General features: G+C 64.6%; 92 protein-coding genes, 2 tRNA genes and 1 pseudogene. 62 read left to right on the top strand and 33 right to left on the bottom strand.

What is annotated here, in order from left to right; all coding sequences use genetic code 11:
• Positions 1–433: 433 nt before the first annotated feature.
• From tig to ACLFKU_RS11185, 8 genes are all read left to right on the top strand, one after another.
• A complete protein-coding gene (gene tig / locus ACLFKU_RS11220) occupies positions 434–1,780 on the top strand; it encodes a trigger factor (protein WP_368585938.1) in 1,347 nt (448 codons plus the stop codon).
• A gap of 195 nt (positions 1,781–1,975) precedes the next feature.
• Positions 1,976–2,629: an ATP-dependent Clp endopeptidase proteolytic subunit ClpP gene (gene clpP / locus ACLFKU_RS11215; RefSeq protein WP_013089401.1), complete on the top strand. Its 654-nt coding sequence runs from the start codon at positions 1,976–1,978 to the stop codon at positions 2,627–2,629.
• 196 nt (positions 2,630–2,825) lie between these two features.
• Positions 2,826–4,097, top strand: a complete 1,272-nt coding sequence (gene clpX / locus ACLFKU_RS11210; RefSeq protein ID WP_013089402.1) for an ATP-dependent Clp protease ATP-binding subunit ClpX — start codon at positions 2,826–2,828, stop codon at positions 4,095–4,097.
• Positions 4,098–4,298: 201 nt separating this feature from the next.
• Complete coding sequence (gene lon, locus ACLFKU_RS11205; RefSeq protein ID WP_410849143.1) at positions 4,299–6,719, top strand: endopeptidase La; 2,421 nt, start codon at positions 4,299–4,301, stop codon at positions 6,717–6,719.
• Between the two features lie 316 nt (positions 6,720–7,035).
• On the top strand, positions 7,036–7,308 hold the full coding sequence (locus ACLFKU_RS11200) for an HU family DNA-binding protein (RefSeq protein ID WP_008923411.1): 273 nt from the start codon (positions 7,036–7,038) through the stop codon (positions 7,306–7,308).
• Between the two features lie 101 nt (positions 7,309–7,409).
• Positions 7,410–7,485, top strand: a tRNA-Val gene (locus ACLFKU_RS11195).
• 47 nt (positions 7,486–7,532) lie between these two features.
• A tRNA-Asp gene (locus ACLFKU_RS11190) sits at positions 7,533–7,609 on the top strand.
• An 86-nt stretch (positions 7,610–7,695) separates the two neighbouring features.
• Entirely contained in the window at positions 7,696–9,630 is a 1,935-nt protein-coding gene (locus ACLFKU_RS11185; RefSeq protein ID WP_410849142.1) for a SurA N-terminal domain-containing protein, read from the top strand.
• 82 nt (positions 9,631–9,712) lie between these two features.
• Here ACLFKU_RS11185 and ACLFKU_RS11180 read toward each other — a convergent pair whose 3' ends face one another.
• Positions 9,713–10,060 (bottom strand): hypothetical protein, encoded by a 348-nt coding sequence (locus tag ACLFKU_RS11180; RefSeq protein ID WP_368585935.1) that lies wholly within the window; start codon positions 10,058–10,060, stop codon positions 9,713–9,715.
• A 118-nt stretch (positions 10,061–10,178) separates the two neighbouring features.
• Positions 10,179–10,883 carry an arylesterase gene (locus ACLFKU_RS11175; protein ID WP_410849141.1) on the bottom strand — a complete coding sequence of 235 codons (705 nt, stop codon included), beginning with the start codon at positions 10,881–10,883 and terminating at the stop codon, positions 10,179–10,181.
• Between ACLFKU_RS11175 and ACLFKU_RS11170 the strand changes: the two genes are divergently transcribed.
• Positions 10,882–11,568: an ABC transporter ATP-binding protein gene (locus tag ACLFKU_RS11170; protein ID WP_410849140.1), complete on the top strand. Its 687-nt coding sequence runs from the start codon at positions 10,882–10,884 to the stop codon at positions 11,566–11,568. The two genes, ACLFKU_RS11175 and ACLFKU_RS11170, sit on opposite strands and share 2 nt — an antisense overlap.
• A gap of 141 nt (positions 11,569–11,709) precedes the next feature.
• On the opposite strand, the gene pgi is transcribed toward ACLFKU_RS11170, so the two are convergent.
• The 3 genes from pgi to ACLFKU_RS11155 form a co-directional block, all read right to left on the bottom strand.
• Positions 11,710–13,332, bottom strand: coding sequence for a glucose-6-phosphate isomerase (gene pgi / locus ACLFKU_RS11165; protein WP_368585932.1), 1,623 nt, complete (start codon positions 13,330–13,332; stop codon positions 11,710–11,712).
• A gap of 342 nt (positions 13,333–13,674) precedes the next feature.
• Positions 13,675–15,330, bottom strand: coding sequence for an NAD(P)H-hydrate dehydratase (locus tag ACLFKU_RS11160; RefSeq protein ID WP_410849139.1), 1,656 nt, complete (start codon positions 15,328–15,330; stop codon positions 13,675–13,677).
• Positions 15,331–15,508: 178 nt separating this feature from the next.
• Complete coding sequence (locus ACLFKU_RS11155) at positions 15,509–16,804, bottom strand: FAD-dependent oxidoreductase (protein ID WP_410849138.1); 1,296 nt, start codon at positions 16,802–16,804, stop codon at positions 15,509–15,511.
• A 311-nt stretch (positions 16,805–17,115) separates the two neighbouring features.
• On the opposite strand from ACLFKU_RS11155, the gene purL reads away from it, so the two are divergent.
• Complete coding sequence (gene purL, locus ACLFKU_RS11150) at positions 17,116–21,198, top strand: phosphoribosylformylglycinamidine synthase (protein WP_410849137.1); 4,083 nt, start codon at positions 17,116–17,118, stop codon at positions 21,196–21,198.
• A 174-nt stretch (positions 21,199–21,372) separates the two neighbouring features.
• Here purL and ACLFKU_RS11145 read toward each other — a convergent pair whose 3' ends face one another.
• The 5 genes from ACLFKU_RS11145 to ACLFKU_RS11125 all read right to left on the bottom strand — a co-directional run bounded on the left by ACLFKU_RS11145 (position 21,373) and on the right by ACLFKU_RS11125 (position 25,237).
• Positions 21,373–22,152 carry a peptidylprolyl isomerase gene (locus ACLFKU_RS11145; RefSeq protein WP_410849136.1) on the bottom strand — a complete coding sequence of 260 codons (780 nt, stop codon included), beginning with the start codon at positions 22,150–22,152 and terminating at the stop codon, positions 21,373–21,375.
• A 10-nt stretch (positions 22,153–22,162) separates the two neighbouring features.
• On the bottom strand, positions 22,163–22,474 hold the full coding sequence (locus ACLFKU_RS11140; protein WP_410849135.1) for a BolA family protein: 312 nt from the start codon (positions 22,472–22,474) through the stop codon (positions 22,163–22,165).
• Position 22,475: 1 nt separating this feature from the next.
• Positions 22,476–23,006 (bottom strand): septation protein A, encoded by a 531-nt coding sequence (locus ACLFKU_RS11135; RefSeq protein ID WP_085481354.1) that lies wholly within the window; start codon positions 23,004–23,006, stop codon positions 22,476–22,478.
• 176 nt (positions 23,007–23,182) lie between these two features.
• Positions 23,183–23,605, bottom strand: a complete 423-nt coding sequence (gene msrB / locus ACLFKU_RS11130; RefSeq protein ID WP_013089415.1) for a peptide-methionine (R)-S-oxide reductase MsrB — start codon at positions 23,603–23,605, stop codon at positions 23,183–23,185.
• 75 nt (positions 23,606–23,680) lie between these two features.
• On the bottom strand, positions 23,681–25,237 hold the full coding sequence (locus ACLFKU_RS11125; RefSeq protein ID WP_410849134.1) for a protein adenylyltransferase SelO: 1,557 nt from the start codon (positions 25,235–25,237) through the stop codon (positions 23,681–23,683).
• A 210-nt stretch (positions 25,238–25,447) separates the two neighbouring features.
• Between ACLFKU_RS11125 and ACLFKU_RS11120 the strand changes: the two genes are divergently transcribed.
• From ACLFKU_RS11120 to ACLFKU_RS11110, 3 genes are all read left to right on the top strand, one after another.
• Positions 25,448–27,145, top strand: coding sequence for a 3-(methylthio)propionyl-CoA ligase (locus tag ACLFKU_RS11120; RefSeq protein ID WP_368585925.1), 1,698 nt, complete (start codon positions 25,448–25,450; stop codon positions 27,143–27,145).
• 146 nt (positions 27,146–27,291) lie between these two features.
• On the top strand, positions 27,292–29,382 hold the full coding sequence (locus ACLFKU_RS11115; RefSeq protein ID WP_410849133.1) for a 3-hydroxyacyl-CoA dehydrogenase NAD-binding domain-containing protein: 2,091 nt from the start codon (positions 27,292–27,294) through the stop codon (positions 29,380–29,382).
• 146 nt (positions 29,383–29,528) lie between these two features.
• Positions 29,529–30,707: an acetyl-CoA C-acyltransferase gene (locus ACLFKU_RS11110; RefSeq protein ID WP_410849132.1), complete on the top strand. Its 1,179-nt coding sequence runs from the start codon at positions 29,529–29,531 to the stop codon at positions 30,705–30,707.
• Between the two features lie 70 nt (positions 30,708–30,777).
• On the opposite strand, the gene ACLFKU_RS11105 is transcribed toward ACLFKU_RS11110, so the two are convergent.
• On the bottom strand, positions 30,778–31,284 hold the full coding sequence (locus ACLFKU_RS11105; protein WP_410849131.1) for an LEA type 2 family protein: 507 nt from the start codon (positions 31,282–31,284) through the stop codon (positions 30,778–30,780).
• Positions 31,285–31,524: 240 nt separating this feature from the next.
• Between ACLFKU_RS11105 and ACLFKU_RS11100 the strand changes: the two are divergent.
• From ACLFKU_RS11100 to ACLFKU_RS11080, 5 genes and pseudogenes are all read left to right on the top strand, one after another.
• A pseudogene (locus ACLFKU_RS11100) lies at positions 31,525–31,917 on the top strand (aminotransferase class I/II-fold pyridoxal phosphate-dependent enzyme); the annotation flags it as partial.
• Positions 31,918–32,020: 103 nt separating this feature from the next.
• Positions 32,021–32,506 carry a PaaI family thioesterase gene (locus ACLFKU_RS11095; protein WP_013089423.1) on the top strand — a complete coding sequence of 162 codons (486 nt, stop codon included), beginning with the start codon at positions 32,021–32,023 and terminating at the stop codon, positions 32,504–32,506.
• A 76-nt stretch (positions 32,507–32,582) separates the two neighbouring features.
• Positions 32,583–33,581 carry an NADP-dependent oxidoreductase gene (locus ACLFKU_RS11090; protein WP_410849130.1) on the top strand — a complete coding sequence of 333 codons (999 nt, stop codon included), beginning with the start codon at positions 32,583–32,585 and terminating at the stop codon, positions 33,579–33,581.
• 52 nt (positions 33,582–33,633) lie between these two features.
• On the top strand, positions 33,634–34,515 hold the full coding sequence (locus tag ACLFKU_RS11085) for an SDR family oxidoreductase (protein WP_410849129.1): 882 nt from the start codon (positions 33,634–33,636) through the stop codon (positions 34,513–34,515).
• A 90-nt stretch (positions 34,516–34,605) separates the two neighbouring features.
• Positions 34,606–35,565, top strand: coding sequence for an alpha/beta hydrolase (locus ACLFKU_RS11080; protein ID WP_410849128.1), 960 nt, complete (start codon positions 34,606–34,608; stop codon positions 35,563–35,565).
• Positions 35,566–35,630: 65 nt separating this feature from the next.
• On the opposite strand, the gene ACLFKU_RS11075 is transcribed toward ACLFKU_RS11080, so the two are convergent.
• Positions 35,631–36,497 (bottom strand): NRDE family protein, encoded by an 867-nt coding sequence (locus ACLFKU_RS11075; protein WP_410849127.1) that lies wholly within the window; start codon positions 36,495–36,497, stop codon positions 35,631–35,633.
• A gap of 144 nt (positions 36,498–36,641) precedes the next feature.
• Positions 36,642–37,709, bottom strand: a complete 1,068-nt coding sequence (locus tag ACLFKU_RS11070) for a YgfZ/GcvT domain-containing protein (protein WP_410849126.1) — start codon at positions 37,707–37,709, stop codon at positions 36,642–36,644.
• A 78-nt stretch (positions 37,710–37,787) separates the two neighbouring features.
• Here ACLFKU_RS11070 and mltG point away from each other — a divergent pair, with 78 nt between their 5' ends.
• The 10 genes from mltG to ACLFKU_RS11020 all read left to right on the top strand — a co-directional run bounded on the left by mltG (position 37,788) and on the right by ACLFKU_RS11020 (position 47,579).
• The gene (gene mltG, locus ACLFKU_RS11065; protein ID WP_013089429.1) at positions 37,788–38,798 is read left to right on the top strand and encodes an endolytic transglycosylase MltG; all 1,011 of its coding nucleotides are present in this window, start codon (positions 37,788–37,790) and stop codon (positions 38,796–38,798) included.
• Positions 38,798–39,418 (top strand): dTMP kinase, encoded by a 621-nt coding sequence (gene tmk, locus ACLFKU_RS11060; RefSeq protein WP_410849125.1) that lies wholly within the window; start codon positions 38,798–38,800, stop codon positions 39,416–39,418. Before mltG ends, tmk begins: the two co-directional genes overlap by 1 nt.
• A gap of 95 nt (positions 39,419–39,513) precedes the next feature.
• The gene (locus tag ACLFKU_RS11055; RefSeq protein ID WP_368624024.1) at positions 39,514–40,557 is read left to right on the top strand and encodes a DNA polymerase III subunit delta'; all 1,044 of its coding nucleotides are present in this window, start codon (positions 39,514–39,516) and stop codon (positions 40,555–40,557) included.
• Positions 40,558–40,606: 49 nt separating this feature from the next.
• Positions 40,607–41,122 carry a GNAT family N-acetyltransferase gene (locus ACLFKU_RS11050; protein WP_368586290.1) on the top strand — a complete coding sequence of 172 codons (516 nt, stop codon included), beginning with the start codon at positions 40,607–40,609 and terminating at the stop codon, positions 41,120–41,122.
• 102 nt (positions 41,123–41,224) lie between these two features.
• A complete protein-coding gene (locus tag ACLFKU_RS11045; RefSeq protein ID WP_410849124.1) occupies positions 41,225–42,016 on the top strand; it encodes a TatD family hydrolase in 792 nt (263 codons plus the stop codon).
• A gap of 46 nt (positions 42,017–42,062) precedes the next feature.
• Positions 42,063–42,794, top strand: a complete 732-nt coding sequence (locus tag ACLFKU_RS11040) for an ankyrin repeat domain-containing protein (RefSeq protein WP_410849123.1) — start codon at positions 42,063–42,065, stop codon at positions 42,792–42,794.
• Between the two features lie 190 nt (positions 42,795–42,984).
• Positions 42,985–43,341, top strand: a complete 357-nt coding sequence (locus tag ACLFKU_RS11035; RefSeq protein ID WP_018431989.1) for a Rap1a/Tai family immunity protein — start codon at positions 42,985–42,987, stop codon at positions 43,339–43,341.
• A gap of 154 nt (positions 43,342–43,495) precedes the next feature.
• Positions 43,496–44,719, top strand: coding sequence for a mechanosensitive ion channel family protein (locus ACLFKU_RS11030; RefSeq protein WP_410849122.1), 1,224 nt, complete (start codon positions 43,496–43,498; stop codon positions 44,717–44,719).
• Between the two features lie 162 nt (positions 44,720–44,881).
• A complete protein-coding gene (gene otsA / locus ACLFKU_RS11025; RefSeq protein ID WP_368586286.1) occupies positions 44,882–46,294 on the top strand; it encodes an alpha,alpha-trehalose-phosphate synthase (UDP-forming) in 1,413 nt (470 codons plus the stop codon).
• A 217-nt stretch (positions 46,295–46,511) separates the two neighbouring features.
• Complete coding sequence (locus ACLFKU_RS11020; protein WP_176119827.1) at positions 46,512–47,579, top strand: glycosyltransferase family 4 protein; 1,068 nt, start codon at positions 46,512–46,514, stop codon at positions 47,577–47,579.
• A 244-nt stretch (positions 47,580–47,823) separates the two neighbouring features.
• Here the strand turns inward: ACLFKU_RS11020 and ACLFKU_RS11015 are convergent, their stop codons facing one another.
• The 3 genes from ACLFKU_RS11015 to ACLFKU_RS11005 all read right to left on the bottom strand — a co-directional run bounded on the left by ACLFKU_RS11015 (position 47,824) and on the right by ACLFKU_RS11005 (position 49,773).
• Positions 47,824–48,411, bottom strand: a complete 588-nt coding sequence (locus ACLFKU_RS11015; protein ID WP_026228012.1) for a YSC84-related protein — start codon at positions 48,409–48,411, stop codon at positions 47,824–47,826.
• A gap of 381 nt (positions 48,412–48,792) precedes the next feature.
• Entirely contained in the window at positions 48,793–49,242 is a 450-nt protein-coding gene (locus tag ACLFKU_RS11010) for a hypothetical protein (RefSeq protein ID WP_368586285.1), read from the bottom strand.
• A gap of 231 nt (positions 49,243–49,473) precedes the next feature.
• Entirely contained in the window at positions 49,474–49,773 is a 300-nt protein-coding gene (locus ACLFKU_RS11005; protein WP_410849121.1) for a PsiF family protein, read from the bottom strand.
• Positions 49,774–50,227: 454 nt separating this feature from the next.
• Here ACLFKU_RS11005 and ACLFKU_RS11000 point away from each other — a divergent pair, with 454 nt between their 5' ends.
• Entirely contained in the window at positions 50,228–50,527 is a 300-nt protein-coding gene (locus ACLFKU_RS11000; protein ID WP_368586283.1) for a YciI-like protein, read from the top strand.
• Positions 50,528–51,108: 581 nt separating this feature from the next.
• A complete protein-coding gene (locus ACLFKU_RS10995; RefSeq protein WP_410849120.1) occupies positions 51,109–52,314 on the top strand; it encodes a transposase in 1,206 nt (401 codons plus the stop codon).
• Between the two features lie 49 nt (positions 52,315–52,363).
• Here ACLFKU_RS10995 and ACLFKU_RS10990 read toward each other — a convergent pair whose 3' ends face one another.
• The gene (locus ACLFKU_RS10990) at positions 52,364–53,941 is read right to left on the bottom strand and encodes a mannose-1-phosphate guanylyltransferase/mannose-6-phosphate isomerase (protein WP_410849119.1); all 1,578 of its coding nucleotides are present in this window, start codon (positions 53,939–53,941) and stop codon (positions 52,364–52,366) included.
• Positions 53,942–54,547: 606 nt separating this feature from the next.
• Between ACLFKU_RS10990 and ACLFKU_RS10985 the strand changes: the two genes are divergently transcribed.
• From ACLFKU_RS10985 to ACLFKU_RS10915, 15 genes are all read left to right on the top strand, one after another.
• Positions 54,548–55,945, top strand: a complete 1,398-nt coding sequence (locus ACLFKU_RS10985) for an undecaprenyl-phosphate glucose phosphotransferase (RefSeq protein ID WP_368586280.1) — start codon at positions 54,548–54,550, stop codon at positions 55,943–55,945.
• A gap of 81 nt (positions 55,946–56,026) precedes the next feature.
• Entirely contained in the window at positions 56,027–57,472 is a 1,446-nt protein-coding gene (locus tag ACLFKU_RS10980) for a UDP-glucose dehydrogenase family protein (RefSeq protein ID WP_410849118.1), read from the top strand.
• Positions 57,473–57,508: 36 nt separating this feature from the next.
• Positions 57,509–57,964: an exopolysaccharide biosynthesis protein gene (locus ACLFKU_RS10975; protein ID WP_018431976.1), complete on the top strand. Its 456-nt coding sequence runs from the start codon at positions 57,509–57,511 to the stop codon at positions 57,962–57,964.
• Entirely contained in the window at positions 57,958–59,163 is a 1,206-nt protein-coding gene (locus ACLFKU_RS10970; protein ID WP_410849117.1) for a polysaccharide biosynthesis/export family protein, read from the top strand. Before ACLFKU_RS10975 ends, ACLFKU_RS10970 begins: the two co-directional genes overlap by 7 nt.
• Before the next feature lie 137 nt (positions 59,164–59,300).
• A complete protein-coding gene (locus ACLFKU_RS10965) occupies positions 59,301–61,499 on the top strand; it encodes a polysaccharide biosynthesis tyrosine autokinase (RefSeq protein WP_368586291.1) in 2,199 nt (732 codons plus the stop codon).
• Positions 61,500–61,555: 56 nt separating this feature from the next.
• A complete protein-coding gene (locus ACLFKU_RS10960; protein ID WP_410849116.1) occupies positions 61,556–62,497 on the top strand; it encodes a glycosyltransferase family 2 protein in 942 nt (313 codons plus the stop codon).
• Positions 62,494–63,654, top strand: a complete 1,161-nt coding sequence (locus ACLFKU_RS10955; protein ID WP_410849115.1) for a glycosyltransferase family 4 protein — start codon at positions 62,494–62,496, stop codon at positions 63,652–63,654. Before ACLFKU_RS10960 ends, ACLFKU_RS10955 begins: the two co-directional genes overlap by 4 nt.
• A 3-nt stretch (positions 63,655–63,657) precedes the next feature.
• On the top strand, positions 63,658–65,160 hold the full coding sequence (locus tag ACLFKU_RS10950) for a glucose-6-phosphate isomerase (RefSeq protein ID WP_410849114.1): 1,503 nt from the start codon (positions 63,658–63,660) through the stop codon (positions 65,158–65,160).
• The gene (locus ACLFKU_RS10945) at positions 65,157–66,386 is read left to right on the top strand and encodes a glycosyltransferase family 4 protein (protein WP_410849113.1); all 1,230 of its coding nucleotides are present in this window, start codon (positions 65,157–65,159) and stop codon (positions 66,384–66,386) included. The genes ACLFKU_RS10950 and ACLFKU_RS10945 overlap by 4 nt, the downstream gene beginning before the upstream one ends.
• 70 nt (positions 66,387–66,456) lie before the next feature.
• Positions 66,457–67,623 (top strand): glycosyltransferase family 4 protein, encoded by a 1,167-nt coding sequence (locus ACLFKU_RS10940; protein ID WP_410849112.1) that lies wholly within the window; start codon positions 66,457–66,459, stop codon positions 67,621–67,623.
• Between the two features lie 253 nt (positions 67,624–67,876).
• Positions 67,877–70,255: an ATP-binding protein gene (locus tag ACLFKU_RS10935; protein ID WP_410849111.1), complete on the top strand. Its 2,379-nt coding sequence runs from the start codon at positions 67,877–67,879 to the stop codon at positions 70,253–70,255.
• Between the two features lie 37 nt (positions 70,256–70,292).
• Positions 70,293–71,024 (top strand): methyl-accepting chemotaxis protein, encoded by a 732-nt coding sequence (locus ACLFKU_RS10930; protein ID WP_410849110.1) that lies wholly within the window; start codon positions 70,293–70,295, stop codon positions 71,022–71,024.
• Entirely contained in the window at positions 71,021–71,560 is a 540-nt protein-coding gene (locus tag ACLFKU_RS10925; protein WP_410849109.1) for a hypothetical protein, read from the top strand. Before ACLFKU_RS10930 ends, ACLFKU_RS10925 begins: the two co-directional genes overlap by 4 nt.
• Before the next feature lie 28 nt (positions 71,561–71,588).
• On the top strand, positions 71,589–72,569 hold the full coding sequence (locus ACLFKU_RS10920; protein ID WP_410849108.1) for a chemotaxis protein CheX: 981 nt from the start codon (positions 71,589–71,591) through the stop codon (positions 72,567–72,569).
• A gap of 31 nt (positions 72,570–72,600) precedes the next feature.
• A complete protein-coding gene (locus ACLFKU_RS10915) occupies positions 72,601–72,966 on the top strand; it encodes a response regulator (RefSeq protein ID WP_018431965.1) in 366 nt (121 codons plus the stop codon).
• A gap of 42 nt (positions 72,967–73,008) precedes the next feature.
• On the opposite strand, the gene gmd is transcribed toward ACLFKU_RS10915, so the two are convergent.
• From gmd to ACLFKU_RS10900, 3 genes are read right to left on the bottom strand one after another with little or no spacing between them, the layout of a single operon-like run.
• Positions 73,009–74,052 (bottom strand): GDP-mannose 4,6-dehydratase, encoded by a 1,044-nt coding sequence (gmd, locus tag ACLFKU_RS10910; RefSeq protein WP_368586267.1) that lies wholly within the window; start codon positions 74,050–74,052, stop codon positions 73,009–73,011.
• 55 nt (positions 74,053–74,107) lie between these two features.
• Positions 74,108–74,857 carry an SGNH/GDSL hydrolase family protein gene (locus tag ACLFKU_RS10905; protein WP_410849107.1) on the bottom strand — a complete coding sequence of 250 codons (750 nt, stop codon included), beginning with the start codon at positions 74,855–74,857 and terminating at the stop codon, positions 74,108–74,110.
• Positions 74,854–75,936 (bottom strand): acyltransferase family protein, encoded by a 1,083-nt coding sequence (locus ACLFKU_RS10900; RefSeq protein ID WP_410849106.1) that lies wholly within the window; start codon positions 75,934–75,936, stop codon positions 74,854–74,856. Before ACLFKU_RS10900 ends, ACLFKU_RS10905 begins: the two co-directional genes overlap by 4 nt.
• Positions 75,937–76,495: 559 nt before the next feature.
• On the opposite strand from ACLFKU_RS10900, the gene ACLFKU_RS10895 reads away from it, so the two are divergent.
• From ACLFKU_RS10895 to ACLFKU_RS10885, 3 genes are all read left to right on the top strand, one after another.
• Entirely contained in the window at positions 76,496–78,697 is a 2,202-nt protein-coding gene (locus tag ACLFKU_RS10895) for a hypothetical protein (protein WP_410849105.1), read from the top strand.
• Positions 78,698–78,758: 61 nt separating this feature from the next.
• Positions 78,759–80,225 (top strand): flippase, encoded by a 1,467-nt coding sequence (locus tag ACLFKU_RS10890; RefSeq protein ID WP_410849104.1) that lies wholly within the window; start codon positions 78,759–78,761, stop codon positions 80,223–80,225.
• Positions 80,222–82,675 (top strand): glycosyltransferase family 4 protein, encoded by a 2,454-nt coding sequence (locus ACLFKU_RS10885; RefSeq protein ID WP_410849103.1) that lies wholly within the window; start codon positions 80,222–80,224, stop codon positions 82,673–82,675. The genes ACLFKU_RS10890 and ACLFKU_RS10885 overlap by 4 nt, the downstream gene beginning before the upstream one ends.
• 217 nt (positions 82,676–82,892) lie before the next feature.
• Here the strand turns inward: ACLFKU_RS10885 and ACLFKU_RS10880 are convergent, their stop codons facing one another.
• The 3 genes from ACLFKU_RS10880 to ACLFKU_RS10870 form a co-directional block, all read right to left on the bottom strand.
• Complete coding sequence (locus ACLFKU_RS10880; protein WP_410849212.1) at positions 82,893–83,159, bottom strand: contact-dependent growth inhibition system immunity protein; 267 nt, start codon at positions 83,157–83,159, stop codon at positions 82,893–82,895.
• 34 nt (positions 83,160–83,193) lie between these two features.
• On the bottom strand, positions 83,194–84,030 hold the full coding sequence (locus tag ACLFKU_RS10875) for an RNase A-like domain-containing protein (protein ID WP_410849102.1): 837 nt from the start codon (positions 84,028–84,030) through the stop codon (positions 83,194–83,196).
• Between the two features lie 224 nt (positions 84,031–84,254).
• Positions 84,255–85,493: an acyltransferase family protein gene (locus tag ACLFKU_RS10870; protein ID WP_368586257.1), complete on the bottom strand. Its 1,239-nt coding sequence runs from the start codon at positions 85,491–85,493 to the stop codon at positions 84,255–84,257.
• Positions 85,494–85,752: 259 nt separating this feature from the next.
• Here ACLFKU_RS10870 and ACLFKU_RS10865 point away from each other — a divergent pair, with 259 nt between their 5' ends.
• Positions 85,753–85,896 carry a hypothetical protein gene (locus ACLFKU_RS10865; protein WP_368586256.1) on the top strand — a complete coding sequence of 48 codons (144 nt, stop codon included), beginning with the start codon at positions 85,753–85,755 and terminating at the stop codon, positions 85,894–85,896.
• Positions 85,897–86,182: 286 nt separating this feature from the next.
• Positions 86,183–87,100 (top strand): UTP--glucose-1-phosphate uridylyltransferase GalU, encoded by a 918-nt coding sequence (gene galU / locus ACLFKU_RS10860; RefSeq protein ID WP_410849101.1) that lies wholly within the window; start codon positions 86,183–86,185, stop codon positions 87,098–87,100.
• A gap of 72 nt (positions 87,101–87,172) precedes the next feature.
• Here the strand turns inward: galU and ACLFKU_RS10855 are convergent, their stop codons facing one another.
• Both ACLFKU_RS10855 and ACLFKU_RS10850 read right to left on the bottom strand, forming a co-directional pair.
• Complete coding sequence (locus ACLFKU_RS10855) at positions 87,173–89,347, bottom strand: malate synthase G (RefSeq protein ID WP_410849100.1); 2,175 nt, start codon at positions 89,345–89,347, stop codon at positions 87,173–87,175.
• 80 nt (positions 89,348–89,427) lie between these two features.
• A complete protein-coding gene (locus ACLFKU_RS10850; RefSeq protein WP_368586253.1) occupies positions 89,428–89,832 on the bottom strand; it encodes a heme-binding protein in 405 nt (134 codons plus the stop codon).
• A 259-nt stretch (positions 89,833–90,091) separates the two neighbouring features.
• Here ACLFKU_RS10850 and ACLFKU_RS10845 point away from each other — a divergent pair, with 259 nt between their 5' ends.
• Positions 90,092–90,973 (top strand): MOSC domain-containing protein, encoded by an 882-nt coding sequence (locus tag ACLFKU_RS10845; protein ID WP_410849099.1) that lies wholly within the window; start codon positions 90,092–90,094, stop codon positions 90,971–90,973.
• Positions 90,974–91,011: 38 nt separating this feature from the next.
• On the opposite strand, the gene cobA is transcribed toward ACLFKU_RS10845, so the two are convergent.
• On the bottom strand, positions 91,012–91,812 hold the full coding sequence (gene cobA, locus ACLFKU_RS10840; protein WP_410849098.1) for a uroporphyrinogen-III C-methyltransferase: 801 nt from the start codon (positions 91,810–91,812) through the stop codon (positions 91,012–91,014).
• 573 nt (positions 91,813–92,385) lie between these two features.
• Between cobA and nirB the strand changes: the two genes are divergently transcribed.
• The 6 genes from nirB (at position 92,386) to ACLFKU_RS10810 (ending at position 102,029) form a co-directional block, all read left to right on the top strand.
• The gene (nirB, locus tag ACLFKU_RS10835; protein ID WP_410849097.1) at positions 92,386–94,926 is read left to right on the top strand and encodes a nitrite reductase large subunit NirB; all 2,541 of its coding nucleotides are present in this window, start codon (positions 92,386–92,388) and stop codon (positions 94,924–94,926) included.
• A gap of 39 nt (positions 94,927–94,965) precedes the next feature.
• Positions 94,966–95,331: a nitrite reductase small subunit NirD gene (gene nirD / locus ACLFKU_RS10830; RefSeq protein ID WP_410849096.1), complete on the top strand. Its 366-nt coding sequence runs from the start codon at positions 94,966–94,968 to the stop codon at positions 95,329–95,331.
• Between the two features lie 49 nt (positions 95,332–95,380).
• A complete protein-coding gene (locus ACLFKU_RS10825) occupies positions 95,381–99,562 on the top strand; it encodes a molybdopterin-dependent oxidoreductase (RefSeq protein ID WP_410849095.1) in 4,182 nt (1,393 codons plus the stop codon).
• A gap of 170 nt (positions 99,563–99,732) precedes the next feature.
• Entirely contained in the window at positions 99,733–101,100 is a 1,368-nt protein-coding gene (locus tag ACLFKU_RS10820; protein ID WP_410849094.1) for an MFS transporter, read from the top strand.
• 118 nt (positions 101,101–101,218) lie between these two features.
• The gene (locus ACLFKU_RS10815; RefSeq protein ID WP_410849093.1) at positions 101,219–101,680 is read left to right on the top strand and encodes an SRPBCC family protein; all 462 of its coding nucleotides are present in this window, start codon (positions 101,219–101,221) and stop codon (positions 101,678–101,680) included.
• Positions 101,664–102,029 (top strand): ArsR/SmtB family transcription factor, encoded by a 366-nt coding sequence (locus ACLFKU_RS10810; RefSeq protein WP_410849092.1) that lies wholly within the window; start codon positions 101,664–101,666, stop codon positions 102,027–102,029. Before ACLFKU_RS10815 ends, ACLFKU_RS10810 begins: the two co-directional genes overlap by 17 nt.
• A gap of 176 nt (positions 102,030–102,205) precedes the next feature.
• Here ACLFKU_RS10810 and ACLFKU_RS10805 read toward each other — a convergent pair whose 3' ends face one another.
• Together ACLFKU_RS10805 and tam are read right to left on the bottom strand one after the other, a co-directional pair.
• Positions 102,206–102,571: a hypothetical protein gene (locus tag ACLFKU_RS10805; RefSeq protein ID WP_013089482.1), complete on the bottom strand. Its 366-nt coding sequence runs from the start codon at positions 102,569–102,571 to the stop codon at positions 102,206–102,208.
• A gap of 251 nt (positions 102,572–102,822) precedes the next feature.
• Positions 102,823–103,620 (bottom strand): trans-aconitate 2-methyltransferase, encoded by a 798-nt coding sequence (tam, locus tag ACLFKU_RS10800; protein ID WP_410849091.1) that lies wholly within the window; start codon positions 103,618–103,620, stop codon positions 102,823–102,825.
• 94 nt (positions 103,621–103,714) lie between these two features.
• Here tam and ACLFKU_RS10795 point away from each other — a divergent pair, with 94 nt between their 5' ends.
• From ACLFKU_RS10795 to ACLFKU_RS10785, 3 genes are all read left to right on the top strand, one after another.
• Positions 103,715–104,614, top strand: coding sequence for a LysR substrate-binding domain-containing protein (locus ACLFKU_RS10795; protein ID WP_410849090.1), 900 nt, complete (start codon positions 103,715–103,717; stop codon positions 104,612–104,614).
• Between the two features lie 83 nt (positions 104,615–104,697).
• Entirely contained in the window at positions 104,698–105,321 is a 624-nt protein-coding gene (locus tag ACLFKU_RS10790) for a glutathione S-transferase family protein (RefSeq protein WP_368586242.1), read from the top strand.
• A gap of 158 nt (positions 105,322–105,479) precedes the next feature.
• A complete protein-coding gene (locus tag ACLFKU_RS10785; RefSeq protein ID WP_368586241.1) occupies positions 105,480–105,824 on the top strand; it encodes a hypothetical protein in 345 nt (114 codons plus the stop codon).
• Positions 105,825–105,923: 99 nt separating this feature from the next.
• On the opposite strand, the gene fabV is transcribed toward ACLFKU_RS10785, so the two are convergent.
• Complete coding sequence (gene fabV, locus ACLFKU_RS10780; RefSeq protein WP_410849089.1) at positions 105,924–107,120, bottom strand: enoyl-ACP reductase FabV; 1,197 nt, start codon at positions 107,118–107,120, stop codon at positions 105,924–105,926.
• Between the two features lie 134 nt (positions 107,121–107,254).
• Here fabV and ACLFKU_RS10775 point away from each other — a divergent pair, with 134 nt between their 5' ends.
• Complete coding sequence (locus ACLFKU_RS10775) at positions 107,255–109,786, top strand: transglycosylase domain-containing protein (protein ID WP_410849088.1); 2,532 nt, start codon at positions 107,255–107,257, stop codon at positions 109,784–109,786.
• A gap of 53 nt (positions 109,787–109,839) precedes the next feature.
• Here the strand turns inward: ACLFKU_RS10775 and ACLFKU_RS10770 are convergent, their stop codons facing one another.
• Positions 109,840–111,192 (bottom strand): MFS transporter, encoded by a 1,353-nt coding sequence (locus ACLFKU_RS10770; protein ID WP_410849087.1) that lies wholly within the window; start codon positions 111,190–111,192, stop codon positions 109,840–109,842.
• Between the two features lie 297 nt (positions 111,193–111,489).
• Between ACLFKU_RS10770 and ACLFKU_RS10765 the strand changes: the two genes are divergently transcribed.
• Entirely contained in the window at positions 111,490–111,897 is a 408-nt protein-coding gene (locus ACLFKU_RS10765) for a hypothetical protein (RefSeq protein WP_410849086.1), read from the top strand.
• 72 nt (positions 111,898–111,969) lie between these two features.
• Here the strand turns inward: ACLFKU_RS10765 and ACLFKU_RS10760 are convergent, their stop codons facing one another.
• The 3 genes from ACLFKU_RS10760 to ACLFKU_RS10750 form a co-directional block, all read right to left on the bottom strand.
• Positions 111,970–112,416, bottom strand: coding sequence for a cupin domain-containing protein (locus ACLFKU_RS10760; RefSeq protein WP_410849085.1), 447 nt, complete (start codon positions 112,414–112,416; stop codon positions 111,970–111,972).
• Between the two features lie 4 nt (positions 112,417–112,420).
• Entirely contained in the window at positions 112,421–113,104 is a 684-nt protein-coding gene (locus ACLFKU_RS10755; RefSeq protein ID WP_410849084.1) for an FMN-dependent NADH-azoreductase, read from the bottom strand.
• Positions 113,105–113,220: 116 nt separating this feature from the next.
• On the bottom strand, positions 113,221–114,900 hold the full coding sequence (locus ACLFKU_RS10750; protein ID WP_410849083.1) for a DNA-binding protein: 1,680 nt from the start codon (positions 114,898–114,900) through the stop codon (positions 113,221–113,223).
• Positions 114,901–115,343: the final 443 nt, after the last annotated feature.

The following is a 115,343-nucleotide window of genomic DNA, read 5'->3' as shown; positions in this document are numbered from 1 at the left end:
TTGTAAGCGGTTGCTGGAGCCGATGAAGCGACCGGCAGCTGGTGACCGGCGGTGGCGGCCCGACCGAGTGCGTTAGCTTATCAGCATGGGGACGTCGGCTGAATATGTCGAAAGGCATAGGCAGGATCGCTGCAAACCGGATAGCGAGGCCAGCGACAAATCACGCTCGCTGTGCCAAAACCACCCGAAAATGCCCCGCAAAACGCGCAGAATGCAGGGAAAACTCGATGCATTCATCGAATCCCGGCTAGGCGCGCAAATAGTTTGCTAAAATATTTGGCTCTTTGGACTCAACCGTGCTGCCGGCGGCCTGCAAGCCCGCGGCGCAGGTGCGCGATCGATGCAATCGGCGCAAATCGATGCGAAGCGACATCGACGGGCAGCACGGAGAAGATAACTGATTCGCTCGAATAATTTTAGGACGATTGAAGCCATGGCTAACGTTGTTGAAAACCTCGGCAAGCTCGAACGCCGCGTGACGATTTCCCTGCCGAAGGATGCCGTGCAGAAGGAAGTGGATTCGCGTATCCGTCAACTCGCGAAGAACGTGCGCATGCCGGGTTTCCGCCCGGGCAAGGTGCCGCTCAAGATGGTCACGCAACAGTATTCGGGCCAGGTGGAAGCCGAAGTGCTGAGCGACAAGGTCGGCAAGGAATTCTTCGACATCAGCCGCGCCGAGAACCTGCGTGTCGCGGGTCAGCCGAGCTTCGCGCCGAAGACCGACGCCGCTGAAGGCAGCTACGCGTTCGACGCGACGTTCGAGGTGTACCCGGAAGTGAAGCTGGGCGACGTCGCCACGGCTGAAATCGAGCGCACCACCACCAGCATCAGCGAAGCGGAAATCGACCGCACGCTGGACATCCTGCGCAAGCAGCGCGTGCACTTCCACGCTCGCGGCGAAGCCGGCGAGCACGGCGACGGCGGGGCGGACACGGCCGCCAAAGACGGCGACCGCGTGACGGTGGACTTCGTCGGCAAGATCGACGGTGAAGCATTCCAGGGCGGTAGCGCCGAAGACTTCGGCTTCGTCCTCGGCGAAGGCCGCATGCTGCCGGAATTCGAAAAAGCCGCGTTGGGCCTGAAGGTCGGCGAGGCGAAGGAATTCGACCTGAAGTTCCCGGACGACTACCACGGCAAGGAAGTGGCGGGCAAGACGGCGCAATTCACGATCACGATGAAAAAGATCGAATGGCCGCATCTGCCGGAAGTCGACGGCGAATTCGCGAAATCGCTCGGCATCCAGGACGGCGATCTGACCAAGATGCGCGCCGAAATCAAGGACAACCTTGAGCGCGAAGCGAAGCGCCGCACGCAAGCCATCGTCAAGAACCAGGTGATGGACGCGCTGCTGAAGATCGCGGAACTCGACGTACCGAACGCGCTGATCGAACAGGATCAGGAACGCCTCGTCGCTATGGCTCGCCAGGATCTGGAGCAGCGTGGCGTGCCGAACGCCAAGGACGCGCCGATCCCGGCTGCAATGTTCAAGGAGCAGGCCGAGCGCCGCGTCAAGCTGGGCCTCGTGCTGGCCGAGCTCGTGAAGGCGAATGAACTGCAGGCGAAGCCGGAGCAGATTCGTGCCGAAGTCGACGAATTCGCGAAAAGTTACGAAGACCCGAAGGAAGTCGTCCGCTGGTATTATTCGAACCAGCAACGTCTTGCTGAAATGGAAGCGTACGTCGTTGAAGCCAACGTCGTCGACTTCGTCCTCAGCAAGGCCAAGGTGACGGACAAGGAAGTGAGCTTCGAGGAACTGGCAAGCGCAACGGCGCAAGCGTAAGCGTCGCTGCAACGGCGTGCCGGCTGTCGGAGCGACCGACGGCCCGCACGCCGTTTTTTTGCGCTGCGAGAGTGTGGGTGACGTACCGGATCTGTTTGTACGCGCACACAAGGACGGCACTTGAATACGGGCTCGTCGCACCAACCTGTGTCCAGCAGCTAATATTCAGAATATTTCCAGACAAGGATCCATTGCATGACCTTTCGCGCCCAAATGCTGGACACGTTGACCTCCCAGTCGTCCCGGGATCTCGAAGCGCAGGCACTCGGTCTGGTGCCGATCGTCGTGGAAACGAGCGGCCGGGGCGAGCGTTCGTATGATATCTACTCGCGTCTGCTGAAGGAACGCATTGTGTTCCTCGTAGGCGAAGTGAACGACCAGACGGCCAATCTGGTGGTTGCGCAGATGCTGTTTCTCGAAAGCGAGAATCCGGACAAGGACATCTACTTCTACATTAACAGCCCGGGCGGCTCCGTGTCTGCCGGTATGGCGATCTACGATACGATGCAGTTCATTAAGCCGGACGTTTCGACCCTTTGCATGGGCCTCGCGGCAAGCATGGGCGCGTTCCTGCTCGCGGCCGGCGCGAAGGGCAAGCGCTTTGCGCTGCCGAATTCGCGCGTGATGATTCACCAGCCGCTCGGCGGCGCGCGCGGTCAGGCATCGGATATCGAAATCCAGGCGCGCGAAATCCTGTACCTGAAGGATCGGCTGAATCACCTGCTCGCGCACCACACCGGTCAGCCCGTCGAGCGTATCGCGCGTGACACCGACCGCGACAATTTCATGTCCGGCGATGACGCGCAGGCGTACGGCCTTGTCGACCAGGTGGCGCACAAGCGTCCTTGATCTGGTACGGTTTTGCCACGCTGTTTTGCCCACGGTCGCGGCAAAACCGTCATCGGGCCGGTGGTGAATGTTCAACTTCCGTCCGGGCGTCTGCGGCAAGCGCCGTTATCGTGCTAACTAGCCCGGGCGCGCCCAAACTGCGTGGCGGGGGCAAACGGCGTATTATGTAATCCGGTGTCCGGAGGCTCACACATCTATGGCGGACAAGAAAGGTTCTAACAGCGAAAAGCTGTTGTATTGCTCGTTTTGCGGCAAGAGCCAGCATGAGGTCAAGAAACTGATTGCTGGCCCGTCGGTGTTCATCTGCGATGAATGTATCGATCTTTGCAACGAAATCATTCGTGACGAGGCTGCAGGCGCGGGCATCGAGGCGGGCTTGTCGAAGTCCGACCTGCCGACTCCGCAGGAAATCCGCGAAATTCTCGACCAGTACGTGATCGGTCAGGAGCGCGCGAAGAAAATCCTCGCGGTCGCGGTCTACAACCATTACAAGCGTCTCAAGCATCTCGACAAGAAGGACGAAATCGAGCTGTCGAAAAGCAACATCCTGCTGATCGGCCCGACCGGCTCCGGCAAGACGCTGCTCGCGCAGACGCTCGCGCGCCTTCTGAACGTACCGTTCGTGATCGCAGACGCGACCACGCTGACGGAAGCCGGCTATGTCGGTGAAGACGTCGAGAACATCATCCAGAAGCTGCTGCAAAATTGTAACTACGAGGTGGACAAGGCCCAGCGCGGCATTGTCTACATCGACGAGATCGACAAGATCAGCCGCAAGTCCGACAACCCGTCCATCACGCGCGACGTGTCGGGCGAGGGCGTGCAGCAGGCTCTGCTGAAGCTGGTCGAAGGCACTATGGCGTCGGTGCCGCCGCAAGGTGGCCGTAAGCATCCGAACCAGGACTTCATCCAGGTCGATACGACGAACATCCTGTTCATCTGCGGCGGCGCGTTCGACGGCCTTGAAAAGGTCATCGTCGACCGTACAGAGAAGACTGGCATCGGTTTTGGCGCCAGCGTGAAGAGCAAGCAGGACCGCGATGCCGGCGAAGTGCTGCGTGAAGTGGAACCGGAAGATCTGATCAAGTTCGGCCTGATTCCAGAACTGATCGGCCGTCTGCCGGTCGTCGCCACGCTCGGCAAGCTCGACGAAGCAGCGCTGATGAAGATTCTCGTCGAACCGAAGAATGCGCTGGTCAAGCAGTATCACAAGCTCTTCAGCATGGAGCGCGTCGAACTGGAAATTCGTCCGGCCGCGCTGCAGGCCGTGGCGCGCAAGGCGATCCGCCGCAAGACCGGGGCGCGGGGCCTGCGTTCGATACTGGAACAGGCGTTGCTCGATGTGATGTACGACCTTCCGCAAATGAAAGGTGTCAGCAAGGTCATCATCGACGACAACGTTATCGACGGCGACGGCAAACCGCTGCTGATCTACGAAGACGCGCCGAAGGTCGCGGGTTCGAACTGATCGGCTTTCGAGTTCTGCAAAAAAGCCGTTCATGGCGACGTGAACGGCTTTTTCGTTTATCGTGTGGTCAGGCTGGTTGTTCTCAACTATGGAGTCACTGAATCTTCGGAGTCACTGAACTTTTCCCACACGCGGAGGCTTGCAATATTTTCTGCTGGCCTCACCTATCGAACGAACTGATTCCACTCATGGGGAAATGAAATGTCAGGAACCCAACTCCTCCCGCCGGAACGCATTACGCTGCCGCTGCTCCCGCTGCGCGACGTAGTCGTTTTCCCGCACATGGTGATTCCGCTCTTCGTAGGCCGCCCGAAGTCGATCAAGGCTCTCGAAGCAGCGATGGAAGGCGGCAAGCACATCATGCTCGTCGCCCAGAAAACGGCTGCGAAAGATGAGCCGACCGAAAAGGACATGTACGAAGTAGGGTGTATCGCCAACATCCTGCAGATGCTCAAACTGCCCGACGGTACCGTGAAGGTGCTCGTCGAAGGCTTGCAGCGCGCGAAGACGCTTTCCATCGAAGAACAGGAAACGCAGTTCTCGTGCGAAGTCATGCCGCTCGAACCCGACCACGCCGACAGCGCTGAAACCGAAGCGCTGCGTCGCGCGATCGTGTCGCAGTTCGACCAGTATGTGAAGCTGAACAAGAAGATCCCGCCGGAGATCCTGACCTCCTTGTCGGGTATCGACGAAGCTGGGCGTCTCGCGGACACAATTGCCGCGCATCTGCCGCTCAAGCTCGACCAGAAGCAACACATCCTCGAGATGTTCCCGGTGATCGAGCGGCTCGAGCATTTGCTCGCGCAACTTGAAGCCGAGATCGACATCCTGCAGGTCGAAAAGCGTATCCGTGGACGCGTGAAGCGTCAGATGGAGAAGAGCCAGCGCGAGTACTACCTGAACGAACAGGTCAAGGCGATCCAGAAGGAACTCGGCGAAGGCGAAGAAGGTGCAGATCTCGAGGAGCTCGAGAAGCGCATCACGGCTGCCCGCATGCCGAAGGAAGCGAAGAAGAAGGCCGACGCCGAGCTGAAGAAGCTCAAGCTGATGTCGCCGATGTCGGCGGAAGCGACGGTCGTGCGCAACTACATCGACACGCTGATCGGCTTGCCGTGGCGCAAGAAGAGCAAGGTCAACAACGATCTGTCGAATGCTGAGCGCGTCCTCGACGAAGACCACTTCGGTCTCGAGAAGGTGAAGGAACGCATTCTCGAGTATCTCGCAGTCCAGCAACGTGTCGACAAGGTCAAGGCGCCGATTCTGTGCCTCGTTGGGCCTCCGGGTGTGGGTAAGACTTCGCTCGGCCAGTCGATCGCGCGCGCGACGAACCGCAAGTTCGTGCGCATGGCATTGGGCGGCGTGCGTGACGAAGCCGAGATTCGCGGCCACCGTCGTACGTACATCGGTTCGATGCCGGGCAAGATCCTGCAGAGCCTGACCAAGGTCGGCGTGCGCAATCCGCTCTTCCTGCTCGACGAAGTCGACAAGATGGGCCAGGATTTCCGCGGCGATCCGTCGTCGGCGCTGCTCGAAGTGCTCGATCCGGAACAGAACCATACGTTTGCCGACCACTACGTCGAGGTCGATTTCGACCTGTCGGACGTGATGTTCGTCGCGACGTCGAACTCGCTGAACATTCCGCCGCCGCTGCTCGACCGGATGGAAGTGATTCGTCTGTCTGGCTATACGGAAGACGAGAAGGTCAGCATCGCGCAGCGTTATCTGTTGCCGAAGCAGAAGAAGAACAACGGCCTCAAGGATGGCGAGGTCGATGTGACCGAATCCGCGATCCGCGACATCATTCGCTACTACACGCGTGAAGCGGGCGTGCGTTCGCTCGAGCGTGAAGTGTCGAAGATTTGCCGCAAGGTCGTGAAGATGCTTCTGCTGAAGAAGGCGGAAGGCGCGGTGAAGGTCGACGGTAGCAATCTCGACACGTTCCTCGGCGTGCGCAAGTACGACTTCGGTCTGGCCGCGAAGGAAAATCAGGTGGGCCAGGTCACGGGTCTCGCGTGGACAGAAGTGGGCGGCGATCTGCTGACTATCGAAGCGGCAGTGATGCCGGGCAAGGGCAATGTGATCCGCACGGGTTCGCTCGGCGACGTGATGAAGGAATCCGTCGAAGCGGCACGCTCGGTCGTGCGTTCGCGTTCGCGTCGTCTTGGCATCAAGGACGAAGCGTTCGACAAACAGGACATTCACATCCACGTGCCGGAAGGCGCGACGCCGAAAGATGGTCCTTCGGCTGGTATCGCGATGACGACCGCGCTGGTGTCGGTGTTGACCGGTATTCCGGTGCGCGCCGATGTCGCGATGACGGGCGAAATCACGTTGCGTGGCGAAGTCCTGCCCATCGGCGGTCTGAAGGAGAAACTGCTGGCGGCGCATCGCGGTGGCATCAAGCTGGTGCTGATTCCGGAAGAAAACGTCAAGGATTTGACGGAGATTCCGGACAACGTGAAGAACGCGATCGAAATCGTGCCCGTCCGCTGGATCGATAAGGTGCTCGAACTTGCGCTCGAACGTGTGCCGCAGGCGTTGCCGGAAGAAGAGCCGAAGGCTTCGGCGCCGGTTGGTGCCGAGCCGGGCAAGGATGCCGCGACCGACGTCGTCAAGCACTGAGGTCCGAGCCGCATCAGAATGCGCTGACGTCAAACAGCAGCGCTGTTGTTCGCTGAAGTAGAAAACCCGCGGTCAAGGCCGCGGGTTTTTTTATTGCCTGCGCGACCTTGTCGCGGTGTCGGATCACCAGACTTTCCGCTGCAACATACTGTGATGAAAGTGCCGCTCTAAAATCACCTCGATCAGGCTCAACCCCGGTTGACACAAGGGTTTCGGCCGCTTCTAATGGGGCGGCCTGGCGTTAGCGCCGGCCGCGTGGCGGGAGGTGCTGGAAAGCACTGTCACGATTGCCAATAAACATTCGCGGGGGTTTTGAATGAACAAAACGGAATTGATCGATCACATCGCACAGCAAGCCGACATTTCGAAGGCTGCGGCCGGCCGCGCGCTCGATGCAGTCATCGCGGGCGTCAAAAGCACGTTGAAGAAGGGCGGATCGGTCACGCTGGTCGGCTTTGGCACGTTCGCGGTCGGCAAGCGCACCGCGCGCACCGGGCGCAATCCGCGCACGGGCGCTGCGATCAAAATCAAGGCAGCAAAAGTTCCTAAATTTAGGCCTGGCAAAGCGCTGAAGGATGCGCTAAACTAACGGGCTTGCTGCTTGAGGAATTGCTTGACCCGGTTGCGTGATCCATTCATCGGGCGAGCGGTAGCAAGGCAGAAAACACATCAAGCACTGAATCACGAAACGGGTGCTTAGCTCAGTTGGTAGAGCGGCGCCCTTACAAGGCGTAGGTCGGGAGTTCGAGCCTCTCAGCACCCACCAGTTTCAGATTCGGCGGCAGTGTTTTCAGTAGCAAGAGCGCAGTAAAAGGAGTGGTAGTTCAGTCGGTTAGAATACCGGCCTGTCACGCCGGGGGTCGCGGGTTCGAGTCCCGTCCACTCCGCCAGTATCCACGAAAGGCGAACTCCGGTTCGCCTTTTTTGTTGCCCGCTGAGGTAAGATCGGGCGTTCTGTTTTTGGCATCCCTCACGCATGCTCGATTTTTTCCGCAATCACCAACGCCTGATGATGTTCATGCTCATCCTCGTCATTTTGCCGGGGTTGGGTTTTGTGGGTATTCAGGGCTTCCGCGGCTTCTTTGACGAAAGCGCAAACGTCGCGAGTGTCAACGGTCACAAGATCACCCGCGTCGAATATGACGACGCGATGCGCCAGCAGCTCGACCGGGGGCGTCAGATGCTCGGCGCGCAGTTCGACATGAAGTCGTTCGACACGCCGGAGCGCCGCCGCCAGATGCTCGACGGCATGATCGAGCAGCGTGTGCTCGCCGACGAAACGCAGCGTCTGCATCTGACCGCATCGGACGACGCGGTGCGCCGTGCGCTGCTGTCCGATCCGGTGATTTCGTCGCTGAAAAATCCCGACGGTTCGATCGACCTCGAGCGCTACAAGCAGTTGCTCGCGATGCAGGGCATGACGCCCGATCAGTACGACGAGCGCATGCGCTACAACCTCGCGATGCAACAGCTGCCCGCGAGCATCGCGGCGAGCGCGTTCACGTCGAAGACGCTTGCGCAGCACCTGACCGAGCTCGCGCAGCAGCAGCGTGAAGTGCAGGGCATCGCGTTCCATCCGCACGATTACGAGGCGAAGATCCAGCCGACCGATGCGCAACTGCAAGCGTATTACGACGCGCATCGCAACGACTTCGCGACGCCCGCTACCGCGACGATCCAGTATCTGGTGATGTCGCCGGCCACGCTGGGCGCATCGGTGCAGCCGAGCGACGCGGACCTGAAGAAATACTACGACGACAACATCGCCCACTTCCGCACCGAAGGCCAAGTGCGCGCGAGCCACATCCTGATCGCGGCACCGAAGGACACGAGCGCGGCCGACAAGGCCAAGGCGAAACAAAAGGCCGAGGAGTTGCTCGCGCAGCTCAAGGCGCATCCGGATCAGTTCGCGCAGATCGCGCAGCAGAACTCGCAGGACCCGGGTTCGGCATCGAAGGGCGGCGATCTCGGTTACTTCGGCCGCGGCATGATCGCGGGCGGCCAGGCGTTCGACGACGCGGTGTTCGCGCTGAAGAAGGACGAGATCAGTGGCATCGTGCAGACGGACTTCGGCTTCCATATCATCAAGGTCACTGATGTAAAGCCGGCGGTGACGAAGTCGTTCGACGAAGTGAAAGAGCAGATCACCAGGGAGCTGAAGACGCAACTGGCGAGCAAGGCGTTCACCGACGGCTCGGAAGGCTTCGCGTCGCTGGTCTATGAAAAGGCCAAGAGTCTGCAGCCGGCCGCCGACAAGTTCAAGCTGCAGATCCAGACCGCGACGGTCACGCCGCAGCCGGACGCGAAGCTGCCGCCCGACAGCCCGCTGAACAATCCGAAGTTCCTCGCAGCCGTATTCGCGAACGACTCGGTATCGGCGCACAACAATACGCAGGCCATCGACGTCGGCAACAACACGCTGATCGCAGCGCGCGTGACCGACTACAAGCCCGCCGCCGTGCCCGCATTCGACGCGGTGAAGGACGCGGTGCGTCAGAAGGTGATCGCCGAGCAGGCGAACGAAGCGGCGCACAAGGACGGCGCTGCGAAGCTGGCCGAGTTCGAAAAATCGAAGGCGACCGCCGGTTTCTCGTCGCCGCTCAAGGTTTCGCGCAATGACGCGCAGGGCGTGCCGCCTGCCGCACTGAGCGCGATCTACAAGGTCGATGCGCAAAAGTTGCCGGCCTACGTCGGTGTCGATCTCGGCGATGACGGCTATGCGATCTATCGCGTGAATCAGATCGTGCCGCCCGCGGCCACCGACGCGCAGCATCTCGCCGTCGCGCAGCAGCAGATTGCGCAGGTGGACTCGCAGTCGCAGGCCGAGGCCTATCTGAAGGCGCTGCGCGAGCGCTCGAAGGTGCAGTTCTACGGCACGCTCGACAACGCCGCCCAGGCGGCCGACCAGTAAGCCGTAGCAAGCATTCCCTGCAGGTCAAAAGAAAAGCCCCGCAAATGCGGGGCTTTTTCTATCTACGGCCAGAGCGATCGTTTCACAGACAGCCGCTGATCGCGCCGGTAGCATTGCTTGCGCCCGCGCCGGCGCCGCCTGGGCGGAAGCCGACCCACGTGCCCTTGCCGCTATACGACGGACGGACCACCGCTGCGGCGCCGTTGGGCGGTTGCTGGCCCGGGACGTAGACGTCCATGGCCTGATCGTTGGCCAGGATACTTTGCGAAACGACCTGCTGTTGTGAGCTATCCGCCCATTTCTGCGCGATGCAGGTTGCGACGGCGCGAGGCGGCTGCTGGCTTTGACCCACCGACTGAACCCCCGCGGGCGGTTGAGCCGCGCAGGCCGAGATGGCAACAGTCAAAGCGATTAACGGTAAGTATTTCAACGTTATCTCCTCAGGAGTCGCTCAAGATTGAGCCAGGTGGCACGGAACGGCCCATGTATCGAACGGCTCGGCGATCCGTGCTCCCCCAGGTTCCGGAAACAAGTCGTTAGCAGGTGTTTCAGTGCGGCGAACTTGTGCGAAGGAGTGGCTTGACAGCGGGCCACACGTTGTTGAGTAGCAGCGGCTGTGCCTGCTGCGTCGGGTGGATCTGATCGGCCTGGAACATATCCGGTTTATCCGCGATGCCGGCGAGCAAAAAAGGCACGAGCGGCAGATGGAATTCCTTCGACAACTGGCCGTAGAGGCCGTGGAACTTTTGCGTATAGTCGGGGCCGTAATTGGGCGGCACGTACATGCCGACGAGCACGACCTTCGCATGGCCGTGCTGCGCCTGTTCGATGATCGTGCGCAGGTTGGCCTCGGTCGTCGAAAGCGGCACGCCGCGCAACGCGTCGTTGGCGCCGAGTTCGACGATCACGATGCTCGGCTTGAGCCGTTCCATCAGCGCGGGCAGACGCGCGCGCCCGCCGCTCGTCGTGTCGCCGCTGATGCTCGCATTGGCGACGCTATAATCGATGCGCTCTTCGGCCAGACGCTGACGCATCAACGCGACCCAGCCCGTATCGCGGGGCAGCCCGTACTCGGCGGAGATGCTGTCGCCGAGCACGACGATCACAGGCTTCGCGGGTTCGGGCGCATTCGCCGCATGAGCCTGCAACGGTAACCAAACCAGCGCGGCGGCCATCATGGTCGCGCCGAATGCCGCGGTCAGCGCCGCGGCACGAGGGGCGATGGCGCGCACTTTCAACCTACGCTTCACCATGCCAAACAGAACTGATCCAGTCATTGAAGTGCGGGGTTTGTGCAAGAGGGTTAAGGATGCAACGGGCGAACTGACGATTCTCGATGACATCGATCTTGCCATCGATGCCGGCAGCAGCGTGGCGATCGTCGGTGCATCCGGGTCGGGCAAGTCTACGCTGCTCGGCTTGCTCGCGGGATTGGACAGCGCGAGCGCGGGCTCGGTTCGGCTGCTCGGCCGCGAACTCGGCGATCTCGACGAAGACGGGCGCGCCGCGTTGCGCAGCGGCGCGGTTGGCTTCGTGTTCCAGTCGTTTCAATTGATGCCGCATCTGACCGCGCTCGAAAACGTCACGCTACCGCTCGAACTGCAAGGCGGCATCGGCACACGCGAGGCCGCCGCGCGTGCGCGCGAACTGCTCGAACAGGTAGGGCTCGGGCAACGCACCGGTCACTATCCGAAGTTGCTGTCGGGCGGCGAGCAGCAGCGCGTTGCGCTCGCTCGCGCGTTCGTCACCCGCCCGAAGATCCTGTTCGCCGACGAACCCACCGGCAGTCTCGACGCGGCCACCGGCCACGCGGTCATCGATCTGATGTTCGAGATGAATCGCGCGCACGGCGCGACGCTCGTGCTCGTCACGCATGACATCGAACTCGCGCGGCGTTGCGATACGACGGTGACGATAGAAGCGGGGCGGCTCGCGTAATGATCTGCGCGGATCGCGGGCTCGCGCTCGCGCACCGCCGCGACCATGTAGTCGTCGAAGCAAAAACAAAAGCGGGCCGCAGCCCGCTTTTGTTTTGTCTATCGCGCGCTAACGCCGCTAACGCGCACATCAAACTTCCACTCAGCGCTTCAACGCAGCCCGCGCCCGCGCGATCAACGCCGAGGTCGACGAATCATGCTTCTTCACGTCGGCACTCGCCGCACCCAGATCTGCCTCGACCACCTTGCCGAGGATCTTGCCGAGCTCGACGCCCCACTGGTCGAACGGATTGATGTTCCACACCGACGCCTGCACCAGCACCTTGTGTTCATAAAGCGCGATCAGCGCGCCGAGCGTGCGCGCGGTCAACGCGTCGAGCAGCAGCGTCGCGGTCGGGCGGTTGCCGGGGAAGGTCAGGTGCGGCGCGAGTTCCGGCTTGTCGGGGCCGGCCACCTTCTTTGCTTCCTCGAGCGTACGACCCAGCATCAGCGCTTCGCTTTGCGCGAAGCAGTTCGCGAGCAGCTTCGGATGATGGCTCGCGAGCGGATGCTCGGGCGTCAGCACTGCGATGAAATCGATCGGCACGATCGTCGGGCCCTGGTGCAGCATCTGGAAAAACGCGTGCTGACCGTTCGTGCCCGGCTCGCCCCATGTGACCGCGGAGGTCGCATAGTCGACGAATGCGCCGTCGAGACGCGCGGACTTGCCGTTGCTCTCCATTTCGAGCTGCTGCAGATACGACGGCAGAAAATGGAGCGCCTGCGAGTACGGCGCGACCAGATAGCTCTGCGAGCCGAAGAAGTTGCGATACCAGATGCCGATCATGCCGAGCAGCACCGGCAGGTTCTTTTCGAGCGGCGCGGTACGGAAGTGCTGGTCCATCTCGTTGGCGCCGGCGAGCAGCTCGTCGAACTGCAGCGGGCCGATCGCGATCATGATCGACAGACCGACGGCCGACCACAGCGAGTAGCGTCCGCCGACCCAGTCCCACATCGAAAACACGTTTTCTTTCGCGATGCCGAACTTGACGACTTCGGCCGTATTCGCCGACACGCCGACGAAGTGCTTCGCAAGCGCGCTTTCCGGGCAGCCTTTCTGGATGAAGAAGTCGCGCAGCGAACGCGCATTGGTCATCGTCTCCAGCGTCGTGAAGGTCTTCGACACGATAATCGCGAGCGTCTCCTCGGGATCGATCTGCTGCATCACGTTGTACAGATCGGCGCCGTCGACGTTCGACACGAAGTGCGTCGAGATCTCGGGCGTCGCCAGATGATGCAGCGCGTGCACGACCATCTTCGGCCCGAGATCCGAGCCGCCGATGCCGATGTTCACGACATGACGAATCCGCTTGCCGGTGTAGCCGGTCCACGCGCCGCTGCGAACCTGCTCGGCGAACGCGGCCATTTTCTTGCGCTCGGCCTGCACGTCGGCGAAGAAAGGCGCCTTCGGGTCGGTTGCGCGCAATGCCGTGTGAAGCGCGGCGCGGCCTTCGGTCGGGTTGACGACTTCGCCCGCGAACATCGCGTCGCGGCGCTTTTCGACGCCGGCTTCGCGCGCGAGTTGCACGAGCAATTGCAGGGTTTCGTCGGTGATGCGGTGCTTCGAGAAATCGGCTGCGAGACCGCCGCCCGCGAACGTGAAGCGTTCGGCGCGCGTGGGAGCGGGATCGTTCTCGGGGGCGAACCAGTCGCGCAGATGCGCATCGCGAATCTTGTCGTAATGCGTCTGCAGCGAGGACCAGGAGGGGAGCGAGTTCTGGGTCATAGCGTCCGTCTAACCAAGGGGCACGAAGGAAGGCGCGCGCATGAAGCACGGCCGAGAATGATGCGGCGATTCAGTCAGAGCGATGCCACGCGGACCGGTTCGCGAGCGGGTGCCGACGATACTTCGCGAAGCCGGTGAACTTCGCGAAAACGCGAGGCGGCGCACGCGCCCGCTGGAGTATCGCCGCGACCCGCGACATCGATCCGACGCGCGGCGCAGGCAATCAGTATAGCGGGGATGCGTGGCGGGCAGCAGTGCGTTGCGCGCGGTCGCAATGATTGGGATCGCGATGTTTCACCGGTGTGAAAGAGCGAGGCGAACGAGGCGCGCACGACCCGTCCGTCAGGCAGGCGTCGCCGAATAGAACAGCCGGTTCAGTAGGGTGCGCACCATCGGCGCCAGCTCGCCGGCCGTCAAACCCGCGGGACCTTGGCCCTGCGCGGTCAGCGTATCGGCGGCGAGGCCGTGCAGATAGACGCCCGCGAGCGCCGCCTCGAAGCGTGGCAGGTGCTGCGCGAGCAGCGCGCCGATGATGCCGCCGAGCACGTCGCCGGTGCCGCCCGTCGCGAGCGCGGCGTTGCCGGTTGGATTCAGCGCGAGGCGGCCGTCGGGCGCGGCAATGATCGTGCCGACGCCTTTCAGCACGACGACGCTCGCAAAACGCGCCGCGAGCGCACGGGCGGCCGCCAGACGGTCGCGCTGCACGCTCGCCGCATCGCTGCCGAGCAGGCGCGCGGCTTCGAGCGGATGCGGCGTCAGGATGCACGGATCGCCCTGCACGCCGCGCGCGGTGACTTCGGCGGCGAGCGCGGGATCATTGGCGATCAGGTTCAGCGCGTCGGCATCGAACAGCTTGGGCACGTCGAGCGGCAGCACGTCGTGCAGTACGCGCGTCGCGCGTTCGCCATGCCCCATGCCGCAGCCGATCGCGAGCGCATCCATCGAATCGAGCGGCAGCGTGTCGATCGGATGCAGCATCAGTTCCGGGTGCGGCGGATCGTAGGGCGGGGCGCCTTCGCCGAGCAGCGCGACATGAACCTTGCCCGCGCCGCTGTAGAGCGCCGCGCGCGCCGCGAGGATCGGCGCGCCGCACATGCCCGTGTCGCCGCCGACCACCGCGAGGCTGCCGAAGGTGCCCTTGTTGGTCGCGAAGGTGCGCGGGGGCATGAACGGGCCGAAGAGGTCGGGGGCGCTGAGCTGGATCGCGGCGCGGGGGGCGCCTGGGGCAGCGTCCCGGCCACCGCCGCCGCCGTTGATTCCTGCGGTGAGCCCGATCGGTGCGACGGTCACCCGCCCAGTCAGGTCGCGGCCCTGCGCGGTGAAAAGCCCCGGTTTCGCGCCGATGAACGTGATCGTGTGGGTCGCATGGACCACCGCCGCGCCATTGCCGCCGATCACCGCGCCGGTGTCGCTGTCGAGCCCGCTGGGCACATCGAGCGCGAGTACCGCGCCTTGGGTCGGGCGCGTCTTCGTGCGTTGCGACAATTGCCGCGCGAGCGTCGCGAATACGCCGTCGAGCGGCCGCGCGAGACCGATGCCGAACATGCCGTCGACGAGCCAGCCATAGCCGTCGAGCGAGGCGGGCGGCGCAGTGTCGATCGGCACGCCGGCGGCGCGTGCGGCGTCGAGCGCCCAGCGCGCGTCGGCCGGCTTCACTTCGACCGGCATGCAGACTTCGACGGCGATGCCGGCCTTGTGCAGCTCCGTTGCGACGACCAGCGCGTCGCCGCCATTGTTGCCGGGGCCGGCGACCAGCCACGCGCGCTGCTGCGCTTTCGTCACCGAGGTATCCGCGGCGATCCGTTCGAGCAGCCAGCGCGCTGCCGCGTGACCGGCGCGCGCCATCAGCGTGTGCCCGGGCAGGGACGCGGCGGCCTGGGATTCGGCGATGCGCAGGTCGGTCAGCGTCAGCAGCGGCAGCGCAAGCGGCTGCGGGTCGCTGAGTGGGGCGGTGAGCGGATCGAAAAGGGTGAGCAGCGAGTTTTCGGCGTCTGTCATGGCGAAACCTGGCGGTGCGCCCGCGGCACGGCGGGCAGACTTGGGAATCGCTATGGTAGTGCCGATAGGCGCGCGGCGTGCGGCTGTTTCGGTGTTGGCGGTGGGAGTGGCGCGATGAGCGCGCCGTGTCGACAGCGGGCTGTCAGCCCGCCATCCCCGCGCGGAAGAGCGCGAAACCTTACTGGAACCGCTCCGGCCGCAACGCCGCGAGCGTGTCTGGCGGCAACGTCGGTGTCTGCCCCGACATCAGCTCTGCAACGAGCTTGCCCGCGCCGCAGGCGAGGCCCCAGCCGGCCGGGCCATGCCCGACGTTGACGAACAGGCGCGGATGCAGCGCGTTGCCGATCACCGGCAAGCCGTCCGGCGACAGCAGTTTCACGCCTTCCCACGGCAGCGCCGCCGAAATGCGCGCGGCGCCCGGAATCCAGTCGTGCGTCGCCTGACCGAGCATCGCGAGCGCCTCCTTGGTCAGCGCTTCGCCGAGCGGCTTGTCGATCTGGCTCGCGCTTTGCAGCACCGCACCGCCCGCGATCCGCAGCCGATGGTTCATGCGGCTGATGCCGATGCGCTTGACCGCATCGACGATCGCGACATGCGGCGCGCATTCCTCGTGCGCGATCGGCGCGACCAGCGAATGCAGCCGCAGCGGGTGCAGCGGCAGCTTGAGTCCCGCGCGTTCGAGCAGCGCCAGGCTGCCATAACCGGCCGCGACCACGATCGCGTCGGCCTGGACCACGTCGATTTCGCGCGAGCGGGGCGCGCCGTCGCGCGGCGCGAGTTCGACCGCCGCACGCTGATTTTCGAGCCGGATGCCGGTCACCTCGCAGTTCGGCATGAACTGCACGCCGCCCTGGGCGTCGAGCACCTGTTTGACGAGCTTGGTGAAAAGCGGACAGTTCGCGGTGCGCTCATGCTCGAACAGCACGCCGCCGGCGAATTCAGGATCTGTGGGCACCGCATGCTCGAACGCCGCGCATTCGGCCGGGCTCATCACGTGATGCGGCACTTCGAACTGGCCCAACAGATCGAGCGCAGCGGCGCTCAATTCCCATTCGTGCGCGCTGCGCACGAGGTACAAGAGACCGCTCGCCTGTTCGAATTCGAGGCCGAAGCGGGCTTCCACGTCGGCCATCGCCTCGCGCGACGATTCGATCAGCGGCCGCAACAGCGCGTACTGGCGCGCGAACGCCGCGGGTTCCTGCCATGCTCCGAGCTGCTTGATGAACTGCCGCGCGGCGCCGTTGAAGCCGGTCTTGCTGATCACGCCATTTTTCGCGTTGTAGCGGCTCGCCATGAAGGTCGGGCCGAACCAGACGTCGAGCGGCGTCGGCAGCACGCTGCCGCCTTGTCCGTAGGTGGCGCCTTGCGCGACAGTCGCGTGACGCTCGACGACGCATACCCGATGGCCGGCCGCGCGCAGCTGATAAGCGGTGGCGACGCCCGCTACCCCGCCGCCAATGACGATGACATCCATGTTCTGATTCGATGTGCCGACGGGCGGCTCGCGCGTTCCCGCTGGCTGTGACATGCGGCGCGCCGCAGGGTGAAGCCCGTGCCGCGTGCGCCGATCTGGTGAAACGCGAATGATAGCAGTCAAAGCACCCGCGCGGCGACGCGACGGGCACTCCAGCGACGCCTCGCGCGCGCAGACGCAGCCCGCCGGCGCGACACCCCGGAGCCCGCTGGAAGCCCGTTCCCGGGGTATAATCTCGGACTTCCTTTCCGCCTCACGTCGCCTGCATGCGCGGCTCCCCGGCATCAATGAGCGACGCAACGTCAAGTCCCATGGCCCACTTCTCGTGTTTCCCCGGCGCTTCGGCCCTTTCCGATTTCCGTCAAACCCGCCTGCTCGAAACGCTCACGCGCATCGACCCGAATATCACCGGCGTGCGCGGGCAGTATCTGCACTTCGTCAATGCCCAGACCGAACTGTCCGCTGAAGACAGCGCGAAGATCGAGGCGCTGATGCACTACGGCGATCCATTCGAAGCAGGCAAGGAGCGTGGCGCGGTCGAAACCTTCCTCGTGGTGCCGCGCTTTGGCACCGTGTCGCCGTGGGCCAGCAAGGCAACCGACATCGCGCATCATTGCGGTCTCACGCACGTGCGCCGCATCGAGCGCGGCGTCGAATACTCGGTGACGCTGAAAAGCGGCCTGCTCGGCGGCAAGAAGACGCTGTCCGACGAAGCGCGCGCGGCCGTCGCCGCCGCGCTGCACGACCGCATGACGGAGAGCGTCGCGCCGTCGCGCGACCATGCGCTGCATCTGTTCGACGAGCTGCCGGCCAGGCCGCTGCAAACGGTCGACGTGCTCGCGAGCGGCCGCGCCGCGCTAGAAACCGCCAATGTGGAACTGGGCCTCGCACTCGCCGACGACGAAATCGACTACCTGGTCGACGCATTCACGAAACTCGAGCGCAATCCGACCGACGTCGAACTGATGATGTTCGCGCAGGCCAACAGCGAGCACTGCCGCCACAAGATCTTCAACGCGGACTGGACGATCGACGGCGAGAAGCAGGACATGTCGCTGTTCAACATGATCCGCAACACCGAGAAACTCAACCCGCAGGGCACCATCGTCGCGTATTCGGATAACTCGGCGATCATGGTCGGCGGCATGGCCGAGCGCTGGTTCCCGCGCACGCCGGCCGCGCTCGGCGCGAGCGAATTGCCCGAGCACTATGGCCGCAGCGTCGAGCTCACGCACACGCTGATGAAGGTCGAAACGCACAACCACCCAACCGCGATCTCGCCGTTCCCGGGCGCCGCGACCGGCGCGGGCGGCGAAATCCGCGACGAAGGCGCGACCGGCCGCGGCGCGCGTCCGAAGGCGGGTCTCACGGGCTTCACGGTATCGAACCTCGAATTGCCGGACGGCGTCGAGGCGTGGGAAAACGCGCGCGACTCGGCGCAGCCGCTCGCGCAGCGCAATCCCGCCGACCAGCACGAAGCGTACGGCCGCCCGGACCGTATCGCGTCGCCGCTGCAGATCATGATCGACGGCCCGCTCGGCGGCGCCGCGTTCAACAACGAATTCGGCCGGCCGAACCTCGGCGGCTACTTCCGCACCTACGAGCAGAACGTCGCGGGTCTCGTGCGCGGCTATCACAAGCCGATCATGATCGCGGGCGGCATCGGCAATATCTCCGACCAGCACACGCACAAGCATGATCTGCCGGAAGGCTCGCTGCTGATTCAGATCGGCGGTCCGGGCATGCGCATCGGCATGGGCGGCGGCGCCGCGAGCTCGATGGCGACCGGCACCAACACCGCTGAACTCGACTTCGACTCGGTGCAGCGCGGCAACCCGGAAATCGAGCGGCGCGCGCAGGAAGTGATCAACGCGTGCTGGCAGCTCGGCGACAAGAACCCGATCCTCAGCATTCACGACGTCGGCGCGGGCGGTCTGTCGAACGCATTCCCCGAAGTGGTCGACGGTGCGGGCAAGGGCGCACGGTTCGAACTGCGCAAGATCCAGCTCGAAGAAAGCGGCCTGTCGCCGCGCGAAATCTGGTCGAACGAAGCGCAGGAGCGCTATGTGCTGGCCATTTCGCCTGCCGATCTGCCGGTGTTCGAGGCGATGTGCAAGCGCGAGCGCTGCCCGTTCGCGGTGATCGGCACGGCCACCGCCGAGCGTCAGCTGAAACTGATCGATGCCGAGCAGAACGAAGCCGCGCACCAGCCGGTCGACATGCCGATGGAAGTGCTGCTCGGCAAGCCGCCGCGTATGCACCGCGACGTGAAGCGCGTCGAGCGCAAGCTCGAACCGGTCGACGTGACCGGCCTCGCGCTGCAAGAGGTCGCGCAGAGCGTGCTGCGTCACCCGACGGTTGCGAGCAAGTCGTTCCTGATCACGATCGGCGACCGTTCGGTCGGCGGCACGACCGCACGCGACCAGATGGTCGGCCCGTGGCAGGTGCCGGTGGCCGACGTCGCGATCACGACGATGGACTACGCGGGCTTCAGCGGCGAAGCGATGACGATGGCCGAGCGCACGCCGCTCGCCGTCATCAACGCGCCGGCCTCGGGCCGCATGGCGGTCGGTGAGGCGATCACCAACATCGCGGCGGCGCCGATCGCGTCGCTCGACAAGCTGAAGCTGTCGGCCAACTGGATGGCCGCGTGCGGCGCACCGGGCGAAGACGCGGCGCTCTACGACACGGTCAGGGCGATCGGTATGGAACTGTGCCCGGCGCTCGGTATCGGCATTCCGGTCGGCAAGGATTCGCTGTCGATGCGCACGCGCTGGGAAGACAGCGGCGTAGCGAAGGAAGTGGTCGCGCCCGTGTCGCTGATCATCTCGGCTTTCGCTCCGGTCGAAGACGTCCGCAAGCATCTGACGCCGCAATTGCAGCGCGTGAGCGAAGTCGGCGAGACGGTGCTGATCGCGATCGACCTCGGCCGCGGCAAGCAGCGTCTGGGCGGCAGCATCCTCGCGCAGGTCACGCAGCAGGTCGGCGATACGGTGCCGGACGTCGACGATCCGGAAGATTTGAAGCGCTTCTTCAACGCGATCCAGGCGCTCAATAGCGACGGCAAGCTGCTCGCGTACCACGACCGCTCGGACGGCGGCCTGTGGGCGACGGTCTGCGAAATGGCGTTCGCGGGTCACGCGGGTGTGTCGCTGAACGTCGACATGCTGGTGCTCGACGCGAATCACGAATCCGATTACGGCGACGCGAAGGACTGGGCAAAGCAGACCAGCGGCCGCCGCGAAGACCGCACGCTGCGCGCGCTCTTCAACGAAGAGCTCGGCGCCGTCGTGCAGGTGCGCACGGCCGATCGCGACGCGGTGCTCGCCGCATTGCGCGAACATGGTCTGTCGGCGTGCTCGCACGTGATCGGCAAGACCAACGAGCGCGACGTGATCGAGATCTATCGCGACGCAAAGAAGGTCTACGAAGCGCCGCGCACCGAACTGCATCGCACGTGGAGCGAAGTGAGCTGGCGCATCGCCCGTCTGCGCGACAACCCCGCTTGCGCCGACGCCGAATACGATTCGCTGCTCGATGCGGCCGACCCGGGCATCACGCCGGTGCTGAGCTTCGATCCGGCGGAAGACGTGGCCGCGCCGTTCGTCGGCAAGGGCGCGCGTCCGCGCGTCGCGATCCTGCGCGAGCAGGGCGTGAACTCGCATCTGGAGACGGCCTATGCCTTCGATCGCGCCGGCTTCGATGCTCACGACGTGCACATGAGCGACCTGCTCGCGGGCCGCGCGAACCTCGCCGATTTCGCGGGCGCGGTCGCCTGCGGCGGGTTCTCGTACGGCGACACGCTGGGTGCCGGCGAAGGCTGGGCGAAGACGATCCGCTTCAACGCGCAACTGGCCGACATGTTCGCCGCGTTCTTCGGCCGTGAAGACACGTTCGCGCTCGGCATCTGCAACGGCTGCCAGATGATGAGCAGTCTCGCGTCGATGATCCCCGGCGCCGAAGCGTGGCCGAAGTTCACGCGCAACAAGTCGGAGAAGTTCGAGGCGCGCTTCTCGCTCGTCGAAGTGCAGGCATCGCCGTCGCTGTTCTTTGCGGGCATGGAAGGCTCGCGCATTCCGGTCGCCGTCGCGCACGGCGAAGGCTTCGCGGACTTCTCGCAGCAAGGCGACAAGTCGAAGGTCGCGGTCGCGATGCGCTACGTCGATCACCGTGGTCAGGCGACCGAGCAGTATCCGTTCAACCCGAACGGTTCGCCCGAGGGCATCACGTCGGTCACGACGGCAGACGGCCGCTTCACGGTGCTAATGCCGCACACGGAGCGCGTGCATCGCGCTGTGCAGATGAGCTGGCATCCGCAGGGCTGGGGCGAGATCGGCACGGACGCGAGCCCGTGGCTGCGTGTGTTCCAGAACGCACGTCGCTGGCTCGGTTGATGGGTCAGGGGGCCTGCCGCTGCGTGCGGCGGCCTCTGTTTGCGGCGGCAGCACGTTGACGCCCCGCAAGTCTCACAGCAACAAAAAAGCCGCCCACGGGCGGCTTTTCTGCGTTCCAGCTTCTTCAAAGCCAGGAGGCGGCGGACTGTCCAAAGACGATCCGCCCGCTGACACTTACTGAATCTTCGCGTTCTTGCGCAGGTTCTCTTCGAATGCCTGCAGCTTTTCCTGCTGGATCTGCTGCACGATCTGCGCACGCACCTGCTCGAGCGGCGGCGGCGTGACGGCGCGGATGTCATCCACACGGATGATGTGCCAGCCGAATTGCGTATGCACCGGCGTGTCGGTCATCTGGCCTTTCTGCAGATGGGTGGCCGCGTCCGCGAATTCAGGCACGTAGGCCTTCGGGTCCGACCAGTCGAGGTCGCCGCCGTTCTTGCCCGATCCCGGGTCCTTCGAGTACTGCTTGGCGAGATCTTCGAAGCTTGCGCCGGCCTTGATCTTGGCGATCAGGTCCTTCGCCTGCTGCTCGTTGTCGACGAGGATATGGTGCAGGTGATATTCCTTGCCGCCCGCTTCCTTGACGAGCGCGTTGTAGCGCGCGGTGACTTCGGCGTCGGTCGGCTGGTTGTTCTTCACGAAATCTTCGATCAGCGCGCGCAGCACGACGGTTTGCTGTGCGACCGCGATTTGCGCCTTGATGTCCGGACGGTTCGGCAGCCCGCGACGCAGGGCTTCCTGCATCAGAATTTCGCGATTCACGAGCTCTTCGCGCACGGCCTGCTGCAGCTGCGGCGTGTCCTGCTGGCCCTGGTGAACCAGTTGTTGGATCAACGCATCGGCGCGCGACTTCGGAATCGGCGTACCGTTCACGACGGCGATGTTCTGTGCGAATGCAGGTGCGGCCGCGAACGCAGCCAGCAATACCCAGAGGCGGGTTTTCTTCAAGGTCATCGAAAGGTTCCTAGCGGGGCAACAAAGCAAATTCTTCGGGCGTGTACGCCGTGATGGCAAGGGCATGAATGCCGCGCTGCATGGCATCGGCCAGCGCATCATACACCATGCGATGCCTTGCCACGCGGGGCTTGCCGGCAAACGCGACGGCCACGATAGTGACGCTGAAATGACCGCCAGCCGCTGCACCTGCATGGCCCGCGTGCCGCGCGCTGTCGTCGGTGATGCTGATCGACTCGACGGGTGCGAGCGCGGCCGCGAGGCGCGCCTCGATCAGCGCGGCGCGCTCGGCGGTGGTCGCGTGCATGAACAGGTCGCTCATGTCATTCCTCCTTCATGTACTTCGACAGCCACAGGCTCTGTCCGACGATGAACACGAGCAGGCAGCCGGTCGCGCCGAACAGCTTGAAATTGACCCACTGATCTGTCGTGTAGTGATACGCGACGAACAGGTTCAGAAGACCGAGCAGCACGAAAAAGACCGCCCAGATCAGGTTCAGCTTGCCCCAGATCGCGTGCGGCAGCGTGATCTGCTTGCCCATCATCGCTTCGATCAGATTCTTGTTGAAGCCGAGCTGCGACACGATCAAAGCGACGGAAAACGCCCAGTACAGCACGGTCGGCTTCCATTTGATGAAGGTGTCGTTGTGCAGCACGAGCGTCGCACCACCGAATACCACGACGACGCCGAGGCTCACCCACAGCATCGGGTCGACCTTGCGGTGGCGGAACGCCACCCACGCGATCTGCACCAGCGTGGCGACGATCGCCACTGCCGTCGCCGTGAAAATGCCCCAGATCTTGAAGGCGACGAAGAACAGGATGATCGGGAACAGATCGAACAGGAATTTCATTATCTGGTCGGGAAGTGGGAGAGTGAGTCGAACGGTGAGTCGAACATTGATGCGCGCCCGCTTGGCGCGCAAGGTGCGCGGCGCCCGCCGACGAGCGGGAGTACCGCATTGAAAGGGCGCCGCGCGCGGTTTTGCGCCGCGGCGCCCGAAGCGGGCAAGGCTGCTGCCGCGCCGCGTTACTTGGGCTCGAATTGTAACGCAGCCGAATTGATGCAGTAGCGCAGACCGGTCGGCGCCGGTCCGTCCTCGAACACGTGGCCCAGATGCGCGCCGCAGTTCTTGCACTGCACCTCGATGCGCAGCATGCCGTGCGAGCGGTCGGTCTTCTCGGCGATCACCTCGCCGTTGATCGGCCGGAAATAGCTCGGCCAGCCGCAGCCGGCGTCGAACTTGGTGTCCGATTCGAACAGCGGCGTGCCGCAGCACACGCAGTCGTAGACGCCGCGTTCCCAGTGATCGTTGTAGCGGCCCGTGAACGGGCGCTCGGTGGCCGCGTGGCGGGTCACCTGGTATTCGATGTCGGACAGCTCCTTGCGCCACTCGGCGTCGCTTTTCTGGACGGCTGGGGCGTCATGCTTGAGATCGTCGGGGTTGCTCATGGTCGGGTTCCTGTCTCGGGTTTGTACCGGTGTCTTCTGGCGGGATGGCCGCGGCGATTGAACCGCGCCGGCGCGTCATGACGAACAGCTCACTTCCAGCGAGCTCGCCCAGTCGGGCGGCAGACCCGCATACGTCGCGTATTCGGGCTGCTCGTCGAACGGACGACGCAGCACGGCCGCGAGCCGTTCCACCTCGGAGAAATCCTTCTCCCTCGCACGCTGGATCGCCGTTTCCGCCAGATGGTTGCGAAGTACGAATTTGGGGTTCACGCGATTCATTGCAATGGCGCGCGCAGCGTCGTCGCGTGACTCAACGGCCAGCCGCGCGCGGTAGTCGTTCGCCCATGCGTCGAAGGCGGCGCGATCGAGGAACAGATCGCGTACCGGCGCATCGCCGCTCGCATCGTGTTTCGACAGGCGCGCGAGATTGCGGAACGTCAGCGTGAAATCGGCGCGGTTCGTGTGCATCGCTTCGAACAGCCGGTTCACGAGCGCGTCGTCGCCGTCGCGCGCCTGTTCGAGGCCGAGCTTCGCGCGCATGCGGTTTTCGAGCGCCGGCGCGAAGCGCTCCTTGAAGCCGGCGAGCACATGCTGCGCTTCTTCGACCGCCTTGTCGGCGCGCACGCTTTCGTCATGCTTTTCGCCGAACAACGGCAGCAATCCCTGCGCGAGGCAAAAGAGGTTCCAGTACGCGATTTGCGGCTGCAGCCGGTAGGCATAACGCCCCTGCGTATCGGAGTGATTGCAGATGTGGCCGGCATCGAAGCCATCCATGAAGCCGAACGGTCCGTAGTCGATCGTCAGGCCCAGGATCGACATGTTGTCGGTATTCATCACGCCGTGACAGAAACCGACCGCCTGCCAGTCGACCATCAGATCGGCGGTAGAGCGTACCGCTTCGGCGAGCAGCGCCAGATACGGATCGTCGGCCTCTCTGCAATGCGGATAGAAGCGTTCGATCACATGATCGGCCAGCGCGCGCAACGCGTCGACCCGATCGTTCGCATAGAAGTGCTCGAAGTGTCCGAAGCGCACGAAGCTCGGCGCGACGCGCGTGACCACCGCGGCGGTTTCGATCGTCTCGCGCCGCACCGGCTGGTCGGAGCCGATCACGCACAACGCGCGCGTGGTCGGAATGCCGAGATGATGCATCGCCTCGGAGCACAGATATTCGCGGATCGACGAGCGCAGCACCGCGCGGCCGTCGCCCATGCGCGAATAAGGCGTGCGGCCCGCGCCTTTGAGCTGCAGCTCGTTGCGCTCGCCGTCGTGTTCCAGCTCGCCCAGCGTGAGCGCGCGGCCGTCGCCGAGCTGGCCGGCCCACACGCCGAATTGATGGCCCGAGTACACCGACGCATAAGGCAGTGCGTCGGCCGGCCAGTCGCGCGTCGCATTGCCGCAGAACAGCTCGAGAAAGCCCGGCTCGCGTTCGATGCCCTCGGGCATCCCGAGCCGCGCGGCGGTGTCGGCCGAGAAGCCGACGAGGTAGGGTGCGTCGAGCGGCGCGGCGGGCAGCCGCGTGAAGAAGGTGCCGCCGAGCCGCGCGAACGCGTTGGCTGGGGGAGTGGCGAGTGTGTTGGAAAGATCCGTCAATGCTGCGGATAACCCTGCAATGCTTGGGGAAAACGACATGTTGAGCGCCTCTGGATTAGCCGATATTGTAAGTCCGCGCCCGCGGCGGTGCTGGGCGGCCGGCTACATCGTTCGGACCGTGCTGCGTACGACGCCGCCACGATCGTGCACCTCGCGCTGTTCGGCGCGCTATCCGTTTCACGACCATATATTCAACGAACCCGACTGCAACCCCATCGACACACTAACGAGCCGAGGAGACCCCGCCTTATGACGACGCCGCTGCTGGGCCAGATGATGGACGTGCCGCTCACCGTATCATCGTTGCTCGCGCATGCCGCGCGCCATTTCGGCAGCACCGAGATCGTGTCGCGGCGCATCGAAGGCGACCTGCATCGCTATACCTACCGCGATTGCGAGAAGCGCGCGAAGCAACTCGCGCAGGCGCTCATCGCGCTCGGCGTCGAACCGGGCGACCGGGTCGCGACGCTCGCGTGGAACGGCTACCGGCATCTCGAAGCGTATTACGGCACCACCGGCTTCGGCGCCGTGTGTCACACCATCAATCCGCGCCTTTTCCCCGATCAGATCGCCTACATCATCAATCACGCCGACGATGCGTACGTGCTGTTCGACACGACGTTCGCGGCGCTGGTCGACACGCTCGCGCCGCAGTGCCCGCGCGTGCGCGGCTGGATCGCACTGTGCGATGAAGCGCATCGGCCGCCGATGCAAACGTCGGTGCTGTGCTACGAAACGCTGATGGACGGGCAGGACGGCGTGTTCGACTGGCCCGCGCTCGACGAGCAGCAGGCGTCGTACCTCTGCTATACGTCGGGCACGACTGGCAATCCGAAAGGCGCGCTGTACACGCATCGCTCGACGGTGCTGCATGCGTTCGGCGCGGCGTTGCCCGACTCGATGAGCCTATCGGCGCGCGACTCGGTGCTGCCGATCGTGCCGATGTTCCACGTCAACGCGTGGGGCCTCGCGCATGCGGGGCCGCTGACCGGCGCGAAGCTCGTGTTCCCCGGCAAGGATCTCGACGGCAAGTCGCTGTACGAACTGATGGAGAGCGAACGCGTCACGTGCTCGGCCGGCGTGCCGACCGTGTGGCTCGGTCTGCTGAACCACCTGCGCGAAACCGGAGCGAAGTTTTCGTCGCTCGAGCGCACCGTGATCGGCGGCTCCGCCTGTCCGCCCGCGATGCTGCGGGTGCTCGAGGACGACTACGGCGTGCAGGTGATCCATGCATGGGGCATGACGGAGATGTCGCCGCTCGGTACCTTGTCGAAGCTGAACTGGGAGCAGAGCCAGCGGCCGCTCGCCGAGCAGCGCAAGTTGCTCGAAAAGCAGGGCCATGTGATCTATGGCGTGGACATGAAGATCGTCGGCGAGGATGGCCGCGAGCTGCCGTGGGACGGCGTTGCGTTCGGCGATCTGCACGTGCGCGGGCCGTGGGTCATCGACCGGTATTTCCGCAAGGAAGATTCGCCGCTCATCGACGGCTGGTTTCCGACCGGCGACGTCGCGACGATCGACCCCGACAGCTTCCTGCACATCACCGACCGCTCGAAGGACGTGATCAAGTCGGGCGGCGAATGGATCAGTTCGATCGAACTCGAAAACGTCGCAATCGCGCATCCGGCGGTCGCGGAAGCCGCGTGCATCGCATGCGCGCATCCGAAGTGGACCGAGCGGCCGCTGCTCGTCGTCGTCAAACGCGCGGGGCACGACGTCACGCGCGACGAACTGCTGGCGTTCTACGACGGCAAAGTGGCGAAGTGGTGGATTCCCGACGACGTCGTGTTCGTCGACGAACTGCCGCACACGGCGACCGGCAAGCTGCAGAAGCTCAAGTTGCGCGACCTGTTCCGCGACCATGTGCTGCCGTCCGCGCTCGAAGACAGCCGCGACTGTCCGCTGACCACCGAGGCCCAGGGGAAACCCCGTTCGATAATAAATTGAACGTTCGTGCTTTTTCGGTGTATTCTGCGCGCTGACACCCGGACCGTCGCTTGAGAAAGTCTGACAATAGTCAGGCTCGATGAACCGGACAGGCGGCGCATCATGCGCCGCCTCAATGAATGCATGGATCGCACGGAGGCACGCAGATGGCAGTGGACTACACAACTCATGACGGCGTGGCCGTTCTCACGCTGAACAATCCGCCCGTCAATGGGCTCGGTCTGTCGACGCGGGCGGGGATCGTCGAAGGGCTCGATCGCGCGCAGAACGACTCGGCCATCAAGGCCATCGTGCTGACCGGCGCGGGCAAGGCCTTCTCGGGCGGCGCCGACATCACCGAATTCAATACGCCGAAGGCGACCCAGGAGCCGACGCTCGCGACCGTCATCAAGGCCGTCGAAGGCAGCGCGAAGCCGGTCGTCGCGGCGATTCACAGTGTCGCGATGGGCGGCGGCCTCGAGCTTGCGCTCGGCGCGCATTACCGCGTCGCCGCGGCCGGCGCGCAGATCGCGCTGCCCGAAGTGAAGCTCGGCATCCTGCCGGGCGCTGGCGGCACGCAACGTCTGCCGCGCGCGATCGGCCTCGAAGCGTCGCTGAACATGATCGTGTCGGGCGCGCCGGTGCTGTCGGAAAAGCTCGCCGATTCGGGGCTGTTCGACGAACTCGTCGCGAATCCCGCCGAACTGGCCAAAGCCGCGCTCGCGTTCGCGCGCAAGGTCGGCGCCCAAACGGGCCCGCATCCGAAGGTGCGAGACCGCAAGATCGAACATCCGAACGCGCCCGGTTTCATCCAGTTCGCGCGCAATAGCGTCGCGGCCATCGCGAAGAACTTCCCAGCGCCGCATAAATGCATCGACGCGGTCGAGGCCGGTGTGAAGGATGGCTTCGACAAGGGCCTCGCATTCGAGCGGGAATGCTTCATCGCGCTCGTGCAGACGCCGGAGAGCCACGCGCTGCGTCACGCGTTCTTCGGCGAGCGCGCGGCGAGCAAGATTCCCGACGTGCCGTCCGATACGCCCGTGCGCGACATCAATCAGGTGGCAGTGATCGGCGCCGGCACGATGGGCGGCGGCATCGCGATGAACTTCCTCAACGCCGGCATTCCGGTCACGCTGCTGGAAACGAAGCAGGAGGCGCTCGACCGCGGTCTAGCGACGATCCGCAAGAACTACGAGGCCACCGTCAAGAAGGGCAAGCTGAAGCCCGAAGTGATGGAGCAGCGTCTCGCGCTGCTGAGCCCGACGCTGTCCTACGACGACCTGAAGCACGCCGACATGATCGTCGAAGCCGTGTTCGAAGAGCTCGGTGTGAAGGAGCAGGTGTTCGGCCGGCTCGATGAAGTCGCGAAGCCGGGCGCGATCCTCGCGTCGAACACGTCGACGCTCGACGTCGACAAGATCGCCGCGTTCACGAAGCGTCCGCAGGATGTGGTCGGCATGCACTTCTTCAGCCCGGCCAACGTGATGAAGCTGCTCGAAGTCGTGCGTGGCAAAGAGACCGCGAAAGACGTGCTCGCCACCGTGATGAAGCTCGCGAAAAAGATCAGGAAGACCGCGGTGGTGTCGGGCGTGTGCGACGGCTTCATCGGCAACCGGATGATCGAGCAGTACCTGCGCCAGGCGCTCTTCATGCTCGAAGAGGGCGCATTGCCCGCGCAAGTCGACAAGGCCATCGAGAAATTCGGCTTCGCGATGGGCCCGTTCCGCATGAGCGACCTCGCCGGCAACGACATCGGCTGGGCGATCCGCAAGCGCCGCTACGTCGAGCATCCCGACATGCACTACTCGAAGATCGCCGATCGTCTGTGCGAGATGGGCCGCTTCGGCCAGAAGACCGGCGGCGGCTGGTACGACTACAAGACGGGCGATCGCACCGCGTATCCGTCCGGCGTGGTCAACGAAATGATCGTCGAGTACTCGAAGGAAACCCACTGCGAGCGCCGCAAGATCAGCGACGAGGAAATCGTCGAGCGTCTGGTGTTCGCGCTCGTCAACGAAGGCGCGAAGATTCTCGAGGAAGGCATCGCGTCGAAGGCGTCGGATATCGACATGGTCTATCTGACCGGCTACGGCTTCCCGCTCTATCGCGGCGGCCCGATGCTGTACGCGGACACGGTCGAGCTCTACAACGTCGAGCGCGCGATTCGCCGCTACGCGGCGCGGCCGAACGGCGACGCGTGGAAGCTCGCGCCGAGCATCGCGAAGCTGGCGGCCGAAGGTCGCGGCTTCAACGACTGAGCGCGGCTGACTTCAGCACACGAATTGAGCGCTGCGGGTGACGCCCGCAGCGCTCGCATCAAACGACAGAGGCGGCGCGGTGATGCGCTTTTGAACGCACGGCGGTGAGCCGGCGCGCCACTTCGACATTGCAATTGGAGACACCCATGACTGACGCCCTAATCGTATCCACCGCCCGCACGGGCCTCGCCAAATCGTGGCGCGGCGGTTTCAACATGACGCACGGCGCGACGCTCGGCGGTCACGTGACGCAGGCCGCGGTCGAGCGCGCGAAGCTCGATCCGGCGCGCGTCGAGGACGTGATCATGGGGTGCGCGAATCCGGAAGGCGCGACGGGCGGCAATATCGCGCGTCAGATCGCGTTGCGTGCGGGCCTGCCGGTCAGCGTGCCGGGCATGACCGTGAACCGTTTCTGCTCGTCGGGATTGCAGACGATCGCGCTCGCGTCGCAACGCGTGATTGCCGGTGAGGGCGACGTATACGTCGCGGGCGGCGTCGAGTCGATCTCGTGCGTGCAGAACGAAATGAACCACCACATGATGACCGACGGCTGGCTCACCGAGCATAAGCCGGAAATCTACTGGTCGATGCTGCAGACCGCCGAGACCGTCGCGAAGCGCTACTCGATCTCGAAGGAGCGCCAGGACGAATACGGCGTGCGCTCGCAGCAGCGCGCGGCGGCCGCGCTCGAAACCGGCAGGTTCAACGACGAGATCGTGCCGCTGACGGTGCTCGCCGGTGTCGCCGACAAGGCGAGCGGCCGTCTCTACACGAAGGAAGTGACCGTCAGCGGCGACGAAGGGATTCGCGCCGACACGACGCTCGAAGGCGTGTCGAAGATTCGCACCGCGCTGCCGGGCGGCGTGATCACCGCGGGCAATGCGAGCCAGTTCTCGGACGGCGCATCGGCTTGCGTCGTGATGAACGCGACGCTGGCCGAACGCGAAGGTCTGCAGCCGCTCGGCATTTTCCGCGGCTTTGCGGTGGCTGGCTGCGAGCCGGATGAAATGGGCATCGGCCCGGTGTTCGCGGTGCCGAAGCTGTTGCAGAAGGCCGGCCTCAAGGTCGACGACATCGGCCTGTGGGAGCTGAACGAAGCCTTCGCGGTGCAGGTGCTCTATTGCGCGGACAAGCTCGGTATTCCGCACGACCGCCTGAACGTGAACGGCGGCGCGATCGCGGTAGGCCATCCGTATGGCGTGTCGGGTGCGCGGCTCGTCGGCCATGCGCTGATCGAGGGCAAGCGGCGCGGCGTGAAGTTCGTCGTCGTGACGATGTGCATAGGCGGCGGGCAGGGCGCGGCGGGTCTGTTCGAGATCGCGTGACTCGGGCGCGAGCGCGGCTCAAGAAGACGGGCGGCGTGGGTTCGACGCTTTTATCCCGCCGCCATCGTGCCTACTGCGACGCCATACCCGGCAGCGTCAACATGCCCTGATCGGTGAAGCGTGTCGTGCCGGTCAGGCCGCCCGCGAGCTTGCCTTGCAGCCGGTATGGAACCTGCCCGGACTGCGCGATGCCCGCAAGCCCGAGCGCCTGGCGAACCGCGGCAAACGCGGGCACGGTCAGCGGCACGCTGACGACGGTTTCGCCGAAGCGCGGCACGGTGCCGCTCTGATCGCTGACACCGCTGGCGAACGGCTTGCCGTTCAGTTCGAGATCGACCGCGATGCCGTTGAAGCTCACCGCGGAGTCGTTCGGGTTCTGCACGCGCAGCTTCAGATTGAAGCGCATCTCGAGGCCTTCGCCGGCCAGCGGCTCGATGCCGGCGACGTTGACGCGCAACGCATCGCCGCCGAGCAGGCCGGCGCATGCGCCAAGCGTCAGCGTGATCGCGCAGACGAGGTGGAAACAGCGTACGAAGGTAGCGAGACGGCCGAAAAGCCGCGTGCGTGGGAAGGACATGACCGGCACCTCGAAGCAGGAAGCGGTTGGTCACGCATTCTAACTGGCGGCGAGGCGTCGATTCTCGTGATCGGGTCGGAGTTTCAGGTAGTACGCCGCCACGATCTCGCGACGGCACCGGCGAGTCGCCGGACGGCTCGACGGACGAGTTCGCGAAGGTCCGCCGCATCGCCGGGCGAAGCTTGCGCGATCAGCACAGCCGCGCCCGCGCGCGACGCGTGCGACGCGCGGATCGACATGGCCGTGCTCGCCGGGTTTCTGGGGACGGGCGCTTACGCGCGGCATTTGCGGCGCTTGCGCGAGAGTCTGCGGCTGCAGCGCGAGCGCATGGCGGCGGGGATCGCCGCGGCGTTTCCCGATGGCACACGCTTCACGCCGCCGCGCGGCGGCATGTTCTTTTGGGTGGAGTTGCCGCACGGGTTGTCGTCGGCCGCATTTTTCGAGGCGGCGTTGGACGATGGCATCCGCATCATGCCTGGGACCGTTTTTTCGAACACCGGGCGCTTCGATCGTTTCATTCGCCTGAGTTGCCCGAGCGCGGACCTCGATCTGCTCGATGAAGCGGTGCGCCGATTGGGGCGCTTGGCGACGCGCATGCTGCAGCGGAATGAGGCGGATGGAGCCACGCGATAGCCGGTAGAATTTCCCATTTAGCGTTAATGCGTACACCTCGCGGAGTACCGGCACGCGGCGAACCGATTTCCGGGCTTGCCGGCCACGAACTCCACACACCGCCATGACCGACCCAACCACTTCCGCCACAACAGGCAACCCATCGTTGCCGGAAAGCCCCTTCATCGACCGTCTCGGCGCGCAGCTGCTGCGCGCCGCCGATGGCGTCAGCGAAGTCGTGCTGCCGTTGCAACCCGATCACATGAACACATGGGACGTCGCGCACGGCGGCGTCACGATGACGCTCGCCGACGTCGCGCTCGCGATGGCCGCGCGCAGTCTCGCGGGCGACGGCGTCGGCGTCGTCACCGTCGAGATGAAGGTCAACTTCATGCAGCCGGGGCGCGGCGAGTTGCGCGCGACCGGCCGCGTGCTGCATCGCTCGACCACGATGGCCTATTGCGAAGGCGAGATCCGCGACAGCGAAGGTCACTTCGTCGCCAAGGCGCTCGGCACCTTCAAGTACATGCGCCGCCTCGCGGTGGGCCGCGACGTCAGGCGTCAGCGTCTGCGCAGCGATCCGGCGGCCAAGCCCGGTCCGAGCGACTGAGCCCCCTGATCGCAGAGTTCAGACCTGGATTCGACACATGCGGGTCACCCCGCCAACAACCCAAGGAGACGACTTCATGGCCCAGATCAACCGCCAGGTGCTGCTGGTTTCGCGTCCGCAAGGCGAAGCCACGCCCGCTAACTTCAAGCTCGTCGAAACGCCGCTGGCGCCGCTCGCCGACGGCGAAGTACGAGTGCGCAACCACTATCTGTCGCTCGATCCGTACATGCGCGGACGCATGAACGACAGCAAGTCGTACGCGCCGCCGCAGCCGCTGAACGAAGTGATGATCGGCGGCACGGTGGGCGAGGTCGTCGAGACGAGGAATCCGAAGTTCGCGGTCGGCGACAAGGTCGTCGCGATGTTCGGCTGGCAGGAGTACGGCACCTCGAACGGCGCGGGCATGCAGAAGGTCGACGACACGCACGTGCCGCTCTCCGCGTATCTCGGCCCGGTCGGCATGCCGGGCGTCACCGCGTGGTACGGGCTGAACCGCATCATCGCGCCGAAAGCGGGCGAGACCATAGTCGTCAGCGCGGCGAGCGGCGCGGTGGGCAGCGTGGTCGGCCAGCTCGCGAAGGTGGCCGGCGCGCGCGCGGTCGGCATCGCGGGCGGCGCGGACAAGTGCCGCTACGTGGTCGACACGCTCGGCTTCGACGCCTGCGTCGACTACAAGGCCGGCAACCTGTACCAGGACCTGAAGGCCGCGACGCCCGACGGGGTCGACGGCTGCTTCGAGAACGTCGGCGGCGAGGGGCTCGACGCGACGCTCGCGCGCATGAACCCGTTCGGGCGCATCGCGCTGTGCGGCTTCATCGCGGGCTATGACGGCCAGCCGTTGCCTCTCAAGCATCCGTCGCTGATGCTGACGCAGCGGCTGCTCGTGCAGGGCTTCATCGTCAGCGAGCACATGGACGTGTGGCCGGAGGCGCTCAAGCAGCTCGGCACGCTCGTCGCGCAGAAGAAGCTGCACTATCGCGAGACGATCGCGCAAGGGCTCGAAACCGCGCCCGAGGCATTCATCGGCTTGCTCAAGGGCCGCAACTTCGGCAAGCAACTGGTCAAGCTGATCTGAGCACGACGTCGTCACGCATCGGCCAGCCGCCACTCAAACAGGGAGTCACAGGATGTTCGAATTCGCAGGCAAGGTGGCGGTGATCACCGGCGCGGGCAGCGGCTTCGGCCGCGCGTTCGCGCACAAGGGCGCAGCGCTCGGCATGAAGCTCGTGCTCGCCGACGTCAACGCCGGGCAGCTCGCGCAGACCGTCGACGCATTGCGCGAAGCCGGCGCCGAAGCGATCGCCGTACCGACCGACGTATCGAGCGCCGCGCAGGTCGAAGCGCTCGCGCGAGCCGCGCTCGCCGCGTTCGGCAAGGTCCACCTGCTGTTCAACAACGCGGGCGTCGGCACCGGCGGCTTCCTGTGGGAAAGCTCGGCCAACGACTGGTCGTGGGTGTTCGGCGTCAACGTGATGGGCGTCGCGCACGGCGTGCGTGTGTTCGCGCCGATCATGCTGGCGCAGAACGAGCCCGCGCATATCGTCAATACGGCGTCGGTCGCGGGGCTGCTCGCGCCGCCGGGGATGGGCATCTACAACGCGTCCAAGCATGCGGTGGTGGCGCTGACCGAGACGCTCTATCACGACCTGAAGCTCGCGCAGGCCGGCACGGACGGCGAGGTCGGCTGTTCGCTGCTGTGTCCCGCCTTCGTGCCGACCGGCATCGCCCAGGCCGAGCGCGCGCGTCCGGACGAACTGCGCAACGCGAGCCGGCCGACGCGCTCGCAAATCGCTGCGGCCAGGCAGTTGCAGCGCGCGGTGCAGTCGGGCAAGCTCAGCGTCGACGATGTCGCCGACATTGCGTTCGAGGCAATCGCCGCGCGCCGTTTCTATATCATCACGCACCCGGGCATCATGGCGACCGTCAAGCTGCGTCACGAGGACATCGAGCAGTTGCGCGAGCCGTCCGATCCGATGTCGCTGAAACCCGAAGTGAAGAACGCGGAGTAGCGGCCGGCTGCGTGGCCGCTGCGCCGGGTCCTGACAACAATTGGCGCACTGCGCGTCGCGCTGCGCTGTGCGCATCACGTTGCTGAAACCATGCCGCTGAATCCAACGATCGAGCAGGTGCTCGACATGATCGCGCGGGCCAAACGCCCGCAATATCACCAGATGAGCGCGCAAGCGGCGCGCGCGTCGTACGAGAAAAGCGCGCCGATCCTCGAGATCCCGAGCGCGCCGATGTACTCCGTCGAAGACCTGCGGGTGCCGACGCGCGATGGCGCGACGATCCGCGCGCGCCTGTACTTCCCGGTCGAGCCGAACTGGGCCGAGCCCCTGCCGGCGTTCGTGTACTACCACGGCGGCGGCTTCACGGTCGGCAGCGTCGACACGCACGATGCGCTGTGCCGGATGTTCGCGCGCGACGGCCAGTGCGCGGTGCTGTCGGTCGATTACCGGCTCGCGCCCGAGCACAAGTTTCCGACCGCGGTCGACGATGCCTTCGACGCTCTTAGCTGGCTGCATGCGCACGCCGCGGAATTCGGCATCGACGACACCCGGCTCGCGCTCGGCGGCGATAGCGCGGGCGGCACGCTCGCGACGGTCTGCGCGGTGCTCGCGCGTGATGCCGGCATCGCGCTCGCGCTGCAATTGCTGATCTATCCGGGCACCACCAGCCATCAGCAGACCGACTCGCACTCGCGCCTCGCCGACGGCTTCCTGCTGTCGGGCGACACGATCCAGTGGTTCTTCGAGCACTACCTGCGCGATAGCGGCGATCGCGACGACTGGCGTTTCGCGCCGCTCGACGGCGAGCGCGGCGCGCCGGAGTTTCGTGGCGTCGCGCCCGCGTGGATCGCGACCGCCGAATACGATCCGCTCAGCGACGAGGGCGATGCGTACGCGGAAAAACTACGCGCGCTCGGCAATCCGGTCACGCTCAGGCGCTACGCCGGCATGATCCACGAGTTCTTCAAGATGGGCGGCTTCGTGCCCGAAGTCGCAGAGGCGCATGCGGATGCCGCGGCGGCGTTGCGCGCGGCATTCGGTATCGGGTGAGGGACGTTGTCGCGAAGCGGTGAGCGGCCGGCGGCGAATGCGCCGGCGAGGCGGTGTTCGAACGATCACGCCACGCTCATCCGGTCGCGCTCGACATTGAACGCGAAGCTGCGCTCGAAATCGCCGGGCCGCACGATGCGGTGCGAGCCGTTGTCGTCGCTGCGCTCGGCGACCGCGACGCCGATCACGTCGCCATAAGCGGCGACGCGCAGCGCGGTGGTGCTGCGCGTGCCATATTCCGGCGATTCGATGAATGCCGCCGACAGCACCCGTTCGCGTTCGAGCGGAATACCGGTCGACGGCAATTCGTCGTCGCGCGCGAGCCGCGGATCGCGCATCAGATCGATCAGGCGTTCGAGCGGCGGCATCGCATTGCGCGCGAGCAGCGTGCTGAGCTCGCCGCGCTTTCTGACCAGTTTCGGCCACGCGGTGTCGAGCACCGCGTTCGAGATGCCGTGCGTGCCGGGCGCGAGCAGTGTGGGGCCACTGTTTGCGTCGACGGCGCCGCGATTGCAGTACCACGCGAGCTCACGGCGCGTCCAGTCGCCGACCAGCAGGTTGAAGCCGTTGTAGATGTCGCCGCTTTGCGCGACGTGCTCCAGATACGCGAGCGGCGTCTCGTGCGGGTGGCCGTCGGGGTCGCGCGCGGCGCTCGTGAGCCAGTTGCTGACGAGCGTGCCGCGGGTCGGCGCATCGGCGCGCATTTCACCCGGCGCGCGGTAATTGGTCAGCGCGGCGAAGCGGCCGTCGCGCGACAGCCCGAGCCACGTGCCGCCGCCCACCAGATCGCGGCCCGCCAGCACGCCCGGCGCGTCGCGCCACCAGCCGATCGGCTCGGCCGTGCGACGAAAAAACTCGTCGCGATTCGCGGCGAGCGTGAACAGCGGACCATCGACCGCATCAGGTCGCCAGTCGAAAACGATCAGGCACATCGGGGAGCATCTCCCGTTCAGAGCATCGGGCGGCCGCCTGATGCCGCAAAGGCAGACGGCAAAGAAAGCGACAAAAATCAGACGAGGATAAAGCAGCTAATAAAAAACGGCGCCCGATTGCGCCGCTTCTTACCTGCCCAACGATCAGACCTCGGCCGGCAGCCCGTAGGGCAGCGTCAGGAAACGCAACGTGGGGCCGTCGGTCGCGCCGACGTGCACGCTGCCGCTGTCGAGCGCCGTGAGCTTGATCTCGACCAGCAGATCGACGCCGCCGCCTTGTGCCGATGCCGCGTTGACGATCATCCCGCACGGCTGGCCGGGATCGTCCGAGTGGAACAGCTCAGCGCCGGGGCGCACCGTGTCCAGCTCGCCGGCGACGTTGGCGAGCGACGTGCGCCGCTTGATCGTGCCGCGATACTGGCTGCGCGCGACCACTTCCTGACCCGGATAGCAGCCCTTGCGGAAATTGACCGCGCCGAGCACGTCGAAGTTGACCATTTGCGGCACGAACTGCTCGACCACCGGTTGCGTGATGCGCGGCTCGCCCGCGCGGATATCGAGCCAGTCCCACACGGCCGGCGACACGCGCTTTAACTTGCCATCCAGCGACGGCAGCAGCGCTTCGACCTGCGCCTTCGGCCCGATCCACAGATAGCGCAGCCGCTCCAACGCGTCCGGCACGCGGATCAGCGTGCCCGCGGTGCCGTCGACCTGCACGTGCACACCGTCGGGCAGCGCGTCGAACACGCCGGACAGCGCGCCGCGCACGTCGCCCGCGAGGCCGACCACCGCGAGTTCGCCGCTCGCGTCCACGAGCCTGGCTTTGGCGCGCAGCACGAACATCGACAGGCGCTTTTGCACGGCGGCCTGCACGTCTTTCGATACCAGCAGCCGGATCGTGTCGCCGCTGCGCCAGCAGAGGAACGACGCGAGCAGCCGGCCCTTGGCCGAGCAGTAGCCGGCGAGGCGCGCGTTCGCGGCATCGAGATGCTGGACGTCGTTGGTCAACTGGGCGTGCAGGAAGCTGGCCGCGTCGTCGCCGGTCGTGTCGATCACGCCGAACTGCGACAGCGGCATGTACGCGCCATGTTCGAGCACAGCGGCGAATTCTTCGGCCGACGGGCGCGGCAGGATGGGCAGGGCGGCGGGCGTCGCCGCGGTGGGAGTAAGACCGGAAGCGTTACCTGGGGCGTTCACGAGCGGTGTGTTCATGGATTCCGGGAACAGTCAATTCTGACTTTGGCTAAGGCAAACAGTTATTATATTCAGTCCAACCCAGTCACGTTTCGCATGACCCTTTTCAAGAAATGTTTCGCAGCCGGCGCGCTCGTCGTTGTGCTGGCCGCGGCGGCCATCGCCGCTGGATACTATTGGGCCACCCGCCCGCTCGAATTGACCCCGGCGCAACTCGACGTCACCGTCAAACCGCACAGCAGCCTGCGCAGCGTCGCGCTGCAGCTCAATCGCGGCGGCGTGCCGGTCGAACCCGAGCTGTTCATCGCGATGACGCGGCTGCTCGGGCTGCAAAGCGATCTGAAGTCCGGCAACTACGAGTTCAAGAGCGGCATCACGCCTTACGAGGTGCTGCAGAAAATCGCCCGCGGCGACGTCAACGAATACGTGGCGACGATCATCGAAGGCTGGACCTTCAAGCGCATGCGCGCCGAGCTCGACGCGAATCCCGCGCTCAAGCACGACACGCTCGGCATGAGCGACGCCGATCTGATGAGCGCAATTGGCGCGCCCGAGGCGTCGATCGGCAACGGCGAAGGGCTGTTCTTCCCAGATACCTACCTGTTCGACAAGGACACGAGCGACCTCGACATCTACCGCCGCGCTTACCGGCTGATGCGCGTGCGGCTCGACGAAGCGTGGCTCGCGCGCGCGCCGAATCTGCCGTACAAGACGCCGTACGACGCGCTGACGATGGCGTCGATCATCGAAAAGGAAACCGGCAAGGCGTCCGACCGGGCGCTCGTCGCCGCCGTGTTCGCCAACCGTCTGCGCGCGGGCATGCCGCTGCAGACCGACCCGACGGTGATCTACGGGATGGGCGACAGCTACGCCGGCCGCATCAGGAAGAAAGACCTGCAGACCGACACTCCCTACAATACCTACACCCGGATGGGCCTACCGCCGACGCCGATCTCGCTGCCGAGCGTCGCGTCGCTGCAGGCGGCGATGAACCCGGCGCCAAGCAGCGCGCTGTACTTCGTGTCGCGCGGCGACGGCAGCAGCATCTTTTCTGACACCCTCGGCGAACACAATAAGGCCGTGGACAAATACATTCGAGGGCAATGATGGCGCGCGGCAAATTCATCACTTTTGAAGGCATCGACGGCGCGGGCAAGACCACCCATCTGGGCTGGTTCCGCGAACGCCTCGAGGCGAAGCTCGCGCCGAGCGGCCGCTCGGTCGTGATGACGCGCGAGCCCGGCGGCACACCGCTCGGCGAACAGATCCGCGAGATCGTGCTGCATCAGAAGATGGACCTCGAAACCGAGGCGCTGTTGATGTTCGCGCTGCGCCGCCAGCATCTGGCCGAGGTGATCGAGCCGGCGCTCACGAGCGGCGACTGGGTGCTGTCCGACCGTTTCACCGACGCCACGTTCGCGTACCAGGGCGGCGGCCGCGGCCTGCCGCGCGACAAACTCGAGACGCTCGAGCGCTGGGTGCAGGGCGGCTTCCAGCCGGATTTGACCGTGCTGTTCGACCTGCCGCCCGCCGTCGCCAACGAGCGGCGCAGCGCGGCGCGCAACCCGGATCGTTTCGAGAGCGAGTCGGCGGCGTTTTTCGAGCGCACGCGCGCCGAATATATGCGCCGCGCCGAAGAAGCGCCGCATCGATTCGCTATCATCGACTCTTCGCAGAGCATCGTGAGAATTCAGAAGCAGCTTGAAGAGTTGATCGCAACTCTTTGATTTCAGGACGATATAACCGATCCTTATAACCGCGTGCCAAGTTGATTCGCTATCTGAAGTAACGCGTGCAACCAATTGATTCATAAAGACAAACGATGATCTATCCGTGGCAAGCCGATGACTGGAGCCGCCTGCAACAACTGCGCGGCCACTGGCCGCACGCGTTGTTGCTGCACGGTCAGGCGGGCATCGGCAAGCTGCGCTTCGCGCAGCATCTCGCGCAGGGTCTGCTGTGCGAGGCGCCGCAGCCGAACGGCGAGCCGTGCGGTGCGTGCGTGGCCTGCAACTGGTTCGCGCAAGGCAATCACCCCGACTACCGCATCGTCGTGCCGGAAGCGCTCGCCGCCGAAGCCGGTCTCGCGAACGCCGCGAATGGCGCCGACGACAAGGCAGAAAAAGCCGAAGGTGACGAAGGCAAGAAGACCCGCACGCCGAGCAAGGAAATCAAGATCGAACAGATCCGCGGTCTGCTCGACTTCGTCGGCGTCGGTTCGCACCGCGGCGGCGCGCGCGTGGTCGTGCTGTATCCGGCCGAGGCGCTCAACGTCGCGGCCGCCAACGCGTTGCTGAAGACGCTCGAAGAACCGCCCGCGGGCGTCGTGTTCCTGATGGTGTCAGCGCGCATCGACCGTTTGCTGCCGACCATCATCAGCCGCTGCCGTCAGTGGCCGATGAGCGTGCCCGCGCCGGACGCCGCAGCGCCATGGCTCGCCGCGCAAGGCGTCGACGACGCCGCCGCGCTGCTCGCCGAAGCGGGCGGCGCGCCGCTCGCCGCGCTCGCGCTCGCCAGCGACGAGAACCGGCCGCTGCGCGACTGGACACTCAAGCAGCTGGCAGCCGGCGCCAACTGCGACGCATTCGCCTGTGGCGAGGCGCTGCAGAAGCTGCCGGTGCCGCTCGTGCTCGGCTGGCTGCAGCGCTGGATGTACGATCTGCTCGCGCAGCGCACGGCCGGCGCGCCGCGCTATTTCCCGCAGGCGTCGGCCGCGCTTGCGCGATGCGCCGCGCAGGCCGACGCCAATGCATTCGCGCGCTTTCTGCGCACCGTCACGCGCCAGCGCGCGGTCGAAAACCATCCGCTGAACGCGCGGCTCGTGTTCGAGGAACTGTTCATCGGCTATCGCGCGCTGTTTGCGTGAGCCCGCAGCCAGACAGCCTTCCGTCTCATTCCATTCAAGCCAAGCCACCATGAGCCTTTCCTACCGCGACGCCACGCTCGACGATCTGCCCGCGATCGTCGCCATCTACAATTCGACGATCCCGTCGCGTCAGGTCACCGCGGACCTCGAACCGGTCAGCATCGAGAGCCGGCATGCGTGGTTTCATGCGCACGGTCCGCAAAAGCGGCCGTTGTGGGTGGTCGAAGATCCGCAGCAGGCGGGGCGCGTGATCGCGTGGCTGAGCTTTTCCGATTTTTATGGCCGTCCGGCCTACCAGCGCACCGCCGAAGTCAGCATCTATCTCGACGAAAGCGCGCGCGGCCAGGGTCTCGGCAAGCAGTTGCTGGCGGCTTCGCTCGACGCGGCACCGGGGCTTGGCATCGACACGGTGCTCGGCTTCGTGTTCGGTCACAATGAAGCGAGCGTGCGGCTGTTCCGCGGCTTCGGCTTCGACGCATGGGGCACGCTGCCGCGCGTTGCGGTGCTCGACGGCGTCGAGCGCGATCTGGTGATTCTTGGCAAGCGCCTTGCGCACGCGAGTTGAGCACGCGAGTTGAGCACGCTGCCTGAACATACCCAAGCTGTCCCAAACGGCCCCGGCCACGCCGTCGCCCGGCCGCAAAGCCCTTTTTCGCAGGACCTGACCATGTTTGTCGACTCACACTGCCATATCAACTTCGAAGGACTCGCGGACCGTCTGCCGCAAGTGCTCGAAAACATGCGCAGCCATTCGGTGTCGCACGCGCTGTGCGTGTCGGTGGACCTCGAAACGCTGCCGTCGGTGCTCGATATCGCCAGCCGCCATGACAACGTGTACGCGTCGGTCGGCGTGCATCCCGATCACGAGCACATGCGCGAGCCGAGCGTGGCCGAGCTGGTCGAACTGGCCGAGCATCCGAAGGTCGTCGCGATCGGCGAAACCGGGCTCGACTACTACCGCCTCGAAGGCCGCTCGATCGCCGACATGGAGTGGCAGCGCGAGCGCTTTCGCACCCACATCCGTGCCGCGCACGCGACGGGTAAGCCGCTGATCATCCACACCCGCTCGTCGTCGGAAGACACGTTGCGCATCATGGCCGAGGAGCGCGCGGGCGTGCCGGGCGGCGTGATGCATTGCTTCACGGAACCGTGGGCCATCGCCGAGCAGGCGCTTGCGCAGAATTTCTACATTTCGCTGTCGGGCATCGTCACGTTCAAGAACGCGACCGATGTGCAGGAGGTCGCGCGCCGCGTGCCGCTCGAGCGTCTGCTGATCGAAACCGATTCGCCGTATCTGGCGCCGGTGCCGTATCGCGGCAAGCCGAATGAACCTGCGTACGTCAGTTATGTCGGACGCTTCATCGCGCAGCAGCGCGAGATGCCGGACGAGGCGCTAGCCGCCGCAACCACGCAAAACTTCTTCAGGCTGTTCGGAATCGCCGCACCGGACGGCGTCTGAAAAAGCTGAATTATCAAAGAGATAGGAAACTTTCCTAAAGTACCATATGAAAAACATTTCGACGTCGTCCGCTGATTTTCAACCGCTGTACGCCGGGCCGGCCGCCCGGGCTCTCTCGCCGGCACGCCGTCTTGCGTGCGCCGCCGCGCTCGCCTGCGCGGCGCTAGTCGCGGTGCCCGCGCATGCAGCGCCGATCGACACGCTGATCAAGGCGGTCAAGTTCGACGACGTCAGCGGCGTCAACAAGCTGCTCGCCAAGGGCATGGACCCGAACAGCGTCGACAACCAGGGCATGCCGCTGCTCGTGATCGCCGCGCGCGAGAAATCCGACAAGGTCGCGGCCGCGCTGCTCGCGAACCCGAAGACCGACGTCGAGATTCAGGACAAGGCCGGTGAGAACGCGCTGATGATGGCGTCGCTGGTCGGCGACCTGAACCTCGTGAATCTGCTGATCGCGAAGGACGCCGAGGTCAACAAGAAGGGCTGGGCGCCGCTGCACTACGCGGCCGCGAACGGCCACGACGACATCGTCAAGGTGCTGCTCGACCACTCGGCCTACGTCGACACCGGCTCGCCGAACGGCACCACGCCGCTGATGATGGCCGCGCGCGGCGGCCACGTGTCGACCGTCAAGCTGCTGCTCGACAACGGCGCGGACCTGTCGGTGAAAAACCAGATCGGCATGACCGCGCTCGATTTCGCCAAGACCTACAAGGAGCCGGACGTCGTCGAAGGACTCACGGCGCGCATGCAGCAGACCCAGCAGCAGAAGCAATGACGCTGTCGGCAGGCGGCGCGGCGCGCCCGCGGGGCCGTGCCCTTTGCTGCGGTTTTGTCCGAGCCGCGCGGCAGCGGGCCTGCTGCCGCCGTGTAAAACAGTGCAGAATGACGACTTCGGCGCGCCGCGTAGCGCGCCGTCCGGACGCGGCAGAAAGACCGCGTGATAAACAACCCTGGAAAGGAACACCATGCTGCGGGCATTGATTTTCGCCGGCGCGCTTGCCTTGCCGCTTTCGGCAGCCGCGTTTACGGGAGGCGACCTCAACAAGCTGTGCACCAAGACGGACATCGCTTCGCGTAGCGCCTGCGCGGCCTACATCGAAGGCGCGGCCGACGGCATCTTCAACACGATCGACGCGATCGGCGGCACCACCGGTCCGCGCGTCGGCCAGTACTTCTGCCTGCCGCCGGATGCGCGCTCGGCGCAGTTGACCGACGCGGTGCGCAAATACATCGCCGAGAATCCGAACGCCGCGGGCTACAACGCGAGCACGGCGATTTCGCTGGGTCTCGGCAAGGCGTTTCCCTGCAAGAGCGGCAGCTGACCGATAACCGCCGCGCATCGAAGAACCCGTTGTAACGCCCAGGCGCCGTCGTGCGCCTCGGTGTCGGGGTCATCGCTCCCGCTGGGGCGCCCCCGGATGTCAGTAGTCCCGCAGGCGCGCCGCCGCTCATCGAGCCCGGAGGAAGATGCCCGTTATGCCTACTATCGACGACTTCTACCGCGTGGCCGCCGCGCCGCTGCATACGTGGCTCGGCGCGCTGATCGTGACGGCCTTCGTGACGATCGTGGCGATCGGCGTTCACCGCTTCGGCGCGCGCGTCGTGATGCGTCTCGCGCAGCCGCATGCGCTGACGAGCGTCGTGCTGCGCTACATCGACAAGCCGTCGCTGTTCGTCCTCGTGATCCTCGTGTTCGCATGGGTCTGGTCCGAGGCGCCCGATACCCTCAACTTCATCGAACCGGTGCGCGACATCACCGGCATCGCGCTGATCGCCGCGCTCACGTGGCTGTCGGTACGCTCGGCCGCGGCGATCGGCGAAGCGATCATCCGCGCCCATCCGCTCGATAGCGCCGATAACCTGCAGGCGCGCCGCATCCATACGCAGGCGCGTGTGCTCGCGCGCTCGGTGATGATCGTGATCGTGATCATCGGTGTCGGCGGTGCGCTGATGACTTTGCCCAATGTGCGGCAAATCGGTGCGAGCCTGCTGGCTTCCGCCGGTGTCGCCGGCCTGGTCGCTGGTATCGCGGCGCGGCCGGTGCTCGGCAACCTGATCGCCGGTTTGCAGATCGCGCTGTCGCAACCGATTCGCCTCGACGACGTCGTCGTGATCCAGAACGAGTGGGGACGCATCGAGGAAATCACCGGCACCTACGTATCGGTGCGGCTCTGGGACCAGCGCCGCCTGATCGTGCCGCTGCAATGGTTTATCGAAAACCCGTTCACGAACTGGACACGCAACAGCTCGCAAATCATCGGCACCGTGTTTCTGTTCGTCGATTACCGGATGCCGCTCGCCCCGCTGCGCGAGGAGCTCGCGCGCATCGTCGAGAATGCGCCCGAGTGGGACCGCCGCGTGCAGGTACTGCAGGTAACGGACTGCACCGAACGCGCGATGCAGTTGCGCGCGCTCGTCAGCGCGCCCGATTCCGGCCTCGCGTGGGATTTGCGCTGCCGCGTGCGCGAAGGGCTGCTCGATTTCGTGCACCGGCATTACCCGGAATACCTGCCGCGGGCGCGTGCGGAGGTGTCGGCGGAGCTGGAGACCAGCGGCGCGGGTCCGATCGACTGGCTGCCGCGCAGCCGGCAGGCGCCCGCCGGCAGCACCGCCGCGCATACCGAAGCCGATCCGGTGGCGAGCCGCCTCGGCCGCACTGGCGCGGCCGAGGTCCCGCATAAGGCGAAGGAACAGGCTTAGCCATGCGTTGCCGAGCGCCAATCACGAATCGCTAATCACTAATCGCGACTCGCGGCCGCGCTCACGCCCAACGATGCGCGGGCACGCCGATTGCTACTAACGGGCGCACCACGCCCGCGCAGTCGGCGCGGCGCACCGCAAGAACTACGGAGGACATGCAATATGGGCCGATTGATCGTCGTGTCGAATCGCGTCGCGACGCCGACGGAGACCAAGGGATCGGCGGGCGGACTGGCTGTCGGCGTATTCGGCGCGCTCAAGGATGCAGGCGGCGTCTGGTTCGGCTGGAGCGGCGATGTGGTCAGCGAGACGGTCGCCAATGCGGGGCCGATGCTCGAGCAGGACGGCGCGGTGACCTTCGCGACCGTCGGCCTCACGCGCAAGGACTACGACCAGTACTACCGGGGCTTCTCGAACGCGACGCTGTGGCCGGTATTCCACTACCGCAACGACCTCGCGCGCTACGAGCGCGACGAGTACGCGGGCTACCGGCGCGTCAACGCGTGGCTCGCGCACAAGCTGGTCAAGCTGCTCGAACCGGACGACATCATCTGGATTCACGACTACCATCTGATCCCGTTCGCCGAGGCGCTGCGCAGCGAGGGCGTGACGAACCGCATCGGTTTCTTTCTGCACATTCCGTTTCCCGCGCCGCAGATCCTGCTCAACATTCCGCCGCACGAGGAACTCGTGAAGTCGCTGTCGTGCTACGACCTGCTCGGCTTCCAGACCGCCACCGACCAGCAGGCGTTCCACGACTACGTGACGCGTCACGCGCGCGGCACGGTCAGCGCGGACGGCATGGTCGAGGCGTTCGGGCGCAAGCTGCGCACCGGCGTGTACCGGATCGGCGTGTTCCCCGATGAAATCGCCGAGCAGGCCAAGCGCTACGAAAGCCGCCAGCACGTGCTCGAACTGAAGCAGAGTCTCGAAGGGCGCAAGCTGATCATGAGCGTCGACCGGCTCGATTATTCGAAGGGGCTGGTCGAGCGGTTTCGCGCGTTCGAACTGCTGCTCGAACGCTCGCCCGAATGGCGCGGCAACGTCACGCTCGTGCAGATCGCGCCGCCAACGCGCTCGGACGTCGCGACCTATCAGAAGATCCGCCAGGATCTCGAATACGAGGCGGGGCGCATCAACGGCCGCTACTCGGGGCTCGATTACACGCCGATCCGCTATCTGAACCAGCAGTACGACCGCTGGAAGCTGATGTCGCTGTTTCGCGAGTCGCAGATCGGCTTCGTCACGCCGCTGCACGACGGCATGAACCTCGTCGCGAAGGAGTACGTGGCCGCACAGAATCCCGAAGATCCCGGCGTGCTGGTGCTGTCGATTTTCGCGGGCGCCGCGGCCGAGCTCTCCGGCGCGGTGCTCGTCAATCCGCACGATGCGATCGGCATGTGCGAAGCCTTGCAGCGCGCACTGCAGATGCCGCTCGACGCGCGCCAGCGGCGTCACGAGATCAACATGGCCGCGCTGCGCGAGAACGATCTCGGGGTGTGGCGCGACAGCTTTCTCAGGGATTTGCGCAGCGTGCCCGTGCGTCGGCCGGGCGAGGGCGGGGGCCACAAATGACGACGCGGTGATGGCGGATGTAAGCCGTTTGTAACAGCACCGAGCAATTGCAAGACCTGCGGCTTTTCCACCGGCGCCAGGGAATAATCCTCCGTAGCGACGATGCATGCGGCGCTTAGGGACCGCGTGAATTGATCCGACGTCATGGCGCTGTCATACTCGGCGTCGCCGACGGCATCGCGATTGCGCGCCAGCTGTCGGCTCACGGAGACACAATATGAAGATTGCGCAGATCGCCCCGCTGACCGAATCGGTGCCGCCGAAGCTTTACGGCGGCACGGAGCGGGTCGTGTCGTACATCACCGAGGCGCTGGTCGAGCAGGGCCACGACGTGACGCTGTTCGCGAGTGGCGACTCCGTCACGAGCGCGAAGCTCGAACCGGTGTGGCCGCGCGCGCTGCGGCTCGATCCGGGCATTCGCGACCGCGTCGCGCCGCACATGCTGCTGATGGAACTGGTGCGCCGCCAGGCCGAAGACTTCGACGTGCTGCATTTCCATCTCGACTATTACTCGTTCTCGGTATTCAAGCGGCAGGAAACGCCATTCGTCACGACGATGCATGGGCGGCTCGATCTGCCCGAGCAGCAGCCAGTGTTCGACACCTTCAACTCGGTGCCGGTGATCTCGATCTCGAATGCGCAGCGTCATCCGCTGCCGCAGGCGCGCTGGCTCACCACGGTCTATCACGGCCTGCCGGAGCAGCTCTATACACCGCAACCGGTCGAGCAGAAGTACCTCGCGTTTCTCGGCCGGATTTCCCCGGAAAAACGCGTCGATACGGCGATCCGCATCGCGGGCCGCTGCGGCATGCCGATCCGCATCGCCGCCAAGGTCGATGCGGCCGACCGCGAATACTTCGAGCGTGACATCCGGCCGTTGCTCGATCTGCCGTACGTCGAGTACATCGGCGAGATCGCCGATCATCAGAAGGCCGAGTTTCTGTCGGGCGCGCATGCGCTGCTGTTTCCGATCGACTGGCCGGAGCCATTCGGTCTCGTGATGATCGAGGCGATGGCGTGCGGCACGCCGGTGATCGCGTTCAACCGCGGCTCGGTGCCGGAAGTGCTCGAAGAGGGCGTGACCGGGTTCATCGTCGAGGACGAGATCGGCGCGGTGGCGGCCGTCAACCGGCTGCACAAGGTGCCGCGCGCGGGCGTGCGGCGGCGCTTCGAGGAGCGCTTCACGTCGCACCGGATGGCGCGTCAGTATGTGGAGGCGTATCAGTCGGTGATTCGCGCGCAGAAGCGCTCGCGGTTCAAGGTGATCGATTCGTCGGGCGCTTGACGCGGGACCATTCGCGCGTGTCGAAGCGGAGAACGGCGGTGCGCGAGGCGCGCCGCCGTTTTTTTCGCGCTCGGGTTTTCTCGCGTGTGAGCGCCGGCATCGGCATCGCACAACAAAAAGGCCGCGCGATGGCCCACACAGGGTCCCTCGCGCGGCCTTCGCCGCGATGCGATCCGGATGCAAAGCCTGCGCGCGTGTCGGGATGCGCGCGCAGGTGTTCAGGGTAGCGTGCCGGGCAACGCGCTCAGATCTTCAGCCGCGTGACCTTCGTGCCTTGCAGCGACACGTCGCCCATCAGGCCCGCGTTGGTCAACACGAAAACCTGCACCGGCGCGGTGGCCGTGGTCGTGTCGACGGCGCCGTTCGCGCCGACCTTCACGAGCGCGACCGATGCATCGACGCCGGCCGACCAGCCGTCCGCGTTGCGGAATTTGTCGAGCGAATCCTGCGTCATGAACAGGAAGATCAGTGCCTTCGACTGCGCGCCCGCCGTCAGGCCGAACGAGCCTGACACGGTGCTGTAGTAGCCGACCGTCGCGCCGCCCACTCGCAATGCGCCTTCGCCATACTGACCGCCGACGATGAAGCCCGCCTGTATCACCGACGGGAACACCAGCACGCCGCGCGCCTTCGAGACCAGCTCACGCGAGCCCGGCACGGTCGTGAACAGTCTGGACAGCGTGCCGTCGACGCTGGCGTCGATCGACTGTCGTTTCGAGGCGTTGACATGAGCATTGTCCGGAGTGTTGCCCGTCGTCGTGCACCCGGCGAGTGCAAGGCCTCCGAAAGCTAGCGCAGCGGTCGTCTTCAACATGAAGTGTCGTCTTTGCATCGTTTTTCTCCGTGGTGGATCCGGGGCGCAACCGTGTTGATGTCGCTTGGTTGCCTCTGAGTTATATCACAGCCTGGTGTAAAAGGCGCGTCGCCTGGCAACGCGAAAAGCCTTATGGGACAAGGGTTTGAGGCTAATCGTAAGGCGCTTTTAAGTAATTTTGACCGGCCCGCCGGGCGGCGTCGAAGTACGCGTCGGGCGAAGATCGGAGGAGCCGAAGCGGACGAGCGCCCGAGGCGTGGCGATTTTGGGGACGCTTCGGCGCGGCCCCGCGATGCGCCGGTTTTTACCGATTTTCGCGTCGTGCCGCGGTCCATCGACATGGAAATGAAAGTGTTGTTTCGACGCAGCAGATTGCAGTACGAACGGCGTGGCCGCCGCTCAGCCGTGATTCACCGGACTCTTGACCGCGGGCGGGCGCCGCAGCGCGCGGCGCACCATGCCGATGATCGCGCCGATCGCGAACAGGACCGCCGCCGGCACGATCCAATAGCCGACGAACGCGTGCCACAGATACGCGAACAGCGTCGAGCGACGCACGTTGTATTCGTTGATCGCGTCCTGCTGACGCGGCGCGTTGGCGGCCAGCACGTCGGCCGGGCAGCCGGCGGCTTTTGCCTCGTCGGGTTTGCCATGACAATGCGCGGGCGCGCCGGCGGCGCGCTGCGCCTGAGTGAAATTCCAGGTGGTCAGCGCGCGCTCGAGATCGACCGCGTTGTACGACATTTCCTCGCGGATCTCGTTGACCGCGACGATCGCCACAGGCACGGCCCAGAATATGATGACCAGCAACCACCGCCTTAACCAGCGGTTTTTGTGCTTCGATACCATCCTTGCCTCCGATCGATGCTCAGTAGCACCAACGACAAGATGGCGGCCCAGTTTTGATTGATTCTATATGTGAGGGTGGGCCGTCTCCGCAGCCATCATAGAAGAAAACGGCGCGTTGCGGCGGATGGACTACGAAGCAGGGGGCGAGCGAAGCGCCGCGCGGGTGGAACCACGCACCGGCGCCGTGTCGACAGGCAGGGCGCCGGCTGGAGGAACGGCTACGCGTCTTGTTCAGTTGGCAGGCGTCGACGAGGATAGGCAGGTCTTCATGAACGCCTTGCGGTCGTCGCCCTTCTTGTCGCCCGCCTGCTTGTTGCAAGCCTTCATCTTGTCCTGCTGGCTCATCGGCGCGGCGGCGGCCGGTTTCGCGGAAAGACAGGTTTGCATGAACGCCTTGCGCTCGTCGCCTTTCTTGTCGCCGGCCTGCTTGTTGCAGTCGGCCATCTTGGTCTGCTGGCTGTTCGCCGCGAACGCCGGCGATACGAGTACCGCGCCCAACACCAGCGTAGCGATAGCGGATTGGATTTTCATGGGACACTCCATCGGTGGTGAAAACGTTTCTGGTCGTTTATGCGCGCGGGCGACGCCAGCATCCATGGGCCCATCGGCGCATCCATTATGGCAAATGCCGTCTGCCAGAACGGCTCGAAATGCATTCCGGTTGACAGCGCTCCGCGCTCGTTTTCCCTGAGTGGCGCAGAGCAACCGGTGATGCGGCGTTTGAAACGGTCGAATGAAGGAGCGCGCGAATTTTTGTTATGCAATGCAGATTGGTTGCGCCGATTATTCCTTGCTTATTGAATAGAAATTACGGCTCGCGGTATTTGGATATATTGCTAACAGGCAATCAGGATTTCTACATTGCTGCGAATGCAACTTAATAGAAAATTGGCACGAAATTCGGTAGCCGCCGTTGTGCCAAAATCGCGCTCCGATGCGTGCCGGGTCCACGTCGACAACCTTCATCCTTGCGAGGAGACTTACCATGCATTACCTGTTGATGTACGAGCTGGTACCCGACTATCTGGAGCGACGCGGCGAGTACCGCGACGCGCATCTGAAACTCGCCTGGGCCGCCGCCGAACGGGGCGAACTGCTGCTGGCCGGCGCGCTCACCGAGCCGACGGACGGGGCGGTGCTGCTCTTCACCGGCACCTCGCCGGCAGTCGCGCAAGCCTTTGCCGAGGCCGATCCGTACGTGCTATCCGGGCTCGTTACGCGCTGGCGCGTGCGCGAATGGACCACGGTCGTCGGCGAGCACGCATCGAAACCGGTGCGCCCGTAGCACGCTCGAAGCGACTTCGACGTCTTTTCTCTCGCCTCGAACTCCGCGCATGCGCAGCAGCCGCATGCGCGCCTCCGATTGCCTCCATGTCACCGCGCGTGGGCGTCGCCGTTCTTTCGCCGACGCTCGACACAGCCGATCACATCAATCATTAAAATGGCATAGAAATGCGTGGTGGATTGGCAATTACATTTCTAAAGAGCATTCTGTTCGGTAATGCGGTATTGTGCATTGCAATAGAGCGATTCCATGCCGTTAAAGCAGCGGCTTCTGTTACGGCAATACGAGAATCGTCGCAGCGAAACGGACAAGATTGTTTCTATCCGTAACACTTGTCTCAACTGTACTCATGCAAAGAACGGGATGGTATGCTTCGTGCACAAATTTTCCCGTGCACGAGTGAGACCGCGTTTTGTGCTTCGCAATAGGGAAGAGCCGCACCACGCGTGGGCGGACTACTTCAGCGAGCCGAACGGACAAAACAAATTTGTGCAACCGAGGGCCGCACACGGGTCGTGAACGCTGAGAACCCGTGGCAGGCCCAACGCCGCGGCCAGGCCAGGCCGCGTGGAGAAAATCCAATGTTTTTCGATGAGCTAAACAACGACGAATGGGCGCTGCTCGCGCCGCTCGTCTCCGACGAGCCGGCCGTCCGTCTGAACCGGCGCGGCCGGCCGCGCGCCGAACCGCGCATCGTGGCGAATGCGGTGCTGTGGATCATGACTACGGGTGAGCCGTGGTCGAAGCTGCCGGGCCGCTATCCGTCCGGTCCCACGTGCCGTCGCCGCTTCGAAGAGTGGCAACTGAACGGCACACTGCTGGAGATGGTCCGCCTGCTGTCGCAGCGCGGCCGCACCTTCGCGTACATTCCCCAGCCGGCGCCGCCCGTTACGGCCAGACCCGTAGCGCCGGTTGCGCAAACCCCGAGCCCGCGTGAAGACAACAGTCTGCGCGGCGTGTCGTGGAAGAGTCCCGAGTCGTGGCAGGCGCCCGGCGTCGCGAGCGCGTTGAGCCAATGGCGCACGGCCGATCCGATCGGCGACATCACGCGGCAATTGTCGGGGCTTGCGCCAGCGGCAGCGCCGGCTGCGCGCGTGGCGACATCCGCGTTGGCCGCGGCGCCGGAGGGGGACGTCGAACCGGCCGCATTCGACACGGCCGAGATCGACCGGGCCGGCGAGCCGCGCCCGTCGCTGACGATGGCTCTCGCGCCGAGCGGCATGCAGGTCGCCGACTCGCGCGGTTATCTGATCTACGTGGTGGTCGAGGAAGTGCCGAATGCGATGTATCGCGGGTGGGCGGAGATCACCAGGGACGGCAAGCGTGTCGAGCGCTCAGGCCTCGTCGGCCCGCGCTTCGAGGATGCGCAGCACGCGCAGAAATTCGCGCTCGACTGGGCGCGTCAGTGGATCGATCGTGAATGCGCAACCGACGCAGCGGCCGCCGCGATGACCGATGCAACCGCCGCCGAGCCTTCGTCGGCAGCCGCATCGAGCAACCCTGTGCAGCGCTCGGCGAGCCGTTCGTTGTCGGGCCTGCGTCATGTGCCGGAACCGGCGTCGATCGATGGCGTCGCGAATCACCTGGCGAATCACGCCGCAAATCACGGCGCGCCGCTTGACGGGCCGCTGAAGCCATCACTGAATGCATTGCGCGGGCCGCTGCGCCGCTATCCGTCGGACACTGCGAGCGCGGGCGTAACGAGCACGCCCACGGTGACGACCGACAGCGGCACCGTGGAGCACTTTTCGGCGACCTACAAGGAACTGATCTCGTACGTGAGATGAACCCTGCGCACCCTGCGCTCGCTTGATGCCGTCGCAGGGTCGCGCATCGTCATTGCCGTCCATACGTATCGTCGAAGCGCACGATATCGTCTTCACCCAGGTACGAACCGGACTGCACCTCGATCATTTCGAGCGGCATCTTGCCCGGGTTTTCGAGGCGATGCGTGACGCCGAGCGGAATATAGGCCGACTCGTTTTCGGACACGATAAAGCGCTCGTCGCCGCGCGTGACGAGCGCGGTGCCGCGCACGACAATCCAGTGCTCGGCGCGATGATGATGCATCTGCAGCGACAGCCGCGCGCCCGGCTTCACGACGATCCGCTTGACCTGGAAGCGCTCGCCGGTGTCGACGGAATCGTAGTTGCCCCAGGGGCGATGCACCTTGCGATGATTGGCCGCTTCGAGCCCGCCATCCTCGCGAATCCGGTTGACGATCTTCTTGACGTCCTGCACGCGTGATTTATCGGCGACGAGAATCGCATCGGCGGTCTCGACGACGACGAGATCCTGCGTGCCGACACAGGCAATCAGTCGCCCTTCGGAATGCGCGAAGGTCGAGTTCGCGCCTTCGAACATCACGCGGCCGCGGCTCACATTGCGATCGGCGTCCTTCTCGGAGATGTCCCAGATCGCGTCCCACGAACCGACGTCGGACCAGCCGGCCATCAGCGGCACGACCACGCCCGACGCGATGCTCTGATCGGCGCCGAGCTTTTCCATCACCGCGTAGTCGATCGAATTCGGCGGCGACGCGCCGAACGCTTCGCGTTGCAGCCGGAAGAAGTCGCCGTCCGCCGTGCTGCCCGCGAAGGCCGCTTCGCAGGCTTCGTGAATGGCCGGCTGAAAATGGCGAATCGCGTTGAGCCACGTCGATGCGCGCACGATGAAAATACCGCTGTTCCACCAGTATTCGCGTGATTCGACGTAGCGCCGCGCGAGTTCCAGATGCGGCTTTTCGACGAAGCGGTCGAGGCGGTGCGCGACGAGGCGCGCCGACCCTTCGGTCCGCGCGGCATCCGGCACATCGTCAGAACCGAGCGGCGCGCCGATGCGGATATAGCCATAGCCGGTTTCCGCGCGCGTCGGCACGATCCCCATCGTGACGATCCGGCCTGCCGCCGCATGCTGAACGCCGGCGGCGACCGCCGCGTGAAAGCCATCGCTGTCGGTGACCGCGTGATCGGCGGGCATCACGACCATGATGCCGTCTTCGTCCTGCGCGGCGACGGACAACGCGGCCACCGTCAACGCGGGCGCGGTGTCACGGCCGACGGGTTCGAGTATCAGCCGGCTCGGCTTGCCGCTCGTGCGCAACTGTTCGGCCGTCGTGAAGCGCTGCTCTTCGTTGGCGACGACCACGAGCTGGCCGGCGAGCGGATAGCCGGCTTCGAGCCCATCGAGACGGCGGGTCGTCGATTGGAGCAGCGACTCGTCGCCGAGCAGGCCGATCAGCTGCTTCGGATGCTGCTCGCGCGACATCGGCCACAGCCGGGTGCCCGAGCCGCCCGCGAGAATCACGGGATGAACCTTGAGCTTGACGCTGGTTGCGGTAGGAGACGTGGTCGTGGACGAAGGGGCGGGGGTGGGCCGGGTGCCGGCGGGCGTGACCGGGGCCGGAGCTGTCATGGTGAACTCTCCTCGAGGCTGGATGAATGTGTCGAGTTTTATCACGAAGTCCAGAATCAATAAAAGCGCGTTAAATAAAATCGGATTAAGTGCGCGTCGAATTTATTAAAAATGCGGGAAAAATGCGTCGCCGATTGATTCAAAAATAAAAATTACCGGAAAAAAATCGATAAGCATTTTTTTCGCTTAATGATGCGCAAGAATGACCGTACCCATGGAGCCGGGTGTCACCGGCAGACCTGTTGGGAAAAGCGCAAGTTTCGCTGGCGAAAGGCTCGAATGTGCTGCTCGGAAACCGCTGTCGAGCCGCATTCCGGCAAAAATTGCCGCTCAAAATGCATAAAAAAATGCCGAAATTATGCCCGATACAATTTGAGATTTTTTGCGGTCTTGTCGTGCGAATTTTAATACCGCTTTATTGAGGTATGTACAAGGGTATTCACTCATTCAGCCGCGGCTTTTCCGCGTCGGCCTATTCCTTCGTATTTAGTCCCATTCAGCCGCGAGGCAAATGCGAAATAAAGGCGCAATGATGAAACCCGCATGCAACACCCATTTCAACCAACCGACGGATCGCACTTTGACTGACGAACAGAGGGGCGGCGCATGCTGAGCGTTCTAGCGAGAATCATCGACATAGCCATGGTCGCGCTCGCCGCGATGGTGGCGGCGGCCGTGCACAGCGGCAGAGCGGTATGGCTCGACGATATGCAAAGCGTGTCGCTCGCGTTCGGCTGCCTGCTTGTGGTGGTGTTCTTCCCGGCGCTCGGCATCTATCAGTCGTGGCGCGGCAAGCCGCTCTACGATCTGCTGTCGCGCGTCACGGGCGGCTGGCTGATGGTCGAAGTGACCGGCGTGCTGATCAGCTTCAGCGTGCACCGCGCCGACAGCCTGTCGCGACTGTGGCTCGTGTACTGGGCGCTAGCCTCGATCGTGCTGCTGGTCGTCACGAAGGTGATCGTCTATTCGATCCTGCGCGGGCTGCGCCGGGAGGGCTTCAATCAGCGCGCGGTCGCAATCGTCGGCGGCTCGCCTTACGGGCGCTTCCTGATCGAACAGATGCGCGGCCGGCCGGAAGCGGGCTTCACGCCCGTCGTCGTGTTCGACGAGGATGGCACGATCAATCCGTATGAGGACCCGGACGCGGCGCATGCGGTCGAGGGCGTGCCGGTCGAGCGCGACTATCAGCGCATGATCGAACTGGTGCGGGAGCGCTCGATCCGCGAGCTGTGGCTCGCGCTGCCGATCTCGAAGGAGAAGGCGATCCATCGCTTCGTGATGGATCTGCGCAACGACTTCGTGAACATCCGCTTCATCCCCGACGTCGGCAGCCTGACGCTGTTCAATCAGCCGATGGTCGAGCTGCTCGGCGTACCCGCGATCAACCTGGCCGCCTCGCCGATCACCGATCTGCGCGTGCTGCCCAAGCGCGTATTCGACGGCCTGTTCGCGCTCGCCGCATTGCTCGCGCTGTCGCCGCTGATGCTCGTGATCGCGCTGATGGTGAAGCTCAGCTCGCCGGGGCCGGTGTTTTTCCGCCAGCGGCGCAAGGGCATCGACGGCCGCGAGTTCGAGATCTTCAAGTTCCGCTCGATGAAGGTCCACAAGGAAGCGGCCGGCCAGATCACCCAGGCGACGCGGCGCGATCCGCGCATCACCGCGGTCGGCGCGTTCCTGCGCCGCACCAGCCTCGACGAGCTGCCGCAGTTCATCAACGTGCTGCGCGGCGAGATGTCGGTGGTCGGTCCCCGTCCGCATGCGCTCGAGCACGACGACATCTACAAGGATCTGGTGAAGGGCTATATGCACCGCTACCGGATCAAGCCGGGCATCACCGGCTGGGCGCAGATCAACGGTTATCGCGGCGAAACCGACCGCATCGAAAAGATGATGGGCCGCGTGAAGCTGGATCTGTACTACATGCAGCACTGGACCTTCTGGCTTGACATCAAGATCGTCGTGCTGACGCTGTGGAAGGGCTTCGCAGGCAGCAACGCCTATTGAACGTGGCGCGCCGGGCCGCGCCGATGCCACGCATCGCGCGAGCGCATTCCTGAATCAACTCTATTTATCGAGGTGCAATCCATGAACCTGACGATCATCGGTAGCGGCTATGTCGGCCTCGTGACCGGCGCGTGTCTGGCCGACATCGGCCACGACGTGTTCTGTCTCGACGTCGACGCTCGCAAGATCGACGTGCTCAACAACGGCGGCGTGCCGATCCACGAACCGGGTCTGCAGGAGATCATCGCGCGCAATCGCCGCGCGAAGCGCCTGACGTTTTCCACCGACGTCGAGGCCGCGGTCGCGCACGGCGACATCCAGTTCATCGCGGTCGGCACGCCGGCCGACGAAGACGGTTCGGCGGACTTGCAGTACGTGCTCGCGGCTGCGCGCAACATCGGCCGCCATATGAACGGCTTCAAGGTGATCGTCGACAAATCGACGGTGCCGGTCGGCACCGCATCGCGCGTACGCGAAGTGGTCGCCGCCGAGCTGGCCGCGCGCGGCGTCGAGCAGATGTTCTCGGTCGTGTCGAATCCGGAGTTCCTGAAGGAGGGCGCGGCCGTCGAAGACTTCACGCGGCCCGATCGCATCGTGCTCGGCTGCGACGACGACGTGCCCGGCGAAAAGGCGCGCGAGCTGATGAAGCGCCTGTATGCGCCGTTCAACCGCAATCGCGAGCGCACGCTGTATATGGACGTGCGTTCCGCCGAGTTCACCAAGTACGCGGCCAACGCGATGCTCGCGACGCGCATCTCGTACATGAACGAGCTCGCGAATCTGGCCGATCGCGTCGGCGCCGATATCGAGGCGGTGCGCCGCGGCATCGGTTCCGATCCACGGATCGGCTACGACTTCCTGTACGCGGGTTGCGGCTATGGCGGCTCGTGCTTTCCGAAGGACGTGCAGGCGCTGATCCGTACCGCCGCCGATCACGACGCGAACCTGCGCATTCTCGAAGCGGTGGAAGCGGTCAACGACGCGCAGAAGCAGGTCCTCGCGCAGAAGATCGTTGCGCGTCTCGGCGAGGATCTGTCGGACCGCACGTTCGGCGTGTGGGGTCTCGCGTTCAAGCCGAACACCGACGACATGCGCGCGGCGCCGAGCCGCGAGCTGATCGCCGAACTGCTGCGCCGCGGCGCGCGCGTGAAGGCTTACGACCCGGTGTCGATCGACGAAGCGAAGCGGGTGCTCGCGCTCGATCTGAAGGACGTGCCGCAGCAGCATGCGCGCCTGTCGTTCGTGAACGAGGAGATGGAAGCGGCGAGCGGCGTCGATGCGCTCGTGATCCTGACCGAATGGAAAGTCTTCAAGAGCCCTGATTTCGATGCGCTAAAGCGCATGCTGAAGACGCCGCTGATTTTCGACGGCCGCAATCTGTACGAGCCGGACGTGCTGCTCGAACTCGGCATCGAGTATCACGCGATCGGCCGGCGGCATGCGTTGCGCAATGCGCCGGCACGGGTCGGCGCGAACAGCGCGATACATGCGGCGGACCTCGCCGCCGCGGAAACCTCCGGCCGCTGAGGCCATTGCGACCGCCGCCGCGCGAGGAAATCCGCCATGTTCGCCAACGTTCTGATCGTGTGCCACGCCAACGTGTGCCGCTCGCCCGCAGCGGAGATGCTGTTCAAGGCGCGTCAGGCGCGCGCGCCGCGCCCGGGCGCCGCGCCGATCGCGTTTCATTCGGCGGGCATTCGCGCGGTGAACGGTCACGGCATGGACCCGGTGATGCGGCGCCTGCTCGAAGAGCGCGGCGTCGCGGCCGGCCTCCATCACGCGCGGCGTCTGGACCGCTCGCTCGTGCGCGCGGCCGATCTCGTGCTGGTGAGCGAGCGCGCGCAGGTGAGCAAGGTCGAAGCGCTCGATCCGTCCGCGCGCGGCAAGGTCTATCCGCTCGGCAAGTGGGAAGCCGATTCGGACGTCGCCGATCCGCACGGCGGCGCGGAAGACGAATACAGGGAGAGTCTCGTGCTCATCGAACATCTGGTCATGGGATGGCTGAAAAAAATATGCTGACGAAACCCCGCAACGAAAACTCATTCGCGAGCTTGCGCACGAAGCTCGCCGTATCACTTCTGCTGACGTCTTTTCTGTCGGCCTGCGCGACCGCACCGGGCAATTATCTCGACACGTCCCGGCTCAAGGACAACGATCAGGCGCCGAGCGAAACGTATCCGGTCCATCTGATCGACGCGAAGCTGATCATGGCGCAGGCGCAAGCCGCCGCCGCGAAAACCGAGCCGTTGCCGCCGTCGGCGCTGTCCGATCCGTCGCTGTACGTGTACCACCTCGCGCCGCAGGACATTCTCGGCATCACCGTGTGGGATCACCCCGAGCTGACCACGCCGCAGGGCAGCACCTTGTCCTCGGGCGGCAACACCACGCAGACGATCGCGGGCGCGTTGCAGCAGCCGTATACGGCCGCGTTGCCGGGCCAGGCCGATCCGTACGGCCAGACCATCGCTGCCGACGGCACAATCTTTTTCCCGTTCGTCGGCCGCATTCAGGCCGCGGGCAAGACCACGACCCAGCTGCGCGATCAGCTCGCCGCGCGCCTCGTGCCTTATATCCGCAATCCGCAGGTCGACGTGCGCGTGCTGTCGTATCGCAGCCAGAAGGTGCAGGTCACCGGCGAAGTGAAGCAGCCGGGACCGCTCGCGGTCAGCGACGTGCCGCTGACGCTGGTCGACGCGATCACGCGCTCGGGCGGCACCAACCCGGACGCCGACATCCAGCGCGTGCGCCTCACGCGCAACCACAAGCTCTACGTGCTCAACGCCGATCGCATGCTCGATCAGGGCGACACCAGCCAGGACGTGATGCTGCAGAACGGCGACGTGGTCAACGTGCCGGACCGCACCGACAGCCGCATCTTCGTGATGGGCGAAGTGAAGACGCCGATCCAGGTGCCGATCATCCGCGGCCGCATGACGATCGCCGATGCGCTCACGCAGGGCGGCGGCATCCTCAACACCGACGCCAATCCGCGCCAGATCTTCGTGATGCGCGGCATGCGCGAGCATCCGACCACGCCCGAGGTGTTCCGCCTCGACATGACGCAGCCGGACTCGATCATGCTGTCTTCGCAGTTCCAGTTGCAGCCGCTCGACGTCGTGTACGTGGGCACCGCCGCATCGACCACGTTCAACCGCGTGTTGCAGCAGGTGCTGCCGAGCGTGCAGACGCTGTTCTATCTGAAGCAGCTGACGCGCTGAACGTTCCGGCTGTAACGTCCCGCGCCGCTGTTGTAGACGCCGGCGCGGGACGCGCAACGAAAGCAGAAGTACCGCTGACGCGAAAGCCGAAGCCAACGACACGGGATGGAACAGTGAGCAATCAACTCTCTCCACACATGGCTGGTCCGATCAAGACCGAAGAAGAAGACGTCGTCCTCGGACAACTGGTGCAGGTGATCCTCGACGATATCTGGTGGCTGCTCGCGATCACCGCGGTCATCGTCACGATGGCGGTGGCGTACTGCTACCTCGCCAAGCCGACCTATTCGGCCGATGCGCACGTACGCGTCGAGCCGTCCGACAGCCTGTCGCAGGCGCTCACGCAAACGCAGACCGGCGCCGCGATCACCAGCGGCTCGACCTCGCTGCCGACCGACGCCGAGATCGAAATCATCAAGAGCCGTGGCGTGGTCGCCCCGGTCGTGCAGCAGCTGAAGCTGAACTTCAGCGTGACGCCGAAGACGATCCCGCTGCTCGGCAACATCGCCGCGCGCCTCGCGACGCCGGGCCAGCCCGCGCGCGCGTGGCTGGGGCTCACGTCATACGCATGGGGCGGTGAAAACGTCGACGTCGATTCGATCGACGTGACGCCGTCGCTCGAAGGCGAGAAGCTGCTGCTGCGCGTGATCGACGCGCAGCACTACGAGCTGTTCGCGCCGAACGGCTCGCTGCTGCTGCGCGGCGAGGTCGGCCAGCAGGCGCAGGGCGGCGGCGTGACGATGGTCGTCAACAAGCTGGTCGCGCGCCCCGGGCAGGAGTTCACGATCGTGCGCTCGAACGACCTCGACGCGATCACCGCGTTCCAGTCGGCGATCACGGTGCAGGAGCAGGGCAAGCAGACCGGCGTGATCCAGATCTCTCTGGAGGACAAGAGTCCCCAGCATGCGGCGCTGGTCGCCAATGCGCTCGCGCAGTCGTATCTGCGGCAGCACGTGTCGAACAAGCAGGCCGACGCGAGCAAGATGCTCGACTTCCTGAAGAGCGAGGAGCCGCGCCTGAAGGCCGACCTCGAACGCGCGGAAGCCGCGCTGACCGCCTATCAACGTCAGTCCGGCTCGATCAACGCGAGCGAAGAGGCGAAGGTCTACCTCGAAGGCAGCGTGCAGTACGAGCAGCAGATCGCCGCGTTGCGTCTGCAAATGACGCAGCTCGCCGAGCGCTACGGCGACGACCATCCGACGCTCGTCGCCGCGCGTCAGCAGATGGCCGAGCTGCAGGCGCAGCGCACCAAATACGCGGACCGTTTCCGCGATCTGCCCGCCACCGAAGTAAAGGCCGTGCAGTTGCAGCGCGACGCCAAGGTCGCCGAAGACATCTACGTGCTGCTGCTCAATCGCGTGCAGGAACTGTCCGTGCAGAAGGCGGGCACGGGCGGCAACGTGCATATCGTCGACGCGGCGCTGCGCCCCGGTGCGCCGGTCAAGCCGAAGAAGATGCTGATCATGTCGGCGGCGGTGATTCTCGGGCTGATCGCGGGCACCGGTTTCGTGTTCCTGCGCCGCAATCTGTTCAAGGGCATCGACGACCCCGATCACGTCGAGCGCGCGTTCCATCTGCCGGTGTTCGGCCTCGTGCCGCAAAGCGCCGAGCAGGTGCAGCTCGAAAACAGCTACGCGCGCGGCGGCGAACGCCTCCGTCCGGTGCTCGCGAATGCGCGGCCGAAGGACGTGACGATCGAAAGTCTGCGCAGCCTGCGCACCGCGATGCAGTTCACGCTGATGGACGCGCGCAACCGCATCGTGATGCTGACGGGTCCGATGGCCGGCGTCGGCAAGAGCTTCCTCAGCGTGAACCTCGCGATGTTGCTCGCGCATTCGGGCAAGCGCGTGCTGCTGATCGACGGCGACATGCGGCGCGGCGCGCTCGAACGTCAGGTCGGCGGCGTGCAGGAGAACGGCCTGTCCGAATTGCTGAGCGGGCAGATCTCGCTCGAAGAGGCGATTCGCCCGTCGAACGTCGAGGGCCTGAGCTTCATTTCGTGCGGCCGCCGTCCGCCGAATCCGTCCGAGCTGCTGATGTCGCCGCGTCTGCCGCAATACCTCGACGGCCTCGCGAAGCGCTACGACGTGATCCTGATCGACACGCCGCCGGTGCTCGCGGTGACCGATGCATCGATCATCGGCGCGTATGCGGGCTCGACGTTCTTCGTGATGCGCTCGGGCATGCACAGCGAGATCGAGCTGGCCGATGCGCTGAAACGCCTGCGCGCGGCGGGCGTGCACGTGCAGGGCGGCATCTTCAACGGCATGCCGGCGCGCTCGCGGGTCGGCTACGACCGCGGCTACGCGGCGACCCAGGAATACCTGAGCACGTGAGGCGCGCACCGGAATCAAGCGCCGACTTCTGCACAACAGGAACCGAGGACATCACGATGAAACTGACGGTACTGGTACCGACTTATCGCCGCCCGGCCGATCTCGCGCGCTGCCTCGCGGCGCTCGAGCGGCAATCGCGCGCGCCCGACGAAGTGATCGTGGTCGCACGCGTCGACGACGACGCGACCCATGCGTGCCTGCGCAATCCGTCCACAGCCGGCCGCCTGCCGCTGGTGATCGCACCGGTGGATATACCCGGCCAGGTCGCGGCGCTCAATCGCGGGCTCGATGCCGCCAGCGGGGACGTGATCGCGATCACCGACGACGACGCCGCGCCGCGCCGCGACTGGGTCGAGCGCATCGCCGCCGCGTTCGAAGCCGATGCGCGCCTGGGCGCCTTGGGCGGGCGCGACTGGGTGCACGAGAAAGGCCGCGTGCTCGACGGCGAGCGGCCGCTGGTCGGCAAGGTGACCGCGCACGGCAAGATCATCGGCAATCATCACCTGGGGGTCGGTGCCGCGCGCGAAGTCGACATCCTGAAGGGCGCCAACATGAGCTACCGGCGCGACGCGGTGCGCACGATCCGCTTCGACGCGCGTTTGCGCGGCGCGGGCGCGCAGGTGCACAACGACATGGCGTTCAGTCTCGCGGTGAAAAACGCGGGCTGGAAGCTCGTCTACGACCCGCAGGTCGCCGTCGATCATTTCCCCGCCGAGCGTTTCGACGACGACAAACGCGACGCGCAGACGATGGCCGCGCTGCGCAACGCCGCGTTCAACTTCCATCTGATCCTGCGCGACCAGTTGCCGCCGCTGCGCCGCGAAGCCGCGTGGTGGTGGTGGACGCTGGTCGGCACACGGCTTTATCCGGGCCTCACGCATGCGGCGCTCGCGCTGCTGTCGAAACAGGCGCAGTTGCAGCTGTCGCGCTGGCGCGAGGTACGCGCGGGCGCCCATGAGGCGCGGCGCGCGCTGTCGAAGAGCGGAGTGTCCGCATGAGTACCAAGGTTCACGTTCATCTGTTCTACGGCGCCGATCCGCGCTTTTATCGCAAGGGCGACGACATCGGCTGCCTGTACGGTTATCACCACGCGGAGTCCGAAGCATTCGAGCTGACCTATTCGCAAGATGCGCGCGAAAGCCGGCCTGTGCGGCTCGTGCGGCGCGCGCTGAAGGCCGCGCTCGGTTTCGATTTCATCCATACGTGGCGCAATCGCACGGAGATGCTGCGCTCGGATGTGATCTGGACGCATACCGAGCAGGAGTGGCTGTCCGCCGCGCTGATGCTGCTGCTGTGCGGCCGCAAGGCGGGCCCCGGCGGGTCGCCGCTGCTGCTCGCGCAAAGCGTGTGGCTGCTCGATAAGTGGCCGTCGTACGGCATCGTGCGCAGCTGGCTGTATCGCAAGCTGATGACTCGCGCGGACCGGTTGACCACGCTCGCGAGCGCAAACGCCGAGCTGTGCCAGGACTACTTCCACCGCGACGCGACGCCGCTGCTGTATGGCCTGAACACGCGCGACTTCCCGGTCAATGCGCCGACGCAGTGGGCGCCGCGCACGCCGCTGCGCATCGCGGCGATCGGCAACGATCGCGATCGTGACTGGGAGACGCTGATCAAGGCGTTCGGCAACGATCCGCGCTACACGGTCAAGCTCGCGACACGGCGGCGGATTCCCGCGTCGCTGCGCGCGTCGAACGTCGAAATCGCGTTGTTCTCGGGCATCAAGAAGCAGCACGAGCTGTACGACTGGGCCGACGTGATCGTCGTGCCGTTGCGGCCGAACTCGCACGCGTCGGGCATCACCGTGATGCTCGAAGCGGCGGCGGTCGGCAAGCCGATGGTCGCGACCGACGTCGGCGCGCTGCGCGATTATTTTCCCGCCGACGAAGCCGCCTACGTGCCGCCATTCAATCCTGAGGCGCTGCGCGCCGCGGTCGAGCGGCTCGCCGCCGAGCCCGCCGAGGCGCTGCGCCAGGCGCAGGCAGCGGCAGCCGGTCTGCTCGCGCGCGATCTGACCACCGAGCACTACGCGATGCAGCACGTACGGATCACGCGCGAGATGCTGAGCGCGCGCGGGCCGGCGAGCGCGCATGCGGCCGCGGCCAGACACGATCAACGCGCCGCACCCGCGCGCGAATCGCGCGGAGGCCTCTGAGCGATGTCGACGATTCCGCGCGCGAATCCATTGCCGCCGACCGGCGCGGTCAACGCTGGTGCCGGGCAAACCAATGCGAGCGGGTTGCTGTCCGGCGCAAGGCGAGAATGGCTGCCGCCGTTGCTGCTGTGGCTGATCACCGCGGTGCTGATCGTCGCGCATCAGGGCACGGTGCTCACGCTCGCGTTTCCGGTGCTCGCGATCGTGACGGGCCTGTGGCTCTACTTCAAGAGCCCGGCGCGCTATATCGGCTTCATGTGGTGGCTGTGGTTTCTAAGCCCCGAAGTGCGGCGTCTCGCCGACTGGTCGAAGGGCGCGTTCACGCCGACCAGCCTCATCCAGGTCGCGCCGCTCGCCGTGACGATGATCAGCGCCCTGTCGCTGCTGCGCTACTACCGGCTGCTCGCGCAGCGCCGTGGTTTGCCAGTGCTGCTGATCCTGCTCGGCCTCGTCTACGCGTTCCTGATCGGCGTGATGTCGAGCGGGCCGCTCGCGGCTACCTACGACCTCGCGAACTGGCTCTATCCGATCCTGATCGGCTTTCACATCATGGCGCACACGCGCCAGTATCCGCAGTACCGCGACACGATCATCAACACGTTCATCTGGGGCATGCTGGTGATGGGCGGCTACGGCCTGATCCAGTTCTTCATCATGCCGCCATGGGACGTGCTGTGGATGCTCGGCTCGCAGATGAACTCGCAGGGCGACCCGGTGCCGATGGGCGTGCGCGTGTTCAGCACGATGAATTCGTCGGGCCCGTTCGCGTTCGCGATGATGGGCGCGATGGTCTTCGTGATGGCCGCGCAGCATCGCGTGCGCTGGATCGCCGCCGGGCTCGGCTTCTTCTCGTTCGCGTTGAGCCTCGTGCGCTCGACGTGGGGCGGCTGGGTCATCGCGCTCCTGATCCAGCTGGTGAAGTCGAACAACAAGGTGCGCGTGCGCATCGTCGCGAGCGCGGTGCTGCTCGCCGGCTTCTGCGTGCCGCTGCTGGCGGTCGGCCCGGTGGCCGAACGGATGCAGGCGCGCCTGAACACGATCGTCAATCTGCACGACGACCAGAGCTACGCGGCCCGCAACGAGTTCTACGCGAGCTTCGCGAAGACCGCGTTTACCGACGTGTCGGGCGAGGGCATGGGCGCGACCGGCACCTCGACGAAGCTCTCCAACGACGGCGGCCAGCTCGGCCAGTACGGCAACTTCGACAGTGGCGTGATGAACATTCCGTTCGTGCTCGGCTGGCCCGGCACTTTGCTGTACATGTCCGGCATCGTGTGGCTGCTGACGCGCGCGGTGCTCGCGTCGTTCAGGCTGCGCGACGACAAGTTCGTCTCCGCGTGCCTGAGCCTGTGTCTTGCGACCTTCGCGATGCTCGTGTTCACGAACTCGCTGGTCGGCACCGGCGGCCTGCTGCTCTTCATGAGCGCTTTTTCGATTCTTTCCGCGGTTCACTACGAAAAAATGAACCGCGCACGCACGCTATTTCTCCACGGAGGCACGGATTGAGAGTCGCCATAGTCACGCACGTAGTGCGTCATAACGACGGCCAGGGGCGCGTCAATCACGAGATCGCGCGCGCGGCGCTCGACGAGAACATCCGTGTGACGCTGGTCGCGTCGCACGTGGCGCCCGAGCTGCTCGCGCATCCGAACGTGCGCTGGGCGCCGGTGAAGATAGGCCGCTGGTGGCCGACTAATCTTCTGCGCCAGCAGGTGTTCGCGCTGAAGAGCGCGCTATGGCTGCGCGCGCATCGTCGCGACTACGACGTGCTGCACGTAAACGGCTTCATCACGTGGATGCGCGCCGACGTCAACACCTCGCATTTCGTGCATAGCGGCTGGTTCGCGAGCAAGTACTACCCGTTCGGTTTGACGAAGGGCGTGTGGTCGGCGTACCAGTCGGTCTATACGCGCTGCAATGCGCTGCTCGAACGCTGGGCGTACCGGCGCTCGAAGGTGATCACCGCGGTGTCGCAGAAGGTCGCCGACGAAATCCGCGCGATCGGCCTCACGCCGCGCAATCGCGTGGACGTGATCTACAACGGCGTCGACACGCAGGGCTTCGCGGCGGCGAGCGGCGATCGCGCGAAGTTTCGGTTACCGGACGATGCGTTCCTGCTGCTGTTCGTCGGCGATCTGCGCACCCCGCGCAAGAATCTCGGCACCGTGCTCGCCGCGTTGAAGCATCTGCCCGAGCACGTGCAGATCGCGGTGGCCGGCTTTCTGCCGGGCAGCCCGTATCCGGAGCAGGCGAAGGCGCTCGGCATCGCGCATCGCGTGCATTTTCTCGGGCTCGTGAAGGAGATGCCGGTACTGATGCATTCGGTCGATGCGTTCGTGTTTCCGTCGCGCTACGAGGCGATGAGCCTGTCGCTGCTCGAAGCGATGGCGGCGGGCCTGCCGGTCGTTACAGCGCGCACCGCGGGCGGCGCCGAGATCATCACGCCCGAGTGCGGCATCGTGCTCGACGATCCGGACGACCCGCAGGCTCTCGCTCGCGCGGTCGCGCAACTCGCCGGCGACGACACCGCGCGCCGCGCGATGGGCCAGGCCGCGAGCGAGCTCGCAACCGGCTTCGGCTGGGCGCGCATGGCCGCGCAATACATCGCGCTGTACCGGCAGCTCGCCGGACAGCAGGAAAACCGCCGGCGCAGTAAGACCGAAGCGACGGTTGTTGCGCAGAACGATGCGCTGACGCTGAACCATCTCGCCGGACGCAAGAGCGTGGAATGAACGCGCGAGCCGCACAATCCACGCAACGACATAGCAACTCACCGCAAGCAACACACAGGGGCACACCATCATGACGACTGGCTCAATCAAATCACTGCAGATCGGGATGCACTGGTTTCCCGAACGCGCGGGCGGCCTCGACCGCATGTACTACTCGCTGGTCGGCGCGCTGCCGGGCGCGGGCGTCGCGGTGCGCGGCGTCGTCGCCGGCTCGCCGAAAGTCGCGGCCGATACCGGTGGCGCGATCAACGGCTTCGGCTCCGCCGCGCAATCGCTGCCGTTGCGGCTGATGGCGGCACGCCGCGCGTTGCGCCACGAGATCCGCAGGTCGCGGCCCGACGTGATTTCCTCGCACTTCGCGCTCTATACGTTTCCGGGCCTCGACGTGACGCGCGGCATTCCGCAGGTGTCGCATTTTCAGGGGCCGTGGGCCGACGAGAGCCACGTCGAAGGCGCCGATTCGCTCGGCCAGCGCGCGAAGCGTTATCTGGAGCAGTCGGTGTACGCGCGTTCGTCACGGCTGATCGTACTGTCCGACGCATTCGGCAAGATCCTGACGACGCGCTACGGCATCTCGCCGGAGCGCGTGCGCGTGGTGCCGGGCTGCGTCGATGTCGAGCAGTTCAATCTGCCGATCACGCAGGCCGAAGCGCGTCTGCGTCTGCAATTGCCGCAGGATCGGCCGATCGTGCTGGCAGTGCGACGGCTGGTGCGGCGCATGGGTCTCGAAGATCTGATCGATGCGGTGAAGCTGGTGAAACGCAGCGCGCCCGACGTGCTGCTGCTGATCGCGGGCAAGGGGCGGCTCGAAAGCGAGCTTCAGGCGCGCATCGACGACGCGGGGCTCGAACACAACGTGAAGCTGCTCGGCTTCGTGCCCGACCAGCATCTCGCGGCGCTGTATCGCGCGGCCAATCTCAGCGTCGTGCCGACGGTCGCGCTGGAAGGCTTCGGGCTCATCACGGTTGAATCGCTTGCGTCGGGCACGCCGGTGCTGGTGACGCCGGTCGGCGGATTGCCTGAGGCGGTGGCGGGCTTGTCGCCGGATCTGGTGTTGCCGGAGACCGGTGCAGCGGCGATCGCCGCGGGTCTCGCCGGCGCGTTTGACGGCACGCTAAAGCTGCCCGATGAGGATGCATGCCGCCGCTATGCGCGCGAGCACTTCGATAACGCGGTGATCGCGAAACGGGTCGCGGCGGTGTATGCCGAAGCGATCGCGGGAGACGCACTGCATTGAAGCGCAGTGGGCTAACGAAAAAAATGGCCCTCAATAACGGCATTTTTTTTGCGAACTTGAGCCCGGATCAGCCCTTATTCACGAATCTTTCGACCTTATTTTTCGAAACGCTAAAACGTGTGGTCCGGCGTCGACTTCGTCACGTTGACGTCACACATCCGCGACGATAATCCCCGCGCCCGAAAGTACAAAAACACACGGGCGTCCCGCCCAAAGCGTGGACCTTGTATTTTCAGACCTCGGGGATTCTCAGATGACCATCCGTCACCGCATCACGCTACTCGTCATTCTGATGCTCGTCGCGTTATCCGCCATTGGTGGATACGCTGTGCTTCAGACTCGCAACAGCGCCGCCAACGTCAGGCAGGTCACCCAGGGCGTCGTGCCGAGCGCGCTCGCGTCGGCCGACCTCGTGTCGCAGCTCAAGGACGTGCAGCTCGCGATGATGACGCTCGTCTATGCGCCTGACGAGAACATGGTCTCGCAGGCCCGAGACCTGCTGAAGAGCAAGGAAGCGTCGCTGCACGCGGCGCTCGACGTGCAGGCGAAGGCCGCGCAAGGTCAGGCCCAAAGCGGGCTCGTGAGCCAGGCGCGCGACAGCCTCGCGAACTATTTCAACGCGGTCAACGACACCGCGAAGATGAAGGCCGACGGCAAGAACGAACTGGCGCAGGCATATCTGTTCGCGAACGTCGCGCAATACCGCGATGAACTCGAAGGCATCGTCGAGACGCTGCGAATCGAAAAGAACCGCCAGAAAGACGCCGCGATCGACGACCTGAACAGCGCGCTCGCCACCACCACGACGGCGATCGGCGCCGCGACCGGCGCGGCCATCGTCGTGCTGCTGCTGATTAGCGCGCTGCTGTATCGCCAGATCACCCGGCCACTGAGCCACATGCAGGTGGAGATGAGCGAGATCGCGGCAAGCCAGGACTTCACGCGCCGCGTGCCGGTCGGCCGCATGGACGAGATCGGTCATTCGATCGTCGCGTTCAACGGCATGATCGAGAAGATCCAGCAAAGCTCGCTGCAGTTGAAGCAGAAGACCGCCGACATCCAGGCGATGCTGCAAAACATGCAGCAGGGGATCCTGACGGTGGTCGAAGGCGTGGTCGTGCATCCCGAGTACTCTGCGTATCTCGAGGCGATCTTCGAGACCCGCGAGATTGCGAGCCGTCCGTTGCTCGATCTCGTGTTCGGCGGCACCGGTATCAACAGCGATGAGCTCGCGCAGATCGAAGCGGCGCTGCACGCATGTATCGGTGAAGACAGCATGAACTTCGAGTTCAATCAACACCTGCTCGTCAACGAGATCGCCAGGCCGATGGCCGATGGCCGCGTGAAGACGCTCGACCTGAGCTGGTCGGCCATCACCGACGAACACGACGTCGTGCAGCGTTTGATGCTGTGCGTGCGCGACGTGACCGAACTGCGCGCGCTCGCCGCCGAGGCCGGCGAACAGAAGCGACGGCTGGAGATGATCGGCGAGATTCTCGCGGTGAGCCAGGAGAAGTTCCATCACTTCGTCGAAAGCGCGACGGGCTTCATCAGCGAGAACGAGCGGATCATTCGTCAGCATCATGAGCCGAGCCACGAGGCCGTCGCCGAGCTGTTCCGCAACATGCACACCGTCAAGGGCAATGCGCGCACCTACAGCCTTCAGCATCTGACCGGTGTCGTCCACGAAACCGAACAGCGGTACGACGCGTTGCGCCGCGCGGACGGCGGCGAAGCGTGGGACCAGCAGCTTCTGATCGACGATCTGCAGCGCGTGAAGGCCGCGCTCGAAACCTATGCGACGCTCAACGAAGTGAGCCTCGGCCGCAAGGGACCGGGCCAGAACGGCGCGGTCGATCGCTACCTGATGGTCGATCGCGAGTTGATCCAGAAGCAGCTGGACCTGCTCGAAAGCGCCGATCCGGCCGACCGTGACGCACTCGTGTCGATGCGCGAATCGTTGCAGCGCGAGCTGCGTCTGTTGGGCACCGAATCGATCTACGAAGCGCTCGCGGGCGTGCTCGAATCGCTGCCGTCGCTGGCGGCCGAGCTCGGCAAGGAAGCGCCGGTCGTCAGCATCGACAACAACGGCTACCGCGTGCGCAGCGAGGTCAGCGATACGTTGCGCAATGTGTTCACGCACCTGCTGCGCAATTCGGTCGACCACGGCATCGAGCCTGCCGCCGAGCGTATCGCGAATGGCAAGAACGCGGCCGGCGTCATCGAGCTTGAAGTGGGTGTCGACCATCACGCGCTGCAGATCACCATCAGCGACGACGGCCGCGGTCTCGCACTCGCGAAGATCCGTGCGGCGGCGATCGAACGCGGCTGGATCGACGCCGATGCCGCACTCAGCGATGAAGCGATCGCCGAGCTGATCTTCCGTTCAGGCTTTTCGACCGCGCAGAGCGTCAGCGAGATTTCGGGCCGCGGCGTCGGCATGGACGCGGTGCGCGATTTGGTGCGGCGTGAGCATGGCCGCATCGAATTGCGTTTCACCGACGATCGTCGCGGCGCGGACTATCGCCGCTTTCAGACCGTCGTGTCGTTCCCCGAGGACTGGGCGGTGGACAGTCTCGATGCGTCCGTCGATGCAGCGCGCGAGCGTGACACGGATGCGGTGGCAGGCTAACGGCCTGACCGATTGAACGAAGCGATGGGAGCAGGTTGTGCTTGAAAGTTATCTTTTGGCCGCAGGCGTTGGCGGTATCGTCTGCGCGCTCGCGACGGGAATCTTTTATCGTCGGAAGCTTCGCGCCGGTGCGCAAGCGCAGCGTGTCGACACGCTCGCGCGGCAGGCCCTCGAGCAGCAACTCGACGTGGCTTTCAAGGTCGGTGAGCAGGCGAACGGCGAGCGTGCCGCCCTGGAGGCGATGCTCGCCGATCTGCGCGCACAGGCCGAACAGCGCGAGCAGGATCGCGAATCATTGCAGGCGAGCCTCGACGCCGCGAGCGCGCGCAGCAACGAATGGCTGCAGCATGCGACTCGGATCGCGCACGAGGCCGCCCGTCTGAAGACGCTGACGATCACGTTCGAGCGTTGGCACGAGCAGATGATTTCGCTGATGTCGCAGAACCGTGACATGCACAAGAAGAACCAGGAGTTGTCGTCGATCGTGCAGCACGTGCTGATCGTTTCGCTGAATGCGTCGATCGAAGCGGCACGCGCCGGCACCGCGGGTCGCGGCTTTTCGATCGTCGCGGGCGAAGTGCGCTCGCTCGCGTCACGCTCGCAGGAACTGTCGAAGAGCTATCAGGAGAGCCTGCATCGCAACGACCTGACGACCGCGGCGACGTTCCAGGACATCCAGGCCGGCGGCAAGATGATCACGGCGTCGCTCGGCGGCGTCGAAGCGCTGGCGACCCAGTTTCAATCCAGGCTAGAGCAGGCCGCAGCGTGATTACCGATCAGGCGTTGCAAAGCATCGAGGACATCTTCTGTCACGCGGCTCGCGCGAGATTGCCCGCGACGCCGGGTGATGCGTGCGAGATCAGCGCGGTGCCGAGGTGGGATCGCGATCATCCGCCCGGACCTTGCGCGATGGCGCTGACGATCTCGTCGATCGGTTTTCGTTTGCTGTTCGTGCTGCATTTCAGCAAGGACGAAGCGACGCGCGCGTACTACGCCAGCGGCGACACGACGCGTTCGCTGTCGGAAACGCTGATGGAACTCGGCAATCTGTGCTGCGGCTACATGAACCAGCAGCTGGTCGAGCATTTCCCCGATCTCGGCATGTCGACGCCGTATGAATTGAACAGCAGCTGTATCGAGTATCTGGACGAGTTGCGGCCCGATCACGTGTGGGCGTACGAACTGACGATCGGCGCTGCGGCCCGGCTGGGCGTGACGTTATGCGTATGCGCGCAGGCGCCACTCGATTTCAAGGCTGAACTCGCGACGGCCGACGAGGCCGAAGGCGAACTCGAACTTTTCTAGCAACACTGCATTCGCAGACTGAAACACGATGAATACCAGCAAGCCCGTCAGCAAGGTGCTCGTGCTCGACGACTGTCCGGCACACGCGCAAGCGCTGAAGCTCTTTTTCGACGAGCACAATCTGATAGCGCTGAAGGTGCGCGACAGCAGCCGCCTCGGCTCGGTCCTGGCCACGAATATCGATCTAGGCGGCGTTCTGCTGGCGGATAACTACGGTGGATCGGTCGAACAGGCGGCAACGACCGCGGCCCGAATCAGTACCTTGCGCCCCGAACTGCCGGTGATCCTGCGTTCGAGCGGCGACGCGCCGCTTGAACGGCTTCCGAAGCCGTTGAAGAACGCGGCATGCGCGCACTTCCATGCGGCCGATCTGACGGCGCTGCGTGAAGCCGTCGATCAATACATCTTCAGCCTCGACTTCCCGAATGCGCTCGTGCGCGGTATCGCGGAGATCACGGAAGCACGGCTCGCCACGCCGTTCGACGGCGTCACCGTGCAACGCGACACGCCCAGTGTCGTGCGCGATCGCATCATCTTCGGCGAGGTGTTCAGCCTGATCCCGCTCGAAGGCACCTGGTGTCGCGGCTATATGTTGATGCAGGCCGAAGAGGAGCCGCTGCTCGGCATGATCGAGCGCGATCGCGCCGCACGCGAGGCCGGCATGAGCAGGACGCAAGCGGGCTTTCGCGATCTGAACAACGTGCTCGGCGAATTGACGAATCTGATCTGGGGGGCGTTCAAGGACCGGTTCCTCGCTGCGCGGAGCGCTCGCGAAGCGAGCCAGGTGCAGGTGCCTCTGCTCGTCAATCACAAGCACCGCTACATCTCGTTCGGCTCGGACAATCCGCAGTTGCGGTTTCAATACCGATTGAGCGACGTGGCGAGCGGACAGTCGGTGTCGATCGACCAGCGTTTCGTTTTCAACCTCAGCTGGTCCCCCGAAGATTTCTCTGAAAACACGGTGGATGTCGACGATCTCGTCGAGTCCGGCGAACTGGATCTGTTTTGATACAACGCGTCGGTGACGCAAGGGAATGGCTATGGCAAAGATTCTAGTGGTGGACGATTCGAGTACGGTACGCGATGAAGTCGCGGGCTTTCTGGCGAAAAACGGTCTGGACGTCGCGACCGCCATCGACGGCAAGGATGGTCTTACGAAGCTGAAGACGGATTCGAACATCCGCCTGATCGTCAGCGACGTGAACATGCCGAACATGGACGGCCTGACGATGGTCGAGAAAATCCGCGGCGAACTCGCGAACAAGACCGTCAACGTGATCATGCTGACGACCGAAAGCAGCCCCGCGATGAAGGAACGCGGCAAGGCCGCCGGCGTGAAGGGCTGGATCGTCAAGCCGTTCAAGGGCGATGCTGTGTTGGAGACGTTCCGCAAATTGGCGGGTTGACGGGATAGTGTGCGGCGAACACCGCCGCACACGGATACCGTGTTAGAACGTCTCGTGGTGCTCGTTGCGCGCGATGTCCGCCTGCACCATCATCTGGCACAGCTGTTCGAGCGAGGTTTGCGGTTGCCAGCCGAGCGTGTCGCGCGCCTTGTCCGCGCAGCCGATCAGCAGGTCCACTTCGGCGGGGCGATAGAACTTCGGGTTCACTCGCACCAGCGTCTTGCCGGTCGCGACATCGATGCCGGTCTCGCGCTCATCCTTGCCCGACCATTCCAGCTGGAAGCCGGCCGCCGCGAACGCCATGCGTACGAAATCGCGAACCGTTTCGGTGCGGCCGGTCGCGAGCACGAAGGTATCGGGCGCGTCGGCCTGCAACATGCGCCACATGCCCTCGACGTATTCGAGCGCGAAGCCCCAGTCGCGCTGCGCGCTCAGGTTGCCGAGTTCGAGCACGTCCTGCTTGCCGAGCTTGATCTTCGCGACCGTGTCGGTGATCTTGCGCGTGACGAATTCGCGGCCACGTAGCGGCGATTCGTGATTGAACAGGATGCCGCTGCTCGCGAACAGGTTGTACGACTCGCGAAAGTTGATCGTCGACCAGTGTGCAAACAGCTTCGCGACGCCATACGGGCTGCGCGGATAGAACGGCGTGCTTTCGCGTTGCGGCACCGCCTGCACGAGGCCGAACATCTCGGAGGTCGACGCCTGGTAGAAGCGCGTCTTCGGGCTCAGGATACGCAGCCCTTCGAGCAGATTCAGCGCGCCGACGCCGGTCACTTCGGCGGTGGTCACCGGCTGGTCGAACGACACGCCGACGAAGCTCTGCGCGGCGAGGTTGTACAGCTCGTCGGCCTGGGTGCCGTCGAGCAGACGCAGCGTCGAGCCGAGGTCGGTGAGGTCGTGTTCGACCAGACGCAGATTCGGATGATCGAGCACGCCAAGCTCACGCATGCGCCAGAAGTTGACAGAACTCGTGCGCCGGTAGGTGCCGGTCACGTGATAGCCCTTGTCGAGCAGCAGCTTGGTCAGATAGGCGCCGTCCTGTCCGGATACGCCGGTGATGATCGCTTTGCGTGGTTGGCTCATAGCTTGCCTTCTAGTGTGTGAATGAAAAAGAACGGTTCGCGCGTAAAAGTGGGGGTCAATGTGTTTCGTCCAGCAGTCGCCGCACCAACGGCTCGACGACCCGATAATCCTGTTCAGCCTTCAGCCGGTACAACTCCGGTTTCGGATGCGCGCCGTCCGACATCAGCGACTTCCAGTCGGGCAGGCTGCTCACATACGCGTATTGATCGACGAGCGGCACCTGCTGTTCGGCGGCCACGCGTCGCGTGATCGCGACCATCGTCGCCAGCTTCGCGTTGAGCCGGTTATCGGGCATCGGGTTCGAGGTTTGCAAAACAGGCTGCTTGCCGAGCGCTCGCGCGGTTTGCACGAGCGATGTTTCGGCCGAATAGAACTGCTCGGGCGTCTGGTTCTGCATCACTTCGTTGATGCCATAGTTGATCAGCACGAGCCGCGCGGGCGAGACGGCGAGACGTTCGCGCCACGACAGGCCCGCCGCCGGTCCCGCACGACGATTGCCGGTGCCGTCGCGCAACTGCGAGGCCATCGTGCCGCCGACACCGTAGTTCGTGACGCGCACGCGCTCGCCGTCATGCGCCTGCAACGCCTGCTGCAGATAGGTGACGGCGTTGCGCGCTTGCGGGCCGCAGTGGCCGTCGCCACAGGTGATGCCGAGCGTGGTCGAATCGCCGTAGGCGTCGATCAGCAGTTGCGTCGGCGATGACGTTGGCGGCTCGTCCGCGGTCGCGCTCGTTGCCGGCGCGAACAACGTCAGCGCCGACACGACGCCCAGCACGCGGGCAGCGGCAACGGCCACGCGGTTCATGCGCGGCTTTGCGGTGCTTGCCGCGCGACGCTGGCGCCGCCGCTGACCGTCGCTTTCGTGCCGCGTGTGGCGAAAATCAGGCGCTTCTCGAATGCGAACCACGTGATGCTCGCGTAGACGAGCGTGATCGCAAGCGCGATCGCGGCGCTCAGATAGCGATTCAAATGCAGCGGCCACACCAAGTACAGCACGCTCAGGTGGATCAGATAGATCGTGTAGCTGATGGTGCCGATATAAACGAGCGCGGGATTGCACAACAGCCGCTTGACGATGCCCTTGCTCTGCAGCGCGATCACCACGATCGACGTACACAGCACCAGCGACACGCTATAGAGCCCCGCATTCGACAACGGCGTATTCGCCGCGCGAAAACGCGGGAAGTGCAGATGCAGCCATGCCAGCACCGCGAGCGCGGCCAGCGCGCCGAGCACCGCGAGTCCCTTGTACGGTTCGAGCGCATTGCGATCACGCCGCACGGCCACCGCGAGCAGCGCGCCGGCCGCGAGCAGATCCATGCGGAACGGCGTCAGGTAGTAGATCGGCCAGAACGAATCGAACCACGGCGTCGCGAGCGCGCGCAGCAGCGGCGCCAGTACGATCAGCGCCGCCGCCACACCGCCGAGCAGGCGCTCGGGTACGAGCAGGATCACGAACGGCCAGAAGATATAGAACTGCTCTTCGACCGCGAGCGACCACAGCACGTTGAGGCTTTCGTGACCGCTTTGATTGAGCGCATCGCCGATATTGGTCGCGAAGAACGTGTACCAGTACCAGTGCTGTGCCCACGCGAGGCCGAACAGCAGCGACGACACGGCCATCAGCAGCAGGTACGGCGGCAGGATGCGGCGCGCGCGCCGTGCATAGAAATAGCTGAAATACGACTGCTGACGCGACTTGCGATCGAGCAGGATGCCGCTGATCAGAAAGCCGCTCAAAACGAAGAACAGATCGACGCCCATCCATAGCGGCGCTTTCAACGCGTGCTGCGCGAACACCGCGAGCACGGCGATCGCGCGCAGACCGTCGAGTTGCACGATGCGGGAATGGGAGGGCGCGAGGGGCAATGCGCTGGCTGTCATGAACCGTCCATGGTGTAAAGCGGATGGGCCGGGCGAAGGGCCGCGCGGTTCGCAACGGATAGCCGGCGAACAGGCGCGCGCTTCGCGTCGCAACTGAAGTGCAATCGATTCTAGGGAAAAGAAAATCGAGAAAAAATCCATTGGAGTCGGCTAATTGAATCAGATTGAAACAGGGTATTTCTTTGGCCATTCCAGAAGGATTTATATGGTTATCTGGTGAGTAGCGGGCAATCCGTAATAAATGCGCACTGCGTGATCCCACATCAGTATGACCGGAGGATCGCCGCGACAGACGCACGCGCGACGGCGCGGCTTCCACTTTTATCTATTTTTAATTGATTTCTTTTGCGACGTATAAGTGAACGAATATTTTTGAATTATTTTCTATTTTCGTCGCTGCGTTTTTTCCGCGTAACTTAGCCGTGCGGACGGCTGCCTTCAGGCGCCGCGCTTCAATCGGTTGCGCTTCGTTTCGCTTTACCACATCACTGAATTTCGCCCCGAGCGGGCGCGGGTCCGCGTGCATCGCGTTGACCGGACATCGACTGGAGGTTCCGCCTTGCGCCATATCACGTTCAAAAGCTGGTGCGCCCTGACAGCCTGCGCTGCCGGCGTCGTCGCCGCAACGGCCGGTGTGCCGGCTTGCGCGGAAACCACGTTGAACGCGAAGACCTCATGGATCGGCAACAGCTTCGGCTTCGGCGATGGCACATGGACGCAGATCAATATCACCGCGATTGCGGTCACGCCGGACGGCAAGGTCTATACGAACTCGCCGTGGGATGAAAGCGGCGCCGAAGCGAGCGTCTATCAGGACGGCAAGATGCTCGGCTTCGCGGGCGGCACACATGGCTGGGGCAACGCCGGCGGCAATGCGATCGCGGTCAACCGCAAATATGCGTTCGTCGCGATCGCGGTCGGCAATGAGAAGGGGCACCTGGTCGAGCCGGGCGTCTGGCCGGACAAGGGCAAGCAGTGGTTCGGCATTTCGCGGCGCCTGATCGGCGAGCCGAAGCGCGTGGCGCCGTTTCAGCCCGCCGCCAAAAACGCGGACCCGCATGCGCAGCTAGCGGCCGGCTTTCTGATGATGAACGAAGTGCCGACCGGCACGAACGCGGAGATTGGCGGACTCGCCGCGAACGACACGACGCTGTTCGCGGCCAACACCGCGCGCAATCGGGTCGAAGTCTACGATGCCGAGTCGATGCAGCAGAAGGCGACGTGGAGCGTGCACGAGCCTGGACGTCTCGCACTCGCGCCCGACGGCACGCTATGGGTGCTGAGCGGCACGCGCAACGATCGCGCGCCGGCCATCGAGCATTACACGGCGACCGGCGAGCGTATCGACGAAACCATCACGCTGCCGGCCGATACGGTCGCGGTCGACCTCGCCGTCGATACACAAGGCCGCCTGCTGATCGCCGATAACGGTGCGCGCCAGCAGGTGCTGTTTTTCACGAAGCGCGACGGCCGGTATACGGCGTCGGGCACGCTCGGCGAGCGCGGCGGCATTTTCAGCGGCGTCGCGGGCAAGCCGGGTCCGTTGCGATTCAACGGCTTGACGGGCGTCGGTGTCGATGCGCGCGGCAACGTGTACGTGTCGACCAACGGCATCGGTCCGCGTTACGAGCCGATCGGTGCGGGTCTCGGCGCGACGCTCGAAAGCTACGCGCCGAATGGCAAGCGCAACTGGCAGGTCGAGGGGCTGCTGTTCGTCGACGGCGCGTGGATCGATCCGGCCCGGCCCAACAGCGTTTATACCGGCAACAAGCGCTTCGAACTCGATCTGTCGAAGCCGTCGGGGCACGACTGGAAATACGCGGGATTCCTGTCGAATCGATTCAAGTACCCGGACGATCCGGTGTTCCATACCGACCAGTATCCGGGCCTGCCGATCGCGCGACGGTTGAAGGGGCGCACGTTCCTCTATCTGACCGACATGTATGCGGACCATCTGAAGATCTATCGCTTCGATCCGCAGCACGACGGCGAGAGCGCGATTCCGTCCGGTTTTATCGCAGGCCGCGAGCGCCCGGTCTTGAAGGTGCCGAATGCGCCGCCGGGCGGTGACTGGATCTGGCGCGACATGAATGGCGATGGCCAGTTCGAGCGCGACGAATACACGCTGAATACGAGCGGCACCAAGCTCGCGGGCGGCTGGGGCTGGTGGGTCGATACGGCCGGCGACATCTGGCGCACCCGGGATACGAAGGGCATCTATCGCTTCCGTTTCGGCGGACTCGATGCGAAGGGCAACCCGGTCTACTCGTACTCGAACCTGACGCAGTACCCGGTGCCGGCACCGTTCAGCGAACTGCATCGCGCGATCTATGAACCGGACACCGACACGATGTACGTGAGCGGCTATACGGCCGATATGCCGACCGCGCAGGGCTTCTGGAAGGAAGTGGGGCGCGTGCTGGTGCGCTACGACAAGTGGTCGAGCGGCCAGCCGGTGCAGCGTTACGCGATCAGCTTGCCGTGGCAGACGCAAAGCAAGCCGATCGCGACGATCATCGGCGTCACCGTCGAGGGGCAATACCTGTTCGGCGTCGAGCCGGTCGGCGCAGTGCACGTGTGGGACAAGGACAGCGGCAAGGAACTCGGCGTGATCCGGCCGGGCCCCGAAGTGGGCCGCGCGTCGGGCTGGGTCGACGTGCCCAACGGCATCAGCGCGACGAAACGCGCCGATGGCGAGTACCTGGTGTTCGTCGAGGAAGACGCGCGCGGCAAGGTGCTGATGTATCGCTGGAAGCCTTGAGATGCGTTGGCCTCGCTGACGCACTCCGCACGCAATCTAACCGCAAAACCCAAGGGATTCGATGGACAAAGGCATTCTCAGGAACGTAGCGATCAATTTTTTCGGGCTCGTGCTGCCGACCTTCGTGTCGCTCGTAACCGTGCCGGCGTATATCCGGCTACTCGGCGTCGAGCGCTACGGCGTGATCAGTCTAGTGTGGACGCTGATCGGCTACTTCGGAATCCTCGATCTCGGCATGAGCATGGCCGCGCAGAACCATATTTCGAAGGCGCGCGCGTCGGGCGATCAGCGGGAAAGCGCGCGCGTGTTCTGGAGCGCGACGTGGCTCAACCTCACGACCGGCGTGGTCGGCGGTTTGATCATCTACTTCGGTGCGTTACTGTACACCGCGTATTTCACCAAGGTATCGCCCGAGCTGCAGCACGAAGTCTATATGGCGCTGCCGTGGCTTGCGGTCGCGATTCCGATCGCGAACGTGTCGTGGGTGTTCGCGGGCGCGATCAATGGCGCCGAACGTTTCGGCGTCTACAACACGAATCAGACCATCGGCACGTTCCTGTTCCAGCTTCTGCCGCTCGGTGCCGCGCTGTGGCTCGGCGCGACCTTGCAGAACGTACTCGCCGCGGCCGTGGTCGCGCGGATTCTCGCCGCGCTGCTGCTCGGCCGCTATGCGCTGAAAGTGCTTGAAATAGGCAGCATTGAACCGCCGCGGCTCGGCGTTGCGAAGGGGCTGTTCAACTTCGGCGGCTGGATGCTGATCGCGAGCGTGACGACGATGCTCGCCGATTCGCTCGATCGCGTGATGCTCGGTTCGCGCCTCGGCGCGCGCTTCGTCACGTATTACACGGTGCCGCAGAATCTCGTCACGCGTCTGAATATCGTACCGACCGCGCTGGTGCGTACGCTGTTTCCGCGGCTGTCGGCGGTCGGCCGCGCGGATGCCGACACGATCACGCAGCAGTCGCTCGAATTTCTGAACGGCGTGTTCACGCCGGTCGCGCTCGTCGCGATGCTGGTGCTCGAACCGTTCCTGCATCTGTGGGTCGGCAACGAGATCGCGACGGTCGCGGCGCCCGTGGGCCGGATCATGATCGTCGCCGTGTGGCTCGTCGGCCAGGCGAACGTGACGCGCATTCTGATTCAGTCGCAGGTCAATCCCGCCACCGCCGCGCGCATCGGCCTCGTCGAGTTGCCGCTGTTCGCCGGCGCGTTGTGGCTCGGTATCACGCATTTCGGGCTGACTGGCGCGGCGGTCGCGGTTTCCGCTCGCGCACTGTTCGACTACGCAGTGCTGCTGCATTTCGCGGCGATCCGCGCGCGTCAGATCGTGCTCGACATGCTCGCCCATCTCGCCTTCCTGCTCGCCAGCCTGTGGCTCGCGAGCTTCCTGCCGAGCCTTGCGCTCGCGATCGCCGCCGGTGTGCTGATGGTCGGTGCGAACGTCGCGTGGTCGATCACGATGACGCCCGCCTTGCGCAATCTTGCGCGTTCACTGCTATTGCGACTGAATCCGAGGAAAAGCGCATGAATCAAGACGTCCTTGATAAAGACCTGTTGAGGCCTGCGACGCGCAGCGCGTTCGACGAACTGACGAGCGTGCCCGGCATGCAGCCGGCACCGCGCCGTACCGCGCCGCGCGCGAACAAGAGCGTGCGCATCGCGATCGTGCACGACTGGCTCGTCACCTACGCGGGCGCGGAGAAAGTGCTCGAGCAGATCATCGCGTGCTTTCCCGATGCGGACCTGTTCAGCCTCGTGGACTTTCTCGAAGATCGCAACTTCCTGCGCGGCAAGCCGGTGACGACATCGTTCATCCAGAAGCTGCCGCTCGCGCGCAGCAAGTACCGCTCGTATCTGCCGCTGATGCCGCTCGCAATCGAGCAGCTCGACGTGTCGGCGTACGACGTGGTGATCTCGAGCAGTCACGCGGTCGCCAAGGGCATTCTGACCGGACCCGACCAGGTGCATATCAGCTACGTGCATTCGCCGATCCGCTATGCGTGGGATTTGCAGCATCAGTATCTGCAGCAGTCGAAGCTGACCAACGGCCCGAAGTCGGCGCTCGCGCGGCTGATTTTGCATTACATGCGCAACTGGGACATCCGCACGTCGAACTCGGTCGACGGCTTCATCGCGAACTCGGCGTTCATCGCGCGACGCATCAAGAAGGTGTATCAGCGCGACGCGCAGGTCATTTTCCCGCCGGTCGATGTCGACGCGTTCACGCTGTGCACGCAGAAGGAAGACTTTTATCTGACCGCGTCGCGAATGGTGCCGTACAAGAAGATCGATCTGATCGTCGAGGCGTTCGCGCGGATGCCCGAGCGCAAGCTCGTCGTGATCGGCGATGGGCCCGACATGGCCAAGATCCGCGCGAAGGCGGGGCCGAACGTCGAGATCATGGGCTATCAGCCGTTCAAGGTGCTGAAGGACCGCATGAGCCGCGCGAAGGCATTCGTGTTCGCGGCCGAAGAGGACTTCGGCATTTCGGTGGTCGAGGCGCAGGCTTGCGGCACGCCGGTGATCGCCTACGGCAAGGGCGGGGCGCTCGAAACCGTGCGCGATCTGTCGGAGCCGAAGCCGACCGGCATGTTCTTCGATGAGCAGGATGCCGATTCGATCATCGCTGCGGTGAATCGTTTCGACGAGCTTGGGCACCGGTTCCAGCCGGAGCATTGCCGCGACAACGCGGAGCAGTTTTCGGCCGCGCATTTCCGCGAGCGTTTTTTCGCGCAGGTGCGCGCGGCGGTACCGGCATTGCGCGACGCGACGCTGCCGCCCTATACGCCGTATCGGCCGGGCGCGCAGAGCGCCGCGAACGTGCCGCGGATTCTCGCGGTCGATCAGAGCGGCGTGCTCGGCGGCGCCGAGCTGTCGCTGCTCGAAATCGTCAAGGCGCTGCGCTCGCGCATCGAGGTCGTGCTGTTCGACGACGGGCCGTTCAAGACCGCGCTCACGAAGACCGGCGTCGAGGTCGCCGTGCTCGATGCCGGGGTGCTGAAAAACGTGCGCAAGCAGGGCGGTTCGTTGCCCAAGGGCCAGGCATTGAAGGGGCTCATCTCGCTCGTGCGTGCCACCGCGAAACGGGCGCGCAAAGCGGATGTGATCTATGCGAACACGCAACGTGCGATGGTGATCGGCGCAGTGGCCGGCAAGCTCGCGAGACGGCCGGTGGTCTGGCATTTGCGCGACATCGTCAGCGCCGAGCATTTCGGCTGCAAGCAGCTCGCGATCATCAAGTGGTGCGCGCGGCTCGGCCTGACGCATGTGATCGCCAATTCGGCCGCGTCGGCACAGGCATTCGCGAAGCTCACGCGCTTCGACAGCAAGCGCATCGACGTCGTGTTCAACGGGATTGACGCAGAGCCGTTCGACGCATTGCGCACGGTGCCGCAAGCGGTGTTGCGTGAGCGCCTGAATTTGCCTTGCGACGCGTTCCTCGTCGGCTCGTTCAGCCGGCTTGCGCGTTGGAAGGGGCAGCATGTGCTGCTCGAAGCGATGGTGCTCAATCCGCACATGCACGCGGTATTGGTCGGCGCGGCGCTGTTCGGCGAGGACCAGTACGAGATGGAACTGCGTGCGTTCGTCGCCGCGCACGAGCTGGGCGACCGGGTGCACTTTCTAGGCTTCCAGCACGATATTCCTGCTTGCATGTGCGCGGTCGACGCGGTCGTGCATACGTCGATCACACCGGAGCCGTTCGGCCGCGTGATCGTCGAGGGGATGCTCGCGCAGCGGCCGGTCGTGGCGTCGCGCGCGGGCGGCGTGCTCGAAATCATCGACGACTATGAGAACGGCGTGCTGTGTACGCCGGGCGATGCGCATGCGCTCGCCGATACGCTCGCCGAATTGCGCTCGAACGGGGACTTGCGTGACAGGCTGGTCGAGAACGGCTATCGGACCGCGCAGGAGCGGTTCGGCACGCGCAGCTATGTGGATGGGGTTGCGGGGATTCTGAAGAGTGTGGCGGGGCAGTAGAGCGGGTTTTTTTACGTGTCGGTAGACAGGGGCTTGGCCAGTCCTTGCTTGGCGTGACGGGGCGAAGGTCGAAGGACCTTTGCTCCGTTTTTTTGCGCCGCATTCAACGACACACGGTATATCCCGCAAACGGGTCGTGTTCCAGCTTTTTCGCGAACATCACCGCGCGTGCATGCGCAGGGTAGCGTCGAACCGCCCTGTCGCGGCGGCCAGTAGATTACTCGTTTAGAAGGCGCTTCAATTCGTCAAGGAATGAGGCTGTAGTGTGGCCCCACAGATTGGGATCAAATCCTGAGCCGTAATCTCTTTCGAACGCAGAATCCAGATCGGACGGATGGTCATTCAAGAACGAATTTATTTCACCTATTATTTCTTTTCGATACTCCGGAGGACTATCATCTTTATAGCATGAGACAATTTCAGGGATTGTGTTTCCCCACAAATCAAAATCCTCATTGAAATACGCACCGAAAAGCTCGTACATTCTGGGGTAGCGGTCAGATAACATTGTCCATCCTTTAGCCGACGTGCGCGGTTAATATGTAATACGGCATATTGTTATACTCTTGAAACCTCGGAATTACCGTAACTTCGTTCATCCTGGTCAGTTCGTTGGTTTTTCTCGTTATCCCATATCCGATATCGCCCGGAATCTTCTTGACCAATGTAAGAGGGATGCGGTTTTTCGGAGATTTAGCCCAACTCTGAATTCTCAAGATATTTGAATTCATTACATCAGATATCGCCAATTCCGCCACCCGTAGACTGTGAAACGATGAAACAACCGTCTTTTGGGGTTCCCGTCTTAGGCGCTCCCGTAGCCATGCCTCATCCTTCTCGACGTGCTTCAGAATTGTATGCCCGCCAAGCCCTGGATTAACGGCCCTGGCCTCATGCATTTGCAGATTGATCCGGCCCATCGTGACGCTGGCCACGCGCGCAGCCTTGATCGAGCCAGCGAAACCAAACGGCACGATCATATCGACTGACAGGCCGATATTATTCGCCATGTCCGGACTGGCCTTCATCGCCTCGGCCAGTTTCGTCGTACCTTGCTGGATCAGCGTGGCCGTATCCCGGCCTGTCCAGACTTGGCGTACACCTGCCGACACCGTATCTGAGCCATGTGCTCCGAACACAACACATCCGGCCTTGCTTGCCATCGTCGGTTCCGGAAGTACACACAGAGCCGCCGCTCCAACCATTTCCAGCACCCCGCCCACGACCTGCAAGCCGCCCCATAGGCGGTTGGAAAGCATCTCGGTGCGGTTTATCGACTGGCGGGAGAGCACCGCGGCCAGTTGAGGAGCACTGAGTACCACGCGCACGGCGCCCGAATCCTGTTGATACGACATCCTGAATTCCTCTGTAGCGATTGGGGTTGCCACGCTAGCAGGCGGATACGGGGATTTGGAATGGGCGATGGATGATTTTTGTGGCGTCTTTGTGCGCGTCAATCACCCACCCCGCGCAGGGCGGGCGCCTGTTCGCGGCGGTCGCAATCGAAACTTCGGGATGCACACCTAAGCCCCCGTCGCGGCACTTGGCCGTTACGGGGCTGACACAGCGCAGGGTGCACTTACGCCTTGAGACTCGCCGACCACTTCATCGCGGGCATTTCGACCAGCCGATAGAAGACATAGGCGGCCGGCACGACGACCAGCATGTAACCAAACGACGGCCAGATCGACATCTGCAGCGACGAGCGGAACAACCACGACGACAGCAGCACGAAGATCGGCAGATGAATCAGATACAGCGAGAAGCTGAAGTCACCCACGCGGGACAGCAAGCGCGACAGCGCGCGCGACCCAGCGCGAAGCAGTGCAAGCACGCCGCTTCCTTCGTGTTGCGGGTCATTGGGCACATCGAGCGCCTTGTACAGATAGCACGCGAAGCCCAGCGCCCAGATCTGGAACGCACCATACTGGCCGAAATGAAACGCGACGCAGCCTGCCGCGATCAATACCGCCGCGAGCACGTACAGCAATGCAGGCGCGCGCGCCTCCCGCGCGTTGCGCGCCCTGACATCGGCGATCCATGCACCGAGCATCCACGAGAACCAGTACGACGTGAAGAACTGCAGATCATGTCGCTCCAGCCCATACGCGGATGCAACGTTGATCACCGCGACGAGCGCGAGCACGGCGTTCATGCCGATGCGCCGCCGCAGCGCGAATAGCAGCGGATAGATCGCATAGAACTGCACTTCGAGCGACAGCGTCCACAGCGCGCCGTTAGAACCATACGTCTTGCCCGCCACACCCTGCAGCGAAAGCAGATTGACCAGAAACGCCTGCCCGCCGATCTCGCGAATCTTGTGACTGACGGGCGGCAATTGCAGGCTCAGCGAATCGAGCGCGAAAGTCAGTACCAGCGCCGCGAGCAGCACCGGATAGATGCGCGCGAAGCGCCGCAGCCAGAAGTTGCCCGCATCGAGCCGATAAGCGGGATTGCCCGCGAGCCGCAGCGCGCCGCCGCGATGGATGCAGTAGCCGCTGATCACGAAGAACATCGGCACGCCGGCCGAGCCCCATGCGATCGGAAACGTCAGATACGCAGCCAGACTGCTCGGACTAACCGAATGTCCGACGCTCTGATGAAACGCCTGCATGCCGACCCACACGATCTGGCGGCAATGAAAATAGGCGACCAGCAGCGCGGCGAAACCCCGCGTCGCGTCGATCACATGCTCCTTGCTGGCGCTATCGATACGCGCGTCGCTGCGCGCGTGCGCCGCGGCCGGTTTTTTCTCCGGGCGCGGCAGCGGGGAGAGGGGCAGGGAGGAGCCGGCGGCATCCAGTGCTGGGTCGCTCATACGCGGTCCTTATCTGAAGCGGAGAAGAGAAAAATCGACGCGACATACGCCTTCGAGCGGGCGTCCTTGCGCACCTCGCGACGCATCCATGCTAGAGCATCACAATCCCACAAAATGATTAAAAAATTGCGTTTCGGATTGAATTCGGCATCGATTTTGTGACGAATTGTAATTACGCATCGCCGTCTGGATCATCGAATTATTTATCGCTTTTGTCGTGCTAATTTAGATCAAGGATTTTCTGAGCCGAGGTGAAGTCATGAACCTGCACTTACTGGCCGGCGTGGCCGTCCTGCTGATCCTGGTGGCCGCCTCCGCCTACCGCGATGCGTTGCGCAACGAGCCGATCCGTCGTTACCGGATGGACCCAGGCAAGCTGCCGCCGGTCGACGAACAGGACTGACGTGCTGCCGAAGCCGGTCACCAGATCGCCAGACGGGTCACGCCAGGGGCCGTCCGAAAGGTAATACTTTCGGATTTTGTCACTCGCCGCCTGGCAATATATGCGTAACAATTTACTCAATTTTTCGCAATATCGCATTGCGAACAATGCGTGAATTATCCGAATTAAATCGGAGAAAGACCGCTTCCGTGAACCTCGCAGATTTTTCTGCTAGTCTTGCGCCGGCATCGATTGGCCGCCAGGTCCGCGAACACACCAACTTCTAACCGATGTGGGAATGCCTACCATGCTGAAAGTCACCAAAGCCGTGTTTCCCGTAGCGGGCCTCGGGACACGATTCCTGCCGGCTACCAAAGCAAGTCCGAAGGAAATGCTGCCGATCGTCGACAAGCCGCTGATCCAGTACGCGGTCGAAGAAGCGATCGCCGCCGGCATCACCGAGATGATCTTCGTGACGGGCCGCAGCAAGCGCGCGATCGAAGATCACTTCGACAAATCCTATGAGATCGAGTCCGAGCTCGAAGCGCGCAACAAGCAGAAGCTGCTCGATCTGGTGCGCAGCATCAAACCGGCCAACGTCGACTGCTTTTACGTGCGCCAGGCCGAAGCGCTCGGTCTCGGCCACGCGGTGCTGTGCGCCGAGAAACTGGTGGGCGACAGCCCGTTCGCGGTGATACTCGCCGACGACCTGCTGCATAGCACGAAGCCCGTGATGAGCCAGCTCGTCGATACCTTCAACCACTACCACAGCTCGGTGATCGGCGTCGAAACGATCGCGCGCGAGGACAGCCGTTCGTATGGCGTCGTCGACGGCCGCGAGTGGGAAGACAACGTGATCAAGCTGTCGGGCATCGTCGAGAAGCCGGCGCCAGACCAGGCGCCGTCGAATCTCGGCGTGGTGGGGCGCTACGTGCTGATGCCGACGATCTTCAAGCATATCCGCGCGCTGCAGCCGGGCGCGGGCGGGGAGCTGCAACTGACCGACGCGGTGCAGTCGCTGCTGACCGAAGAGCAGGTGCTCGCGTACCGCTACTTCGGCACGCGCTTCGATTGCGGCAGCAAGCTCGGCTATCTGAAGGCGACCGTCGAATTCGCGCTGCGCCATCCGGAGGTGAAGGCTGAATTCGAGGCATATCTGCAGGCGTATCTGCAGAACGAAGCGCCAGCCGGCGAGGCGGGGCAATTGACGGCCGAAGCCGCGTGAACTGACGAGGCCCTGAAATAAAAAACGGGCGCTGCATTGCGCGGCGCCCGTTGTCGCTTCGGCAGGACGGCCTCAACCCTGCTGCTTCACCTCGAGCCGGAACTTGTGCAGCAACGGCTCGGTATAACCGCTCGGCTGCTGGCGCCCTTCGAATACGAGCGCTTGCGCGGCCTTGAACGCAATCGTGTCGAAACCCGGCGCCATCGGCTGATAGAGCGGATCACCGGCGTTTTGCGCATCCACGACCTTGGCCATGCGCTTGAACGTCTCCTCGACGAGCTCGCGTTTGATCACGCCGTGATACAGCCAGTTGGCGATGTGCTGGCTCGAAATACGCAGCGTCGCGCGGTCTTCCATCAGGCCGACGTTGTGAATATCCGGCACCTTCGAGCAGCCGACGCCCTGATCGATCCAGCGCACCACGTAGCCGAGAATGCCCTGCGTGTTGTTGTCGACCTCGGCGCGGATTTCGTCGTCGCTCCATTGCGCCTTTTCGACAACCGGGATCGTCAGCAGCCCATCGAGCAGTTCGTCGTAAACCTTCGCGTAGTCGGTGCGTTCGAGTTCCTGCTGGACCGCCTGCACGTCGACCTGGTGATAGTGCAGCGCGTGCAGCGTCGCGGCGGTCGGCGAGGGCACCCACGCGGTGTTCGCGCCAGCCTTCGGATGGCCGATCTTCTGCTCGAGCATCGCGTGCATCAGGTCGGGCATCGCCCACATGCCCTTGCCGATCTGCGAGCGGCCGCGCAGGCCCCCGCTCAAACCGACCAGCACGTTGCTGCGCTCGTACGACGCGATCCACTTGCTCGACTTCATGTCGCCCTTGCGCATCATCGGGCCCGCTTCCATCGCCGAGTGCATCTCGTCGCCGGTGCGATCGAGGAAGCCCGTGTTGATGAACGCGACGCGCGCCGACGCTTCGGCGATACAGGCGAGCAGGTTCACGCTGGTGCGGCGCTCCTCGTCCATGATGCCCATCTTGATCGTGTTGCGCGGCAGCTTCAGCAGGTCTTCGACGCGCGCGAACAGCTCGCTCGCGAACGCGACTTCGGCCGGCCCGTGCATCTTCGGCTTCACGATATAGATCGAGCCGGTGCGCGAGTTCAGCTTGTTCTGGCGGTCGCGCAGTGCGCACAGCGTCGTGATCACCGCGTCGAGAATGCCTTCCGGAATCTCGTGGCCGTCTTTGGTCAACACGGCCGGGTTCGTCATCAGATGGCCGACGTTGCGGATGAACAGCAGCGAGCGGCCATGCAGCTTGACCTGCGACTTGCCGTCCGCGCTGGTGTACTCGCGATCCGCGTTGAGCCGGCGCGTGAAGGTCTTGCCATTCTTCGTGACCTGTTCGGTCAGGTCGCCGTTCATCAGGCCGAGCCAGTTGCGATAGAGCTGCACCTTGTCGTCGGCGTCGACGGCCGCGACCGAGTCTTCGCAATCGATGATCGTCGTGACCGCCGCTTCGACGACGACGTCCTTCACATGCGCCGCGTCGGTCTTGCCGACCGGATCGTTCGCATCGATCTGGATTTCGAGGTGCAGGCCGTTGTGCTTGAGCAGCACCGCCGACGGCGCGCTCGCATCGCCCTGATAGCCGACCAGTTGCGCGGGTGTCTTCAGCGCGGTAGTGCCGCTCTTCAGCGCGACGACCAGCTGGCCGTTCTCGACGCTATAGCGCGTCGCATCCGCGTGCGAACCGTTCGCGAGCGGCGCGGCCTGATCGAGGAACCTGCGCGCATACGCGATCACCGCGGCGCCGCGCACCGGGTTGTAGCCCTTCTGCTTTTCCGCGCCATCCGTTTCAGGGATCGCGTCGGTGCCGTACAGCGCGTCGTACAGGCTGCCCCAGCGCGCGTTCGCGGCGTTCAGCGCATACCGCTGGTTCGACAGCGGCACGACCAGCTGCGGGCCGGCCTGCTCCGAGATTTCGCTGTCCACGTGGTCGGTCGTGGCCTGGACGCCGGCGGGCACGGGCACGATGTAGCCGATGCCTTCGAGAAACGCACGATACGCGCGCAGATCCCGCACCGGGCCGGGATGGGTCCGATGCCAGTTGTCGAGTTCGGTTTGCAGGCGGTCGCGTTCGGCGAGCAACGCCCGATTCTTTGGCGCCAGCTCGTGCACGAGGGCATCGAAACCCGACCAGAAGGCGGCGCTGTCGATTCCGGTGCCGGGCAGGGCTTCGGTTTCAACGAACTGGTCGAGGTTGGCGGCGACCTGCAGTCCGCCGCGCGGGTTCATCTGAGTCATCGACTGCTCCATCTGTTATGGGACCGATGAGGGGGCATCGGTCCGCGTTGTGCCACGGGATTGCTGTGACGCCCGGCGCTTTAAACGCCGAGCGCCTGAATGCCGGCCTTCGCGATCTGCGCATCCTGCTCCGACTTGACGCCCGACACGCCAACCGCGCCGACCACATGGCCGTCGACGATCACCGGCACGCCGCCCTCGAGCGTGCCCTGCAACGGTGCGCTGAGGAATGCGGTGCGGCCGTTGTTGATCATGTCTTCATAGACCTTGGTTTCGCGGCGGCCAAGCGCCGCGGTGCGCGCTTTCTCCGTCGCGATATACGAGGTGGCCGGCGCCGCGCCGTCCAGACGCAGCACCGCGAGCGGATGGCCGCCGTCGTCGGCGACGACGATTGCGACCGGCCACCTGTTCTTCTCGGCTTCCGCGCGCGCGGCATCGACAATGCGAGTCGTCTCGGCGACGGTCAACACGGGTTTGGTCAGCATAATGAATGTCCTGTCTCGGTGAGGGAAGGTGGCTTTTGTAGCTTCTTTCGGGAACGGGTCGATACGGCGCCTGCGCGCGCTTTCGCAGCTCCGCCGCATGCCGCATGCCCCGCGCCGGCGCCTGTCTGATCCGAAGATTCTACTTCCCGGCGCCTCAGCGCGGAACGGCAGCTTCCCTGGTCGCCATCACTGAAACACGCGCAGCGCTTTACAATCGCGTCTCCACCTGAAAACCGCGCTTCCCACGAGATCTCCGATCATGCCAACCATCAGCGAGCTGTTCGTCTATCCGATCAAATCCTGCGCGGGCATCCCGCTCGATCAGGCGCGCCTGCTGGCGACCGGCCTCGAATACGACCGCAACTGGATGATCGTCGATCCCGAAGGCGCGATGTTCACGCAGCGCGCGTATCCGCGCATGTCCCTGATTAAGGTCGAACTCGGCGCCGAGGATCTGATCGTCAACGCGCCGGGCATGCGTGAGCTGCGCACGCCGCTCGATGCCGCGCGCCTCGCCGGCGCGGCCAGGATCGATACCGCGGTGTGGCGCGACGCGGCCTACGGGCTCGACACCGGCGAAGCCACGGCGGCGTGGTTCACGGAGTTCCTCGGTCTGCCCGCGCGCTTGCTGCGCTTCGATCCGGAGCGCGAGCGCATCGTCGATCCGGACTACACGGACAGCACCGGCGGTGCGACGACCTTTTTTGCCGATGGCTTTCCGCTGCTGGTGGTCGGCCAGGCCTCGCTCGACGATCTGAACGCGCGCCTGAACCACAAAGGCGCGCCGTCGATCAGAATCGATCGCTTCCGGCCCAACATCGTGCTCACGGGCCTCGATGCCTACGAAGAGGACTATGTCGAGACGCTCGCCGTCGACACGGATGCGGATTCGAGCGCGCGCGTCGAGTTGCGTCTCGTCAAGCTGTGCTCGCGCTGTCCGATGCCGACCATCGATCAGGCGCGCGGCGCGCCCGATCCGGACTGGCCGAACGAGCCGACCGACACGATGCTCGGTTATCGCGTCAGCGACCGTTTCGACGGTGCGGTCACGTTCGGCAATAACGCGCTGGTCGCGAGCGGGGCGGGGGCCCGGCTGCGGGTCGGGCAGCAGGTCGACGTGGAGCTCGGGTTCGGCGATTGACTGGATGAAAGGCGGGCGAGGCCCGCTCCGATCGGATCTCAGGCCGCCCGCGCAATCGCCGCCGCGGGCAGCGTTTCTCCACCTTCTTCGCCGCGACCTTCGCGTTTCCAGCAAGGCGCTTCGGCGCTCTCGCCAACCGCATCGCCCACCAGAATCACCGCCGGACTGCCGAAGCCCGCGCCGAGCGCATCGGCGGCGAGCCGATCGAGCCGCGTCAACAGGCGCCGCTCGTCGCGGCCGCCGGCCCACTGCACGACCGCGGCCGGCGTGCCCGCCGGCAGGTGCGCGAGCAAGGCAGCGGCGATGCCGTCGACGCGCCGCATGCCCATATAGATCGCCAGCGTCGTGCGCGTCGCGGCGAGCGCGGCCCAGTCCGGCTCGCCGTGGTCTTCGGTGTGCGCGGTGACGAAGCTCACGCCGTGGCAGTGCCGCCGATGCGTGAGCGACATGCCGAGTCCCGCCGCGGCCGCGAAGCCCGACGAGATGCCGTTGACGATGTCGACCGCAAGGCCCGCGTCGCGCAGCACCGCTAGTTCCTCGCCCGCGCGGCCGAACAGCAGCGCTTCGCCGCCTTTGACGCGCACCACGTGCAGACCCTTCAGCGCATAACGCCGCATCAGCCGCTCGATGAACGCCTGCGGCGTCGAGCGGCAGCCGCCGCGTTTGCCGACGCGAATCACGCGCGCCTGCGGTGCGAGCGTCACGATGTCGGGATTCGCGAGGTCGTCGAGCAGCACGACGTCGGCGGCCGCGAGCGCCTTGACGGCCTTCAGCGTCAGCAAGTCGAGGTCGCCTGGGCCCGCGCTCAGTAGCGTGACCTTGCCGGTGTTGGTGTTCATGTTGTTCCTTGTGGCTAGAAACGAATACGGCGTCCGCCCGTGAAGATCACGAGGGGACGCCGTTGTCCATTGCGTTGCCGGTTGACGGTTGAATCTGCGCATCGCGACGACGTTGCCGCGATGAGGTTGCGCAGGACTAACGCAAGGACCACGCCATCGATCGAATCGAGGCGCGCAAGCCGCTGCCACACGCTGCGATTCACGCGGAAAACAGCGTCACGATCGCACCTGCGCGCACCTTCGTTTCGCACGTCCACAGTGCTGCGTCGCACCATCCCTGTGCTTTGCCGCATCAAAACGCGTCGCGCTCGGGATGCGCTCCGAAGCCGCGCGATTGGCGGCGAATCCCCGCCACACCGTGCTTTCCGGCGCATTTATCTAAATTGGCACAGCCTTTGCGAGAAGCGTTGCCATCGGACCAACGTGGGTTCGTCGCGCTTGCAGCACAATGCAGCGCCCCGCAGCACCCAACAGGACAACGGCGTCCCCCGGATTCAGCCCTCGGCTGGATTCGCGGGACGCCGTTTTTATTTCCGCAATCGCTTTCGCCAGACACCAAAGGACAGCGCGCTCATGAAAATCATCGTTATCGGTCACGGGATGGTCGGCCACAAACTGGTCGAATGCCTGGCGCAACAGGACGCGCACGATCTCGACATCACGGTGCTGGGCGAAGAATCGCGACCCGCCTACGATCGCGTGCATCTGTCCGAGTTCTTCTCGGGCAAGACCGCCGATGACCTGTCGCTCGTCGAGCCCGGCTTTTTCGAGCGCCACGGTGTGCAACTGAAGCTCAACGCGCGGGCCGTTGCGGTCGATCGCGACGCACGCACGGTGACGGTCGCGAGCGGCGAAACGCTGCCGTACGACCGCCTCGTGTTCGCGACCGGCTCCTATCCGTTCGTGCCGCCGGTGCCGGGCCGTGAGCGCGGCGATTGCTTCGTGTATCGAACGATCGACGATCTCGAAGCGATGCGCGAATGCGGCGCGCGCTCGAAAACGGGCACGGTGGTCGGCGGTGGCCTGCTCGGTCTCGAATGCGCGAAGGCGCTGCGCGATATGGGGCTGCAAACCCACGTGGTCGAATTCGCGCCGCGCCTGATGGCGGTGCAGGTCGACGACGGAGGCGGCCGCGTGCTGCGTGGCCGGATCGAAGAACTCGGCGTCACGGTGCACACGCACAAGAACACGACGGCGATCGTCGACGGCGAAGCGGGCACGCACCGCATGCAGTTCGCCGACGGCAGCCATCTCGACACCGACATGATCGTGTTCTCCGCGGGCATCCGTCCACGCGACGATCTGGCCCGCGCATGCGGCCTCGAACTCGGCGCGCGCGGCGGCATCGTCATCGACGACGCGTGCCGCACCAGCGATCCGCACATCTACGCGATCGGCGAATGCGCGCTGTGGGGCGGTCAGCTGTTCGGGCTCGTCGCGCCCGGCTACGAGATGGCGCGCGTGGTCGCGAAGCAGTTGCTGGGCGACTCGGCCGAATTCGCGGGTGCCGACATGAGCACCAAGCTGAAGCTGATGGGCGTCGACGTGGCCAGCATCGGCGACGCGCACGGTAATACGCCGGGCAGCCGCACCTACCAGTTCAGCGACGAGCGCAAGCAGATCTACAAGAAGCTCGTCGTGTCCGATTGCGGCAAGTATCTGCTCGGCGGCGTGATGGTCGGCGACGCGAGCGAATACGGCACGCTGCTGCAGATGATGCTGAACCGTATCGAGTTGCCCGCGTCGCCCGAATTCCTGATCCTGCCGCAAGCGGACGGCAGCGCGAAGCCGGCGCTCGGCGTCGAGGCGCTGCCCGCGGCCGCGCAGATCTGCTCGTGCAACAACGTGTCGAAGGGCGAGCTTTGCGCAGCCGTGTGCGCGGGCGCGACCGACATCGGCGCGTTGAAGAGCGCGACCGGCGCGGGCACCTCGTGCGGCGGTTGCGTGCCGCTCGTCACGCAAGTGATGAAGGCCGAGATGAAGAAGCAGGGCCTCGCGGTCAACAACCACGTCTGCGAGCACTTCCCGTATTCGCGCCAGGAGCTGTACCACCTCGTGCGCGTCGAGGGGCTGCGCAGTTTCGGCGCGCTGCTCGCGAAGCATGGCCGCGGGCTTGGTTGCGATATCTGCAAGCCGGCGGTCGCCAGCATTCTCGCGTCGTGCTGGAACGAATTCGTGCTGAAGAAGGAGCACGCATCGCTGCAGGACACCAACGACTACTACCTCGCGAACATCCAGCGCGACGGCACCTATTCGGTCGTGCCGCGCATGCCGGGCGGCGAAGTGACGCCCGACGGCCTGATCGCGGTCGCGCAGGTCGCCAAGAAATACGGCCTCTACACGAAGATCACCGGCGGTCAGCGTGTCGATCTATTCGGCGCGCGCGTCGAGCAATTGCCGTCGATCTGGGAAGAGCTGATCGCGGCCGGTTTCGAGTCGGGGCACGCGTATGGCAAATCGCTGCGCACCGTGAAATCGTGCGTCGGTTCGACGTGGTGCCGGTATGGCGTCGGCGATTCGGTCGGCCTCGCGGTCGAACTCGAGAATCGCTACAAGGGGCTGCGTACGCCGCACAAGATCAAGTTCGGCGTATCGGGCTGCACCCGCGAATGCGCGGAAGCGCAGGGCAAGGATGTCGGCGTGATCGCAACCGAGAAGGGCTGGAATCTGTACGTGTGCGGCAACGGCGGCATGAAGCCGCGTCACGCGGAACTGCTCGCCGCGGACCTCGATAAGGCGACGCTGGTGCGCTATATCGACCGCTTCCTGATGTTCTACGTGCGCACCGCCGACCGGCTGCAACGCACCAGCGTGTGGCGCGACAACCTCGAAGGCGGCCTCGACTATCTGATCGATGTGATCGTCAACGATCGCCTTGGCGTGGCCACCGAACTCGAAGCGGAGATGCAGCACGTGGTCGACACGTACGAGTGCGAATGGAAGAAGGCCGTCACCGATCCCGAAACACGCAAGCGCTTCCGTCATTTCGTCAACAGCGGCGAGTCCGATAGCAACGTCGCGTTCGTCGAGGAGCGCGGACAGATCCGGCCGGCCACGCCCGCCGAGCGGCAGGCGCCGCGCATCGAGATTCCCATTGTTGTCGAGACGGTTTGACCTCATCCGATTCCCGCTTAACTCTAAAGGAGCCCAGTCATGAAGAACGAACGCTTGCCCCGCGCGTGGACCGCGATCTGCGCACTCGAGGACATCGTGCCGAACACCGGCGTTTGCGCGCTCGTCAACGGCGAGCAGGTGGCCGTGTTTCACGTCGAAGGCGGTCAAGTGGAGTCGCCCGCCGCGCCCACGGTCTACGCGATCGAAAACTTCGATCCGGGTTCGCACGCGGCGGTGCTGTCGCGCGGACTCGTCGGCAGCCTCGGCGAGCGCATCGTGGTCGCGTCGCCGATCTACAAGCATCACTTCGATCTGCGCACCGGCGAATGCCTCGAAACGCCGTCGTATTCGGTCAGCGCGTTTGCCACGCGCGTCGAAAACGGCCAGGTGTGGGTCGCGGTTTGACGTAACGGCCTCGCTTCATCGTTCAGAGTTCTAACCAGATCATTCGCGCATGTCTGATACCAGCGTAAAGAGCGTGTGTCCTTATTGCGGCGTCGGTTGCGGCATGGTGCTGCACGTCGAGGACGGCCAGGTCGTGAAGATCGCTGGCGACAAGGAGCATCCGGCCAACTTTGGCCGGCTCTGCACCAAAGGGCAGTCGGCTCACGTCGCGCTGCGCAAGTCGGGGCGCCTCGAAGGCGCGTTCGTGCGTCATGCGCGCGACGAAGACCCGGCGCCGCTGCCGATGGCGCAGGCGTTGAGCGACACCGCGGCGCGTCTGCGGCGTGTGATCGACGAGCATGGTCCCGATGCGGTGTCGTTTTACGTGTCGGGGCAGATGTCGCTCGAAGCGCAGTATCTGGTCAACAAGCTCGCGAAGGGCTTTATCGGCACGAACAATATCGAAGCGAATTCGCGCCTGTGCATGGCGAGCGCGGCGAGCGGCTACAAGCTGTCGCTCGGCGCGGACGGGCCGCCCGGCTCGTACGAAGACTTCGATCACGCGGATCTGTTTTTCGTCAGCGGCGCGAATATGGCCGACTGTCATCCGATCCTGTTCCTGCGCATGATGGATCGCGTGAAGGCGGGCGCGAAGCTGATCGTCGTCGATCCGCGCCGCAACACGACCGCCGAGAAAGCCGATCTGTTCCTGCAGATCAAACCCGGCACCGACCTCGCGTTGCTGAACGGTCTGCTGCATCTGCTGCACGAAAACGGCGCAACCGATGCGGCTTTTATCGCCGAGCACACCGAGGGCTGGGACGCGATGCCCGCGTTTCTCGCCGGGTACACGCCGGAGAACGTTGCACGCATCACGGGCCTCGCCGTCGACGACATCCGTCGCGCCGCACAGATGATCGCGTCGGCCAAAGACTGGATGAGCTGCTGGACGATGGGCCTGAACCAGAGCACGCACGGCACGTGGCACACCAATGCGCTGTGCAATCTGCATCTGGCGACGGGCCGTATCTGCCGGCGCGGCAGTGGCCCGTTCTCGCTGACGGGCCAGCCGAACGCGATGGGCGGCCGCGAAATGGGCTACATGGGCCCCGGTTTGCCGGGTCAGCGTTCGGCGCTGGTCGCCGAAGATCGCGCGTTCATCGAAGCGCTGTGGGGCATCGCACCGGGCACGCTCAAAGCGGACGCGGGCAACGGCACGATCGACCTGTTCGCGCGCATGGCCGCGGGCGACATCAAGGCGTGCTGGATCATCTGCACGAATCCGGTCGCGACCGTCGCGAACCGGCAGACCGCGATCGCCGGTTTGCGCGCGGCCGAACTCGTGATCGCGCAGGACGCGTTCCTCGACACCGAAACGAATCGCTACGCCGACGTGCTGCTGCCAGGCGCTTTGTGGGCCGAAGCCGAAGGCGTGATGGTCAACTCGGAGCGCAATCTGACGCTGATGCAGCAGGCCATCGAACCGCCCGGCGCGGCATTGCCCGACTGGCAGATCATCGCGCGCATCGCGTGTGAAATGGGCTTTGCCGAGGCATTCAGCTATGCGAGCGCCGACGAAGTGTTCGCCGAACTCACGCGCGCGGCGAACCCGGCAACCGGCTACGACCTGCGCGGCGCGAGTCATCGCCGCTTGAAGGACGCGCCGCTGCAGTGGCCGATCCCGTCGGCGGATTCGTGCGAGCGCAATCCGCTTCGCTATCTGAATGACGGCGTGAGCCAGACGCTTAGGGAGGCTGAAGATGGCAGCCGCCCGCGCATTGCTTTTCCGACCGCGAGCGGCAGGGCGAAGTTTTTCGCACGCGCGTATGCGCCCGCGGCCGAGTTGCCCGATCGCGAGTTTCCGATCGTGTTGAACACGGGCCGCGTGCAGCATCAATGGCACACGATGACCAAGACCGGCAAGGTCGCGATGCTGAACAAGCTGAACCCGGGACCCTTCGTCGAGATTCATCCGCACGATGCGGCCGAACTCGGCATTCGCGCGAAAGACGCGGTCGAGATCCGTTCACGGCGCGGCCGCGCAGTGCTGCCCGCCGTCGTCACCGATCGGGTGAGCGCGGGGCAGTGCTTCGCGCCGATGCACTGGAACGACGTGTTCGGCGACGAGCTTTGCATCAACGCGGTGACCAACGACGCGGTCGATCCGGTTTCATTGCAGCCCGAACTGAAAGTCTGCGCGGTCGCGCTGAGTCCGGTGACGGCCGATCGCGTCGCGGACACACGCAACGACGACGCGCTCTCTACCCCCACCGACGCGGCGGTTTTAGCGCCCAGCGCCAAGGATCAACCCATGCCTCGTATCGAAGCCCTCACGACTTTGCTGCACTTGCCGCCCGAGCCCGTATCGATGTCCGCGCTCAGCGATCCGGAGCGCGCGTATCTGGCGGGTTTCGTGAGCGGCCTGCGTTCGTCCGAAGCGCAAGGCCTCGACAACGTACCGGTGCTGCCGCACAGCGCACCGTTCGATGCGGTGAAGCGGCTCTATGTCGATGGTCTGCTTGCGGGACTGTATAGCCGCAGCGCGACGACGGCCCGGGCTTCAGCCACCGCATTGCCGCCGCCTGCCGCGCAGGAAGAGGCCCGCGAATCGGGCGTGCGGATCGTGCGCACCCGGCCTAAGGTCGCGCTGTTGTGGGCCTCCCAAACCGGTAACACCGAATCGCTGACCGAGCGTTACGCGACGCGTCTGATGGAATCGGGCTTCGAAATCCGCACTGCGTGCATGGCCGACTATCCGTTCGCGGCGCTCGCGAAGGCGCAATACGTGTTGCTGATGACCAGCACGTTCGGCGACGGCGATGCGCCCGACAACGCGCAGGACTTCTGGACGCATCTGAACGCCGCCACAGCGCCGCGCCTCGATGGCGTGCGTTTCGCGGTGCTCGCGCTCGGCGATCGCAACTACGATCAGTTTTGCGGTCACGGCCGTCGGCTCGACGAGCGGCTCGCCGCGCAGGGCGCGCTGCGTCTCACCGAGCGCGTTGATTGCGACATCGACTATCAGTCGAGCGCAGATGCCTGGCTCGAACGCGTGATCGTCTGTATCAAGCAGGCGGATGCCGCACTGCACGCGGTGCCGCCGGGCGGCATGATCAACGCGGTGGTCGGCGCGGTACCGACCAAGGCGCGGCCAGCCGCGTCGCGCATCGTCGGCAATTTGCGACTGAACCGGCAGGGCGCCGTGAAGGATACGCGCTACGTGTCGCTGCAAACGGGCGAGACGACCCTCGAATACGAAGCGGGCGATGCGCTCGGCGTGTGGCCGAGCAACTGCCCCGAACTCGTCGACGAACTGATCACGCTGAGCGGTCTGCACGCGGAGGCCTCGGTGCACGTCACGGGTATCGGCGACATGCGGCTCGCCGATGCGCTCACCAAACATTACGAAATCGCGCGGCCGAGCGCCGAGGCACTTGCGTTCGTCGCCGCGCGCAGCCGCAACGGCGCGCTGGGCGATCTGCTCGCGCCCGAACGCAAGGCGGATCTGAAGCAATGGCTGTGGGGACAGCAGCTCGCCGACGTATTGCACGAGTTTCCGGTGAACCTCTCGGCCGCCGAACTCACCGGCATGCTGAAGCGCCTGCAGCCGCGTCTGTATTCGATCGCATCGAGCCCGAAGGCGCATCCGGGCGAGGTGCATCTGACGGTTTCGGCGGTGCGTTACAGCAACGGGCGGCGGCACCGCAAGGGTGTGTCGTCGACCTTTCTCGCGGATCGCGCAAGCGACACCGACGTCCCCGTGTTCGTGCAAAAGTCCGCGCACTTTCGTCCTCCTCATCACCCGGACACGCCGATGATCATGGTCGGTCCCGGCACCGGCATCGCACCGTTTCGCGGCTTTCTGCATGAACGGCAGGCACGTGGCGAGCGCGGGCGCAACTGGCTGTTCTTCGGCGAACAACATGCCGCGACCGACTTCTACTATCGCGACGAGCTCGAAGCGATGCGCGCGAGCGGTCTGCTGACCCGACTCGACGTCGCGTTCTCGCGCGACCAGGCCGACAAGATCTATGTGCAGGACCGCATGCGCGAACACGGTGCGCAACTGTGGGCATGGCTCGAAGACGGTGCGCATTTCTATGTATGCGGCGACGCGAACCGGATGGCACGCGATGTCGATGCGGCGCTGAAGGACATCATCACGACGCACGGCGGCATGAGCGAAGAGAAAGCACTCGAATACGTGAGTCGTCTGACGCGCGAAAAACGCTATGCACGCGACGTGTATTGAGCCACCGACGCATTTCGAAAAAGGCCTTAAAAAAGGCCTCAAAACACGCAGCATGATGGCATGACGCTTGCATACCGAGTCCCGGTTAAAACTCCGGGCGAGATGCCGGTGCAAAACACAAGTAACGTATCAACCGGACTACCAGGCATTTTATTTACCGAGGATCTCTGATGAAAAACGTGATGCACTCCCTGCGAAGTGGCGATTGGCGCGCACTGGTCGCCTGCTTTCTGTATTTCGACACGGGCTTCACCGTCTGGGTGCTGTATGGGCCGCTCGCGCCGTTCATCAGCAAGAGCATTGCGATGACGCCCGCGCAACAGGGTCTGCTCGTTGCGGTGCCGGTATTGTCCGCGGCGATTCTGCGCGTGACGCTTGGCAATCTGTATCAGTCCGCGCATGGCAAACGCATTGCGTTGATGGGCGTGTTGCTCTCGGCGGTTCCGACGATCGTGCTGCCGTTGCTGCAATCGGTGCCGTCGTATGAAACGCTGCTGGTGCTCGGCGTGTTCCTCGGCGTCGGCGGCGCCAGCTTCGCGGTCGCACTGCCGATGGCCGGCAGCAACTATCCGCCGAAGGTGCAGGGCCTCGTATTGGGGCTCGCCGCGGCCGGAAACATCGGCGCGGTGCTCGACGGCTTCCTGTTCCCTCAACTCGCAACGCGTTACGGTTGGCAGCTCGCCGCGGGCGGCGCCTCGCCGCTGCTCGCGATCGCCGCGATCACGCTGTACTTCTGGGCCAACGACGCAGGCGTTAAAACCGGCAGCGTGCTGCGCGCTTTCGGCAGCTTCGCGACGACGCTCGCCGGCCTGATCGTGCTCGTGCTGCTCGTCGAAGCGGGGCTGTTCGGCGCGGGCAAGACCGGCGTGCTGCTGTTGCCGGTGGTCGGCGCGCTGCTCGCGATCGCGGTGCTGCCGCAACGCTACCGCTCGGTGCTCGCCGAGCGCGATACGTGGGTCATCATGCTCGTCTATAGCATCACGTTCGGCGGTTTCGTCGGCATGTCCTCGTATGTGTCGCTGCTGCTGACCAACCTGTATCAACTGTCGAAGATCGACGCGGGTCTGTTCATGGCGCTGCTCGCCGCGACCGGCGCGATGGTGCGTCCGCTCGGCGGTCTGATTGCGGACCGCGTGTCGGGCGTGCGCGCGCTGACCGTGCTGCTCGCGATCATCGCGATTTGTGACTTCCTGTTCGCGACGGCGATGCCGTCGTTCGCGGGCGGCATCGCGTTGCTGCTGTGCATGTACGTCGCGTTCGGACTCGGCAATGGCGCGACGTTCCAGCTCGTGCCGCATCGCTGGGCCGGCCGCACTGGCCTGATGTCGGGCATCGTCGGCGCGGCGGGCGGCATCGGCGGCTTCTATCTGCCGGTCGTGATGGGCATCGCGAAGGAGAGCACCGGTAGCTATCAGATGGGCTTCGCGACGTTCGGCACGCTGTCGGCGTGCGCGTTCCTTGCGATCGTCGCGCTGCGCCGGCCGTGGATGGCGTGGTCGATGCAGGCCGGCGTCATGCATGCGCATGCGACTGAGTGAGGCACGGAGCGCGGCGCTCGGTCGAGCCGGCGCCGCGCGCATCATGCGCTGAAAAAAGCGCAGTCGAATGCTTGCATATCGGCGGCGGTGTTTCTAATATGCAGCCTGGAGGCTGCATATGAATTCATCGACCGATCGCATCGAAAAGCAGATTCTGTTGAAGGCGCCGCGCTCGCGCGTCTGGCGCGCGCTGGCCAACGCCGAGGAGTTCGGCAAGTGGTTCGGTGTGAACCTTGCCGGCAAGCAGTTCGTCGCCGGGCAATCCACGCAGGGGCACATCACCTATCCGGGCTACGAGCACCTGGTGATGGACGTGCTGGTCGAGCGTGTCGAGCCCGAGCATCATCTGTCGTGGCGCTGGCATCCGGCCGCGATCGACATCACGATCGACTACACGCCGGAGCCGACCACGCTCGTTGAATTCGATTTGAGCGAAGTCGAGTCCGGCACGCTGCTGCGCGTCGTCGAATCGGGCTTCGACCAGTTGCCGGTCGGGCGCCGCGCGGAAGCGTTCCGGCTGAACGACGGCGGCTGGGGACAGCAGATGCTCAATATCGAACGATATGTCGGCGCGGGTTAAGGCGGGCTCCGCGAAGGCGGGCCTCAAGGCGACGACGCTGCGCAATTCGGCGGCGGTGTTCGCGGCGCTCGGTGACGAGACGCGCCTGCGTCTCGTCGCGGCGTTGTGCGCGGGCAGCGCGATGTCGATCGCGCAACTGACGGCCGGCACCGACATCACGCGGCAGTCGGTCACGCAGCATCTGCAGGTGCTGGCCGACGCGGGGCTCGTACACGATGTGAAGGTCGGACGCGAGCGCCTGTGGGCATTCGAGCCCGCGCATCTCGACGCGGCGCGCCGTGCGCTCGACGAGATTTCGCGGCAGTGGGATCAGGCGCTGCTGAAGTTGAAGACGGTGGTGGAGAAATAAAGGGCGGGGCGGTCGCGGCGCTTGCGCGAACGAACAAAGATGACGCGCGACGGCGCGTAACGCATTTTTTACCGATTCCAAGCAGCGCAGCGTGCGGGCTAGAGCGGAACAACGCAAAAGGGGCCAAAAATTGGCCCCCAAAACACCGCAAAAAAGGAAGAAAAGCCAGCCCGCGGCTAATCGGCGATCCGCTTGTCGGCTAGCGCGCTCTGACAGTCGGCGATCACCTGCCGGACGAGCCGGGCTTGCGGATCGAGTTCGTCGGTATCGAGAATTTCCTCGACCGCGTCGCGCGCCCAATCGGTATCCACGAAGCGCGCGTGGCGCCGCGCGATTTCGACCGCGGTGGCCGACAGCTTCGCGATGCACAGCCAGTCGGCTTCGCGCGCGCGGCGGTCGAGCCACTTGTGCGCGGACTGCACGTGAAACGCCGCGTCGGGCCAGTCTTCGTTCAGATAATAAGCGCCGAGGCTTCCGCATGTGAGCCAGCACAACAGCTCAAGGCGGTCACGGGGACTCAGATGTTGGCGTACATCACTCATGGCGACGCTCGCTGCAGTAAATGGCTTCCCGGTGAGGCCGGCGGGCGCCGTCCTCCGCTTTTTATACACATTAGCATGCGGAATTCCCGGGCGGCAATTCCTGACCAACCCTAGCGTGCGGCACCGCAACAGGCGAGCTTTCGGGCGAGGCATCCGCGACGTGCGCGGGACCCCCGGTCGAGCCCGCAGCATTCGCCGCCCCCCCCCCGCCGCGCGGCGCTCAGCGGCTTGCGCGGTTTCCGGGCGCGGACTCAGCGTTGGCCGCGCGTCGCGACGATGAAAAGCCGCGGAAACGGCAGCAGCACCGTGCCATCGGCGAGCGCCGGGTAGGCTTTGGCGATTTCGTCGCGATAACGTTGAAGAAACGCGCTGCGTTCGGCGTCGTCGAGCGCGGCGAGAAACGGCCGCAGCGCGCTGCCCTTGAACCATTCGACCACTGCGTCGGCGCCCGCGAGCGGGTGGTGATAGACCGTGCGCCACACGTCGACGCGCGCGCACAGCGGCTTGAGCAGCGCGTAGTACCAGTTCGCGTCGTGGCGCAGGGTGCGCTCGACGCCCATCAGCCTGGGCGCCCAAGGCCCGTCGGCGGCGATTTCGCGCAGCAGCCGGTGCGCCGGTTCGTCGAGATTGGCGGGCATCTGCACGGCGAGGCTGCCGCCCGTGGCCAGTTTTGCGACCAGCGCGGGGAACAGCCGCTCGTGGTCAGGCACCCATTGCAGCACCGCGTTCGCGAGGATCACGTCGAAGGGGCCACGGGCGTCCCACGCCGACACGTCGCCGATGTCGAAGCGCAATTGCGGCAGCCGCCGACGGGCCGCCGCGATCATGTCGGCCGAGCTGTCGATGCCGCTGACCGACGCGCCCGGCACCCGCTCGGCCAGCATCTCGGTCGAGTTGCCCGGGCCGCAGCCGATATCGACCGCGAGCCGCGCACCTTCCAACGGCACCGCCGCGAGCAGATCGCGCACCGGCCGCGTGCGCTCGTTCTCGAACAGCGTGTACTGCTTCGCGTGCCAATCGCTGTGCTCGTTGGTCGTTTTGCCGGTCATCTTTGGCTCCTTCGTGGGGTTCGTTGCGGCCATTCTCGGCCGCGATCAGCCCCGAGTAAAATGAATTTATGATTCCCATTACTTCATTTTTCTAATGAAAATCGACACGCTCGGCGTACAGGCATTCGTCGCGATTGCCGATCGCGGCAGCTTCCAGAGCGCGGCGGATTCGCTGCACGTGACGCAAACCGCGATCACGCAGCGGCTGCGCAAGCTCGAAACCTATCTCGGCGTGACGCTGATCGAGCGCACCACGCGTTCGATGGCGCTCACCGAAATCGGCCGCAATTTTCTGCCGCAGGCGCGCCGGCTGCTCGGCGAGCTGGCCGACGCGCTCGTCGAAATCCGCGAAACGGGGATCGCGCGACGCGGCGACGTGTCGATCGCGTGTGTGCCGACCGTCGGCGTGCAATATCTGCCGCGCATCCTGCAGGCGTATTCGGCGCGCTATCCGCACAATCGCATCAAGATTCTCGATCACGCGTCGTCGGCGGTGGAAGAGGCAGTGTTGCGCAGGGAGGTCGAGTTCGGCATCAATATCGCGCGCGAGCATCATCCGGATCTCGCTACCGTGCCGCTCACCGAAGACCGCTATGTGCTGATCTGCCACGAAGACCATCCGCTCGCGAAGCGGCGGCGCATCGCGTGGCGGCAGTTGCAGGCGTTCCCGCTGATTTTCGCCGGCGAGGTCAGCGGCAACCGAGCGCTGCTCGACGTCGCGTTGGCATCGAGCGAGCTCGCGCTGCGGTCGTTCTACGAAGTGCAGCGCAGTTCGACCGCGGTCGGGCTCGTCGCGCAGCGTGTCGGCGCGGCCGTGGTGCCCGCGCTCGCGCTGCAGAAGGGCGCGTATCCGAGCGTGCGAACGGTCGAGCTCACGCAGCCGACCGTGTCGCGCACGCTGGTGCTGGTCGCGCGCAAGACCGCGCAGTTGTCGCCGGCCGCACAGGCGCTGTACGACATGATCCGCGAACAGGCGACGCTGAAAAGCGGATGACGCCGCGCCGCGCGCAAGGCAAACTCACTGGCTGCTGAGTTTGATTCCCTCAACCGTTCTACCGACGCGAGATACAACAACTGATGCTGCAGATACTCGGCAAGACCACCTCTATCAACGTGCGCAAGGTGCTGTGGACCTGCGCGGAACTGGGGCTCGCGTTCGAACAGGAAGACTGGGGCTCGGGCTTTCGCTCGACCGATGTCGCCGAATTCCGCGCGCTGAATCCGAATGCGATGGTTCCCGTGATTCGCGACGGCGACTTCGTGCTGTGGGAGTCGAACTCGATCATCCGTTACCTCGCGAACCGATATCGCGGTGACGCGCTGTATCCGGCCGATCCGGTCGAGCGCGCGCGCTGCGATCAATGGATCGACTGGCAGGCGAGCGAATTGAACCGCTCGTGGAGTTACGCGTTTCTCGCACTCGTGCGGCACTCGCCCGAGCATCAGGACCCGCGGCAGATCGCCGCGTCGTGCGCGAACTGGTCCAGGCATATGGCGATCGTCGAGCAGCAACTCGCGCGCACCGGCGCTTATATCGCGGGCGACGCGTTCTCGCTCGCCGATATTCCGATCGCGCTGTCCGCGAACCGCTGGCTCGAAACGCCGCAGCAGCACGACGATTTGCCGGCGGTAGCCGCTTATATGGCGCGCCTCGCCGAGCGCGACGGGTATCGCAGCTATTGCCGTAACGGCACGCCGTAATCATCGATTCGTGCGAGCGTCGGCAGACCCGCGGATGCTGGCAGATCCCACCCTCAATGCTTACGCATTGCTTTCGAATTGAAGCACCTGACGGCTGCTGCGCGTGCAGCCCGCGTCGCCTACAATGGCGCCCATTTAGCGACATTGAAGGTCCAACGATGCGGGTAACAAAATTCGCGCTGGCTGTGCTGACGGCGTGCTTCACTCTGAACGCGAGCGCCGAGATGACTGCCGCGCAATACAAGAAATGGGCGCACGCCGACAACAACTCGATCTATGCGGCGTACATCACCGGCACGATCAACGCGTTCGGCTGGGCGAACGGCGATCTGGTCTCGCGCAAACAGCGGCAGCTGTTCTGTCCGCCAGAAACGCTCGCGATCGGCAACCAGACGGTTTATCCGCTGCTCGATGCGTTCTTCGCGAACCACCCGGGCATTTCCGACGATTTTCCGATCGGGCTCGCGATTCTGCGCTCATTGCAGGGCGCGTATCCGTGCTGACGTGTGTGCGGAAGGGGTGAGGGGAGGGAGTAAGGGGAGGCAGTCGAGCGGGGGCAACAGCAGGGGCGAACTCGCGATGCGGGCCCGCCCCTCGGGGAATCAAACCTGCACGAGATTCGGAATCTGCACGTCCGGATTGACGTCCGCCTCGTAGTCGACGCCCTTCATTTCAAAGCCGAACAGACGCAGGAAATCGGTCTTGTAGCCGGCGAAGTCAGTGAGTTCGTAGATGTTGTCGTTGGTCACCTGGTTCCAAAGCTCCTGCACGCGGCCTTGCACCTGCGGATCGAGTTCCTTGTAGTCGGCGCGCAGACGGCCCTCGTCGTCCAGATGCGGCTGGCTGCCATAGAGACTGTCCTTGTACAGGCCGTACACCTGTTCGATGCAGCCTTCGTGCGTGCCTTTTTCCTTCATCACCTTGAAGAGCAGCGACAGATACAGCGGCATCATCGGAATCGCCGAGCTTGCCTGCGTGACGACCGCCTTCAGCACCGCGACACGCGCATCGCCGCCTTTGGCCGCGAGCTTTGCGCGGATGCCGAGCACCTTCTGGTCGAGATCCTTCTTGGCCGCGCCGATCGAGCCGTTCCAGTAGATGTCGTGCGTGATCTTCTCGCCGAGGTAGGTGAATGCGGTGGTCTTCGCGCCGTCGGCGAGCACACCGGCTTCGCCCAGCGCGTCCATCCACATCTGCCAGTCCTCGCCGCCCATCACCGCGACCGTGTGCGCGATTTCTTCCGGCGTCGCCGGTTCGAGCACGGTTTCCTTGATCACTTCCTTGTCGGTATCGATGCCGCGCAGATTGACTGCCTTGCCGATCGGCTTTAGCACCGAGCTGAACACTTCGCCCGTTTTCGGGTGCTGGCGCTTCGGCGCCGCGAGGCTGTAGACGACCAGATCGACCTGGCCGAGATCGCGTTTGATCACTTCGATGGTGCGCGCCTTCACTTCGTCGGAGAACGCGTCGCCGTTGATGCTGGTCGCGTACAGGCCTTCGGCGGTGGCGAACTTCTCGAACGCCGCGGTGTTGTACCAGCCGGCCGTGCCCGCCTTGGTTTCGCTGCCCGCGCGCTCGAAGAACACGCCGAGGGTCGACGCGCCCGAGCCGAACGCGGCGCTGATGCGCGCGGCGAGGCCGTAGCCGGTCGACGCGCCGATCACGAGCACCTTCTTCGGGCCGTTGGCGATGGGGCCGCGTGCCTTCACATACTCGATCTGTTCCTTGACGTTGGCTTCGCAGCCGGTCGGATGGGTCGATACACAGATGAAGCCACGCACACGCGGTTTGATGATCATGAAGCACCTCTTGTCGGAATTGGCGACATTATAGTGGCCCCGCCGAGGCCGCACGCCATCCCGCGAAGGGAGCAAAAATCGGCGCACCCCCCACATCTTGGTACGATTGCGCCTTTCCCAGCCGACGACAGTACGTGAAGCGCCTCTTTTCCTCCTTTCTGGCGGCCCTCGACAAAGGGCTGACCCTCGCGAACCCGCTGTTCGCGAAGGCCGCGTGGCATCTGCGCCACCCGACCCGCCGCACGTTCGCATGGGGGCTCGCCGCGCTGCCGGTGCTGTTCGTGCTGTACGTGCTGCTGCTGATTCCGTTCACGCCGAGCATCGGCGACATCCGCAAGGCGAAGATCGAGCAGCCCGCGCAGATCCTGTCGGCGGACGGCAAGCTGCTCGCCGAGTTCAAACCGTCGAACCGCGAGTGGGTCAAGCTGAAGGACATCTCGCCGAACGTCGTCAACGCGCTGATCGCGACCGAGGATCACCGCTTCTATCAGCATTTCGGGCTGGACTGGCGCCGCACCGCTTCGGCCGCGCTGCACACGTTTTCCGGCGACCGTCAGGGTGGCTCGACAATTACCCAGCAGCTCGCGCGCAATCTGTATCCGGATGAAATCGGCCGCGCGCCGACGCTGACGCGCAAGCTGAAGGAAGCGATCACCGCGCTGAAGATCGAGGCGTTCTACACGAAGGACGAGATCCTCGAAACCTACCTGAACACGGTACCGTTCCTGTACAACGCGTACGGCATCGAAATGGCCGCGCGTACCTATTTCGACAAGTCCGCGTCGGAGCTGAACGTGCTCGAAGCGGCGACGCTGACCGGCATGCTGAAGGGCAACGCGTACTACAACCCGGTGCTGAACCCCGAGCGCGCGTTGCAGCGGCGCAATACGGTGCTCGCGCAACTGGTCAAGTACGGCAAGCTGACGCCCGCGCAGTACGACGGGCTCGCCCGCAAGCCGCTGCGTCTGGACTTCGAGCGCCAGATCGAGCCGCCCGGACCCGCGCCGCATTTCACGCAGCAACTGCGCAAATGGCTGGTCGCGTGGGCCGATCGCAACGACTACAACATCTATTCTGATGGACTCGTCGTGCGCACGACGATCGACTCGCGCCTCCAGACGATGGCGACCCAGGCGGTCACGCTGCACGGCAACCAGTTGCAGAACATCGCGAACTCGGCGTGGGGCACGCGCGCGGGCTGCTCGGCGGACAAGGACCTGCTGCGCACGTTCCTGCGCGAAACGCCCGACTTCCGCGCGGCCAAAGACACGGGCCTGTCCGACGACGACGCGCTCAAACAGCTGTTCGCCGATCGCAAGCTCGTGCAAAGCGTGTGCGACACGAAGACGCGCGTGCAGGCCGACTTCCTCGCGATGGACCCGCGTACCGGCGAGATCAAGGCGTGGGTCGGCAGCCGCGACTTTGGCGTCGATCCGTTCGATCACGTGCAGCAGGCGCGCCGTCAGCCGGGCTCGACGTTCAAGCCGTTCGTGTACGCGGCGGCCTTCGAGGCCGGCGCGAAGCCCGACGACAAACTGCCCGACAATCCGGTCCAGATCGAACTCGCCGGCGGCGAACTCTGGAAGCCGAACGACGAGGACGAGCCGAGCGGCCGCATGATCAGCCTGCGCGATGCGCTCGCGTATTCGCGCAACCGCATCACCGCACAGGTGATGGAGTCGGTCGGTCCGAACCGGGTCGCGAAACTCGCGCGCGCGATGGGCGTACGCGACAGCCAGCTCGACCCGGTGCCGTCGCTCGCGCTCGGCACGAGCCCGGTCACGCTGAAGGAAATGGTGTCGGCGTATGGCACGATCGCGAACCTCGGCGGCTACGTCGAGCCGCTGATGGTCACGCGCATCGAGGACCGCAACGGCAACCTGCTGGCCGAATTCAGCCCGGCCACACCGAAGCGCGAGTTGCCCGCCGACGCAGCGCGCACGCTCGTCGACGTGATGCGCGACGTGGTCAGCCGCGGCACCGGCGCGAGCATCCGCACGCGCTTTGGCGTGCGCGGCGACGTGGCGGGCAAGACCGGCACGACCCAGGGCAACGCGGATGGCTGGTTCATCCTGATGCAGCCGCAACTGGTGGCGGGGGCGTGGGTCGGCTTCAACGACAGCCGCGTGACGTTGCGCAGTGACTACTGGGGGCAGGGCGCGCATAGCGCGCTGCCGATCGTAGGCGATTTCTTCCAGCGCGCGCAGCGCTCGCGGCTCGTCGACAGCCACATGAAGTTCGATACCGCGCAGCAGCCCGGCTGGTTGGCCGAGCGCGCCGAACGCTTGCGCAACTGGATCGAGAACCTGTTCACGCGCACGCCGACGCAGCCGGACAAACCGGTCGTGGCGCGTGCTCCGGCGCGGCGTGCGCCGGTGGCGCCGGTGCAGCCGCCGGCGTCTGCCGTGGCCTCCCCGGCGGGGTCAGAGGCAGCGGGTGCGTCCGCGGTGCCGGGCGAAGTGCGCGAATTGCCGCCGTTGCTGCCGGCGCCTGGGTCGGGGCCGGAAGGGGCTCCCACGACGCCGCCCGGCAATACCGTCGACGGTGAAACCCGTGGCGGTGGTGCGGCCGCGCTCGCGCCGACCCCGACGCCAGACGACGTCGTGCCGCCCGATGCGGGCGCTCAGGGCGGCGCAGGGTCGAACAACGGCAGCGCGGTGAACTGAATCCGACCCGGGCGCGCTGCCCGGGTGCGTATCGAACTGGGTGAGGCAGAAGGCTAGGACCTCGCGACGCCCGTTTCACCCGACGGCCGCGCATGCGGATTCCCATGCACCGTCTCGAGCGACGTGTCGTGATGCAGCAGCAACACTGCCGCCATCCCGATCAGCCCCGCGCCCGAGAGGCATAGCAGCCCCGCGCCGAAGCCGCCGGTGCTGTCCTTGATCCAGCCCATCGCGAACGGGCCGAAAAAACCCGCCAGATTGCCGAGCGAATTGATCGCGGCGATGCCGCCCGCGGCCGCCGCGCCCGACAGGAACGCGGCCGGCAAGGTCCAGATCACCGGCAGGCAACCGAAGATGCCGAAGCCGGCAATCGATAGCGCAACCATCTTCAAGACCGGATTGTCGAGCCCGGCCGCGACCGCGATGCCGCCCGCCGCAATGAACAGCGCGATCGCGACGTGCCAGCGGCGCTCGAGGTGTCGATCCGAATGCCGCCCCCACACGATCATGCCGATCAGCCCGACGACGTACGGCAGCGACGTGACGAAACCCGTCTGCAGATTGGTCAGACCGAACGCCTTCACGATCTGCGGCAGGAAGAAGCTCAGGCCGTAGTTGGTCGCGTTCGCGCCGAAATAGATCAGCGCGATGGCGAGCACGCGCGGATTTATCAGCGCCTCCTTCACGCTGAAGTGGCGCACCGCCTCGCGATGCTCACGCTCCTGCTTCTGGCGCGCGATCAGCCATTCGCGCTCCTCGGTGCTGAGCCAGGTGGCATCGGCGGGCTTGTCCGTCAGATAGAGCAGTACCGCGACCGACAGCAATACCGCGGGCGCCGCCTCAATCAGATACAGCCACTGCCAGCCGCCGAGTCCACCGATGCCGTCGAGCGACAGCAGTGCGCCGGAGATCGGGCCGCCGATCACCGTCGACAGCGGAATCGCCGCCATGAAATAGCCGACCACGCGCCCGCGATACGCGGCCGGAAACCACAAGGTCAGCAGAAAAATGATGCCCGGGAAAAAACCGGCCTCGGCGATGCCGAGCATGATGCGCAGGCCGTAAAACACGTGCGCGGGCGAGAGCCCGGTGAAGCGCGCGATGTCCGGGATGAAGGCCATCGCGCCCGCGAGGATGCCCCACGAGAACATGATCCGCGCGATCCAGCGGCGTGCGCCGAATCGTTCGAGCAGCAGGTTCGACGGCACTTCGAAAAAGAAGTACGCGAGAAAGAACACGCCCGCGCCGAAGCCGAACGCGCTCGCGGAAAGATCGAGCGCCTTGTTCATCTGCAACGCCGCGAAGCCGACGTTGACGCGATCCAGATAAGCGATGAAGTAGCAGAGCATCAGAAACGGGATGAGCCGCATCGTGACGCGATGAAGGGTACGTGCCTCGAGATCCATATGTGTCTCCTCCGGTTCGGCGACCGGTGTATGCCGCTATGTGGTGGGGGTCCGTCCGCGGTTCGATATGCCTGTCTGTCGAACAGGCATCGCTACAGACTAAACGCTCCAAAGGGATTCTGGAAGCTCTTTCGTGAACCACATGGTCCGCTCATTGCGGACTTCGTCGCGGCATCGTGCTCGTGACCATTGTTAAGAGCCGCGCAACAGTGTTTTCGGTTGTATCGGCTGATCTTGCGCGAACGATTCCGGATAATTACTGCCTGACTAATCAGTTAAAAATGCAGGTGATCCACGATGTCGAATCAGGGTTCGGACAGTCTTGCCGGAGCGTGCGCAACGGTGCGGGTATGCGAAGCCGAGTGCGCCGCGCGAGTGGCGAGCGCAGAAAGGAAGAGGGCGCCGCTGCTCACGCGTGTGAGCGCAGCGGTCGCAGTGGCGCTCGCGTGCGCGAGTCTCGTCGGCTGCGCGTCCAGCACGGATGTGGTCGCGAGCGGCAAGCCCGGCAGCTATACGGTCGCCGCTAGCGCGACCGGCGGGCGCATGGCCTGGGCGCGCGCGCACGAACTCGCGATGAACGAGGCGCGCGACTACTGCGATCGTCGCGGCATGCAAAGCAGTGTGAACAGGGAGACGGTCAGCGGCGTCAGGGCGATGACCGAGCACGCGTCGTCGGTCAGCTTCGAGTGTCATCCGCGCTTCTGATGCGGCGTTGCGCGCGCATCGTTGCACCTGCATCGATGCGCGCGGGCGGCGAGGGCCGCCGCACGATGACGATCACTTTTTATCGAACGTCACCAGGTGTTGGTCGTTCGTATCCGCGACGAAAATCGCGAGCAGTTTTGCCGGCTCGGTCGTGCTCGCGTTCTCGCTGACCATGTGATGCGCGCCGGGCTTCTCGGTCCACGATTCGCCCGCATGGTAGACGCGCTCCCCGCCGCTATCGACGCGGCTGCGGATCGCGCCCGACAGCACATAGCCCACCACGAACGCCTGGCCATGCCGATGCGGCGCCGACTTGCCGCCCGGCGCATAGTCGACGACGAGCGCGGTCATCGTCTTGCCCGGCACGTTCGCGATCGGGACGGCGAAGGCGGGGGCGATGGTTTCGTGAGGGGCTGCGCTCGCCCGGGCGGTCTCGGCGGCATAGGCGGACTGCCATGCGCCCGTGATCGCCACGCCGGCCAGCAGCGCAGACGCGAATAGAGTGCGGATCGTGTTCATAGCTTCACTCCACGTCGGCCTGGCACAACGCCTCGGCTTGCTGGTTTGCCACCCGTTCGCCTTGCGCCCACTGCGCCGCAACCGCGGCCAATTCTCCACGCGCACGTTCGAGCGCCACGGCCCGCGCCTCGGGATTGGCGAACTGCAGCGGCTGCGCATCGACGAAAGTCGGCGCGGCGACGCCAAGAAAACCGAATGCCGCCTTCAGCGCCGGCGTCAGCGCATCCATCGATTCATACGGCGAGCCCGCGCGCAGATCCGCGCCGCGGCTCGTGATGAACAATGCCTTGTGCCGGCCAAGCTGACCGACGATGCGGCCGTCTTCCGCGTGCAGGTAGGTCACGCCGGTCCGCGTGACGCTGTCGATGAACGCCTTGAACGCCGAGGGCATCGACCAGTTGTACATCGGCATGGCGAACACCAGCGCGTCGGCGGCGAGCAGGCGTGCGCACAGCGCATCCGATGACGCCAGCGTCGCTTTCATCGCCGGCGTGCGCTCTTGCGCGGCGGTGTAGGTGGCGATCGCGAACGCTTCGGAGACGTGCGGTGGTGTGTCGACTGTCACGTCCAGATAGTCGACGTCGAACTTGACGCGCTCTTCGCGCAGACGCTCGAGAAAATAGCGGGCGAGCGCGCGGGAATTGGATCGCTCGCGCTTCGCGCTGGCGTCGACGTGCAAGATTTTCATGAGGGCCGTCCTTGCGGTGGGTTTAACGTGAGCTCAGGTTAAACGGTCGACTGGCTTCGTGGAATAACCGGTTTTGTCGAATTCAAGGTAGCCGCTTGTGCCGCTTTTGCGCGTTGTTACGACTCGTGTGATTTAGCGCTGGCCGAGCGTTTGACGAACGGTCCGCCTGAGAAACCCGCCACTGCGCGGCCTTGCGCGGGCGATTTTTCGCGGGCGCGGCGGGCAGGGCGCGCGGACGTTTTTTCTGTTCGCGCCGTCTCGATCTGCCGCGACAGCGTGTCGATACGCTGGCGCAACAGGTCGGCCGCAGCCACGCGTTCGGCCAGCAACGCGTCCTTTTCCGCAAGCTGCCCGCGGGTCTCCGCGTGCCGTGCAACCGAGGCAGCCAGTTCCGCCTTCGATGCGGCCAGCTCGTCCCGCAGCGCGTCGCGCTCGGTTCGCGATTCGGCTTCGAGCGTCGCCGCCCGCTCGTGACTCGCCTGAAGCTCCTTGCGCAGACGTTGCGCCGCGGCACGTTCTCCTTCGATTTCGAGTAATGCGCGCTTTTCCGCCGCGGCGAGCCGCTGCTCGTTCTGCTCGTGCGAGCGGCGCAGCTTCGCGAGTTCGTCGGCGAAATCGCGGCGGGCATCGGCGAGCGCGGCGGCGCCTGCCGCGATTTCTTCCTTCGATGCCGTCAGTTGCGACGTCAGCATGTCGTTGGCCGTCTGCAGTTCGACGATGCGCGCCTCGAGGCCGGCTAGCCGCGCGCGCAGGGTCGCGGCGTCGTTGGCCGACTGCTCGGCCCGGTCGACGGCTTCCTGACGCTGCCTGTCCCGTTGCTCGGCCTGTTCTTGCGCCGCGGCGATCTGGGCGTCGGCGTCCTGCCTGAACACGTCCAGCGCGGCGTTCGCGGCGTCGCTGGACAGACGCCACATCTGCGCTGCGAAGTCGCCGGCTGCCGCTGCGACCTCGGGCGGCAAATCCGGACGGCCGACGTCGACACGCGTTTTGTCGCGCACGTCGGTCCAGAAATCGCGCAACGCCTTGGCCGGCGCGCTCATGCTGCCTTTGCGGACTAATTGATACAGCCGATTGGCGGTCGGCGTTTCGCCGTAGCGGAAAAACAGCAACGCGCAGACCTCACGATAAAGCGTCTGCGTGTCGGACGCGTTTTGACGGACGACTTCGATGTCGGCTTCGAGGGTCATGGTGGAAGCGGCCAAGAAATGTTGATGCGTTGATAATACAACGTAAAATGCATGGAATGCTACATAGACGCGTCCTACACACGACATTAGTACTATAATGTCGTGTGTATGATCCGCCGCCCGAGACACCGCAGCGCTGAGCGTTTGTTTGCACAATTTTGTTACTGGCTTTTGCACAAATGTGTAACCCATCGACTCGAGGCCCCTGGCCAATAGGAATTCGATTAATTCGAGTTCCTCTTTCATGAGTCGGATCGGCGTGTCATCGGAACTTCTGCTTGGGCCTGATCGAGCCGCCTGAGCGCGGCCATCAAACCGGTGTTTTTTCGCGCGGGCTGACGCGATTGAATGTCGTTTGATCGGTTCGCTCACGGTGACAACTGAGGCTTTGCTGGGACGGGTGGGCGACCTGATGTCGTGATGCCGTCTTTCCGGCTCCAAATGCCGCCCCGCGCTCTTCCCATCCGTGATGGGGCCCCTCCTTTTGGCGAGGGCGACCCTCCTTGTGGCGGTCGCGAACCCAGCGGATGAGAAAACGCCCCGATCAACTCTGGGCCGCCACGCCCAACGCACCGTAAAGTCTGGACACGCCCGGCTGGAACTTAACATCGACGTGCTCGTGAAATTTGCGCGCTGCTGCCGCCTCGCGGTCCCTGCAAAGGAGGGAACTGCGTGGTGCTGATTTGCTAGCAAAAGAAACGACGCTAATGCGCGGATGGTTCTCATTCATCGGAGCCTCGCGCATCGTCTGTAAACAGTCGATAGCATGACGCGTCATGAGAGTTCGGCGAAAGCGAGCCGATAAGGGGCTCTTAGATTCGGCTATCGGAACGATGTTTTCTTCGCGCATAGCGACGCGCACGAGACGTCGTATGCCGTTAGACACCGACAATGAACCCGTATGTATTAGTTCGTAGTACATACTTGTCAAAGCCATTTTGAAATGTCCGCTTACTGGCCAAGTTCAAATGTCCGCTTTTAGGGGGTGGGAATCGGTCTCTCACCCGGTTTTTATTCACGCAGTGTCGAAGGATAGCGTTTGAACTGGCAGG

Origin of the sequence: Paraburkholderia sp. EG304, assembly GCF_046543485.1 — a bacterium.
Classification (GTDB): Bacteria; Pseudomonadota; Gammaproteobacteria; order Burkholderiales; family Burkholderiaceae; genus Paraburkholderia; species Paraburkholderia youngii.
The sequence above is the reverse complement of the archived record's forward strand: the minus strand, read 5'-3'. Positions and strand labels throughout refer to the sequence as shown.

Excerpts from the sequence above, each read along its gene's own strand:
- ACLFKU_RS11045 (WP_410849124.1), top strand. The coding sequence starts at position 41,225 with ATGTTTGTCGACTCACACTGCCATATCAACTTCGAAGGACTCGCGGAC.
- ACLFKU_RS11110 (WP_410849132.1), top strand. The coding sequence starts at position 29,529 with ATGACTGACGCCCTAATCGTATCCACCGCCCGCACGGGCCTCGCCAAA.
- msrB (WP_013089415.1), bottom strand. The coding sequence starts at position 23,605 with ATGAGCAACCCCGACGATCTCAAGCATGACGCCCCAGCCGTCCAGAAA.
- ACLFKU_RS10870 (WP_368586257.1), bottom strand. The coding sequence starts at position 85,493 with ATGAGCGACCCAGCACTGGATGCCGCCGGCTCCTCCCTGCCCCTCTCC.
- cobA (WP_410849098.1), bottom strand. The coding sequence starts at position 91,812 with ATGAACACCAACACCGGCAAGGTCACGCTACTGAGCGCGGGCCCAGGC.
- ACLFKU_RS10790 (WP_368586242.1), top strand. The coding sequence starts at position 104,698 with ATGCTGCAGATACTCGGCAAGACCACCTCTATCAACGTGCGCAAGGTG.
- ACLFKU_RS10845 (WP_410849099.1), top strand. The coding sequence starts at position 90,092 with ATGCCAACCATCAGCGAGCTGTTCGTCTATCCGATCAAATCCTGCGCG.
- ACLFKU_RS10810 (WP_410849092.1), top strand. The coding sequence starts at position 101,664 with ATGTCGGCGCGGGTTAAGGCGGGCTCCGCGAAGGCGGGCCTCAAGGCG.
- ACLFKU_RS11160 (WP_410849139.1), bottom strand. The coding sequence starts at position 15,330 with ATGACAGACGCCGAAAACTCGCTGCTCACCCTTTTCGATCCGCTCACC.
- ACLFKU_RS10915 (WP_018431965.1), top strand. The coding sequence starts at position 72,601 with ATGGCAAAGATTCTAGTGGTGGACGATTCGAGTACGGTACGCGATGAA.
- clpX (WP_013089402.1), top strand. The coding sequence starts at position 2,826 with ATGGCGGACAAGAAAGGTTCTAACAGCGAAAAGCTGTTGTATTGCTCG.
- tmk (WP_410849125.1), top strand. The coding sequence starts at position 38,798 with ATGGCGCGCGGCAAATTCATCACTTTTGAAGGCATCGACGGCGCGGGC.
- fabV (WP_410849089.1), bottom strand. The coding sequence starts at position 107,120 with ATGATCATCAAACCGCGTGTGCGTGGCTTCATCTGTGTATCGACCCAT.
- ACLFKU_RS10880 (WP_410849212.1), bottom strand. The coding sequence starts at position 83,159 with ATGTACGAGCTTTTCGGTGCGTATTTCAATGAGGATTTTGATTTGTGG.
- ACLFKU_RS10940 (WP_410849112.1), top strand. The coding sequence starts at position 66,457 with ATGACGACTGGCTCAATCAAATCACTGCAGATCGGGATGCACTGGTTT.
- ACLFKU_RS10920 (WP_410849108.1), top strand. The coding sequence starts at position 71,589 with ATGAATACCAGCAAGCCCGTCAGCAAGGTGCTCGTGCTCGACGACTGT.
- ACLFKU_RS10770 (WP_410849087.1), bottom strand. The coding sequence starts at position 111,192 with ATGGATCTCGAGGCACGTACCCTTCATCGCGTCACGATGCGGCTCATC.
- nirB (WP_410849097.1), top strand. The coding sequence starts at position 92,386 with ATGAAAATCATCGTTATCGGTCACGGGATGGTCGGCCACAAACTGGTC.
- ACLFKU_RS11000 (WP_368586283.1), top strand. The coding sequence starts at position 50,228 with ATGCATTACCTGTTGATGTACGAGCTGGTACCCGACTATCTGGAGCGA.
- ACLFKU_RS11200 (WP_008923411.1), top strand. The coding sequence starts at position 7,036 with ATGAACAAAACGGAATTGATCGATCACATCGCACAGCAAGCCGACATT.
- ACLFKU_RS10980 (WP_410849118.1), top strand. The coding sequence starts at position 56,027 with ATGAACCTGACGATCATCGGTAGCGGCTATGTCGGCCTCGTGACCGGC.
- ACLFKU_RS10955 (WP_410849115.1), top strand. The coding sequence starts at position 62,494 with ATGAGTACCAAGGTTCACGTTCATCTGTTCTACGGCGCCGATCCGCGC.
- ACLFKU_RS10755 (WP_410849084.1), bottom strand. The coding sequence starts at position 113,104 with ATGAAAATCTTGCACGTCGACGCCAGCGCGAAGCGCGAGCGATCCAAT.
- ACLFKU_RS10815 (WP_410849093.1), top strand. The coding sequence starts at position 101,219 with ATGAATTCATCGACCGATCGCATCGAAAAGCAGATTCTGTTGAAGGCG.
- ACLFKU_RS11040 (WP_410849123.1), top strand. The coding sequence starts at position 42,063 with ATGAAAAACATTTCGACGTCGTCCGCTGATTTTCAACCGCTGTACGCC.
- ACLFKU_RS10985 (WP_368586280.1), top strand. The coding sequence starts at position 54,548 with ATGCTGAGCGTTCTAGCGAGAATCATCGACATAGCCATGGTCGCGCTC.
- lon (WP_410849143.1), top strand. The coding sequence starts at position 4,299 with ATGTCAGGAACCCAACTCCTCCCGCCGGAACGCATTACGCTGCCGCTG.
- mltG (WP_013089429.1), top strand. The coding sequence starts at position 37,788 with ATGACCCTTTTCAAGAAATGTTTCGCAGCCGGCGCGCTCGTCGTTGTG.
- galU (WP_410849101.1), top strand. The coding sequence starts at position 86,183 with ATGCTGAAAGTCACCAAAGCCGTGTTTCCCGTAGCGGGCCTCGGGACA.
- tig (WP_368585938.1), top strand. The coding sequence starts at position 434 with ATGGCTAACGTTGTTGAAAACCTCGGCAAGCTCGAACGCCGCGTGACG.
- ACLFKU_RS11125 (WP_410849134.1), bottom strand. The coding sequence starts at position 25,237 with ATGTCGTTTTCCCCAAGCATTGCAGGGTTATCCGCAGCATTGACGGAT.
- ACLFKU_RS11170 (WP_410849140.1), top strand. The coding sequence starts at position 10,882 with ATGCCAAACAGAACTGATCCAGTCATTGAAGTGCGGGGTTTGTGCAAG.
- nirD (WP_410849096.1), top strand. The coding sequence starts at position 94,966 with ATGAAGAACGAACGCTTGCCCCGCGCGTGGACCGCGATCTGCGCACTC.
- tam (WP_410849091.1), bottom strand. The coding sequence starts at position 103,620 with ATGACCGGCAAAACGACCAACGAGCACAGCGATTGGCACGCGAAGCAG.
- ACLFKU_RS11140 (WP_410849135.1), bottom strand. The coding sequence starts at position 22,474 with ATGAGCGACCTGTTCATGCACGCGACCACCGCCGAGCGCGCCGCGCTG.
- ACLFKU_RS10905 (WP_410849107.1), bottom strand. The coding sequence starts at position 74,857 with ATGAACCGCGTGGCCGTTGCCGCTGCCCGCGTGCTGGGCGTCGTGTCG.
- ACLFKU_RS11115 (WP_410849133.1), top strand. The coding sequence starts at position 27,292 with ATGGCAGTGGACTACACAACTCATGACGGCGTGGCCGTTCTCACGCTG.
- ACLFKU_RS10950 (WP_410849114.1), top strand. The coding sequence starts at position 63,658 with ATGTCGACGATTCCGCGCGCGAATCCATTGCCGCCGACCGGCGCGGTC.
- ACLFKU_RS11120 (WP_368585925.1), top strand. The coding sequence starts at position 25,448 with ATGACGACGCCGCTGCTGGGCCAGATGATGGACGTGCCGCTCACCGTA.
- ACLFKU_RS10785 (WP_368586241.1), top strand. The coding sequence starts at position 105,480 with ATGCGGGTAACAAAATTCGCGCTGGCTGTGCTGACGGCGTGCTTCACT.
- ACLFKU_RS10900 (WP_410849106.1), bottom strand. The coding sequence starts at position 75,936 with ATGACAGCCAGCGCATTGCCCCTCGCGCCCTCCCATTCCCGCATCGTG.
- purL (WP_410849137.1), top strand. The coding sequence starts at position 17,116 with ATGGCCCACTTCTCGTGTTTCCCCGGCGCTTCGGCCCTTTCCGATTTC.
- ACLFKU_RS10865 (WP_368586256.1), top strand. The coding sequence starts at position 85,753 with ATGAACCTGCACTTACTGGCCGGCGTGGCCGTCCTGCTGATCCTGGTG.
- ACLFKU_RS11175 (WP_410849141.1), bottom strand. The coding sequence starts at position 10,883 with ATGGTGAAGCGTAGGTTGAAAGTGCGCGCCATCGCCCCTCGTGCCGCG.
- gmd (WP_368586267.1), bottom strand. The coding sequence starts at position 74,052 with ATGAGCCAACCACGCAAAGCGATCATCACCGGCGTATCCGGACAGGAC.
- ACLFKU_RS10750 (WP_410849083.1), bottom strand. The coding sequence starts at position 114,900 with ATGTTAAGTTCCAGCCGGGCGTGTCCAGACTTTACGGTGCGTTGGGCG.
- ACLFKU_RS10970 (WP_410849117.1), top strand. The coding sequence starts at position 57,958 with ATGCTGACGAAACCCCGCAACGAAAACTCATTCGCGAGCTTGCGCACG.
- ACLFKU_RS11005 (WP_410849121.1), bottom strand. The coding sequence starts at position 49,773 with ATGAAAATCCAATCCGCTATCGCTACGCTGGTGTTGGGCGCGGTACTC.
- ACLFKU_RS10975 (WP_018431976.1), top strand. The coding sequence starts at position 57,509 with ATGTTCGCCAACGTTCTGATCGTGTGCCACGCCAACGTGTGCCGCTCG.
- ACLFKU_RS10855 (WP_410849100.1), bottom strand. The coding sequence starts at position 89,347 with ATGACTCAGATGAACCCGCGCGGCGGACTGCAGGTCGCCGCCAACCTC.
- ACLFKU_RS10820 (WP_410849094.1), top strand. The coding sequence starts at position 99,733 with ATGAAAAACGTGATGCACTCCCTGCGAAGTGGCGATTGGCGCGCACTG.
- ACLFKU_RS10825 (WP_410849095.1), top strand. The coding sequence starts at position 95,381 with ATGTCTGATACCAGCGTAAAGAGCGTGTGTCCTTATTGCGGCGTCGGT.
- pgi (WP_368585932.1), bottom strand. The coding sequence starts at position 13,332 with ATGACCCAGAACTCGCTCCCCTCCTGGTCCTCGCTGCAGACGCATTAC.
- ACLFKU_RS10935 (WP_410849111.1), top strand. The coding sequence starts at position 67,877 with ATGACCATCCGTCACCGCATCACGCTACTCGTCATTCTGATGCTCGTC.
- ACLFKU_RS10765 (WP_410849086.1), top strand. The coding sequence starts at position 111,490 with ATGTCGAATCAGGGTTCGGACAGTCTTGCCGGAGCGTGCGCAACGGTG.
- ACLFKU_RS11055 (WP_368624024.1), top strand. The coding sequence starts at position 39,514 with ATGATCTATCCGTGGCAAGCCGATGACTGGAGCCGCCTGCAACAACTG.
- ACLFKU_RS11085 (WP_410849129.1), top strand. The coding sequence starts at position 33,634 with ATGTTCGAATTCGCAGGCAAGGTGGCGGTGATCACCGGCGCGGGCAGC.
- ACLFKU_RS10875 (WP_410849102.1), bottom strand. The coding sequence starts at position 84,030 with ATGTCGTATCAACAGGATTCGGGCGCCGTGCGCGTGGTACTCAGTGCT.
- clpP (WP_013089401.1), top strand. The coding sequence starts at position 1,976 with ATGACCTTTCGCGCCCAAATGCTGGACACGTTGACCTCCCAGTCGTCC.
- ACLFKU_RS10805 (WP_013089482.1), bottom strand. The coding sequence starts at position 102,571 with ATGAGTGATGTACGCCAACATCTGAGTCCCCGTGACCGCCTTGAGCTG.
- ACLFKU_RS11105 (WP_410849131.1), bottom strand. The coding sequence starts at position 31,284 with ATGTCCTTCCCACGCACGCGGCTTTTCGGCCGTCTCGCTACCTTCGTA.
- ACLFKU_RS11095 (WP_013089423.1), top strand. The coding sequence starts at position 32,021 with ATGACCGACCCAACCACTTCCGCCACAACAGGCAACCCATCGTTGCCG.
- ACLFKU_RS10885 (WP_410849103.1), top strand. The coding sequence starts at position 80,222 with ATGAATCAAGACGTCCTTGATAAAGACCTGTTGAGGCCTGCGACGCGC.
- ACLFKU_RS11155 (WP_410849138.1), bottom strand. The coding sequence starts at position 16,804 with ATGGATGTCATCGTCATTGGCGGCGGGGTAGCGGGCGTCGCCACCGCT.
- ACLFKU_RS11135 (WP_085481354.1), bottom strand. The coding sequence starts at position 23,006 with ATGAAATTCCTGTTCGATCTGTTCCCGATCATCCTGTTCTTCGTCGCC.
- ACLFKU_RS11070 (WP_410849126.1), bottom strand. The coding sequence starts at position 37,709 with ATGAACACACCGCTCGTGAACGCCCCAGGTAACGCTTCCGGTCTTACT.
- ACLFKU_RS11080 (WP_410849128.1), top strand. The coding sequence starts at position 34,606 with ATGCCGCTGAATCCAACGATCGAGCAGGTGCTCGACATGATCGCGCGG.
- ACLFKU_RS10995 (WP_410849120.1), top strand. The coding sequence starts at position 51,109 with ATGTTTTTCGATGAGCTAAACAACGACGAATGGGCGCTGCTCGCGCCG.
- ACLFKU_RS10760 (WP_410849085.1), bottom strand. The coding sequence starts at position 112,416 with ATGAACACGATCCGCACTCTATTCGCGTCTGCGCTGCTGGCCGGCGTG.
- ACLFKU_RS11145 (WP_410849136.1), bottom strand. The coding sequence starts at position 22,152 with ATGACCTTGAAGAAAACCCGCCTCTGGGTATTGCTGGCTGCGTTCGCG.
- ACLFKU_RS11050 (WP_368586290.1), top strand. The coding sequence starts at position 40,607 with ATGAGCCTTTCCTACCGCGACGCCACGCTCGACGATCTGCCCGCGATC.
- ACLFKU_RS10990 (WP_410849119.1), bottom strand. The coding sequence starts at position 53,941 with ATGACAGCTCCGGCCCCGGTCACGCCCGCCGGCACCCGGCCCACCCCC.
- ACLFKU_RS11075 (WP_410849127.1), bottom strand. The coding sequence starts at position 36,497 with ATGTGCCTGATCGTTTTCGACTGGCGACCTGATGCGGTCGATGGTCCG.
- ACLFKU_RS11010 (WP_368586285.1), bottom strand. The coding sequence starts at position 49,242 with ATGGTATCGAAGCACAAAAACCGCTGGTTAAGGCGGTGGTTGCTGGTC.
- ACLFKU_RS10960 (WP_410849116.1), top strand. The coding sequence starts at position 61,556 with ATGAAACTGACGGTACTGGTACCGACTTATCGCCGCCCGGCCGATCTC.
- ACLFKU_RS10795 (WP_410849090.1), top strand. The coding sequence starts at position 103,715 with ATGAAAATCGACACGCTCGGCGTACAGGCATTCGTCGCGATTGCCGAT.
- ACLFKU_RS11090 (WP_410849130.1), top strand. The coding sequence starts at position 32,583 with ATGGCCCAGATCAACCGCCAGGTGCTGCTGGTTTCGCGTCCGCAAGGC.
- ACLFKU_RS10965 (WP_368586291.1), top strand. The coding sequence starts at position 59,301 with ATGGCTGGTCCGATCAAGACCGAAGAAGAAGACGTCGTCCTCGGACAA.
- ACLFKU_RS10850 (WP_368586253.1), bottom strand. The coding sequence starts at position 89,832 with ATGCTGACCAAACCCGTGTTGACCGTCGCCGAGACGACTCGCATTGTC.
- ACLFKU_RS11185 (WP_410849142.1), top strand. The coding sequence starts at position 7,696 with ATGCTCGATTTTTTCCGCAATCACCAACGCCTGATGATGTTCATGCTC.
- ACLFKU_RS11020 (WP_176119827.1), top strand. The coding sequence starts at position 46,512 with ATGAAGATTGCGCAGATCGCCCCGCTGACCGAATCGGTGCCGCCGAAG.
- ACLFKU_RS10890 (WP_410849104.1), top strand. The coding sequence starts at position 78,759 with ATGGACAAAGGCATTCTCAGGAACGTAGCGATCAATTTTTTCGGGCTC.
- ACLFKU_RS11035 (WP_018431989.1), top strand. The coding sequence starts at position 42,985 with ATGCTGCGGGCATTGATTTTCGCCGGCGCGCTTGCCTTGCCGCTTTCG.
- ACLFKU_RS11030 (WP_410849122.1), top strand. The coding sequence starts at position 43,496 with ATGCCTACTATCGACGACTTCTACCGCGTGGCCGCCGCGCCGCTGCAT.
- otsA (WP_368586286.1), top strand. The coding sequence starts at position 44,882 with ATGGGCCGATTGATCGTCGTGTCGAATCGCGTCGCGACGCCGACGGAG.
- ACLFKU_RS11015 (WP_026228012.1), bottom strand. The coding sequence starts at position 48,411 with ATGCAAAGACGACACTTCATGTTGAAGACGACCGCTGCGCTAGCTTTC.